Source organism: Streptomyces sp. Y2F8-2 (genome assembly GCF_014905555.1).
GTDB lineage: Bacteria > Actinomycetota > Actinomycetes > Streptomycetales > Streptomycetaceae > Streptomyces > Streptomyces cynarae.
On the sequence record NZ_BNGS01000002.1, the window covers coordinates 510321 to 625663 of the forward strand.

Below are 115343 nucleotides of genomic sequence, written 5' to 3' on the forward strand. Positions count from 1 at the left end.
ACAGATCAGGATGGTCTGTACGTTCAATCTCGCATCGGCTTTCAGCCGACGTCTCTCAGACAGGAGAAGTGACATGGCAACGCGTTCCACCGTTGTAACCGCCGCGATCGCGGCTGCCGCGGCCCTGGCGGCCACCGGCATCACCTACGCCAACGCGGCTTCCGAGCCGGGCCAGGCGGCTCCCGTCGCCCCGGTCGCCGCGGCCCCCGCCCCCGCTGCCGCCCCCGCCCTCCCGCAGGGCGGCAACGGCGACAACAGCAAGGGCAACGAGGGCCGTGAGGACCACGGGGACCGTGAGGACCACGGGGACCACGGGGACCACGACGAGGACTACGGTCGCGGCTACGACCACGAGTACTACGGCAAGGTCCGCATCAACGAGCGTGAGTACCCGGCCATCCCGGACGGCTGCGTCACGATCGTCAGCGGCCTCGGCTCCAAGAGCCTCAACATCCGCAACGACAGCAAGAAGACCGTCGAGGTCTTCTCCGGGGCCACCTGCGACAACGGCGCTCCCATCGCCATCGTCGGCCCCTGGAGCCAGAGCGACGGGGTCCACCCCCGTCACGTCAAGGGCGGCGTCAAGGTCAAGCACGGCGTCGTGGGCAGCTTCCGCGTGATCCGTCACCACCACGAGGACTACGACCACGACCGCGACCACGGCGGGCGCGACCACGAGGGCAAGTGATCGAGCCGTCCGTCGCTGACACAACAAGGAGAACCCCGGCCCGCCGGAATCGGGCCGGGGTTCCGGTCTTGGAGCCTCGCACAGCGAGGCGCGCCGTGTCAGGGCCGTGGCACGTTGCGCAGGTTGGAGCGTGCCATCTGCACCATGCGGCCGACACCGCCCTCCAGCACGATCTTCGAGGCGGACAGGGCGAAGCCCGTCACCATTTCCGCGCTGATCTTCGGCGGGATGGACAGGGCGTGCGGGTCGGTGACGACATCGACCAGCGCCGGACCCTTGTGCCTGAAGGCGTCCTTCAGGGCGCCCGCGAGCTGCTTGGGCTTCTCCACCCGTATGCCGTACGCGCCGCACGCGCGTGCCACGGCCGCGAAGTCGGGGTTCTTGGTGGCGGTGCCGTACGAGGGCAGTCCGGAGACCATCATCTCCAACTCCACCATGCTGAGCGAGGAGTTGTTGAACACGACCACCTTCACGGGCAGGTCGTACTGCACCAGGGTGAGGAAGTCGCCCATCAGCATGGAGAACCCGCCGTCACCGGACATCGACACCACTTGCCGGCGCCGGTCGGTGAACTGGGCCCCGATCGCCATCGGCAGCGCGTTCGCCATCGAGCCGTGGGAGAACGAACCGATGATGCGGCGACGGCCGTTGGGCGAGATGTAGCGGGCGCCCCACACATTGCACATCCCGGTGTCGATCGTGAACACCGCGTCGTCATCGGCCACTTCGTCCAGGACGGAGGCCACGTACTCCGGGTGGATCGGAACGTGCTTGTCGACCTTGCGCGTGTACGCCTTGACGACGCCTTCCAGCGCGTCGGCGTGCTTCTTGAGCATCTTGTCGAGGAAGCGCCGGTTCTCCTTGGTCCGCACGCGCGGGATGAGACAGCGCAGGGTCTCCTTGACATCGCCCCACACCGCGAGATCCAGCTTGGAGCGGCGGCCCAGGTTCTCCGGACGGACGTCGATCTGGGCGATCTTCACGTCCTTCGGCAGGAAGGCGTTGTACGGGAAGTCGGTGCCCAGCAGGATCAGCAGGTCGCACTCGTGGGTGGCCTCGTAGGCGGCGCCGTAGCCGAGCAGGCCGCTCATGCCGACGTCGTACGGGTTGTCGTACTGGATCCATTCCTTGCCGCGCAGGGCGTGCCCCACCGGGGACTTGATCTTCCCGGCGAACTCCATCACCTCGGCGTGCGCACCCCGGGTGCCGCTGCCGCAGAAGAGGGTGACCTTCTCCGCCTCGTCGATCATCGCCACGAGCCGGTCGATCTCGGCGTCACCCGGGCGGACGCTGGGCCGGGAGGTGACGAGGGCGGTCTCGGCGGACCGGTCGGGGGCGGGCTGGGCGGCGATGTCGCCGGGGAGCGAGACGACGCTCACGCCGCTGCGGCCGATCGCGTGCTGGATGGCCGTCTGCAGCAGCCGGGGCATCTGCTGGGGGTTGGATATCAGCTCGCTGTAGTGGGAGCACTCGCGGAACAGCTGGTCGGGATGGGTCTCCTGGAAGTACCCGAGGCCGATCTCGCTGGAGGGTATGTGCGAGGCGAGGGCCAGCACCGGGGCCATCGAACGGTGGGCGTCGTACAGGCCGTTGATGAGGTGGAGGTTGCCGGGCCCGCAGGAGCCGGCGCAGGCGGTCAGCCCGCCGGATATCTGGGCTTCGGCGCCGGCCGCGAAGGCGGCGGTCTCCTCGTGCCGTACGTGCACCCAGTCGATCGCGGAGTTGCGGCGCACGGCGTCCACGATCGGGTTCAGGCTGTCGCCGACCACCCCGTAGAGCCGCTTGACCCCCGCCCGCACGAGGATGTCGACGAACTGGTCGGCGACGTTCTGCTTGGCCATGTAACCACGCACCCCTTCGCTGTCCCTGGATCCATGTATCCACACGGACCGCGATCACGCCTCCCAGACGGCGGCCGCCGTACGGTCATCGGCGTAGCCCTTCACCCTCACCAGCGTGTCGGCGAGGAAGGCCACCAGACCCGGCACCTCGCCCGTGGACCAGCGGGCCGTGAGGTGTTCGGCGAGTTCGGGTTCGTCGCGCAGCGGGTCGGCGAGGCCGGCGGAACACAGCAGGAGCGTGTCCCCCGGCTGGGCGACGGAGGCACGGAACAGAAAGGGTGAACGGGGCGGCTCGAGGGCCGGTTCGTACGGGCTCGGGGGTGTGGTGATGCCGAGGTCCATGGTGAGCCGATCGCCCTCGGGGGTCTCGGAGGGCAGGGAGCCGAAGCCGACCACCGGCTCGCCGACGGTGTCGGCGGCGCGCGGCTCGATGTCCTGCCACTCGCCGTCCCGCAGCCGGAACAGTCCGCCGGCGCCGACACCGAAGAAGACGCGGATACGGCAGTCGGGGTCGGCGGGCAGCAGCAGACAGCGCAGGTCGGCGGTGTACTCCTCCGGGTCGGCGCCCTGGGCGGCGGCGCCGGCGCGGAGCTTGCCGAGGCTTCGGTCGGTGAGCCGTTGCAGGCCGGACTTCAGCTCGCCGCGCCGGGCGGACCGGATGTCCTCGCCGAGGCGGAGGTGACTGCGCCCGACGGCACGGCCGATCCAGTGACACGCCTCGGCGGCGGCACGGTGGGCGCCGGGAGTGCCGCGTCGGCCGGTGGCCATGGCGACGAGCACGAGGGCCTGGTCACCCGTACCGAAGCGGGCGGTGAGCAGGCAGTCGCGTCGCGGCTCGCCCCGGAATCGGGCGGAGTCCCCGCGCGCGGAGACCGCCCGCAGCGTGCAGGACCCGAACCGGGCCCCGTCCAGCGCGGTGTCGGGGACGAGGTCGGCGAGATGGTCGGGGTCGGCCGGCGGGAGGGCGGTGGGCTCCGGGTCGTAGGTGGGCGGGCCGGAGCCGATGTAGTCCACCGGGGGCGGGGTGCGCGGGAGGGGCGGCGAAGGCGGCGTGTCCGACGGCGCGTCAGGCGGCGGTTCCGGCGCGGTGGCGCCGGGTGCGGGCTGCGCGGGGACGGCCGGTGGTTTCGGGGTCTCGGCCGATGGCTTGGAGGGGACGGCCGGTGGCTTCAGGGCCTCGGCCGATGGCTTGGAGGGGACGGCAGGTGGCTCGGCAGGTGGCTCCAGAGGGTCGGCCGGTGGCTTCGGGGTGGGCGGGAAAGCCACCGGGTCCGGTGGCAGGGCGGACGGGGGCTCCCACGATGTGCGGGCCTCGGGGCGGGCGCTGGGGCGGGGGGCGTCCTCCTCCCGGTGGCCGCTTCCCCGCGCCGCATCCTGCCCCACCGTCCCCGCCGCGGAGGCGAAGCGGTCGTCGAGGGTGTCGGACGCGGAAGCCGGTCCCGTGTCCCCGGTGGAGTCGTCGTACAACTGCCCCCACCAGTCGTCCTGGTGGCCGGTGGACCTGTCCCCCTGCTGGCTCATGCCCCCGATTGTCCACCGCCGGGGGCGGTGGAAAACGGGGCATCGGGAAATTCCGGCCGGGCGACCGTCCCGTGCTCGGCGTGTCGGACGACGCCTCGAACGGTGATACGAACCGGCCGGGAACGAAGGGCGCCGCCGGACGATCCCACCCCCCACAGGGGAACCGCCCGGCGGCACCACGGTGACGGGCCGGCACGCCTCCGGAGCCCCGTCACGTCTTGTGGGCTGCACCGACGTCACCTTGGCAGAGGGGCGGGGGCTGCCGCGATGATGTCGGCAGGCGGGTTTGCGCCGTGGCCGTTTCCCGCCACGGCACGCGCCGCCGGACTTGTCGTCGGGGAGGGACGGACGGTTGATGCTGGCAGCGATAGGCCTGGACGAGACCCACGAGTCCGCGTATCGGGCACTGGTGTCCGTGGGCGCCGCGGACGTGCCCGATCTGGCGCGGCGGCTGATGCTCGGTGAGCAGGACACCGAGCGCGCCCTGCGCGGACTGGAGCGGCGCGGACTCGCCGCCCAGTCGTCGGGGCGGCCCGGCCGCTGGGTCGCGGCACCTCCCGGCGTGGCGCTGGGCGCGCTGCTCACCCAGCAGCGGCACGAGCTGGAGCGGGCCGAACTCGCTGCCGCGCTGCTGGCCGAGGAGTACCGGGCGGCGGCCTCCGAGCCCGCGGTGCACGACCTGGTCGAGGTGGTGATCGGCGCGTCCGCGGTCACCCAGCGGTTCCTGCAGCTCCAGCTCGGCGCGACCGAGGAGGTGTGCGCCCTGGTCACCGGCAACCCGGTCGCCGTGACCGGCACGGAGAACGACGCGGAGGAGCAGGCGGCCGGAGGCGGGGTACGTTACCGGGTGGTGGTGGAGCGGGCGGTGCTCGACCGGCCCGACGGCATCACCGAGCTGACCGCCGCGCTCGGCCGTGACGAACAGGTGCGGGTCGTCGAGACGGTGCCGACCAAGCTGGTGGTCGCCGACCGGTCGCTGGCCATGGTGCCGCTCACCTCGCACACGTCGGAGCCGGCCGCGCTCGTCGTCCATGCCAGCGGGCTGCTGGAGCTGCTGTCCGGGCTGTTCGAGTCGGTGTGGCGGGACGCGCTGCCGCTCAGGCTCGGCGCGTCCGGCGTCACCAAGCAGGGCCCGGGCGGCCCCGACGGCATCGACCTGGAGGTGCTGTCCCTGCTGCTGGCGGGTCTGACCGACGCGAGCGTCGCCAAACAGCTCGACCTGGGCCTGAGGACGGTACAGCGCCGGGTGAAACGGCTGATGGAACTGACCGGGGTGACGACCCGTCTGCAACTGGGCTGGCAGGCGTACGAGCGGGGCTGGGTGGCCCGGAGCTGAGCCGGCACACCGGCGCGTGACCTCGGCGTGTTCGACTCACCGCTGCCTGCCGGCCTGACGGCCGGTCACCTGTGGGGACGTCGTCCCTCCCCCCAGGCCGTCAAGGCTCTGGAGGGAAGGACGATCGCCGCGGCTAGGACGACCGGCGCCCCCGCTTGGCCTCCATCGCCGCCCGGCCCTGTGCTCCCTTCCTCTTCCAGTCCCGCCGCAGCTCCGCCCGTACGCGCGCGTCCGTCTTCGCCACGATCCACTGGTTCTCCCGCAGCAGCTTCCGGTAGCTCTCCAGGCGCCGCTGCGGCAGTTCCCCGGCCTCGACCGCCTCCAGCACCGCGCAGCCCGGCTCCGCGGCGTGCGCGCAGTCGTGGAAGCGGCACCGCTCGGCCAGTTCCTCGATCTCGGAGAAGACCTGCCCGACCCCGCTCTCGGCGTCCCAGAGACCGACCCCGCGCAGCCCCGGCGTGTCGATCAGCGCTCCCCCGCCCGGCAGCGCGAGCAGGTTGCGCGTGGTCGTCGTATGGCGGCCCTTCTCGTCCATCTCCCGCGTGGCCTGGACCTGCATGACGTCCTCGCCGAGGAGTGCGTTGGCCAGGGTGGACTTGCCCGCGCCGGACTGCCCCAGCAGCACGGACGTACCACCGGACAGGACCCCGGTCAGCACGTCGAGCCCTTCGCCCTGCCGCGCGCTGACCGTCAGCACCGGCACGCCGGGCGCGGTGGTCTCCACGTCCTGGACGAAGTACGAGAGCGTCGTCGCGTCCGGCACCACGTCGGCCTTGGTGAGCACCACGACCGGCTGCGCCCCGGACTCCCAGGCCAGGGCGAGGAAGCGTTCGATGCGGCCGAGGTCCAGCTCCGCGGCGAGCGAGACGGCGACGACCGCGTGGTCGACGTTGGCGGCGAGGATCTGCCCCTCGGACCGCTTGGAGGAGGTGGAGCGCACGAAGGCGGTACGGCGCGGCAGATACGTCCGTACGTACCGCGGATCGCTGCCTTCAGGGTCGACCGCGACCCAGTCTCCCGTGCACACGACCTTCATCGGGTCACGGGGGACGACGAACTCGGTGTCGGCACGGACGGTACCGACGGGGGTGACAACGTCGCACTGGCCACGGTCGACCCGTACGACACGGCCTGGCAGGAGGCCCTGCTCGGCATAGGGAGCGAACTCCGCTTCCCATCGCCCGTCCCAGCCGTACGGGGCCAGAGGGTGCGACGAAGCCGAAGGAGCCGAAAGAGAAGAGAGATTCAAGGGGAACCCTTCACAGGGCGGCCCCGGCCGCGCGCACTCACAGGCGCGAAGAAGCAGGAAAGATCAGCCGGAGACCACGGAGGTGGAGTGGATGAACTTCTGATTGCGGGCAGCGCCCATCACAGAGACAGCCATCGGTCACACCTCCCGTTTCTCACCCGGCCGACAGCAGCGGCCAACGGCCACCACGTGAAGCGGACTTCACCCTAGAGGCGCCCGCATTCGGACGCCACCGATTTATCGGCGGGGTCACAGGCAGCGCTGGTCCAGGGCCCCGGCGTTCAGGTTGTCTGTGCGGGTTGTGATCATGTGGGTCCGCAGAGCGCGAGGACGCGGACGGTGGCACGTCGGCACCAGTCGGCCGCCGCGGTGAGCGAGTCGTGGCCCGCCGGAGTCGGCGCGCACACGGACAACGCCAGGAGAGACGGTAGCGGGAAGCGGCGTCCGCGCCCGGCACGGGGATCGGGGAGGCGGGCGAACTCGGCCGGCAGCGCGGCGACTTCCCCGCCCCGGGGCCCGGCGTGGCTCCGGAGGCGAGGCCGCTGACAGCACGGCAGCGGACGTGGGAGATGGTGGGGGAACGGACACGGCATCCTTGGCCGACCGTGGAGCTTCGACACCTCCATGATCCATAAGGGGCCGTGTCTGCTTGCTTCCCGGTCCCGCCCGCCGATCACCGTGAACCGGGATGACCTGCCTGAATGCCGGGGCCTCGACTCCCGCCTCTCCTGCTCGGCGAGCGTCAGCTCGCCCCCTTGCGCACACAGTCGTAGCCTGAGAAAAGGCCCGTGGTTTTCTGTTCTGGCGACCACTTTCAGGAGACCAGGATTGCGCTGAGGGGATGGGGCAGGAGCTCGAGGCTGGACCAGCCGCGAAGTCCGGTGTGATCTTTTCCGCACCTGGATGAACGGCAGCGGCGGTTGCCGATGGGGACGGAGGATCCATCGGCCGGCCCCTTGCCGCTGCGGTCGAGGGAGGCGTTGCGCGTAAGCAATATTGTCCATCCAGTCGGCCGGATCAGACCGTTGAGTAGGGCCAGCCGAAACCGCCACGGTCAAGGTGGGCGATCACTCAGCTGCGGTCCGGCCCCAGCCCCCATAGCGGTCCAGGCAAGCGCGTAAACCTCGCTCATGCAGTTCAGCGCGCCTGCGTCGACCACTCTGATCTTCTTCAAGGGACCCAGCCGATGGGGAACTCTCACGACGTCTTGACCGCCGAACCGGCCGACAAACCGACCACTGTCGCCAAATGCGAGCAACGCTTCGCCGTCATGCTGGCCGACATCGTGGGCGCCGAACACGTGACCGTCGACAGCCACTTCTTCGACGACCTCGGTGCCGACTCGATGACGATGGCCCGTTTCTGCGCCCGGGTACGCAAACAGCCAGACCTCCCCCCGGTGTCGATGCCCGACGTCTACAAACACCCGACAATTCGAAAGCTCACAGCCGCCCTCGCCGACGACGTCCTGACCGCCGAACCGGCCGACAAACCGACCACTCTCGCCAAATGCGAGCAACGCTTCGCCGTCATGCTGGCCGACATCGTGGGCACCGAACACGTGACCGTCGACAGCCACTTCTTCGACGACCTCGGTGCCGACTCGATGACGATGGCCCGTTTCTGCGCCCGGGTACGCAAACAGCCCGACCTCCCCCCGGTGTCGATGCCCGACGTCTACAAGCACCCGACGATTCGAAAGCTCACAGCCGCCCTCGCCGACACAAAAACCGACACCAAAACCAGGCCTGCCCCGCAGCCGGCAACTCCGGCGGCTCTCATTGAGCCGCCCAGGCGGGCGCGCAATGGCGAGTACATCCTCTGCGGGGCTTTGCAGCTCCTGTTCCTCCTCGGCTACCCCGCCCTTACCACGATCGTCGCGGTGAAGGGCTACACATGGGTCTCGGCCGGCCCGAACCCGGTCAGCATCTACCTGCGGGCGGTCGCGTACGGCGGCGCGATGTTCCTCGGCCTCTGCGCCCTTCCGATCCTGCTCAAGTGGGTGCTCGTCGGCCGGTGGAAGACGCAGCAGATCCGCGTCTGGAGCATGGCGTACTTCCGCTTCTGGCTCGTCAAGACCCTGGTCCAGCGGAACCCGATGGCGCTGTTCGTCGGTTCACCGCTCTACGTGCTCTACCTGAGGGCACTGGGCGCCAAGGTGGGACGCGGCGCCGTCATCTTCTCCAGGAACGTGCCCGTGTGCACCGACCTGCTCAGCATCGGCGACGGCGCGGTGATCCGGAAGGATTCGTTCTTCAACGGCTACCGGGCCCACAACGGCATTATCCAGACGGGCTCGGTCAGCCTCGGCAAGGACGCGCTCGTCGGCGAAATGACGGTGCTCGACATCTGGACCTCGCTGGGTGACGGGGCCCAGCTGGGGCACTCCTCCTCGCTGCACGCCGGACAGACCGCGCCCGACGGGGAGCGCTGGCACGGCTCCCCCGCGCAGCCGACCGACGTCGACTCCCAGCGGATCCCCACGATGGACGTCAGCACCCGGCGACGGGTCGTCTTCGCGACCGTGCAGCTGGTGAATCTGCTTCTGGTGGGTACGCCGCTGATGTTCGTCGTCGTGGTCCTCGCGCTCACGAAGGTCCCGCAGCTCGTCACGCTGTCGGCCGCGGGACCGGTCTCCTTCACGAGCTGGGCGTTCTACCGCGACGACGCGCTGGTCATGTCCGCCGTGCTCTTCTTCGGCGCCGTGCTCGTCGGCCTCGTGTTCGTGGGAACCGTTCCGCGCGTGCTGAACCTCTTCATCAAGCCGGACAAGGTCTACCCGCTGTACGGATTCCACTACTGGATCCACCGCGCGATCGCCCGCACGAGCAACAGCAGGTTCCACATAACTCTCTTCGGTGGCACCTCCTACGTCGTCCACTACCTGCGTTGGCTGGGCTACGGCCTTCGCGGGGTGAGGCAGACCGGTTCGAACTTCGGCGAAATGGTCAAGCACGACACCCCGTTCCTCAGCGCGGTCGGCAGCGGAACGATGGTCGCGGACGGGCTGTCCATCATCAATGCCGATTTCTCGAACACGTCGTTCCGGGTGTCCCGCGTGTCGATCGGGGCGGAGAACTTCCTTGGGAACATGATCGCCTATCCGGCGCAGGGCAAGACGGGCGACAACTGCCTCCTCGCGACGAAGGTCATGGCTCCCGTCGACGGGCAGGTGCGGGAAGGCGTGGGCCTGCTGGGCGCGCCCAGCTTCGTGATCCCGCGGTCCGTCAAGCGTGACAAGCAGCTCGACGTGGGGAGCGAGGACGAGCTGCGCCGCCGCCTGTGGGCCAAGAACGTCTACAACACCATCAGCATGGCGCTGTTCCTGCTGGTGCGCTGGATCTTCATCTTCATCGTCACCGTGCTCTACCTGGCCGCCATCGACCTGTGGGGCTCCCTGGGTGCGCTCGCGTTTGCACTGGCCACCGCCGGGGTCTTCGTCTTCACCGTCGCCTACAACGTCCTGGTCGACCGGCTGGTCCGGCCGCTGCAGGCCTTGCGGCCGCAGGGCTGCTCGATCTACGACCGCGCTTTCTGGCGGCACGAACGCTTCTGGAAAGTGAGTTCCCTCGCCTATGTCCTCCTCTTCAACGGCACCCCGCTCAAGAACGTGATCTGGCGGCTGCTGGGTATGCGAATCGGCCGCCGGGTCTTCGACGACGGCCTCCGCGTGCCCGAGCGGACGTTCACCACGATCGGGGACGACTGCACCCTCAATGTGGACACCATCGTTCAGTGCCACTCGCAGGAGGACGGAGGATTCAAGTCGGACCGCGTCGTGATCGGTGCCGGCTGCACGCTCGGTGTCGGCGCATTCGTCCACTACGGCGTGACCATGGGCGACGGCGCGGTGCTTGCCACCAGCTCCTTCCTCATGAAGGGCGAGGAAATGCCACCGCACGAACTGTGGGGCGGGAACCCGGCCAAGAAGATGCGCGAGCAGTCGGCTGACCTTTCAGGTGCGCAGGATCGGCCTCGACGACTGCGCCGCCGTGTTCGTCCGCGGCGACTGACACCCGGCAAACGTGGCACGTAGGGACGATTCGATGGACCAACGGGTTGAAACCGGCCGGGAGTTCTGGCGGCCTGTCCTGCGCGCGGGCCGCGCGACCGCGATCCCTCGGTGGACGCTCGACCCTGCACCGGGCGTCGCCGAGCGCGTCGCGACACTTGATGACGACCTTGCGGCAGGCGTGCGCCGACTGGCCTATGAGCTGGAGCTGCCGCTGCACACGGTGGCGCCGGCCGCGCACGCGAAGGTGCCGGCGGCGCTCGCCGGAGAGCTCGCGGAGCTCCGTCGCCGAGGAGGACTACCACGCCCCGAACACGCCGGCCGAGCGGCGGCCGGCGGCCGCCTGGGTGAAGGTGCTCGGCCTCCCGGCCGACCAGGTCAGCCGGCGGGACCACTTCTTCGACCTGTGCGGCACGTCGCTGTCGGCGTTGCGGCCGGCGATCGCCCTGGCCCGCGCAGTCTCGCTCGAGGGCCTCACCCACCATCCGGTCCTCGCCGATCTGGCCGTGCTGGTCGACGACATGCTCGAGACAGCACCAGGCGTGCCATGTGTCACCGAATCGGTGGCTCCTTCCTGAGTGGACATCGTGGACATCGAGGAATCAAGGAGAAATGAGATGTCGTCCTCTTCCCAGGCGGCGCTGCTCGAGGTGGACCTGCAACCCGGCAAACCGCCGATCCTGCACACCAGGCCTGCCGGCGACGCGGTGCGCTGGGCAGCCGAGCACCGCGTGACGCTGCGCGCGGTGGTCGCCGAGCACGGATCGGTCCTCGTCCGCGGCCTCGGGCTGCGCGACGCGGCCGAGACCGCCGCCGTCTTCCACCAACTGGCCCGCACCGGCCCGATGACCGAGAGAGAGGCCTTCGCCTCCCGGCGGACCTACGCAGAGGGCGTGTACTCCTCCTCGAAGTGGCCGCCGAACCAGCCGATGTGCATGCACCACGAACTGAGCTACCGGCTCGAGTTTCCCGGCCTGATGCTCTTCGCGTGCCTGTCCGCGCCCACCGAAGGCGGGGCGACCGGTGTGGCGGACTCGGCGGCCGCGCTCGACGCGCTGCCCGGTGACCTCGTTGAACGGCTCGAGCGGGAGGGCTGGATGCTCGTCCGCCACTACAACGAGGAGATCGGCACGTCGGTCGCCGAGGCGTTCGGCACCGAGGACCGTGGCGCGGTCGAGAGCTACTGCCGCGCCAATGCCATCGAGTTCGAGTGGCAACCCGATGGCGGGCTGTGCACCTGGCAGCGCCGCAGCGCGGTGGTGCGGCACCCGGTCACCGGGCGGCGCTGCTGGTTCAACCAGATCGCCTTCCTCAACGAGTGGACGCTCGATCCCGAGGTGCACGAGTTCCTGGTCGACACCTACGGCGCCGAGGGGCTGCCGTTCACCACCCGCTTCGGGGGCGGCGACCCGATAGGCGAGGACGTCGTGCAGCTGCTCAACGAGGTGTACAAGGCCGAAACCACGCGGGAGCCCTGGCAGGCAGGCGATCTGATGCTCGTCGACAACATTCGCAGCGCACACAGCAGGGAGCCCTTCACCGGACCGCGTGAAGTCCTGGTCGGGATGGTCGACCCGGTGCGCCTGGCCGACTGCTCGCCGACCGTCGAGGTGAACGCCGGGTGACCACGTCCCTCATGCGACCGTTCGCGGTCATCTCCGGGGCCCTGGTCACCGCGAGCTGTCGAACCCCCGCGTCTGGCGCCCAGGCGATCCCGGCCCTGCCCTAGGAGACGAGCCGGCGCGGGGCAGAGGGCTGGGAATCGTCGGCTGCCAGGCACAAGCGGCAGAAAGGAATCCGCCGAGATGATCACCCGATTGCCGGACCTCGTTGCGAGGTCCGCCCAACGCAACTCCGGCGCGCCCGCCCTGACCACACGGACGACCACGATCTCCTACTCCGATCTGCACGAGCGGACGGAGCTCGCGGCCGCCGGCCTGCGCGACCTCGGCCTCGACGGTGGCGAGCGCGTCGCGATCTACCTCGACAAGCGGATCGAGACCGTCGTGGCGCTGCTCGCCTGCTCGCGGGCCGGTGGCGTGTTCGTCCCGGTGAATCCCATGCTGCGGCCCGGGCAAGTGAGGCACATCCTCGACGACTGCGCCGTGCGGGTACTGGTGACCTCCACGGACCGGCTGCGGACCCTGCGCGCCGAACTCGCCGCCTGCAAGTCACTCTCCCACGTCCTCGTGCTGGGCGACTCGCTTGTTGAGGACGGGGAAGCCCCTTACCGCGTGCTCCCCTGGTCGAAGGTCGCCGAGCGTTCGAGCCAGGCCCTGTCTCCTCCGACGGGCGGCGTCGACACGGATGTGGCCGCGATCCTCTACACGTCGGGGAGCACCGGGGCCCCGAAGGGCGTCGTGCTGTCGCACCGCAACCTGGTCGTCGGCGCGGAGAGCGTCAGCAGTTACCTGAACAACACGGCAGAGGACCGAATCCTGGCCGTTCTCCCGCTGAGCTTCGACGCCGGACTGAGCCAATTGACGACCGGCTTCTGCGTCGGCGCCCAGGTGGTGCTCGCCAACTACCTGCTGCCGGGGGATGTCGTCCGGCCGTGCGCGAAGTACCGCATCACCGGGCTGGTGGGCATACCGCCGCTGTGGATCCAGCTCGCAGCCCAGACGTGGCCGTCCGAGGCCGTGGCCGAGGTGCGCTACTTCGCGAACACCGGGGGGCGACTCCCCGGCGTCACCCTGCAACGACTGCGAGCGATCTTCCCGAACGCAACGCCCTACCTGATGTACGGCCTCACGGAGGCGTTCCGCTCCACCTACCTCGATCCCCGGGAGGTCGACCGGCGGCCCGATTCGATCGGCAAGGCCATCCCGAACGCCGAGATCCTCGTGGTCCGGGAGGACGGCGGCCTGTGCGGTCCGGGAGAGCCGGGTGAGCTGGTACACCGAGGTCCGCTTGTTTCGTTGGGTTATTGGAATGACGCGGAGCGCACGGCCGAGCGGTTCCGGCCGCCGCCGAACCGTCCGGTCGAGCTGTGTACGCCCGAGTTGGCGGTCTGGTCCGGCGATGTCGTCGTCCGCGACGAGGAGGGCTTCCTGTACTTCGTCGGACGGCGTGACGACATGATCAAGACACGGGGATATCGGGTCAGCCCGCAAGAGATCGAGGAAGTGGCGTACGAGACCGGCCTGGTCCACGATGCCGTCGCGCTCGGCCTCGAGGACGAGGCACTTGGCCACCGGATCGTCCTCGTCGTGACACCCTGCGATCCCGCCGGCTTCGACCCGGCCGCGGTGACCGCACGCCTGCGGCAGGAACTACCCGGCTACATGGTGCCCGCCGAGGTGGTGGTCCTCAGCGACCTGCCCCGAACGCCGAACGGCAAGTTCGACCGGGCATTCCTTCGCCACGAGCTCACCGCCTCCCGCCCTCAGGACCCCGCATGAACTCAGGCGCCTACGCGCATCCCACGAGCAGCCGGTTCGCGATCGCCGACGGCACGCTCCACATCGGCGGCATCCGGTCGGACTCCTTCGGATGCTTGTGCACCCCGCTCGACCTGCTCGCACGTGATGTCTGCCTTCCGCGTGCCGCGATCGGCGACCTTGTGACGGTCTTTCAGGCCCGCCGCCCACGGGATGACGGCCAGTCCCACAGCGTTCCTCGGCCGTCCGACACCGACGGAGGTGTTGGTGCAGATCGCAGGCCGCCAGGTCTGCACGACCGATGAGGAGAAGCCATATGACTCGCTCGCCAGAGATCTCGCAGGCGATTTTCGAGGACGTCAAGGCCGTCGTGGTGGTCACGCTGAACATCGAGGACCAGGCCGATGACCTCGGGCCGGAGACGGGGCTGTACGGCAGTCTTCCTGAGCTCGACTCGCTCACCGTCGTCAAGCTCATCGTCGCACTGCAGAAACGGTTCGGGGTCGAGATCGAGATCGAAGAGATCGTCGGTGACACCTTCGACACCCTCGGGCGGCTCGCGGCCTACGTGGAGTCCAAGGTGCGCTGAGAGGCGCTCCGCGGAGTCGAGTACCGAACCCGGATCCACCGTCCGGATCTGTTGAGGAGCGACGTGCCGCTCGTCGTTGCCGCCACCTTGGCCCGCCGCCTCAGCGGCCGGTCAACGCCTTCTTTTCCCGGCGGGCTCAGCTCACCGTGGTGCAGCGCGCCCCGTTCACCGTGAAGGCACGCGGCTGTGCGTTGCCGCCGTGCCAGGAGGAGAGGAAGCCGATGGCGAACGTGCCGTTCGCGGCGACCTGCTTGTTGTAGTCGGCGGCCTTCGCGGTGACCTCGGGGCCCTGCTGGGCGTAGGTGCCGTCCCACATCTGGGTGATGCGCTGGCCGTCCTGGAATGTCCAGTCGATGCGCCAGTCGGTGAGCGCCCTGGTCGAGGTCACCGTGACGGTGGCCTGGAAGCCGTCCGGCCACTGGTTGACCACCTCGTACTTCACCCGGCACGTCGGCGGGGCGGCCTTGTCGGGGCCGGAGGCGGTGGACGCGTCGTCGACCGGGCTCGTCGACGTGCCTTGCGGTTCGGTGTCGGAGTCCCCGCTCCTCGTCGCGCTGTGGGAGCCGGCCGGACGGGAGGTGGCGGGGGCGCCGGGCGTGCCGTCGCCGGCGGACGGGCCGCGGGGCGACGAGGGCAGCCCCGGCACGGTGACCGACTGGCCGGTCACGGCGCTGCCCACGGTGGTGTCGTCCCCGTCCGAGCTGCCCAGTTGCAGCAGCGAGACGGTGAGCGCGAGCGCGGACACGACCACGGCGGCGGCGAGGATCCCGGTGCGGCCGATCCGCGGCCGCGCCTGGGCCCCCACGGTGATGCCCCGGTCCGTGCCCGCGTCCGCGCGCCCGCCGGTCAGTCCGGCCTCCGCCGCCCGGCGGCGCCGCTCCAGATAGGCGAGCCCGCCCCAGCCGATCACCCCGCTCGCGAGTGCGGCGGGAGTGCCGCCGCCGTGCAGCCTGAGGCAGGCTGCCGCCTCCGCGCACTCCACGCAGGTCGCGAGGTGCCGGGAGAGGTCTTCGGGCGTCTCCGCGCCCGAGGAGCGGGTGACCGCGTCGAGCAGCCGGGCGTAGCTGCGGCAGTCGGGGCCCATGGGCGTGTCGAGGTGGTTGCGCTGGCAGCGGTCCCGGAACAGGGCCCGTACCTGAGCGAGTTCCTCGGCGGCGGACGCCGGGTCCAGGCCGAGCCGGCGGGCCACGTCGGGCAGCGGCAGCGCCTCGACCTCCGCGAGCCACAGCAGGGCCGCGTCCGGCTCCTGCATGTCCTTCAGACCGCGCAGGGCGAGCGGGCGCTGGAGGGGCGGACCGGTGTAGCGCGCGGCGTTGCCGGAGTTGAGCCACAGCCGCAGTTCGGGGTCGAGGTGGTGTCCCCTGCCCTCCGTCTCCCAGGCGGCGGCGGTGGTGCGCACCGCGGTCAGCAGCAGGGGGATCCGGGGCAGGCGTGGTACCCGGCGCCCGGTGGCCTTCCCCTGGGCCTCGCCCGCGCGGACCTCCTGGATGCCGTGGGAGAAGGCCTCGGTGGCCAGCTGCCTGCCGACGGCCGAACCGGACGTGCACAGGTCGGCGTACGACAGGACCGCGTCCCAGCACTCCGAGAACAGCGCGGCCTCGGCGGCGTCCTGAGGGGTCGGCAGGTCGGGCATGGGGGGCTCCTGCGTCAACTGCTTCCACAAGCAATAGTCAACTCACCCGAGAACCAAGGGAGTTGAGGGCCGTCTCAACGACAGGCCCAGAGCCTTTCACGGCTCCCACACAACTGACAAGCGGCGTATTCAAATGCCGTGCCGGTGGTTGCGCGCTGTGCAGTTGTACGGACCAGGGCCCCGCGGCGACTCAGCGCGCGGGGCCCGTGATCACATCGTTACGCATGTGTCGGTTCTTCGGCCCCTTCGCCCACGGCTTCGTCCGCCGGGAGACTGTCCATGAACGAACTGACGGAGAACACCGCGCGGCCCGGGCCGGGCGGGCCGTAGCCGGGGGGCGAGGAGAGGCCGAAGTCGTCCATGGTGGCACGGTAGGCCTCAAGGAGCCGGATGTGGTATTCCAGCGGCGCGCCCTGGGGATTGGCCTTGCCGAGCGGGGTCGTGGGCTCCGGGCACCAGGTGGTGAAGCGGGGCGTGATGCCGTGAGACATGAAGAAGCGCAGACCCTCGGTGGTGGAGGCGATGGCCTCGTCGACCGTGGTGAAGCCGAAGGGCTCGGCCATCTCCACGCCCGCGACGAAGTTGGGGATCACGTTGCGCGCGCCGAAGACCTCCGCCGAGTCGAGGATGCGCCGATGCCACTCGTCCCGGCCGACGTACCGCTCCTTGCCGGGGCAGTAGAGCTCGAACAGGCGGCGGTCCCACACCTCGAAGTTGGGGTGGTAGATCTGGACGCCGTAGTCCTTGAAGCGCTGCACGTCGTCCTTCGGCAGCGCCTGCGCGACGACCTTGCCGATCCAGCGGCCCGGGAAGCGCTCCTCGATGGCCTTGGCGTAATGCCCGTAGAAGTCGGCCTCGTCACGGCCGGCCACCTTGGAGGTGATCGCGCCGCCGGTGAGGGTGTAGGCCGTGGACGCCTTCTGGGTGTCGTAGCGGTCGATGATCTCGAGCGCCTCCAGTACCTCCTCGACGTCCTTGACGCCCGTGTACGGCCGCCCGGCCGCCTTGTGCTGGCGCCAGTTGTGGTTGATGTCGCAGTACTGGCACTCCTCCTTGGCGCCGAAGTACTGGCAGACCCGGAAGACGGTCAGATAGATCAGGTAGCCCCACTGGATCGTGGGGGCGACCTCCATCACGGACTTCCCGTTGGAGAGGGTGTGCCGGTAGTACTCCGGCATGGGCGGCACGCCGACGTCCGCGATCCGCCTGCCGTCGAGGTACAGCCCGAGCAGGCCCTCGTCGTCGGCGGCGACCCGGTACGGCGAGGCGGGGTTCACCCGTACGGACACCACGGTCCGCCGCAGGTCGTAGGGGCCGCCGGTGAGAATGATCTCCTCGGGCGGGCGGCGCAGCGCGGCCTCGCCCAGCTCCGGCAGGGTGCCGTGGTCGAAGGAGAAGATGAAGTACGACTTCGGCTTGACGTCGCCGGCGGCCTCGTTGGCGGTATCGCTGAGCGCCGACTGGTCGAAGGCGACTCCACCCCGCAGCAGGTCCTCCTTGAAGACGGCCTCCCGCGGCACGTGCGGGAAACGCTCCATCAGGTCCTCGACCAGCGCGGTGCGACTGTCACCCATCCCGTTCTCCTCGTTCCCGGCGTGTGTTGCTCGACTCCTCACGGTATGCCTCCGCCGGACGGCCGGACGTGCCGGGTCCCCGCACGACGCGCGCGTTGCCCGCTTCTGGCACCTTGCGCCGGATTTGTGGTCCAGCGACGTCGGAGGGGAGGCGATCGCAGGGAGCACCCGCCACGCCCGGACAGTACGCCCGGCGGGTGCGGGGCGAAGCCCCGCGGGGCGCACGGGCGAAGCCCCGCCGGAGTCGGCTGTCCTTGTCTCAACCGTGTTGCAGGCATGTCAATGTATGGGGCAGCTATCTCTCAGTGATCCTGGTTGCAGGTTGAGGAATCCGACAAGCACGGACCATCGATCGGGCACGAAGCGGTAACAGTGCCTGCCTACGGTCGCGGCATGACTTTCGACCCCGCTCTCATCACCGGCAGCTTCGCAGTCGTCGAACCCCACGGCACCAAGATCACCAAGTACTTCTACGAGCACCTCTTCGACAACAACCCGGGCGTCAGGGGCCTGTTCGCGCGGCACATGGAGGAGCAGGAGGACCGACTCTGGAACGCCTTGGGCGGCCTGGTGGCCAACCTCCAGGACACCGAGGTGGTCGTCCGCATGCTGCGAGGCCTGGGAGCCCGGCACGTGGGCTACGGCGCGCTGCCCGAGCACTTCCCGGCCGTCGGCGCCAGCCTGCTCGCCACCCTCAGGCACTTTGCGGGCGAGGCCTGGACGCCGGAGATCGAGGAGTCGTGGACCGCTCTGTACGGGGTGATCACCACCACCATGAGTGAGGCGATGGCCGAGACGGCCGCCGGCACGGCCGGGTCCACCCACAGCGGCTGAGGAGCGGCCGGTGGCCTTCGACCCTGATGCCCTCCGCCGCAGCTTCGCCGTCGTGGAGCGGCGGGCGGAGCAGGTGGCCCTGTACTTCTACGCCCACCTGTTCTCCCACAACCCGCACATGCGGGAGATGTTCCCCGAGGAGATGGGGGAGCAACGCGACCGGCTCTTCGCAGCGCTCACCCAGCTCGTCCTGCGTCTGGACAGCCCCGAGCGGCTGACCGGGTATCTGCGCACCCTCGGTCGGGACCACCGCAGGTTCCAGGTGAGGCCCGAGCACTATCCCGCGGTCGGAGCAAGTCTCATCGCCGCCTTGCGGTACTTCTCCGGGGGCGAGTGGACGGCAGAGGTGGAGAAGGCCTGGGCGGAGGGGTACAGCGTGATGGCCAACACCATGATCGACGCCGCCCGCCAGGCCGATGCCGAGAGCCCGGCCTGGTGGGAGGCGCGCGTGGTGGCACACCACCGGCCCGTGCCGGATGTCGCCGTGCTCACTCTGGCACCCGACCGGCCCTACCCCTTCACGCCTGGCCGGAACCTGAGCCTCTGCAGCGAACGGGTGCCCCGGGTGTGGCGGCCGTACTCGATTGCCAACGCACCGCGCGCCGACGGGACCATGGAGATCCACGTCCGGAAGGTGCCGGGCGGTCGGCTCAGCACCGCGCTGGTGGACCGCGTCGCGCCAGGTGAGCGGGTCCGGTTGGGCGCGCCCACCGGTGATGTCCGGCTCGATCCCGGCGCGACCCGGCCCCTGCTGGCGGTGGCGGGCGGTACGGGCTGGGCGCAGACGCGGTCCCTTCTGGAGCACCAGGCGGTTTCCCAACCGCAGCGGCGCGCAGTGGTCTTCGTCGGTGCCCGATCGGAGGCGGACCTCCACGATCTGCCCGCGATCCGGACGATGGCCGGGCGGTGGCCGTGGCTCGAGGTCGTCATCGCCGCCCCGGCCGCTCGGCTGCTGCGTGCGCGACTGGTTGAGCGCGGCAGTTGGGCCGGGTACGACGGGTACCTCAGCGGGCCACCGGAGATGGTCGCCGAGATGGTGCGGCTGCTGGTTGCGCAGGGTGCGGATCCGGCCTCGCTGCATCATGACCCGCTACCGGTCACCGGTGCCCGCGGCCCTCGCTCCGGTGCCGCCGACTGGTTCCTGGAGCGGCGGGACATTCCCTGGATCAACCGCGCCGAACTCGGCGGCAGATGGTGATCCGGACGCGTCTCGAGGGCGGCGCTCCTGGCGCCGCCCTCCTCTTCAGGCCCCGTGGGCCACTGCGGGGGTCACTTGATGATCGTGGAGCACGATACGCTCGAGTATTTGCCCGGCGCGGTTCTCTCGGTGACGACATGTCCGTCGACGCTCACTGAGCAGGAGATCGAGGAAGACTGGCCGTTGAACGCCATCACCTGCGCGACGGCAGCTCCCGGACCCACCGTGACATCGAGCTCCTTGCGCCAGGGGAGGGTGGCGCCGTCCACCTTCCCGGTGGTGTTGACGCCGTCGGTCGCATAGGTGATCTCGGGTGACTTGCCGCCTTCGCCGGTCACTTCATAGACAACTCTGTGCCGGGTCGGCGCGAGCGGGTTCCGCCGCTGATCCTGAGCGGTCGGCGACGTGCGCGCTCCGGCAGTGCTGACCGCCGCGACGACGGCTCCGGTCACCGCGAGTGCGGTCACACCGAGCAGCCACGGCACCCACCGCCTACGCCCGTGCGCGTGTTCGCGGCTGCCGCTCCGCGTCCTTGGCCTCCGGGGGCGGGCGGTCGCCTCCGTCACCGGCCGGCTTTCAACGGGAGAGTCCGTCTCGCTCACCTGCATATGCGCGCTCTCGCTTTCTTGTCGGACGGGAGTTGCGGGAGACCCAAGGAAAATAAAGTCGAATTAATTCTTTAAAGTCGCCGGCCAGCGATTTTCGATGAGCCGAGAGGCGGACGAAGGGCCGGGATCTGCGTTCAGGGACCGAGTCGAAACGAGCCTCCTGCCACACCGGACGAACCTTTCAGTGAAAGTACCACAACTCCAGTCGCGCCGTAAGGGATAAATAAATACGCGACATCAGTGCGGCAGCGGTAAGCCATCTGACCTGGAAGGATACCCACTCATACATGCGCCACCCTGTCGCACCTTTACTTGCCGAAATCCCCGAAGCCGACGTCGACTTCTTCCATCACACGCACCGACCCAAGACGATGATCTCAAGTTGACTTCGCCTTAATCATGCAGAGACCGGGTGGACATAAAACCTGAAGAGATTCCTCCCTACCACTTCTGACGGCGACCCAGGTTTCCAGGAGGATGTCGCGGTTCAGGTGACGGATTCACTGTCTGCAAACACCGCGCAATTAGGCACGAAAAACAATGTGCCGTCCGGAGTGGCTTGCCGGTGTGTGCAGGTAACGGATGAAAGGGATGACGATGCGCTTGCAGCGCATGTTCTCGTCCGGCAGACGCCGGCACGTCCAGCGCGGGAGGCCGCGCGCCACGGCGGCGGTCGCGGCGCTGTCGCTGAGCCTGCTCGGTGTCGGGCTGACCGCCCCGCCGGCCTCGGCGGCGACGTACTCGGTGTCGTTGAAGAACCTTCAGTACAACCCGCCGACGCTCGACGTGCAGGTCGGCGATTCGGTGACCTGGTCGAACGACGAGACCAACGGGGTTACGCACAGTGTCACCGGGGGCGATCTCAACTCGCCCGACCTGGCCCCCGGCGCGAAGTACTCCTTCACGTTCTCGTCGCCGGGTACGTTCAGCTACCACTGCCGCTTCCACCCGGACATGCAAGGCACCGTGGTGGTTGGCGGAAGCAGCTCCTCGCCCTCGCCCACTTCCAGTGCCACGGCGTCGCCGACGGCTTCGCCCACCCCGAGCGGAAGCGCGTCGCCGACCCCGTCGCCGTCCTCCAGCAGCACTGCGACGTCGCCGGCGCCCACCTCCAGTGGCGGGGGCGCCCCGGTGGGCGCGGGACCGCTGCCCGTCTCCTTCCACCTCAACGACACAGCGGGCTCGTGGTACAACACCAACCTCAGCCTGTTCGGCACCAAGTCGCTGGCTGTGGCAGAGCTGCCGCGGGTGCCGCTCAGCAGCGCCTCGGCCGCCACACCCACCTCGACCAGCGGTGGCCTGCTCGGCGGCACGACCTCCACCGTGACCAATACCACCTCCAGCCTGCTCGGCGGTGCGCTCGGCACCGGTGCGCTGTCGGGCACCGACGCCCTCAACCTGCTGAACGGTGACCTCCAGGGGCTGCAGGACTTCACCTTCAACACGGCCTCGGCTCCCAACGTCGGCCAGCTCGGTGTCGACCCGCTGAAACTGCTCGGCCTCGACAGCCTGAAGTCGTCGATCGCGACGATTCTGCCGTCCGGTGACCCCCGTGTCGCGAAGGCGACGTCGCTGCTGGACGAACTCGGCAAGGAGATGGCAGCCCAGCCGGCCAACGCCCCGACCTCGCTGTCCAGCCTCCCGGTCAGCGCCGACCTGCTTCCTTTGCTGTCGGACATCCAGAAGTGGGCGGCCACCAACGACATCACCCTGCCGGTGACCGCCAACTTCGACATCTCGGCGCCTGCGGCCATGTCGGCCCACACGGTGTCGAGCCTCATCTGGCCGGACGGTGCGAAGGGCTTCCCCTTCGACCAGCCGGGTGCCTGGGTCGGTCAGACGAGCGTCCAGCTGACCAAGCCCGGCCTGTACGCCTTCGCCTGCAAGATCCACCCGATGATGCTGGGTGCCATCGTGGTCGACGACCCGCTCACTCCGGGACTGGACTTCGGTCAGAAGCTGCGGGTCAACGGCCGTGCCCTGAACGTGCCCTCCGACGCCGATGTCATCGCGGAGCTGGTGGACAAGTTCTTCAACATCACCACACCCGGCAACTGGCAGCGGTACAGCAACACCGAGGCCAAGACCTGGAACCCGTCGTTCCCGCCGGCGCCGATCCTGATGTACGGCTCCGACGGCAAGCAGGAGCTCGTGCCCAGCCTCGACGCCTACCTGAAGAACAAGTTCAACACGCCGAAGACCCTTCCGGCCCTCACCCAGCGGCCCAGCACGCCGGGTGTCGGCGAGGTCTGGGTCGACACCGAGTTCGAGCGGTTGGCCGGCAAGACCAAGCCTGGTACGGCCACCAAGGTCAACGTCGAGAACTGGACCGTGGACCGCAAGGTGTCGCTGCCCCAGATCAACATGAACAACCCCCACAACATGTGGACGGACCGCGACGAGAAGTACATCTATCAGACCGAGTGGTTCGGCAATAAGCTCGACGTCTTCGACCGGAAGACCGGTCAGTACGTCCGGCAGGTGGAGGTCGGTCCCGACCCGGCGCACGTCATGTCGCGGACCGACACGGACCAGTTGCACGTCTCCCTCAACGGCGGTGGGGCCGTGATGGAGGTGGCTCCGGGCGGCACCGGGATCGACCGGCGCATCCCCGTCCAGTCCCCGGGCGAGCCGATCGCCAACCCGCACGCGCACTGGATGAGCGCCGACGCCAAGACCATGGTCACGCCGAACACCAACACCAACGACACCTCCATCGTCGACATCCCGAGCGGCACCTTCCACAAGGACGTCGGCGGCGAACTGCCGCTGGCGACCGGCATGATGCCGGACGCCTCGAAGGCGTACGTGGCCAACTTTCTCAGCAACACGGTCTCCTGCATCTCGCTCAAGGCGGACGCGTGCGAGGACGGCTCGTCCACCGTGCACCACAAGGAGATCGACCTCTGGAAGAACTACGACCCGGTGAAGGGCGCGATCGGTCCCTTCGGCGGTCTGCCGATCCAGCTCCCGGTCAGCCCGGACGGCAAGGCGGTCCTGGTGGCGAACACGCTCACCAGCAACATCTCCGTGATCGACACCAAGACGGACCAGGTCATCAAGTACCTCCCCTGCGACTCCGGTTGCCACGGCATCAACTTCGGTGCCAAGAAGGGCGGCGGCTACTACGCCTACGTCGCCAGCAAGTTCTCCAACGCGATGGAGATCGTCGACATTGACCCCAACGGGGACGGCGACATCTCCGACGCCAAGGTCGTGGGCCACATGGTCCTCGACCCGTCCGAGAACACCGCGATGGACGACACGATCGTCGGCGACTCGGGCATCGGCGGCACCGGCGTCCTGCCCATCCCACTGGTCTACAACGGCTGGTCACAGCACGTGCCCGGCAACGCCGTCAACGACCAGCTGACCTGCCGTCAGCGTAACCCGATCACCTACGGAACCGACTGCCCGTAGCGCCCTCCGCATGGTTTGGGGAGCCGCTGCGGCGGCTCCCCAAACCCTCGCCCTGTCGAAACGAGATTCCCATGAGTTCTGAGGACAGATCCCCGCAGCCTCCCGCAGACATGCTTCCAGCCCCGCGACGGAGAGCCGGCCGCGTCCTGGCGGTCTCCATCGCCTTCCTGCTGGCGGTGATCGCCCCCACTGCCGTGCAGCACGCCGTCAAGGCGGGCGGCGCGAGCACCGGGGAAACCGCGCCGCGCCCCGCCGACATACAGCCGGCCGCATCAGGCCAGGATCTGGGCGACGGCACCCAGTTGGCGCCGTACGACGTCGTCGACGGCGTCAAGGTGTTCCATCTGACGGCGGCGCCCGTCTCCTGGGAGACCTCCCCCGGGCACGTGAGGCAGGCCTACGCCTTCAACGGCCTCGTGCCGGGCCCGGTGATCCGGGTCAACGAGGGAGACCGGGTCCGCATCGTCGTGAAGAACGACCTGTCCGAGGCGACGTCGGTGCACTGGCACGGCATGGACCTGCCCAACGACCAGGACGGTGTCCCCGACCTGACCCAGGCACCCATCGAGCCGGGCGAGACCCACACCTACGAATGGACCGCGGTCAGCCCCGGCACCCATTGGTACCACTCGCACATGGGCGGCGAACAGGAGGGGAAGGGCCTCTACGGAGCGCTGGAAGTGGTGCCGAACTCCGGAGACATCCCCGCCGACCGCGACTACCGGATCATGATCGGTGACGGACCGCTGGGCTTCGTCTTCAACGGCAAGAGCTTCCCCGCCACCGCGCAGCTGTCGGCGCGCGTCGGAGAAAAGGTGCACATCCGTCTGATCGGCACCGGACCCGAGATGATCCATCCGATCCACCTGCACGGCGGTTACTTCACCCTGGTCGCCCAGGACGGGCGGAAACTTCCGGCCCCGCAGCAGATGGACACGCTGAACGTGGGAGTGGGCCAGACGTACGACATCGTCTGGACCCCCACCAAGGTCGGCAAGTGGATGATCCACTGCCACATCTTCTCGCACTCGGAGAACGCGGACGGAATGGCCGGTCTGGTCTCGATCATCCAGGTCGACCCGGCGACCGTCACCCTGCCGAAGCTGCCGCTGCAGGGCTGAGATGCCGCCCCCGGTCCGTGCGCACGTCGGCGAACGGACCTCACTCCACCTGAAAGGAGCCCTCGTTTGCCCTCCCGATTCCGCCGACCGCTCCTCAGCCACCGACTGCCCGCCGCGGCGCTGGCCGGTGCCGCCGCGGTCCTGATCCTCGCTCCTGCCGCAGCTGCCCACGTCACGATCCAGCCGAAGACGTCTGAGCCAGGCGGTTACGCCAAGGAAGCCTTCCGTGTGCCGAACGAGCGGGACAACGCCTCGACGGTACAGGTGGAGGTGGCCTTCCCGGCCGACCATCCGCTGGCGTCCGTCGCAGTCCAGCCCGTCCCCGGGTGGACCGCGACGGTACACAAGCAAAAGCTCGCCACACCGCTCAAGACCGATGACGGCGAGGTCACCGTGGCGGTCACCTCGATCGTCTGGAAGGGCGGCAGGATCGAGCCCGGCCAGTTCCAGGAGTTCCCGGTCTCCGTCGGCCCGCTGCCGACGAACACCGACTCGCTGGTCTTCAAGGCGCTGCAGACCTACTCCGACGGCACCGTGGTGCGCTGGATCGACGTCCCGCAGCAGGGAGCGCCCGAACCGGAGCACCCGGCGCCCGTACTGACCGTCCGGCAGGCTGCCGCTCCAGCCGTGCCCGCGGCCCGCCCCGACACCCTCGGCCGGGTGCTGGGCTCAGCGGGCCTGGCCGCCGGCGTCGCGGCCATCGGCTGGTCACTGTCGTCGAGGCGACGGAAGGCCGTACCGCAGCAACGCGGGCCGGCCGAGAAGCCCGCGAAGGTCAAGTCACGCGTCTGAGCGCACCGGACGCCGGCGGCCCTGGTCTCAGGGCCGCCGGCATCGCGTCCCCTCCCGATCGCACGCCCTCCGGTTTCGAGAGTCCGAGAGAAACGATGCACCGAGCGACGCTCCGTACTTCCGCCTACCCCTTGTTCGTCTTCCTGCTGACCCTGCTGTCCGTGGCCGGCGGTCAGACACCCGCCTCGGCCCACGCCGTGCTGTTGTCCACGGCACCGGCGAACCGGCAGGTGCTCGACGGCACGCCGCACGAGGTATCGCTCACGTTCAGCGAGACCGTGGACCTCGGCCTCGCCGGTTTCCGGCTGCTCGGCCCGGACGGCGACACCATCAGGACCGGGCGGCCGGCACATCCGCACGGGAATCCGGACGCGGTGACGTTGCCGATACCGGATGTGCTGAGTGACGGCACCTACACCCTCGGCTGGCACGTGGTGTCCGCCGACACCCATCCCGTGCAGGGTGCCTTCACTTTCAGCATCGGCGAGCCCACGCAGGGCGGCGGCCCCGCAAGCGCCGCCTCCACACCCCGGAGCAGCAGCTGGGTGGTGGTGCTCTACGACGCCGTACGCTGGCTGTCCTTCGCGGGTATCGCCCTGCTGGTGGGCACGGCGTTCTTCACGGCGGTCTGCTGGCCCGGAGCGGTCCGCCGGCGCGGCGCCCGCAGGCTGCTGTGGTCCGGCTGGTACGCCGTACTGGCGACCACCGGACTCACCTTCCTGCTGTACGAGCCATATGCGGCGGGTACCGCACCGGCCAGGGCACTGGAGCCCTCACTGATCACGGCGACGCTGGGCACCCGCATGGGCCTGGTGCTCGCCGCACGGACGGCGCTGCTGGTGGCGACGGGGGTGGGGCTGGTGCTCCTGCTGCGCCGCCATCGCGCCGACAGTGAGCCCAACAGAGGTGTCCTTGCGTGGCGCGCAGCCATCGTGCTCGCCGCCGGGTGCGCGCTCGCCGTGACCTGGAGCCTGGCTACGCACAGCGCCGCCGGCTCCCTGGTCGCCGTGGCCCTGGTGTCCGACGTGGTCCACCTCACCGCGATGGGCGTGTGGATCGGCGGCCTGGTGGTGCTCGGTGCCGTGCTGCTGCGGTCGGGGGACCTGCCGGCCATGGAGTCGGCCATACCGCGGTTCTCCCGCACGGCCCTGGTGTGCGTGCTGCTCCTGGCGGTCACCGGAGTCTTCCAGGCCTGGCGAGAGGTGGGCACGCCCCCGGCGCTCTACGGCACCGTGTACGGCCGGATCCTCATCGGCAAGCTGTGTCTGGCCGCGGTGCTGATCGCGCTCGGGGCCGGTGCCCGCCGATGGGTGCAGCACCACTGCACCGCCCTGCCGACAGCGGTCTCGACCCGGCGGCGCGCACAGCGATGGCCCGGTGAGGAGCAAGTACGCCGGTTCGGGCGGCTGATCGCGGTCGAAGCGGGGATCGCCGCGGTGCTGCTGGGCCTCACCGCCTTTCTGGTGAACAGCGAGCCCGCCCGGGCCGAGCAGGCTGCGGCCAGGACGGCTGCGGCCGGAGCATCCCCGCCCCAGCCGTTCGGCCAGGTCGTCCAGTTCGACACGGGCGGAGCCGACGGCCGTGGCCTGCTGGCCGTGGAGATCGGCCCCGCGGCTGTCGGGACCAACGAGCTCCATCTGTCGGTGCTGGACACCAGGGGGCTGCCGAGGAGCGTGGCCGAGCTTCACGCACGGTTCAGCCTCCCCGAGCGGTCGCTCGGGCCGATCACCGCGGACCTTCAGGACGGCGGAACCGGGCACTACCTCTCCACCGCCTCCCTGCCGTTTCCCGGGCACTGGCAACTGTCGCTGACGGTGCGGACATCCGAGCTCGACGAGACCGTCGTACGGATCCCGGTCGATGTCCGCTGAGGGGCGGTCACCAGGCACGCGGGGAACAGTTGCAAGGGGGACGGGGAGAGATGTATCCGAAGGATGCGCGCAAGTTGTCAGCCGAGGGACTCGAGGACCTGCGTCGGCGCGTGGTCGCCGCAGTGGAGTCCGGAGTGCCGCAGTCGGAGGCAGCGCGGCTGTTCGGGGTGTCGCGGCAGACCGTGTCGGCCTGGGTGGGGGCGTACCGCCGGGATGGCGACGACGCCCTGCGCCCCCGTCGGCGCGGCCGGCGACCCGGTGACAAGCTTGCCTTGTCCTGTGCGCAGCAACTGTGGACGGTCAGGACCCTGGCGACGCGCACTCCCGAAGAGGCCGGCCTGCGCCACAGCCTCTGGTCGCGTCAGGCGCTTGCGGAGCTGATCCGCCACAACTTCCACATCACGCTCAGCACCTCCACGATCCGCAACTACCTGATCCGGTGGGGGCTCGTCGTCGACGCGTCCCTTCTGGACAGGCTCCGCAGCTCCCATCCCATGCCGACCGACCACCTGTCCGCAGCCGATGGTCCCGGGACGCCCGCTCACCCTCGGACGTCCGGCGCGGAGACCTTGTGGACCGGCTGGATGCGGATGGATCGGTCCCTCCGGGCTCCGCTCGGCATGGGGGCCGGTACCACGCACGAGGTCGACGCTCTCTTCCTCTTCGCCGTCTCCGGTCGCGGTGCGATGTTCTTCCTCCCGACGGCCGACCCCTACGACGGCGCGCACGTCTGCGACTTCTTCGACAGGCTGACGCGCTACCATGGCCGGCGTCTCACCATCGTGCACGGGTGGCTGCCGAGGCACAGGGCCGACCTGTTGAGTGCCTGGATGGTCATGAACGCGGAAACGGTGTCCGTCGAGGTGGCCGGCGTAACGGGCCTGACGGGGACACATGGCGACGAGCGCCGCACGTGCACGCACGTCGCCGTGCCCGGGACTGCGAACGGATCGTCCAGCACTCCGGGACCTTGAGGGGGCGTGCACCGATCAGGCCAAGCCGTGGGCGCGCTGTGCGCGCCGCGATGTGGAGGGCTCGGACACGCCCCGCGTCCATGGCTGCCGACACCTGCTCGGCATACAGCTCCACCAGGATGCGCCGCTCCACGTCGAACGCCTCCGGGCCCTGCCCCACCACGACCAGGCACCCCGGCGCCACACCGCCCTCTCCTGGCGGCACCGCACTCAGCGGCACCACGCCCAGCGAAACGCGGACTCCCGGCGAACCCGCGGCCGCCCCGCCGTAGGAGGCGACCTGTGCGGCGTCCAGCCACAAGGGCCGATTCGAACGGACGGCATCAGCAACGAGAGCGCGAGCCGAGAGAGGGCAGGCCATCGGGAGCCCGTACCGGCCGACAGACCCCCCGGCGGCGTCGGCGAGCCGCAGCTCCTCCCTCTCCGACCCCACCAGGTAGGCAGCGGCCAGCGCCGCGCCCGCCACCGTGCGAACCTGCTCCAGCCCGCTCGGCGGTTCTCCCCGGCCTCCCGGGCCGTGGCCTTCATGCCGCCGCCGGGTCGACGAGCCGCCATGGTTCGCTGCGCCCCCGATACCTGCGTCGCCTTCGCTGGACATCGACTCATCCCATCGCCGCACATGCAGGCGCCCAGGCGGGCGGTGCCCCGATCGGCGTCATGCTCCCTGCGCACAGGAAAAACGGCCGCGCTCTTCCACTCCCAGGATGGCACCGAGACGGCGGCCGGCCGCGCTGAGCACGGCACCAGCCTGCCGAAACCACTGCACTGTCCGACCCTCGCGCCCCTCCCGGCCCGCGCCGCCGCCCCACGGGGGGGGCGGGGCCTGATCTTCTTCCCCGGGCCACAGGAAACGGGCGGATTCAGCACGCGAACGGGCTTGATCACCCGCTGTCCTTCGGCTGGGATTCCGGTAGCCACTGGATTCCCCGGGGAGGGACGACAGCATGACCGAGACCGTGACCAACTGGGCCGGCAACATCACCTACGCCGCCAAGGAACTGCACCGCCCGCACTCACTTCAGGCGCTGCGCTCGCTCGTCGCGGACAGCGCGGCCGTGCGGGTGCTCGGCAGCGGGCACTCGTTCAACGAGATCGCCGAACCGGGCGCCGACGGCGTCCTGCTCTCCCTCGCCGCCCTGCCGGACGAGGTCGACGTGGACACGGCGGCCCGCACGGTGCGCGTCGGCGGTGGCGTCCGGTACGCCGAGCTCGCCCGGGTGGTCCACGCGCACGGGCTCGCGCTGCACAACATGGCTTCCCTGCCGCACATCTCGGTGGCGGGCTCGGTGGCAACCGGCACCCACGGCTCGGGCGTCGCCAACGGCTCGCTCGCCTCGGCCGTGCGCGAGGTGGAGCTGGTCACCGCGGACGGGTCGACGGTGCGGATCTCCCGGGGCGAGCCCCGCTTCGACGGTGCCGTGACCTCCCTCGGCGCGCTCGGCGTGGTCACGGCCCTCACCCTCGACCTGGAGCCGTCGTACGAGGTCGAACAGCATGTCTTCACCGAGCTGCCCCTGGAGGGCCTCGACTACGAGACCGTGGCGGCGACCGCGTACAGCGTCAGCCTGTTCACCGACTGGCGCGCCCCGGGCTTCAGGCAGGTGTGGCTCAAGCGCCGCACGGACCAGCCGCTGCCCGACTTCCCGTGGGCCGCCCCCGCCACCGGGGCGATGCACCCGGTGCCGGGCATGCCCGCGGTGAACTGCACCGGGCAGTTCGGCGTTCCGGGCCCCTGGCACGAGCGGCTGCCGCACTTCCGGGCGGACTTCACCCCGAGCAGCGGCGCCGAGCTGCAGTCCGAGTACCTGCTGCCGCGCCCGTACGCGTCGGCCGCACTGCACGCCCTCGACGCGATCCGGGCGACGGTCGCGCCCGTGCTCCAGACCTGCGAGGTGCGGACGGTGGCCGCCGACGCGCAGTGGCTGAGTCCGGCGTACGGGCGGGACACCGTGGCGCTGCACTTCACCTGGGTCGAGGACACGGCGGCCGTGCTGCCCGTGGTGCGGCGGGTCGAGGAGGCGCTGGACGGTTTGGAGGCGCGGCCGCACTGGGGCAAGATCTTCACCGTGCCTCCGCAGGTGCTCCGCGAGCGCTACCCGCGGCTGGCCGACTTCACTGCGCTGGCGGCGGAGCTGGACCCGGCGGGCAAGTTCCGGAACGCGTTCGTGCGGGAGGTGCTCGGCTTCTGACACAGCGGGGCGGCCGACTTCATAAAGCCCCTTTCCTAACCCCTTGTAGAAAGTCCGGCTCCGGCATAGGCTCCTGCCGCACCGAGGCACGAGGCCTCGCCATGACCTGGGGAGGATGGGGGACGTGCCGGTCAAGCGCACCTCACGCGATATTCGCACAGCGAACCGTTACGAGGTGCTGCGCCAGATCATCGCCCACTCCCCCACGTCCCGTCAGGAGCTGGCGGCGGCGACGGGGCTGAGTCTGGCCACGGTCGCCACCCTCGTCGGTGAGCTGCTGGACCTCGGAATGCTGACCGAGGTCGGCTTCGAGGACTCGGCGGGCGGGCGACCGCGCGGCCTGGTCGCGGTCAACGCGTCGGGTGGCGCGTTGATCGGCGTCGACATCGCGGAGACGTACGTCCGGGTCGAGCTGTTCGACCTGGCGCTGGACATGCTCGCCCGCGCCGACGAGGACATGCGCCCCGGCGAGAACCGCCCCGAGCAGGTCGTCGCCCATGTCGCCGCGGCGGTCGGCTCGGTCGTCACCCAGGCCGGGGTGGAGGGCGCCCGCGTCCTCGGCGTCGGCGTCAGCGTCCCGGGCCAGGTCGACCGCGACCGGGGCGTGTCGGAGTACGCCCCGAACTGGGACTGGCACGACGTGCCGCTGCTCGACCTGCTCTCCGAGCACATCGCCTACCCCCTCTACCTGGACAACCCGCTGCGCGCCTGCGCGGTCGCCGAGCTGTGGTTCGGCGCGGCGCGTGGACGCGGTGACGCCGTGGTCGTCAATCTGGGCACGGGCGTGGGCGCCGGCCTGGCGCTGGGCGGCGGCCTGCACCGCGGCGTCAGCAACAGCGCCGGCGAGTGGGGCCACACGACGCTGGTACTGGACGGGCGGCTGTGCCACTGCGGCAACCACGGCTGTGTGGAGACGTACGTCGGGGCCCCCGGGATCATGCTGAACCTGCGGGAGCTGAGCCCGAGCAGCCCCCTGCTGCATCCCGAGGACCAGACCGCCACGATCGACGCCCTCGCCCGAGGGGTCGCCGCGCAGGACCCGGTCGCGCTGGCGGTCGTCCGCGACACCGCCCGCTACCTCGGCGCCGGGATCTCCAACCTGGTCAACGTGTTCAACCCCGAAGTGGTCGTGCTCAGCAGTTGGGTCGCGGCCACGCTCGGCGAGCCGCTGCTGAACGAGGTGCGCGAGGCCGTCGCCCGGCATGCGCTGAAGCGGCCGTTCGCCGCCACCGAGATCGTCCTGTCCCCCATCCCCACGGACCCGGTGTGCCTCGGAGCCGCGACCTTCGCCCTCGAAGGAGCACTCCAGTCGGTCAGCCAGAGGCCCGCCAAGAGAAGCGCCACCCCCACAAGGAGCCGTACCGCAACACCTTCATGAGACGGAAGGGATGCACCGTTGACGCGCACGAAACGCTCCGCCGGCAGAACCATCGACAGATCCGTCCTCGCGACAGCCGCGGCCGCACTCGCTGTCACGGGGGCCCTGATCTCCGCCCCGCCCGCCGGGGCCGCCGACCCCCCGACGGCCGAGGTCTCCCCCCACGCGGCTCAGACCATCGACAACATCGGCGCCTCCGGTGCCTGGTGGGTCAACGACCTCCAGCACTTCTCACCCTCCGTCCAGGCCCGGGTCGCGAAGCTGCTCTTCTCGAAGGACGGCCTGGACCTCAGCTCGTACCGCTACAACATCGGCGGTGGCGGCGTCGCGGTCACCACCCCGGCCCGCGCCGCCGAGGACTTCCTGAACGCCGACGGCACCTATGACTGGAGCAGGGACGACGGCGGACGGACGTTCCTGAAGTACGCCGCGACATACGGCGTGAAGGACCTGATCGGCTTCGTCAACAGCGCCCCCGCCCAGTGGACGACCAACGGGAAGAGCTGCGGCGGCCGGCTGAAGGCGGAGAACGAGGCCGACTTCGCGAAGTACATAGCCGACGTGACGGACCACTTCGCACGGCAGGGCGCGAAGTTCGACTACATCAGCCCCTTCAACGAGCCGGACAACAGCTTCGCCGACTGCGGCCAGGAAGGCATGCCGGTACCCGTCGACCAGCGCGACGACATCGTGCGGGCTCTGGGCGCCGAACAGAAGGCACGGCACCAGAAGACCGGCATCATCGCGGACGAGTCCAGCAAGACCACGCAGTTCACCAGCGAACTCCCGCAGTGGATCTCGCAGCCCGGCACCGCCCAGTACGTCTCCGAGCTGGCCCATCACACCTACAACAACCCCGACGACGGGCAGCTCGCCAACATCTACGAGACGTCGAAGGCCGTGGGCAAACAGCCCTGGGCCACGGAGATCTGCTGCTTCGGCAAGGGCTCCACGGGCTGGAACCAGGAGTACGACCCGACGATCGACAACGCCCTGCTGATGTCGCGGATCATCTACAAGGACTTCGCGACCGCGCACGACTCGGCGTTCCAGTGGTGGGTGGCCCTGGCCAGCGGCTACGGCACCGACCCCTACACGAGGAACGACCAGGGCTGGAACGACGGCCTGATCTACTACGACCCCGACTACGCGACGAACGGCAACCAGAAGCTGTACTTCACCAAGCGGTACTACGCGCTCGGCCAGTACAGCAAGTTCGTCAGGCCGGGCGCGGTCGCGCACAACGTGACCGGCGCACCGAGCGGGGTCGAGGTCACGACGTACGACGACAAGGGCAAGTGGGTGGTCGTGGTCAACAACCACAACACCACCGACACGGCGCTGGACCTGCACTTCAACAGCAGGGCGCCGGTGCGGGCCGAGAAGGCGGTCAGGACCTCGGCCACGGAGAACTGGGCCTCCGTCGGCAAGCCGGCCGTGACCGGCTCCACGGTCTCCACCACCCTCGCCGCGCGCTCGATCACGACCTTCGTCCTCGACCAGCGCGGGCACGCCACGACGGCCGTCACGGGCGCCTGGAAGGGCGCGCAGTCCGGCAAGTGCCTGACGGCGGGCGCCTCGGGTGCCGCGATCGACACCTGCACGGGCGCGACCGAGCAGTCCTGGTCGTACGACGCGGACGGCACCCTGAAGGGCGGGAACGGCTATCTGACCGCCGGAAGTTCGGGGCTCACCACCGCCGCCGACCACACCGGTGACGCCACCCAGCGGTGGCTGCTCAACGCGAACGGCCAGATCGTCAACGAGGCGTCCGGCAAGTGCCTGGACGTCAGCGGTCAGGCGACCGCCGACGGCGGCAAGGTGATCCTGTACAGCTGCAACGGCGGCCCCAACGAGGCCTGGTCCAGGCAGTAAAACCCCCGGAACCGAGGGCCCGCCGACACCCCTGACCCGGCGGCCCTCACCCGGGTCCACCCCCTTGTTCGTCATTCCGAACCGGACACAACGTTTCGCACAGACTTCGTCCAACCCCTTGCCGAAGCCTTAGCCGAAGATCTAACGTCCCGCACCGCACCTCCTTCGAACCACCTCGCGCTGAGCCGCAAGAGCCGCAGCCGCGCTTCGAGACAAGGACGTCAGCATGTCGGCAACGAGCAACAGCAACTGGTCCCGCCGATCAATCCTCCGGGCCGCCGCGGGCATGGCCGCCGCGGGCACCCTTGCCGCGTGTGGCAGCAACAACGGCCGGGGCGGGTCCGGCGGGTCAGGTTCGGGCAAGCAGCTGGTCCAGTACTTCCACGCGTACGGCGAGGCGGGGACGGAGCAGGCCATCAAGCGGTACGCCGCCGCGTACAAGAAGGCCGACGTCAGCACGAGCTGGATCACCGGCAACAACTTCGAGTCGGCGCTCTTCGCGGCCCTGCTCAGCAGCAAGGCGCCCGACGTCTTCGAGTTCCACCCGCAGTTGCAGCTCGTCAAGAGCGGCCAGGTGGCGGACCTGAGCGACATCATCGACCCGGTCAAGGACGACTTCAACCCGAACGACATCAAGTCCCACACGGTCGACGGGAAGATCTACGGGATCCGGATGATCGACGACCCGCAGTTCTTCTACTACCGCAAGTCGATGCTGGAGAAGGCCAAGGTCGACGTCCCCACCACCCTCGACGAACTGATCGAGGCCGCCGCCAAGCTCACCACGGGCAAGGTCAAGGGCCTCTTCCTGGGCAACGACTTCACCGCGATCCAGAACAACCTGATCTGGTCGGCCGGGGCCGACACCCTCGACGCCAGCAACAAGATCGCTTACCACACGGACGGCGTCGTCGAGGGGCTGAAGAAGCTGCGGACCCTGTTCACCAGCGGCAATGTGCTGCTGGGCGCCCCGACCGACTTCTGGGACCCGTCCTCGCTCAACCAGGGCCTGTGCGCCATCCAGTGGGGCGGCATGTGGTCCATGCCGGCCATGCAGCAGGCCCTCGGCGACGACCTCGGCATCTTCCCGTTCCCGAAGATCGGCAGCGCGGGCAAGCAGTCGGTCTACAACGGCGGCTGGTCGATGTTCGTCAACGCCAAGGGCAAGAACGTCGACGCGGCCAAGGAGTACGTCAAGTGGCTCTGGATCGACCAGAAGCAGTACCAGGAGGACTGGGCCACCTCGTACGGCTTCCACATCCCGCCGCGCACCTCGATAGCCAACCAGGCCACCAAGCTCAAGTCCGGTCTGCCGGCTGAGGGCATCAAGCTCTTCACCGACTACGGCCACTTCGACAACATCGGCTTCGACCAGACCATGCAGAACGCCTTCAGCGAGGTGCTCGCGTCTTGCGTCCGCAAGAACGGCAACCCCGAGGCCGCGCTCGACACCTGCGACAAGAAGGTCAACGTCGAGCTCAAGAAGCTCTTCGGATAGGCCGCCGGGAAGACCACGACCATGTCGACCACCACCACACGCGGGGTCGCCCAGCCCGCCCCGGCCAAGGCCTCCCCGGCCCGGTCGCGGCGGGGCCTGCGGGGCAATCCGACGCTCAACTTCTGGCTCTTCACCGGGCCGTTCCTCATCGGCCTGGCGATCTTCGTCTTCGTGCCGATCATCTGGTCCGTCTGGCTCAGCTTCTTCGACGCGCGCTACACCGTCACGCCGAGCCATTTCATCGGCTTCGACAACTACAAGCAGATCCTCACCAACAGCGACTTCCCCGGCTCGCTCCTGACGTTCACGGTGTTCGCCGCGTTCATCGTGCCGACCACCTGGGCGCTGTCGCTGGGTCTGGCGCTGCTGGTGAACCGGTTGCGGTTCATGCGGGCGTTCTTCCGGTCGGTGTTCTTCCTGCCGACCGCCGTGTCCTACGTCGCCGCCGCCCTGATCTGGAAGATGTCCATCTTCAGCGGCGTCCGCTTCGGACTGGCCAACACCGTCCTGAGCTGGTTCGGCGTCGACAACATCGCCTGGCTGGTTGACCCGAGCCCGCCCTGGTACTGGCTGGTCATCGTGACCCTGCGGCTGTGGATCCAGGCCGGCTTCTACATGATCCTGTTCCTGGCGGCGCTGCAGAACATCCCGCCGGAGCTGTACGAGGCCGCCGCCATCGACGGCGCCAAGCGGGGCTGGCAGACCTTCCGCCACATCACCCTTCCGCAGCTGCGGGCCACCTCGACCGCGGTGATCCTGCTGCTGCTCATCGCCGCCTACCAGGCGTTCGACGAGTTCTTCAACCTCATCGGGCAGAAGGCGACCTGGGCCCAGACACCGCTCATGGTGCTCTACAAAGCGGCTCTCGGCACGAGCCAGGACTACGGCGCCGGCAGTGCGGGCGCGGTCATTCTGTCGCTGCTGATCTGTGTCGTCACGCTGGCTCAGGGCAAGATCATGGGCTTCGGAGGAGGGGGGGAGAAGTGACCGCCACCACACCGCACGTCGGCAGGAACCGCAGGAAGCGCGGGGGCCTCCTCGGCAACACCGGCCTGTACATCGCCGTCAGCCTCGCCGCCGTCCTCTTCCTGATCCCCTTCTATCTGATCGTCCGCAACTCCCTGTCCACCGACCCGGAGATCACGGGCGAGAACTGGAAACTGCTGCCCTCCTTCCAGTGGGGCAACATCTCCGAGCTCTTCAACGACCCCACCGTCGAGTTCGGCCGCTCCTTGTGGAACTCCACGGTGATCGCCGTGCTGAGCACGATCGGCACCCTCCTGTTCTGCTCCATGGCGGGATACGGCCTCGCCCGCATCCCCTACAAGCACGCGAACAAGGTCTTCTACGCCGTTCTGGCGACCCTGATGGTCCCCACGGCCGTCACCTTCGTGCCCAGCTTCGTGCTGGTCTCCTCCCTCGGCTGGGTGGACACCTACCGCGGCATGATCATCCCGGGCCTGTTCAGCGGTTTCACCTGCTTCCTCTTCCGGCAGTACTTCCTCGGATTCCCGAAGGAACTGGAGGAGGCGGCACGCGTGGACGGACTCGGTTACTGGGGCGCGTACTGGCGGATCGTCGTACCCAACTCGCTGAACTTCTTCACGGCGATCGCCACCATCACCTTCATCAGCGGCTGGAACGCCTTCCTGTGGCCGCTGGTCATCGGTCAGGACCCGAGCGCCTGGACCGTGCAGGTCGCGCTCTCGTCGTTCATGACCAACCAGACCGTCAACTTCCATCTGATTTTCATGGCCACGGCCATTTCCATCCTGCCGCTGGTGTTCGTGTTCCTGTTCCTGCAGCGCTGGCTGGTGCAGGGCATCGCACAGACCGGCATCAAGGGCTGACACCTTCTTCTCACGACCTGGAGACCGATGTCTTTCCGCACCCATTCCCCCGTCGACTACGTCGAGGACGTCTCCCCGGGCAGCGGCACCCTGCCGCCGCGCGCCCGGTACGCGTCCTCGGACGCCGCGTCCCTCTCTCTCAACGGCAGCTGGCGCTTCCGGCTGTCGGCCACGGCGGACGCCGAGGACGACGCGTTCGCCGAGCCCGGATTCGACGCGGGGGACTGGGCGGAGGTCTCGGTCCCCGGTCACTGGGTCCTCCAGGGGCACGGCTCCCCCATCTACACCAACCACCTCTACCCCTTCCCGGTCGACCCGCCGCGCGTGCCGACCGAGAACCCGACCGGTGACCATCTGCGCTTCTTCGACCTGCCGTCCGACTGGCCGTCGGACGGCGGGGCGGTGCTCCGCTTCGACGGTGTCGAGTCGTGTGCCCGGGTCTGGCTGAACGGCACGGACATCGGTGAGTTCAAGGGCTCGCGGCTGCCGCACGAGTTCGCCGTAGGGCATCTGCTCAAGCCGGCCGGCAACGTGCTGGCGGTCCGGGTCCACCAGTGGTCGGCGGGCTCGTACCTGGAGGACCAGGACCAGTGGTGGCTGCCCGGCATCTTCCGGGACGTCACACTGCTGCACCGTCCGGCCGGCGCTGTCCTGGACTTCTTCGTGCACGCCTCCTACGACCACACGACCGGCGAGGGCACGCTGAAGGTCGACTCGGACGTCGACGGCCGGGTCACCGTGCCCGCCCTCGGCATCGATGTCGCCACCGGTGAGTCCGTGACCGTGCCCGTCGAGCCGTGGACCGCGGAGACACCGACGCTGTACGACGGGGTGCTGGCCACCGAGGGCGAGCGCGTGCCGCTCAGGATCGGGTTCCGGACCGTCGTCCTCGAGGACGGCCTGATCAAGGTCAACGGCAGGCCGGTCCTCTTCAAGGGCGTCAACCGGCACGAGTGGCACCCGGAGAAGGGCCGCGCGCTCGACCTGGAGACGATGCGCGAGGACGTGCTGCTGATGAAGCGGCACAACATCAACGCCGTCCGCACCTCCCACTACCCGCCGCACCCGGCCTTCCTGGACCTGTGCGACGAGTACGGCCTGTGGGTCGTCGACGAGTGCGACCTGGAGACCCACGGCTTCGTCGAGCAGGCCTGGCGCGACAACCCGGTCGACGACGACCGCTGGACCCCGGCGCTGCTCGACCGCGCCGCCCGTATGGTCGAGCGCGACAAGAACCACCCGTCAGTCGTGATCTGGTCCCTCGGCAACGAGGCCGGCACCGGGCGCGGGCTGACGGCGATGGCCGAGTGGATCCACGGGCGTGACTCCTCACGGCTGGTGCACTACGAGGGCGACATCAACTGCCGTGACACGGACGTGTACTCGCGGATGTACGCAGGCCACGCCGAGGTGGAGCAGATCGGCCGCCGACTGGACGGGGGCACCCACAAGCGCCGCGAGCTGCCCTTCATCCTCTGCGAGTACGGGCACGCCATGGGCAACGGCCCCGGTGGCATCGCCGACTACCAGCGGCTGTTCGAGTCCTACGACCGCCTCCAGGGCGGCTTCATCTGGGAGTGGATCGACCACGGCATCAAGCACCCTGAGCTGGGCTACGCCTACGGCGGCGACTTCGGGGAGGAGCTGCACGACGGGAACTTCGTCTGCGACGGTCTGCTGTTCCCGGACCGTGAGCCGTCGCCGGGCCTCGTGGAGTTCAAGAAGGTGATCGAGCCGGTCCGCATCGAGGGCGACGGCCGTACGGTGCGGATCCGCAACGTCCACGACTTCGCGGACCTGTCCGCGCTCGCCTTCGAGTGGTCGTTCCAGGTCGACGGCGAGGCCGTGGAGTCGGGCTCGCTGTCGGTGCCGGTGCTCGCGGCCGGAGAGTCGGCGGAGGTCAAGCTGCCCGAGCCGCCCGAGGTGCGCGGCGGTGAGACGCAGTGGACGGTGCGGGCGGTGCTGGCCGCGGACACCGCGTGGGGGGCGAAGGGCCACCAGGTGGCGTGGGGCCAGTTCCCGGTGTCCGGGCGCCTGCCGGTCGCGGTCGCCGCGGGCGCGGCTCCCGTGCTCACCGACGGCCGGATCACGCTCGGTCCGGGCACCTTCGACGCCCGCACGGGCGCGCTGACGGCCGTCGGCGGCGTGGACGTGACCGGCCTGCGCCTGGACGTCTGGCGGGCCACCACCGACAACGACGACGGCGCCGAGTGGCAGACCGACCTGCGTTACGGCCTCATGTGGCGCAAGCTGGGCCTGCACCGCATGCGGCACCGTCTGGACGCGGTGGAGCTCGAAGACGGGGCCCTGACCGTGCGGACCCGGGTGGCGCCCGCCGCCTGGGAGGTGGGCCTCGCCACCGTGTACCGCTGGTCGTCGGACGGGGAGAGGCTGCGGCTGGCCGTGTCCGTCACACCCGAGGGCGACTGGACGGTGCCGCTGCCCCGGCTCGGCATCCGGTTCGGACTGTCCGGCGCGGCGGACCGGGTCACCTGGTTCGGCGGCGGCCCCGGCGAGGCGTACCCGGACACCAGGGCGGCCGCTCAGCTGGGCCGTTGGGAGTCCACGGTCGAGGCGCTGCAGACGCCGTACGTGCGCCCGCAGGAGAACGGCGCCCGCGCCGACGTCCGCTGGGCGGAGATCGGGGGGCTGCGCGTCGAGGGCGACCCGGAGTTCTTCTTCACCGCCCGGCGCTGGACGACGGAGCAGCTGGACGCCGCGCGGCACCGCACCGACCTCACGCCCGGCGACACGGTGTGGGTCAACCTCGACCACGGCCAGCACGGCATCGGTTCACAGTCCTGCGGTCCGGGCCCGCTGCCGCAGTACTTCCTGCGGGCCGAGCCCGCGGAGTTCTCCTTCCTGTTCTCGGAGGTCAGTTGACGCACACGGTCCTGAGGACCTCCGCGGCCGGACGGCTGTTCAGTCGTCCGGCCGCGGCCGCGTCCTGCGTCGGTTTCGTCCTCATCGGCATGCTCCAGGCGCTTGATGACGGCGGGCCGCTTCCTCGTCGTCCCGCTCACGCTGAGGTACGCCCCCGAGCGCATCCTCACCGTGTGCGCGGCCGGGATGACGGCGTGTCTGCTGCTGTCGCTCGTAAAAGGTGTGGCGCCGGTGGCCTATGCGGGTGTTGGCTTGTTCATTGCGCCCGTCTTCCCCACCGGCCTGCCCTGGCTGAACCGGGCTCTCCCCCAGGCGAAGAGAGCGGGAGCCTGGGTCATCGCCGCGTCGATGGTGGGCGGAGTGGCAGCGCCGCCACTGCTGGGACTGGGCATCAAAGCCTCTGGCATCCATGCCGTTCCGTGGCTGCTGACAGCGTTGTCGGCCGCCTCGCTCGCGGCGACCGTACGGCTGATCCAACTGACCCGGAGGTTCGTCGAGTGAGCGGGAGCATCGAGGTCCGCGGACTGACCCGCACCTTCCTCACCACCGTCCGCCGCCCCGGTTTCGCGGGCGCCCTGCGTTCCCTGGTCAACCCGGAGAAGGTGACCAAACACGCCGTCACGGACATCACGTTCGACGTGGCGCCGGGCGAACTGCTCGCCCTGCTCGGCCCGAACGGCGCAGGCAAGTCCACCACCATCAAGATGCTGACCGGCATCCTCACCCCCACGTCCGGCGAGGCCCGGGTCGCGGGCGTGGTGCCGTACGAGGAGCGGGAGCGCAACGCGCGCAACATCGGGGCGGTGTTCGGGCAGCGCACCCAGCTGTGGTGGGACCTGCCTGTGCGCGAGTCGTTCGCGATCCTGCGCGACATCTACGAGGTGCCGAAGGCCGACCATGCGGCGCGCCTCAAGGAGTTCGACGAGCTGCTGGAACTGTCCTCCTTCTGGGACACGCGCGTACGGCATCTCTCGCTCGGCCAGCGGGTGCGCTGCGACCTGGCGGCGGCGCTGCTGCACGACCCGCCGGTGGTGTTCCTCGACGAGCCGACGATCGGCATGGACGTGGTGGTCAAGGAGCAGGTGCGGGAGTTCCTGCGGCACCAGGTGGAGGAACGCGGCCGGACCGTGCTGCTGACGACGCACGACATGACGGAGGTCGAACGGCTGGCCGAGCGGGTGGTGCTGGTCAACCACGGGCGACTGGTGCTGGACGGCACCCTGGACGAGATCCGCCGCAGGTTCGGCTCGACGTGGCAGGTGCGGGCGACCCTCGCCGATCCGCACGCGGCGGTCGAGCCGCTGCCGGGGATCGCAGTGCAGCGGCGGGACGGGCCACAGGTGGTGTTCGGCCCGGACGGCTCGGGCGCGCCGACGGTCCACCAGGCGCTGAAGCAGATCATCGAGCGGTACGAGGTCACGGACCTGAGGATCGACGAGGCGGACCTGGAGGACGTGATGCGCGCGGCCTACGTCCAGGCGGTCTCCCCGGCGGAGTTCCAGGCGGAGGGGGTCTGATGGCCGTCCTGTACGCCTGGCGCGCCGCCCGGGTCACCCCGCTCGGCGAGCTGCTCACCCCGCCGCGCATCACGGCCGCCCTGCTGCGGCTGACCGTGCAGGTCGTGCTCGTGGCGTCGCTGTGGCGCGGCCTGTACCAGGCGACCGGCACGACCGCCGGACTGGACCGCGACCAGGCGGTCACCTACGCCGTGCTCGCGGTCCTCGCTTCCCGGCTGCGGGAGCTGGACCAGTACGCGGGCCGGGACTCGGTGCTCCAGCACATGCACTTCGGCACGATCGTGTACTGGTACCTGCGCCCGCTGCCGCCCCAGCGCTACTACGCTCTGCGGGCGCTGGGCGAGCAGCTGTACGGTCTGGTGTGGGCCCTGGCCGGATACGCGGTGTGTCTCGCGGCCGGAGTGGTGAAGCCCCCCGAGTCGGCGTCCGTGGCCGGGGTGTTCGCGCTGAGCCTGCTGCTCGGCCAGTGGGTCCTGCACTACGTCACGCTCCTGATCGACCAGCTGTGCTTCTGGACGTTGCGCAACACCGCGGCGATGCTGATCCTCCTCTTCGCGCAGAACCTGCTGTCCGGGGTGTACGCGCCGCTGTGGTTCTTCCCGCACTGGTTCGTCACGATGAGCGGTTTCCTCCCGTTCCAGGCGACGCTGAGCGTGCCGCTGTCCCTGTACGTGGGCCGCATCCCGCTGTCCGACGCGGGAGCGCAACTCGCCGTCCAGGCGGGGTGGGTGGTGGCCCTGTCCTTGTTCACCCGGCTGCTGTGGCGGCGGGCCGCCCGGCGTGTCATCTCCCAGGGAGGCTGACCGTGTCGGTGAAGGCGTTGCGCATCGCATGGCGGATCACCCGTCTCAACTTCCGTGCCCAGCTGGAGTACCGCACCGAGTTCCTGATGATGATCGCCATCGGTGCCGTCTGGCAGGTGTCGGTGATCGTGTTCGCGACGGTGCTGCTGACCCGGTTCACCGGCATGGGCGGCTGGGACAGTTCGGACGTGCTCCTCATCCCGGCGACGAGGATGCTGGCGCACGGCCTGTTCGTGCTGTTCCTGGGCCGGGTGCACGGACTGGGCCGGCACATCCAGGAGGGCAGGATCGACGCGTACCTGCTGCGCCCCATGCCCGTGTACCGCCAGGTCCAGCTGCAGTTCTTCCCCACCAACGCCATCGGTGACCTGACGGTGGCGGCGGCCCTGATGGCGGGCGCGCTCGGCCGCAGCCACCTGGACTGGACGGCGGGCAGGATCACGTACCTGATCCTCTCGCTCGTCGGCGGCATGCTCCTGGAGGCGGCCCTGTTCACGGCGGTGGCCTGTGCGTCACTGCGGTTCCCGGCCGCCGACTACTGGGGCCGCTGGCTGGAAGAACTGCTCGGTACGTTCGGCAGCTATCCGCTGAACGTGCTGCCGAAGGCGGTGGGCGGCTTCCTGACCTTCGGCCTGCCGCTCGCGTTCGTCGCGTACTTCCCGGCGGCCGTGCTGACCGGCCACGGCCACGACACGGGCGCCCCGTACTGGCTGGCGGCGGCCTCACCGCTGCTCGGGCTGCTGGCGTATCTGGGGTCGCGGCTGCTGTGGCGGTGGAGCCTGGGGCACTACACGGGGGTGAACGGGTGAGAGCCTGCGGGTGAGTGACACAGGCTCTGACGACGCCGGAGCCGCTCAGCCGGCTTCGACGGCCGTCTCCGGCCGGCGGGTCCGTACGGGTGTGAGCAGGGCCAGGGCCGCGATGCCCACGCAGCACGACCCGGCCACCACCCCCACCGCCGCCGTGCCGTGGTGCTGGGCCCCCCAGGTGAGGACGGCCGCGCCGACCGGGGCCGCCGCGTAGTGGATCGTCCAGAACGCGGAGGTGACCCGGCCCAGCAGGTGCTCGGGCGTCACCTGCTGGCGCAGGGACATGGAGCAGGTCCCTGCGATGCTGACGCATGCGAGGAACGCCGCCATGAGGAAGGCGACGGCCGGTACGTGACGGGCCCAGCCGATGCCGGCGAGCGCGCAACCGCAGACGGTCACGGCCCCGATCCAGGTGGGCCCGAAACCGAGTCCCTGCCGTACCCGTGCCACCAGCAGGGCCCCGGCGATGGTGCCGAGGGCGCCGACCGCGAGGACGGTGCCGACGGTGCCGTCGCTCTGCCCGAGGTCGTGCTTGAGGTGGTAGATGAGCACGTCGTTGAGGCCCAGCTCCAGAAAGCTGAACAGGGACAGGAGCACGGTCAGGGCGCGCAGCACCGGGTGGCGCCACAGGAAGGACGCCCCCGCCGGCAGGTCCTTCCACAGTCCTCGTCGGGTGGTTGCCGGGTCGGGCGGCGGGGACTGCCGGAGCCGTACAAGGGTCAGGCAGACCGCCGACACGCCGAAGCTGACCGCGTCCACCGCGACGGCCCCGGCCGGCCCCGTCCACGCGGCCACGACACCCGCGCCGAGCGGGCCGACCACCCCCGCCGCCGCGGCCGTCGCGTTCAGCCGGCCGTTCGCGGCGGTGATCCGCTCGCCGTCGACCAGGCCCCGCACCACGGTGACGTACGCGACCGAGAACACCATTCCGACGGCCTCGCACAGCGGCAGCACCGCGTACAGCAGCCAGACCCGCGGTCCGGTGAGCCACACCAGGGGAACCAGGCCGTACAGCACCATCCGCACCAGGTCGCAGGCGATCAGCAGCTTCCTGCGGTCCAACCGGTCCACCACCACACCGGCGAACACCCCGGCCAGCACGGAGGCCGCGCCTGCGACCGCCGTCAACAGCCCCATCCGAGCGACGGACCCGGTCGCCTCCAGCACCAGCAGCGGCAGCGCGATCAGGGCGAAGGAGTCACCGAGGACCGAGAGGGTCTGCGCGGTCCAGAAGATCCCGAAGTCCCGGTTCCGTCCCGGCGATCCGACACCTTTGGCCTCCCGCACCGGCGGCTCCCCCCTGCACGCACACGGTCGAGTGCGACGAACGATCAAGACGTACCACCGTACGCCGACCGGGCCGCCGCCCGGAGCCGTCTCACCACACTCGTGCCGGCTGCGACACGGCGACCTTTCCGTTGGGGCGGCCATGGGCGACGGTCGGCCGACGGCGTGCCGTCGAACGGCATCGGGTTCCGCCTGCACGGGCCAGTCCAACGGCCTCAACCCGAACGCCTGACGCTCACCTCCGCCCAGACCACCTTGTACGGGCAACCCGGCCGCGGTTCCGTGCCCCACCGCTCGCAGACCGCGGCCACGAGCCTGAGCCCGTACCCGCCTTCGCCGTCCGGTTCCCGCAGCACGGGCAGCCGTTCGCTCCGCGCGTCGGCCACCTCGACACGTACGACACCCGTGCCCTGCCACAGCAGCCGGACCCGGAAGTCACGACCGGGGACGCGGCCGTGCCGGACGGCGTTGGCGGCGAGTTCGGCGACGACGAGGGCCACGTTCCGGCCGGCGTCGCTGTCGTAGGGGAACCCCCACGCGTCCAAGCGGTGCGCGACGAGCCGCCGCGCGAGCCGGGCACCTCTCGGTGTCGAGCTGAACAGCTGGGTGAACGTACGTACGGTGACAGGCGCTTGAAGCTGGGGATCTGCGTGCATGGTCCGACGGTTCCGCAGGTCACAGGGACATGACCAGGCACGGCACTCGTACGCTGCGCACCGTACGAGTTCACGGCGTGGACAGTGGGAGTCACGGTGCGTGACTCTGGGGGCACTTGCGGGGTTGTCACCAGTGCACGGGGGGTTACGCCGATGACCGAAAGCACCATCAGCAGCACGACCACGACCACGAGCGAGCCCGAACCGTCCGACAGCATGAAGGCGTTCGGGGCGGCACACAAGGCGTTCCGCAAGCGGGCGGGCTACACGCAGGAGGAGTACGCGCCACTCGTCGGCTACCAACCGGCGACGGTGGCGTCCATCGAACAGGGCCGACGCTTCCCGCCCCGCGCCTTCGTCGAGCGGGCGGAAGAGGTGCTGGACGCGTTCGGGGCGCTGCGCGGGGTCTACAAGCATGTGGGGCGCGAGGCAGGGCTGGCGTCGTGGTTCCGCAAGTGGGCGGATCTGGAGGAGCAGGCGATCAGTCTGTACACGTACGAGTGCCGGTTGGTGCCGGGGCTTCTGCAGACGGAGGCGTATGCGCGCACACTGTTCGACGAGCAGGTGCCTGTGCTGACCGACTCGCAGATCGAGGCTCAGCTCGCCGCCCGCGAGGAGCGCCAGCGCCTGCTTGTCGAGCGGCCCAACACTGCGTACAGCTTCATCATCGAGGAGTACGTCATCCAACGGGAGACCGGCGGTCGGGACGTCACTCGTGAACTCATCGACCACATCCTGGAGATCACGAAACGCCGAAACGTGGAGGCGCAGTTGCTGCCTATGGGCCTGGGGGCCCACGCGGGCATGGCGGGCCCGATCCAGTTGCTCGAGACCCCAGAGAACGAATGGTTCGGGTATTGCGAAGGGCAGCGAAGCGGCCAGTTCGTCGCCGACCCGAAATCGATCAGTGTGCTCCACATGCGTTATGCGAAACTGCGCTCACAGGCTCTTTCCCCGGGCGACTCCCGGAGCCTGCTGGAGCGGATGCGAGGAGCGCTATGAGCACCACCGAACTGGCCTGGTTCAAGAGCAGCTACAGCAGCAGCGGTGACGGCGACTGCGTCGAAGTAGCCACCCGCCCCACCACCATCCACGTCCGCGACTCGAAGAACGCCACCGGCCCTCAGCTCACCCTCTCCCCCACCGCCTGGTCGGAGTTCATAGAGTTCGCCAGAGGCGAATGACGCAGCGCCCACGCCGACCGCAGGGACCCTAACGCGCCCGGGCGGTGACGAGACGGGCGTCCACGTCTACGACACCGTCGACGCCCTGGCACAGCCCCACCATCACCGGTCCGAGGCGCGGCTCCGGCACCTGGCCCCGCAGGGTGACGGCACCCTCCCGGACCTCGACCGCGATGGTCCCCTCGTCCAGGCCGAGGATGCGTCCCAGGACATCCTGCTCGACCTCGCTGCGAATCTCGACATCGGGGCGAATGAAGGCGTCCAGCAGGTCGCTGCGGCTGACGATGCCGGCGAGCAGGCCGTTGTCGTCGACGACCGGCAGTTGCTTCACGTGCCGCCTGCGGAGTTCCCGCGCGGCCCGGGGGATCGTCCAGTCGGCGCGGGCGGTGTGAACGGGACTGCTCATGAGCGCGCCCGCCGTCCGGGCCCGCGCCTTTCCCCAGGCACGTTCGTCGTCCCCGTCCCGCCCCCGCGGGTCCGGCATCCCGGTCTCGTGCCGCAGCACGTCGGAGGCGGACACGACACCGATGGGAGCGCCGTCCTCGTCGACGACCGGTGCCGCGGCGATGTCGTTCGCGTCCAGCAGGGCGGCGACCTCGTGGAACGATGCGTCGGGGCGCAGGGTGACCACCTCCTCGGTCATCACGTCACCGACCGTGCGGCGGTGCAGCATGACATCAGCCTCCTCCACGATGCGACGAGGCGGCAGCGGTCGGACCGCCGGAGCGGACGGCGCACCACGCGTCGCCCCCGCAGCCCCCGCCGGCACGTCCACGCCGTTCCACCCACCCATCACAACACCATGCCGCGCGAGCGACCAGTGACGTTCGGCCTGGCACCGCAATCCGCGCGCGAGTGGCCCCTACCTAGGCTAGGCTGGTACCTAGGCCCCCTAGGTTTAAGGACTTGCCATGCCCCGTGCCGGACTCACCGTCGAGCGGATCGTCGCGGCGGCAGCCGACCTCGCGGACGAGGTCGGCTTCGAGAACGTCACCGTCTCCGCGCTGGCCCGCCACTTCGGCGTGAAGGACGCCAGCCTGTACTCGCACGTCAGGAACCTTCAGGACCTGCGCACCCGCGTCGCACTCCTCGCCGGCGGCGAGATGATCGACGACATCGCCGCCGCCGTCGCCGGGCGCGCCGGCAAGGAGGCGCTGGCCGCCTTCGCCGGCGCCTACCGGGAGTACGCCCACCGGCACCCGGGACGGTACGCGGCCACCCAGATCCGCATCGACCAGTCGCTCGTGGCCGACTCCCCGGCCATGCAGCGCACCGCCGAGATCACCTACGGCATGCTGCGCGCCTACGGCCTTGACGAGCCCGATCTCACCGACGCCGTGCGCCTGTTGCGCAGCACCTTCCACGGTTACTGCGCCCTGGAGGCGACCGGCGGATTCGGTGCTCCCCGCGACGTGGAGGCGTCCTGGAGCAAGGCCGTCGACGCCCTGCATGTCGCATTGGAGAACTGGCCCCGTGAGGAGACCAAGGACCATGACTGACCTCCATACTGACCTCCATTACGACGTGCGCGGCACCGGCCCCGTGCTGCTCGTCGTCCCCGGTGGCGCCGGGCACCCCATGGGGCTCGACCGCATGACGGACCACCTCGCCGACCTCTTCACCGTCGTCACGTACGACCCGCTCGGACTCGCCCACGGACGACTCGGACTGCCCGTAGCGGAGCAGCGGGTCCAGGCGTGGAGTGACGGAGCGCGACGGGTTCTCGAAACCGTCCTGCGCCCGGACGAGTCGGCGTACGTCATCGGCTTCAGCTCCGGCGGCATCGCGGCACTCGACCTGCTCGCCCGCCACCCCGACCGGCTGCGGCACGTGGTGGCGCACGAGCCGCCCGTCGTGGAGGTGCTCCCGGACGCGGCCCGGCAGCGGGCGATGTTCGCGGAGGTGGGCGAGACCTATCGGACGGCGGGGCTGAAGGCCGCCGCGGCCCGGCTGGCAGCGGGGCTGCAGGGCGGGCCCGCGGTCGCCGTCACCGAGGCGGAACCACCCTCCCCCGGCGAGGAGTCGGCCAACCCCATGGGCATCTTCCTCACCCACGTCCTGCCCTCGTTCACGGCGTACGCACCGAACCTGGCCGCCCTGAAAGCCGTCTCCGCACGTCTCACCCTCGGCGCCGGAGTCGACTCCCGCCATGGGCTCCTCCACCGCACGGCCACGTCGGCGGCCGAGTTGACCGGCGCGGCGTTCACGGAGTTCCCGGGCGGCCATGTGGGCATGGCGGAGCACCCGGAGGAGTTCGCGAGGCTTCTGATCGGCGCACTGGCCGCCGCCGACGTCACCGGCACCTGATCACAGGAACCGCAGACGCGGCCACGAGCCCGTGCCCGGGTCCGTAGGCGCAGCGCCCTCACCACACCCCGGTGATACCGCCTTCCGGGTCCTCCACGACCGCGCGGACGATGTCGTGGTGGAAGCCGCGCACGTGCGCCTCCACCAGGTCGCCGGCCGCTTCCGCGTCTCCCGCCGCGATGGCGTCGTACACCGCGTGGTGCTCGGCGCGCAGCCGCGCGGCGACCTCCTCCCAGTCGTCGATCTTGTGGAAGGCGGTCAGGAGGGTGCGGCGGACGGCGCTGCGCACGGCGACGGTCATGTCGGTCATGAGCCGGTTGCCGCCGGCTTCGGCGATGGCGGCGTGGAAATCGGTGTCGTAGTCGTTGAACTCTTCTCGCGACAGGCCGATCGCGTCCATGCGCTCCAGCGGCTCGCGCATTCGGGCAAGGTCCTCCTCGGTGGCCTTGGTGGCGGCGAGGCGGGCACTGCTGCGCTCGAGGGTGGCACGGGCCTCGACGACGTCGCCCAGGGGGAAGTTGGCAAGCGCGATGTGCAGGCGCAGCAACTGCGTGAGGCCGTGGCTGGGCATGGCGGCGATGATGCTGCCCGAGGTGGGGCCGGTGCCCACGCGCGAGCGCAGGACGCCCTGAGCCTCCAGGACACGCAGCGCCTCGCGGACGGCGGCACGGCTGACGCCCAGGAGATCGACCAGCTCGCGCTCGGGTGGGAGGCGGTCGCCGACACGGAGGTTGCCCGAGAGGATCTGCTCCTCGATCCGCGCGAGGACGAGCTCGAAGGTGCGGGAGCGCGGCACCGGCTCCCACGCCGCGGTCGTCTCAGCCATGGAATGCCCTCTCAGCGCGTTGGCGGCTCGCATGCTCAGCCGCGTCCGCTTCCGATCATAGCTTGGCGCGCCCAGTATTTGGTCTGACCAAAGTAAATTTCCTGGATCGACATCTAGACATGGCCGGAAACCGCTGCTTAGCGTGGAAGTCCAAAGCATGGTCTGACCAAAGGCGGTCCGACCAAGGCCGCATGTGAGGTGCTGCATGTTCCAGCCTGATCTCTCCCCGGTCGCCGACAGCCTCGCGGCGTCCTCGCTCGTCTCGGCACTCCCCCTGCTCACGCTGTTCGCGCTGCTCGGAGGCGCGCGATGGAAGGCCCACTGGGCGGGCCTGGCGTCGCTCGCCGTGGCCGTGGCCGTCGCGGTGTTCGGCTACCGCATGCCCGGAGATCTCGCCCTGCTGTCGGCGAGCGAGGGAGCGGCCTTCGGGCTGTTTCCGATCATGTGGATCGTGCTGGCGGCGATCTGGGTGTATCAGCTGACCGAAGTCAGCGGCCGGTTCGAGGACCTGCGCCGAGCGTTCGGCCTGATCAGCGACGACCCCCGCATTCAGGCGATCATCATCGCCTTCTGTTTCGGAGGGCTCCTCGAGGCACTGGCGGGATTCGGCGCCCCGGTGGCGATCACCGGAGTGATGCTCATGGGGCTCGGCTTCGCCCCCATGCGGGCGGCCGTGACGGTCCTGGTCGCCAACACGGCCCCGGTCGCCTTCGGCGCGATCGCGATCCCGATCATCACCGCCGGCAACCTCACCAAGATCCCCTACACGGACATCGGCGCCTATGCGGGACGCCAGACGCCGCTGCTCGCGCTGTTCGTGCCGCTGCTGCTGGTGGCTCTGGTCGACGGTCGGCGCGGCGTGCGGCAGACCTGGCCGGCGGCGCTGGTGTGCGGTGCGGTGTTCGGGCTGGCCCAGTTCGTCAGCTCCAATTACCTGTCCGTGGAGCTGACCGACATCGTCGCCTCGCTCGCCGGCCTGGTCGCCGCCGTCCTCTTCCTGCGTGTCTGGCGGCCGCAGGGCGGGGCTCGGGCGAGCGCCGATCTGCGCGCCCAGGCCGAGGGCGGCGACGCGGAGAGCGCGGCGCGCGGCCCTGGCTCGCCCGCCGACGCCACGGGCGGACCGGCCGCGGTTCCCGGCCGGCCGGGAACCGGGGGCACCGCCACCACCCGCGCCCTCCCCGCACCCGGCCGGGCGGGAGCGGAGCACCCGGACGCCGCGCGGATCGCGATGGCCTTCGCCCCCTATCTGATCATCATCGCGATCTTCTCGGTGGCCAAGCTGGTCGCCCCGGTCAAGGAGTTCCTCGCCTCCACCGACCTCAAGATCGCCTGGCCCGGACTCGACGGGCAGGTCCTCACCGCCGCCGGGAAGCCGTCGTCCGCCACGGTCTACACCTTCCCCTGGCTCTCCTCCCCCGGCACCCTGCTCGTCCTGTCGGGCGTCGTGGTCGCCCTGCTGTACCGGGTGAGCCCGGCGCGTGCGGGCCGTGAGTTCGCCGCCACGGCCGCCAGACTCCGCTGGGCGATGCTGACCGTGGCAGCCGTCCTGGCGCTGGCGTACGTGATGAACCTGTCGGGCCAGACCATCACCATCGGCACCTGGATCGCCGGTGCGGGTACGGCCTTCGCTTTCCTGTCGCCGGTCCTCGGCTGGCTCGGTACGGCGGTGACCGGATCGGACACCTCGGCCAACGCGCTGTTCGCGACGCTGCAGCAGACCGCCGCCACCAAGGCCGGCCTCGATCCGACCCTGCTGGTGGCCGCCAACACCTCCGGCGGCGTCGTCGGCAAGATGATCAGTCCGCAGAACCTCACCATCGCGGCCACCGCCGTGGGGCTGATGGGCCGCGAGGCGGAGCTGTTCAGAGCGGCCATCCGATGGAGCCTGTTGCTCCTGCTGGCTCTGTGCCTGCTGGTCTTCCTGCAGTCCAACGTCCTGGCGTGGATGCTGCCGTAACGCGCCGCCGCGCAGAGGAGGAAAACATGCGGATCGCCCTGTTCATCACCTGTTTCAACGACACCCTCTTCCCCGCGACCGGACGGGCGGTGGTGACTGTGCTTCAGCGTCTGGGCTGCGAAGTGGACTTCCCCGAGGGACAGACCTGCTGCGGCCAGATGCACTTCAACACCGGCTACCAGCGCGAGTGCGTGCCCCTTGTGCAGCGCTTCACCGAGGTGTTCGCCGGATACGACGCGGTGGTCACCCCGTCGGGTTCGTGCGCGGCCATGGTGCGCGAGTACCACGGGCGGGTGGCCCAGGCGGCGGGCGATGCCCGGCTCGCGGCGGCCGTCCAGGGCATGCCGCGGGTGTATGAGCTGTCGGAGTTCCTGGTCGACGTGCTCGGGGTGACGGATGTCGGGGCGTACTTCCCGCATCGGGTCACCTATCACCCGACCTGCCACTCGCTGCGGGTGCTCGGCGTGGGCGACCGGCCGCTCACTCTGCTGCGCGCTGTCCGCGGCATCGATCTGGTCGAACTCCCGGCAGCCGAGGAGTGCTGCGGCTTCGGCGGCACGTTCGCGCTGAAGAACGCCGACACCTCCGTGGCGATGGGCGCGGACAAGGTACGGCACGTGCTCGACACCGGCGCTGAGGTGGTGTGCGCGGGCGACAACTCCTGCCTGATGCACATCGGCGGGCTGCTGTCCCGACTGCGCACGGGGGTCCGCACCCTGCACCTCGCGGAGATCCTGGCCGCCACCGAGACCGCGGCGGCACCGGCCGGCGCGCCTGCGCCGCACGCGCCCGTGCCCGCGTCCTGCGACAACCCCGAAGGGAGGGAGGCCCGGTGAAGGACACGACGTTCCTGGGCATGCCGGCGTTCCCCGACGCCGCCCGCACTGCCCTGGCCGACACCCGGTTGCGGGGGAATCTCGCGCACGCCACCGCCGTCATCCGCGGCAAGCGGGCCGAGGCGGTGGGCGAGTTGGCCGACTGGGAGGAGCTCCGCGAGGCGGGGCGGGCCGTGAAGGAGCGCACGCTGCGCCATCTGGACCGCTATCTGCTGCAGGTGGAGGAGCGGGTCACGGCGGCCGGCGGGCAGGTGCACTGGGCGCGGGACGCCGAGGAGGCCTCGCAGATCGTCGTCGACCTGGTACGCGCGACCGGTGAACGGGAGGTCCTCAAGGTCAAGTCGATGGTCACCCAGGAGATCGGCCTCAACGCCGCGCTGGCCGAGGCGGGTATCGCGGCATACGAGACGGATCTGGCCGAACTGATCGTCCAGCTCGGTGAGGACCGCCCCTCGCACATCCTGGTGCCCGCGATCCATCGCAACCGTGCGGAGATCCGGGAGATCTTCCTTCAGACGATGGGCACGCACGGCACCGCCGCACCCGCCGATCTGACCGACGACCCCAAGCGGCTGGCAGCGGCCGCCCGGTCGCACCTGCGGGAGAAGTTCCTGCGGGCGAAGGTGGCCGTCTCGGGCGTGAACTTCCTCGTCGCCGAGACAGGAACCGCGGTCGTGGTCGAATCGGAGGGCAACGGGCGGATGTGCCTGACCCTGCCGGAGACGCTGATTTCGGTGGCCGGCATCGAGAAAGTCGTCCCCACCTGGCAGGACCTCGAGATCTTCCTGCAGTTGCTGCCCCGCTCCTCCACCGGGGAGCGGATGAACCCGTACACCTCCACCTGGACCGGAGCGACTGCCGACGACGGACCGCGCACCTTCCATCTGGTGCTTGTGGACGGCGGCCGGACCGACGCACTCGCCGACCCGATCGGCCGGCAGGTACTGAACTGCATCCGCTGCTCGGCCTGCCTGAACGTCTGCCCCGTCTACGAGCGCGTGGGCGGTCACGCCTACGGGTCCGTCTACCCCGGCCCGATCGGTGCCGTGCTCAGCCCGCAACTGAGGGGCACGGCCTCGGCGGTGGACCGTTCGCTGCCGTACGCCTCCACCTTGTGCGGCGCCTGTTATGAGGTCTGCCCCGTCAAGATCGACATCCCGGAGGTGCTGGTCCATCTGCGGGCCCGGGTCGTCGACGAGCAACGCGGGCGGCTGCTGCCGAAGCCGGAACGGATGGCGATGGCGGCCGCACGCTGGGTGTTCTCCGGTCCGTCCCGCCTGGCGGCCGCGCAGCGCACGGCCTCCGTGGCCGGGCGGCTGGTCACCCGCGGCGGAAAGGTGGGCCGCCTGCCCGGCCCGGCGGCCGGGTGGACCGACGCCCGTGACGCGCCGGCCCCGGCCGCCGAGAGCTTCCGGGCCTGGTGGAGGAGGACCCACCGACATTCCCGGTCCGAGGACCAAGGACCCGCGCGTCCCGCCCCGTTGGGCGAAGACCGCTGACTGCCGGCCTCCAGGCCGCTCCGTACGTGAGGAGACCCCCATGAACGCACGCACCGAGGTGCTGGACCGCATCCGCCGGGCACTGGCGGACGTCCCGGCCGGTGAACGCCCCGAGGACGTCCCCGTGCCGCGGGACTACTCCCTTGGCGGCATGCCGCCGCCCGGGTCGTCCGCCGCGGTGGACCTCCTGGCCGAGCGGCTGGGCGACTACGGGGCCGTTGTGCGGCGGGTGGCCCCGGACGAGGTCGCCGGGGCCGTGCGTCAGGCCGTCGCCGCACGCGGAGCCGACTGCGTGGTGGTCCCCGAGGGCTTCCCCGGCCCGTGGCGCTCCGCGCTGGATCCGGACCGGGTGCTCAGCGACACTCCCCGGCTTCCGGTGGCCGACCTGGAGCGCACCGGTGGGGTGGTCACCACGGTGGCCTCCGCCATCGCCTCGACCGGAACGCTCGTGCTGGACGGCGGCGCGGGCCAGGGACGGCGCGCGCTGACCCTGCTGCCCGACTACCACCTGTGCATCGTGCGCACCGAGCAGGTCGTGGCATCCGTGCCCGAAGCACTCGCCGGGCTGGACCCGACACGGCCGCTGACGTTCGTCTCAGGCCCGTCGGCGACCAGTGACATCGAACTCGAGCGGGTCGAAGGCGTGCACGGCCCGCGCACGTTGGAGGTCCTTGTCGTGCAGGGAACCTCTCCACCGGCGTCCAGGGCCGGTGCGCCAGGGAGGTGAGAGTGATGCCCACGCTTGACCGACTGCCGAACCGCGGCGGCGGGTCATCCCTGCCCACTCCCCCGCCCCGCCCCGAGGACGCCAGGGCGTCGGCGACCGCGTGCTGCACCTGGCCCGCCGAGCGGCGTACGCCGGCGCGGGCCAGGGCCTTCGCACGCAGCCGGCTGGCGGCATGGGGCGTCGGGGAAGCGACGGCCGAGTCGGCAGACGTCGTCATCTCGGAGTTCGTCACCAACACCGTTGTGCACAGCGGTGCCTCCGAACTCACCTTGCGCCTTTTCCGCGGCCCCTCCGAGCTGCGGATAGAAGTCGTCGACAGCGGGCGGTGGCGACGGCCGAACGCACGGCCCACCCGCGACGGCAACATGGCGGAGAGCGGCAGGGGCCTGTGGATGGTGGAGACGCTGACCCAGCGCTGCGGAGTGCATCACACGCGGCATGGCACGACCGCCTGGGCACTCCTGGCGGCCGTGTAGCGCGTGGCACGCCACTTCGGCGTGAAGGACGCCGGCCTCTGTCCGCACGTCGGGAATGTGCAGGACCTGCGCACCCGCATCGCCCTGCCGGCAGGCGGCTTGATGACCGACCACATCGCGGCCGCCGTCGCCGGACGCGCCGGGGGGGAGCGTCGGCCGCCTTCGCGCGGTTGCCGCGCCCTGGAGGCGACCGGCGGCTTCCGAGCGCCACGTGTGTCGTACAGGCGTCCTGGGACAAGGCCGTGGATGCCCTGCACGTGGCGCTCACACACTGGCCCCGCTGGTTCTCGATCAGTTCTCGCGTCAGTTCTCGGTCGCCGGGTGCCCCTTGCCCCACGCCCAGGCCAGGCGGTCCGCGCCGGAGGCGTTGGTGGTGGCGAGGCCCAGGCGGGTGCCGCTGCCGGTCAGGGTCTGGATGCTGTAGATGTCGCCGGTGCGCAGGCCCGGCCAGTAGACCGATCCCATGTGGAGCTCGCGGAAGACGTCCGTGTCGGCCTGGATGAAGGCGACCGAGTTCGGGTCGGTGCTCGCCGAGGCGGGCTGGTTGTAGTCCAGGCCGGTGGTCATGGGCGCGCCGAACTCGTCCGCGACCGTGCGGGAGGCACACGAGCCGATGCGCGCCTTGAGGTCGCCGACCCACTCCGAGTAGGTGGCGCTCTGCTTCCAGAAGCCGTAGTGGTGCAGGGACAGGTACGTGCCGTCGAGGCGGTGGTCCGCGCAGACGCTGACGACGCTGTCGTTGTAGCCGCTGCCGCTGACGAAGATCCTGTTCCTGGGGACGGACGGGTAGGTGCCGATCCACTGCGCCGCCAGGTCGGCCCACGCCCCCGCGGTGTAGCCGTGCGGCTCGTTCATCGGCTCGAAGTAGACCAGCGGGTTGCGCTGGTAGGCGCTGGTGACGGTGCCCCACATGCGCCAGAAGTCCGGCAGGTTGTCGACGAAGCCGTCCTTCTGGGCCCCGGTGCCCTCCCAGTAGCTGAGTATGACCTTGAAGCCGTGGGCGGTGGCGGCGTCGATGACGGCGCGGTAGGAGCTCCAGTACGAGCCGTTCACGGTGTAGGGGTTGATCGGCAGGCGCACCGTGTCGGCCTGGAGGTTCTTGCGGAATCCCTTGATGACGCCGCCGGCCTTGGCGTACGTGGTGGCGTAGTCGTCGGACAGGCTCAGCCCGGACAGGACCACGGGGTCGTTGGCGTAGTTGTCGCGGGGGTCGGCCCAGTTCACGCCGTTGAACTGGCTGGGGTTGAGGGAGGCGGCCGGTCTGTCGGCGCCCGATGCCGGGACGGTGGCCAGTCCGATGAGGGCACCGCTGCTGAGGGCGACCGCCGCCGCGATGACGGTGCGGGTGAGCCGGGTGGTGCGGTGTGCGGCCCTGCGGACGGAGCGGAACATGTGCGGGGACCTTCCTGTGCGGGTGCGGTGCGAGACGGCGTGCGGACGCGCGAAACCGCGGACGGGGGAGGAAGAACCTGCGGCGCCCTGGGGCGGCAGCGGCAGGCACGGAAAAGAAGCCACGGGAGCCTGACGTGCAGTCACGCTCGGACGATCACCTTTCGGGCGAGAGCCTCGCCGCAGTCGGCCGGGGGTGTCAAGACATCCGACAGGACTTCGTCAAACCATTACGGGAAGGGGCCTGCGGGTTCGGCCGCTGGGTTCGGCCGCTCGGGACGTGGGCCGGGCGCACCGCGGAAGCCGTATGCGGACTTGCAGGAAAGTTGAGCTTCGTCGTATAAGAAAACCCGGTCGAATCGTCTTTCTCACGAGGACTTCTCACGAGGACGGTGATCGATGGGCGAGGGCTGGACGTTCGCCGGGGAAGCCACGCAGAGCGGTGGGGACTCCGTGACCCTGATCGAAGGGTCGTCCTTCTGCCTGTCCGAGCGGGGCGGGGATCTCGTGCCGGGCACGCCCCACGGGCTCTTCCACCGCGACACCCGCATCCTGTCCGTGTGGCAACTGCGCCTGGACGACGAGGAGATCGACCCGCTCTCCGTCATCGCGCAGGAGCCGTACGAGGCCCTGTTCCTGGGGCGGGCCCGGCCGCGTCCCGGGTACAGCGAGGCCACCGTCCTGCTCGAGCGGCGCCGCTTCGTGGGCGCGGGCATGCGCGAGGACCTGGTGCTGCGCAACCTCGGCAACGAGGCCGCCGCCTGTGTGCTCACACTGCGCGTCGAGGCCGACTTCGCCGACCTGTTCGAGGTGAAGGAGGGGCGGGTCCGGCCGCGCGGCCAGTACGGCGTCGACTACGGCGACGGGGTCCTCGCCCTGACCCGGCAGTGGCGCGGGGAGAGCCGCGGGGTGCGAATCGTCGCCGAGGGAGCGATCAGCTCGCCCGGGCAGCTCACCTTCCGGGCGGTCGTCCCGCCGCGCGGCACCTGGCGGTCGTCGGTGCTGGTCACTCCGGTGATCGACGGGGTGGAGACGCCGACGTCGTTCCCGCTGGAGCGGCCGGTGGAGCAGGCCGGGCCCTCGGTGCGGACCACCGAGTGGCGGGCGTCGGGGCCGCGGATCCGGGTGGGCGACGAATCGCTGGCGCTGACCCTGCGCCGCAGCCGCCAGGACCTGGGGGCGCTCAGGATCTTCGACCCCGAGCGGCCCGACACACCCGTCGTGGCGGCCGGCGCGCCCTGGTTCATGGCGCTGTTCGGGCGGGACTCGATCCTCACGGCGCTGATGTCGCTGCCCCTCGACCCCCAGCTCGCCCTCGGCACCGCCCAGACGCTCGCCCGCCACCAGGGCACGAAGACCGACCCGGTGACCGAGGAGGAGCCCGGCCGCATCCCGCACGAGCTGCGGTTCGGTGTCGAGGCGTCACTCGCGCTCGGCGGCACGGTCTACTACGGCACCGTCGACGCCACTCCCCTGTTCGTGATGCTGCTCGGGGAGCTGTGCCGCTGGGGCGTCGAACCGGATGCCGTACGCGCGCTGCTGCCGCATGCCGACCGGGCGTTGACCTGGATCGACGAGTACGGTGACCGGGACGGCGACGGGTTCGTCGAGTACCGGCGGGCGACCGACCGGGGCCTGGCCAACCAGGGCTGGAAGGACTCCTGGGACGGCGTGAACAGTGCCGACGGCAGGATCGCGGAGCCCCCCATCGCGCTCGCCGAGGTCCAGGGTTACGTCTACGGCGCCTATCGGGCACGGGCGCTGCTCGCCGAGCGGTTCGACGACCCGGACGCGGCCGGGCACTGGCACAAGCGGGCGCGGCAGCTCAAGGAGCGCTTCAACGAACGGTTCTGGCTGCCGGAGCAGGGCTGGTACGCCGAGGCACTGGACGGCGAGAAGCAGCCGGTGGACGCGCTCGTCTCCAACATGGGGCACTGCCTGTGGACCGGCATCGTCGACGTCGACAGGGCGCACGCGGTCGCCGAACGGCTGCTGTCGCGCGAGATGTTCAGCGGCTGGGGGGTGCGCACCCTGGCCACCTCCATGGCCGCGTACAACCCGATGAGCTACCACAACGGCTCGGTGTGGCCGCACGACAGCGGCATCGTCGCCGCCGGGCTCATGCGCTACGGCTTCACCGACCACGCCCGGCGCGTCGCCGAGGCCGTCCTGGACGCCGCGGCGGCCTTCGGCGGGAGGCTGCCGGAGCTGCTGTGCGGCTTCGACCGCACCGAGTACGGCCGGCCGGTGCCGTACCCGGCCGCCTGCTCACCGCAGGCCTGGGCGTCCGCCACGCCCCTGCACCTGCTGCGCGTGCTGCTGGGCGCCGAGGTGTGCGTCCCGCACGGCGTGGTCCGCCTCGACCCGCACCTGCCCGCCCGCTTCGGCGCCCTGCGCCTGACCGACGTACCGGTGGGCACGGCACGGGTCGGCGTGACGGTCACCGAGGACGGCACCGCCGAGGTCACCGGGCTGCCGTCGGGCGTGACGGTGACCCAGGAGCGGTGCGCCTGCACGGCGGTGGACCCGCCGCGCTGACGCTCCGCAGCGTTCCTGCCCACTCGCCCGGAGACTTTCCCTCCTCACACTCCCCCGGAGACTTTCCCTCCTCACACTCCCCCGGAGACTTTCCCTCCTCGCGAACCGCCGCGGTCGACGCTGCCCGCGGCCGGTGACACCCACATCCGCCGCCCGCGCATCCGGGCATGACATGGCGCGCCATGGCGAGGCGTCGCCGTGCCGTGCGCGGAGGCCTGGGCGCGACCGTGAGCCGCTGGGGCACGCCCCCGAGGCCCACACATGACGAAAGGAGCCGTACGTGAGCAACCGGCCGCTTCGTATCGCCATGGTCGCGCCGCCGTGGTTCGAGCTCCCGCCGCGCGGCTACGGGGGCATCGAGGCGATGTGCGCCGACCTCACCGACGCGCTGGTCGCCCGCGGCCACGACGTCACCCTGATCGCGGCGGGCCGCAACGGCACCCGCGCCCACCGCATGCTGCGCACCTACGACGTGCCCCAGGGCCCCCGCCTCGGCGAACCGCTGCCCGAGGTGTGGCACACCGCGGCCGTCGGACGCCTGCTGGACGACCTCGACGTCGACGTCGTCCACGACCACACCCTCGCAGGACCGCTGCTGGCCCGTGGCCGGAGCGTGCCCACCGTGGTCACCACGCACGGCCCGCTGGACGGCGAACCCGGCGACTACTACCGGCAGTTGGGCGACAGCGTGCACCTCGTCGCCATCTCGGAGTCGCAGCGCTCGCAGGCACCCGACCTCAACTGGGCCGGCACGGTGCACAACGCCCTGCGCGCCCGCGACTTCCCCTACCGGAGGGACAAGGAGGACTGGGTCTTCTTCCTGGGCCGCTGCACCCCCGACAAGGGCATGCACCTGGCCATCGACGCCGCCCTCGCGGCGGGCCGTGAGATCAAGCTGGCCGCCAAGTGCAGCGAGCCCGCCGAACACGCCTACTTCGAGGCCGAGATCAAGCCTCGCCTGGGCCGGGGCGTGGAGTGGCTCGGCGAGGTGACGGGCGAGCGCAAGAAGCACCTGCTGGCCCGGGCGCGCTGCCTGCTCTTCCCGCTGCAGTGGGAGGAGCCGTTCGGAATGGTGATGATCGAGGCGATGGTGTGCGGCACGCCGGTGGTCACCCTGCGCCGCGGCTCGGTGCCGGAGGTCGTGCTCGACGGCGTCACCGGCCTGGTCCGCGACAACGCCGCCGAACTTCCGGACGCCATCGAGGCGGTGGGCGGGATCGACTCGCGGGACTGCCGCAACCATGTCATCGAGCGCTTCCAGCCGGAGACCATGGCGGCCGGGTACGAGGCGGTGTACCGCAAGGTGATCGCCGCCGCCACGACGGCCCCGGCGCCGCTGGTGCCCGCACCCGGGCGGGAGGACATGCTGCCGGTGGCCTGACGGCCGGGTCCGGGTCCCGGCGGACGCTGCGGCGCACGGCGTCGAGGCAGGCGCGGGCGGAGGCAGGCGCGGGCGGAGGCAGGGCTGCTCGCCCCGCCCGCGCCGCCCGGGGCGCGGAACACCTCATGCCAGGCGGAACACCATGAGGTCGGCCGGTTCCCGGACGGGACCCGTGTCACCGGCCCGGGTGACGTCCGCGTCGAGGGCCGCGAAGCCGGCCCGGATCTCTTCCTCGTCGAGGTACTCGAAGGTCGGGACGGCGCGATGCCGCAGCTTGTCCGCGTACGCCGCGAGGGACGGCGCGACCTCGCACTCGACGCGGTCGACGCCGTCGAGTGCGAACCCCGCGGCCGTGAACACCGCGACGACCTCCTCGTACGTCGGGAACATCGCGTCCTCGACCTCGCGGGCGCGGGGGAAGTAGCGGAACCACGTCCGCTCCTCCAGACGGCCCGAGAAGCTGCTCTGCAACAGGACCCTGCCGCCGGGACGCAGCACGCGGGCGAGTTCGGCGGTGGCCGCGGCCCGGTCCGGCACGTGATGGAAGACCAGGAAGAGCAGCGCCAGATCGCAGGTGTCCGCGCCGAGCGGTACGGCACCCGCGTCGCCGGCCAGATAGGTGACGGCGGGGTGCGCGTTGTCGGTCTCGGCGACCGCGCGCATCCGGTCGGCGGGCTCCACCCCGTACACCGGGCCACCGAACAGTTCGGCGAGCAGCGGGGTGAAGCGGCCCACCCCGCAGCCCAGGTCGAGGACGGTGAGCGGGCGTTCCGGGGGAGCATGGCGGGTGAACGCCGCCCGCCACACGGCCGCGGTCCGTTCGGTCAGCGCGCGTCCGCGGGCGTATCCCGCGAAGAGGCGTCGGCTGTAGTCGACCGGTGGAAGCATCAGTCTTCTTCCTCTCCGTCGCAACCCGTTTCAGAGGTTGTCCTTCAACGCGGCGAACCGGTCGAGTTCGCGCAGCGACTCGTCCCGGGGTGCGGTCGGCAGCTGCAGCAGCGCCCGGTCGGCGCCCGCCTCGGCGAGGCCGGCCAGCACCTCGCGGTCGGGCGGTACGCCGTAGACGGTCACGGGAACGGGGGCGCGGCCCGCTTCCTCGGCGCGCACGGCGAGTTCCGCGATCCGGGCGGCCAGTGCGTGGACCGACTTGCCGAGGATCGGCACCCAGCCGTCGCCGTACTCCAGGACACGGTCGAGGACACCGGGCCCGTCACCGCCGACCAGGACCGGCGGATGCGGCCGCTGCACCGGCTTCGGCCAGGACCTGATGGGGTCGAAGTCCACGAACTCGCCGTGGAACTCGGCCTCTTCCCGCATCCAGATCTCCCTCATCGCGAGGACGCGCTCACGCATCAGGGCCATGCGGATGCGCGGGTCGGTGCCGAGGTTGCGCATCTCCTCGCGGTTCCAGCCGGCGCCCACGCCGACGAGCAGCCGTCCGCCCGAGAGCAGATCCAGGGAGGCCACCTGTTTGGCCAGGTTGATCGGTTCCCGCTCGACGACGAGAGCGACGCCGGTGGCCACCAGCAGGCGCCGGGTCACGGTGGCCACGGCGGTGAGCGTGACGAAGGGATCAATGGTCCGGTAGTAGATCCTGGGCAGCTCGCCGTACGCCGGCCAGTACATCTCGCGGTTGGGGACGTACGGGGTCTCCCGCTTGACCGGGATGTGCGTGTGCTCAGCGACGAACAGCGACTCGAATCCGCGCTCCTCCAGCGCCCTGCCGAGGTCGACCGGGCCGATGCCCTCGTCCGTCACGAAGGTGGAGATGCCGATCCTCATGCCGTGTCCCCCGTCGCCGTGTCCGTGTCGGTGTCGGTATCGGTGTCGGTGTCCGTGCCCTGCTCCGCACTCCCCGCCGCCGCGTCACCGTCCCGCTCGCGCAGCAGGGCCTCGACCGCCTTCTCCGCCTGTTCGGCGGCCGCCAGGTCCTCCGCGATCACGGCGAACTCGCCGGTCTCCGAGCCGGTGCCGCCGTCGTGGACCGTGACGACCACACCCGTGCGGCTCACCGGGTCGAAGGCCAGGCCCTGCGTGTGCAGCTCCGCCAACAGCGGGCCCAGGGGCGGGAAGTCGCAGCGACGGCGGTCCAGAAGCACCCGGTCGTCCCGGCCGACCAGTGTGCGCAGGATGCAGTGGTCGTGCGTGGCACCGCCGGAGCGGGCGTTGATCTCCGTGAGGAACGTGTCGCCGTCGGGCGTCAGCACGCCGTCCACGCTGAGCTGCCCGCGGTAGCCCAGGGCGCGCACAGCACCGGCCAGCCGCTCGGCGTGGCGAAGGAAGCGGGCGAACTCCGCCGTACCGGCCGAAGGACTCGGTGTGATCAGCCCGTTGATGACGGGCGTCATGCGCATCTCGCCGTGCCCGTACAGGGACACCCCCCTCTCGCCGATCCGGTAGCCGGCGTAGACCGACCTGCAGCCGGGGACGTAGTGCTCGACGACGATCGGGGGGCGGCCCGGTGCGTCGTCGGGACCCCACCGACGGGCGACGAACCGCGCCACGGCCTCCTCGTCCGTGCAGGTCTCGACCCGGTTGGCGCCGATCGGGAGGAGGCCCGGTGCCGGGCTCGCGATCTCGTTGCCCAGCCCACCGACATGGAAGTCCTGCTTCACGACGGCGCTGCGCCCGTCCGCCAGCAGTGTCCGGACGAACTCCTCGGCGTCGGCCCGGGAGACGGGCACCCTGCCCTCGGCGACCGGGACGCCCGCGCCCGCGGCGAGTGCGCGGAACACCACCTTGCTGTTGAGCAGCTCGGCGCCGCCCTGAGCCGCGAATCCCCCGACGGGCAGGCCGAGTCCACGGATCAGCGCGGCCGCCGTACGGTCGTGGTAGTACGGCCAGGCCCGGTCCACGCCCCGGCGCCGCACCGCCTCCCGCAGCCGGTCCGCGAAGGCGGCGCCCGGCTCGTGCACCAGCACGTCCAGGTCGTCGGGCGTGAAGCCGCGCAGTGCCGTGGCATGGCGCAGGAACGCGCCGTCGACGGGGGTCGGGACGAGCAGCACGTCACCGGGACGGGCGAACCACACGGTGCGGTGGGCCTGCGCCTGGAGATAGCGCAGGTAGGGCGGTTGGAAGGCCGCCGGTGGGCCGAGGACCCCGACGTCGTCCGGATGGCCGGTGATGAGCCTGCCCAGATTGCTGATCACAAGCGTCCCCATGCCGCCTCCTCGCCTCCTTGCGTCATGACGTGTACAGAGGGCTGCTCTCCCAGGTGCGGATCGTCCGGTAGTCCGCCTCGATCCGCTCCCGGGTGGCGGCGCTGAGGTAGACGAAGCCGGGTGAGGTCAACAGGTCCCGGGTGCGGGGCAGTACGTCGCCGGGACGGGCGACGGCGGCGACGGCCACCGCGGTGGGCAGGTCGTTGAAGCGGGACGTCCACTGAAGGTCGCGGACCGTGCCGGGGAAGTGGTTGATCAGGGAGACGTAGCGGACGGGCTGCTCCCAGCGCAGCGGCAGCCGGGCCGCTGACAGCTCCGCCGGGTTGGCGATCGCGGCGGCGAGCAGACCGGCGTGGGAGTGGCCCGCGAGCTTCGCGGAGACCCAGGGCAGCACTCCCCCGCCCAGCCGGGCGCCAGGGTCGATCAGCACGGGACCGCGGGCGGTGAGCACCACCTCGCTGTGGGCGGCGCCGGTGCGGATGCCGAGCGCGGTCAGCGCCCGCCACAGGTAGGCGTGCAGGTCGCGGATCTCCGGTGCCCCGGGGTCGGCGGGTTCCTCGAAGTCGAAGACCGGCGCGCCCTCGGGGGTGCGGTCCTTGGTGTACCGCCAGGTCTCCACCTCGATGTGCCGGCCCTCCACGGAGACCGTGTTGACGTAGTACTCCGGTCCCTGAAGGAACTCCTGGACCAGGGCGGTGTCGTTGCGGTGGCCGAAGAGGTTCGCGGTGTCCAGCACGGCTGCGGCGGCCCGCCGCGCCTCGGCAGCCGTACGGCAGATGCGGACGTGGTCGGAGCCGGCGCTGTCCACCGGCTTGACCACCACGGCGTCCAGTCCGCTGCCGGAGAACCACCGGGCTGCCTCGTCGGCGGTCGTCACCAGCGTGCTGAGCGGGGCGTCCAGGCCGGCCGCGCGCAGCACCTCGGCCATACGGAACTTGCTGCGCCGGGCGGGCGCCAGGCCGACGTCGTTGCCCGGCAGCCCGGCCAGCTGCGCCAGCCGGTCGGCCAGGATGACGCCGGTCTCGGTGCCGGCGACGACGTGCCGCACGCCGCGCTCGGTGAGACGGGCCGCGACCGCCTCCGGGTCGGGGTCGTAGCCGAGGTCCTCGGCGTAGTCGGCGGGATGGAAGGTGGGAACGTAGTACGGGGCGAGGGTGGGGCCGCTGCGCACGTGCAGCACCTCGGCGCCGCGGTCGAGCAGTTCCTTCACGAGCTGCGCCCCGGTGGAGTAGCCGTCGACGACGGCCACACGGAGTGCGGACATGGATGGTCGTCCTCTCTTGTCCGGGCTAGGCGCTCAGTCCGCCGTCGATCACCAGGTCGTGGCCCACGACGAAGGCCGCGGCGGGCGAGGCCAGCCACAGCACCGCGGCGGCGATCTCCTCGGGGCGGGCCAGGCGGCCGGCGGGGATGTCGCGGGCCACCCGGTCGTCCCGGTCGGCGGGGGTCTCACCGGGCCAGAGGGCCATCGCGGTGTCGGTGGGGCCGGGGCTGACCGCGTTGATGCGGATGCCGTGCGGGATGTACTCGCGGGCCGCGGAGCGGGTGAGCGTGCTGAGCGCGGACTTGCTGGCCGCGTACGCGGACTGGTGGGTCACGCGCATGTGCGGCCCGATCCGTGACGAGACGTTGACGATGGCGCCGCCGCCCTGGCGGAGCATGTGCTCGATCTCGTACTTCATGCACAGCCAGGTGCCGTTGACGTTGACGGAGACGACCTCCTCCCACTCGGCGGGGGTCATGTCGGCCGTCAGGCCCCAGGACGGCAGCCCGGCACAGTTGACCGCGGTGTCCAGGCTGCCGTAGCGGTCGACGGCCGCACCGGCCGCGCGGGCCGCCTCATCGGGGACCGTGATGTCGGCGAGGACGTGGGAGGCGGTGCCGCCGTTCTCCTCGATCGCCTTGACGGTTTCGATGAGCGTGTGTGCCCGGCGGCCGGCCACGACCACCTTCGCCCCCTGGGCCGCGAGGGCGACGGCCGTGGCCCGTCCTATGCCGGAACCACCCCCGGTCACCAGGGCCGTCCGCATCAGTCGTCCTCCAGGCCCAGGACCCGGATCAGCCGGGTCTCCATGGCCTGTGCCTCGGGCAGGCCGGGGGCCACGATGAGGCACTGGCCGGAGGGGCCGGGCGTGCCGTGGCTGTCGCCGGCGATGACGACCCCGGTCCGGGTCGCCGGGTCGAAGGCGAGGCCCTGCTCCTCGAGGGTCGCCACCGCCCGGGCCAGGGAGTCCCAGCCGCAGCGGCTGCGGGCGATGAGGGCACGGTCGCGCCAGTGCTCGGGGCCCAGCAGATGGGCGCCGATACGGTGGATGTGCGTGGAGCCGCCGACGCGTCCGTTGAACTCGTTGAAGAGGATCTCACCGGTGGGGACGACGATCGCGTCGATGCTCATCGGTCCCCGGTACCCGAGGGCCCGCACGGTGTCGCCGATGCGCCGGGCGTGGTCCAGGAAGCCCGGGAAGGACGGCAGGTCCGCCGAGGGCGGCGGGATGACCAGGCCGTTGTTGACGGGCGCCATGCGCATCTCGCCGTAGCCGACGGTGGTGACGTCCTCGTCGGTGATGTACAGCTCGATGTAGATGGGGACGGAGCCGTCGATGTACCCCTCCACGACGACCCGGCGGCGGCCGTCGTGGCTGTAGCGGTCCCACGCGCCGGTCAGATGCCGGAGCAGGGCGGTGTCGTCCAGGGGGTCGAGCACGGTGACGCGCTCGGCGCCGTACCCCTGAAGGCCCTCGGCCGGAGTCAGGATCTCGTTGCCGTATCCGCCGCCGTGCACGTCCTGTTTGACGATCACCGGCTGCCCTGCGCGCAGCAGCGGCCGGACGAACTCCGCCGCCTCGTCGACGGAGGCGACGGTGCGGCCGTGGGGCACGGGTATGCCGATCCCGGCGGCCAGCGTACGGAAGAACGTCTTGCTGTTGACGAGTTCGTTCCCGCCGGCTCGCAGGAAGGCTGCCGCGGGCAGTGGATCCTTCAGTTCCAGGGATTCCGCGAGGCCTGTTATCGCGGCATCCACGTAGAAGGGAAGGAGCCGGTCGGCGCCGCGTTCGGCCGCGAGCTTCTTCAATTGCCCGACGAATTCCGGATGGTGCAGCCGGTCGTCGTAGAGCAGCGCACTTCCCTGGCGGCCCGGCGGCGGCACCAGCACAACCGGACGGGAATCCTCGATGCCGAGTCTCCGCCACACGTACGAGAGGAATTCCGGGTCCGGTTCGGTGGGCAGCACGATGATGTCGTTCGCCCCCGCACACCAGGCCAGGCGGTGGGTCACCGCGGCGAGGTAGGTGAGGTACTCGGCCGGGAGAGCGCGGTCGCCTTCGACGGTCTCCTCGGTCAACTGGTTTCCGATGATGATTTTGGCCATTGTCGTGCTTGCCTCCGGGTAAGGTTCCGCCTTGTGAGCGACCGACACCGAAGGACAGGATCCAGGGGCCTTTCGAATTCCAGCAACTACCCGACCGAGTAGGTGGGGAGAAAGGCGGATCACCGCCCACCTACCCAAGTGAGTAGGTGCTTTTCGGATCACCTCTCCGTAGGCTTCCGGTGCGTATTCCGCCCGGTCGATCGAGGAGACCATGAGGTGAATGGACAGGCGCTCGCCGGTTCCGGCGTCGGCCTGAGGCCCCTGCCGGACGACGAGATCCGGCACTGGCGGCGGTTCCCGGCCCACCAGCAGCCGGAGTGGCACGAGACGGCGGAACCCGCCGTGAAGACCCTGACCGATCTCCCCGGACTTGTCGACGAGGACGAGGTCGACACGTTCGGCGCACTGCTCGCCGAGGCGGCCTCCGGCGCCCTCGGTGTCGTCCAGGCCGGGGACTGTGCCGAGGATCCCGGACACTGTGTACCCGAACGGCTCTCGGCCAAGGCGGAGTTGCTGCGCACCCTGGCGTCCGCGCTGACCGCTGCGACGGGCCGCGAGACCGTGACGGTCGGACGCATCGCCGGCCAGTTCGCCAAGCCGCGGTCCCGGGCGACCGAAGTGGTCGACGGCGTCGCCCTGCCGTCGTTCCGCGGCCTGATGGTCAACGCCCCCGACCCCGACCCGGCGGCCCGCAGACCGGACCCCGGCCGGCTGCTCACCTGCTACGCGGCGGCCCGCACCGCGGTGGAGTTCCTGCGTGAGCACACCGCGCCGGGCGAGCCGTACCGCAGGATCTGGACCAGCCACGAGGCCCTGGTGCTCGACTACGAACTGCCGCTCGCCCGCCGGACCCCGGACGGCCGGCTGCTGCTGACCTCCACCCACTGGCCCTGGGTGGGCGACCGCACCCGTGACCCTGAGGGCGCCCACGTGCGGCTGCTCGCGGAGGTGGCCAACCCCGTGGCGTGCAAGGTCGGCCCCACCATGACCACCGCCGCGCTGCTGCGGCTGTGCGCCCTGCTCGACCCGCACCGCACGCCGGGCCGGCTGACCCTGATCGCCCGCATGGGGCCCGGCCAGGCGGCCCGCCGGCTGCCCGGACTCGTCGCCGCCGTACGTGCAGCGGGCCACCCGGTGCTGTGGCTGTGCGACCCGCTGCACGCCAACACGATCACCGCGCCGGACGGTCTGAAGACCCGCGTCGTCGCGACGGCCGTGGCCGAGATACGGGCGTTCTGCGCCGCCGTCCAGGCGGCGGGCGGCGTGGCCGGCGGCCTGCACCTGGAGGCGACCCCCGAACCGGTCGCCGAATGCCTGTGGCACGCCTCGGAGGTACGGCCCGACGACCCCGCCGCCTACACGACACTGTGCGATCCCCGCCTCAACCGCGCCCAGGCGCTGGTCGCCGTGGAGGCGTGGCGGTGCGCCGGTGCGCCCGGGACCGAGGAGGACGTCCGATGACCTCGATCGCCCCCATCGCCCCTTACGACCTGCCCGTGGAGGCGCTCACCGGAGCCGACCGCACCGGTTGGCGTCCCGACCCGCGCCGTGCCGCGCTGCTCGTCCACGACATGCAGCGGTACTTCCTGCGCCCGTTCCGCCAGGACGTCCCGCCGCTGTCGGTGGCGCTGCCCAACGCCGTGCTGCTGCGTCAGACGTGTGCATCGGTCGGCGTGCCCGTCTTCTACACGGCTCAGCCCGGCGGCATGACCGAGGAACAGCGCGGGCTGCTCGGCGCGTTCTGGGGCCCCGGCATGGCCGCCGCCCCCGAGGACCGGCTCGTCGTCGACGAGCTCGCACCGGCCGCGGCGGACCGGGTGCTGACCAAGTGGCGCTACAGCGCCTTCCAGCGGACCGCGCTCCTGGACCTGTTGCGCGCCGCGGGCCGCGACCAGCTCATCGTCTGCGGTGTCTACGCTCACCTCGGCTGTCTGATCACCGCCGTGGACGCCTTCAGCCACGACATCCAGCCGTTCCTGGTGACCGACGCGGTGGCCGACTTCAGCGCCGAGGACCACCGCCTGGCCGTGTCGTACGCGGGTCACGCCTGCGCGGCGACACCGACCACCAAGCAGGTCGTCGAGGACCTGCTGCGCGGGGAGGGTGCGCAGTGAGGCCGCTTGAGACCCTGTGGCAGGGGCCGGACGTCCGTCCCTTCGCGCTGCTCCACCGTCCGGAGTCCGCGCCCGGAGTCGTCGAGGTGCTCACCGGCGACGTCACCGAACTGCGGAGCCTGGACCGACTGCCCGCACCCGACCCCCGAGGAGGCCGTCACCAGACGCTCGCGGTGCTGCCGTACCGCCAGATCGGCGAGCGGGGCTTCGCGTTCCCGGAGGACCACGCGCCGCTGCTCGCGCTGGCCGTGGACGAGCAGTGGACGCTGCCCCTTCAGGAGGCGCTGCGCCGGCTCCCCGACGAGCCGATCACGTTGACGGACGCCGGGTTCGACGTCGACGACGACGCGTACGCCGACACCGTCCGCCGGCTGATCGCGGAGGAGATAGGGCGCGGCGAGGGCGCCAACTTCGTCGTCAAGCGCTCCTTCACCGCCCGCATCGACGGCTACTCCCCCCGGCTCGCCTGCGCCCTGCTGCACCGGCTGCTGCTCCAGGAGGGCGGCGCCCACTGGACGTTCGCGGTGTACACGGGGGAGCACACCTTCGTGGGCGCCAGCCCCGAGCGCCACATCAGCCTGCGCGACGGTACGGCCGTCATGAATCCGATCAGCGGCACCTACCGGTTCCCCGAGGACGGTCCGAGCCTCGCCGGAACGCTGGAGTTCCTCGCCGACACCAAGGAGTCGGACGAGCTGTACATGGTGGTCGACGAGGAACTGAAGATGATGGCCTCGGTGTGCGAGGGCGGCGGCCGGGTCGTCGGACCGCGGCTGAAGGAGATGGCGCATCTCGCGCACACCGAGTACTTCATCGAGGGCCGCTCCACGCTGCCCGTGCACGAGGTGCTGCGGCGCACACTGTTCGCCCCGACCGTCACCGGCTCACCGCTGGAGAGCGCCTGCCGGGCCATCGCCCGCTACGAGCCGCAGGGCCGCGGCTATTACAGCGGCGCGCTGGCCCTGATCGGCACCGGCCCGCGGGGCCTGCCGGAGCTGGATTCCGCGATCCTCATCCGTACCGCGCACATCGACCGATCGGGCGGCCTGAGCCTCGGCGTCGGCGCCACCGTCGTACGGCACTCCGACCCGGCCGCGGAGGCGGCGGAGACCCGGGCCAAGGCGGCCGGCCTGCTGCGCGCGCTGCAGGGCCCGCCACCCGGGGCCGCCGCGCGCGGGGCCGGCCGCCGGCCGCTGGCGGACGAGCCCGCGGTACGCCGGGCGCTGGCGGACCGGAACACGGGGCTGGCACGGTTCTGGCTGGCCGGACAGGGCGAGGACGGTCCCCCGGCCGCCCTCTCCGGCCACCGGATCCTGGTGATCGACGCGGAGGACAGCTTCACCGCCATGCTGGCGCACCAGATCCGTACGCTGGGACCGGAGGTGACGGTACGCCGGTACGACGAGGCCGTCGATCCGGCCGCGTACGACCTGGTGCTGGCCGGCCCCGGTCCCGGTGATCCCCGTGACCTCGCCCATCCGAAGATCGCAGCGTTGCGTGCGACCCTGCGCGAGGTGCTGGCGCACCGGCGGCCGTTGCTCGCCGTCTGCCTCGGGCACCAGGTGCTCAGCGGGCTCCTGGGGCTGGAACTGATCCGGCGCGAGCGCCCGAACCAGGGGCTGCGGCGCGAGATCGACCTGTTCGGCCGGCGGGTGCGGGTCGGCTTCTACAACACCTTCGCCGCCCGCGCCGGCACCGGCACCCTGCCGCCCGGGATCCTGGACCGCTGCGTCGACGTCTGCCGGGACGAGGCGACGGACGAGGTGCACGCCCTGCGCGCGCCCGGACTGCGTTCCTTCCAGTTCCACCCCGAATCGGTGCTCAGCACGGACGGGTTCGGTGTCCTCGCACAAACCCTGGAGGAGTTGCTGCCGCGTCCCGTTCCGCACCCGGCCTCGTCCCCCGCGCCCGCCTCGTACGCCCTGAAGTGAGAGCCGCCCATGAGTTACCGCACGATCCTCACCCGGCAGACCGGCGCCTGGGCCTTCACCGCGTCCATGACCCGGCTGCCCGTCGCGATGGCGCCGCTGGCCATGGTCTTCCTCGGCCACGGGGCCACCGGTGGCTACTCGACGGGCAGCGTGCTCGCCGCGTTCTTCATCGCGGGTGAAGTGGTGGGCGCCTGGGCCCTGGGCACGTTCCTGCATCCGCGCCGGCTGCGCCTGCACCTGTCGACGGGGCTCGGTGTCGGAGCGGCGGCGTTCACCGCGCTCGCCCTGTGGCCCGACGCGGCGCTGCCCGTCCTCGCCGCCGCCTCGTTCGTGGCCGGCGGGGCGCCCGCGGCGAGCCCCGGCGCTCTGCGTACGCTGCTGACCTCCGTGGTGGACGACAAGGACGTCGCCCGGGCGTTCAGCGCGGACTCCATCCTCACGGAACTGGTGTGGCTCGCAGCGCCCGGCCTGGTGGTGCTGCTCGCCCTTCAGGCCGGTCCGGGCGTGCCGATGGCGGTGTGCGCGCTGTGTCTCGTGCTCGGCACGGCGATGGTGTTCACACTCCGCTCCGCCAAGGCGGTGGAGGCGGACGCGGCCGAGGGCGGTGAACGAGCGCCCACCTCCCTGGTGCTGTCCGGCTGGCCCATCTACGTCACCAGTGCGGCGGCGATGTCCCTGATGGCCGTCTCCGAACTGGTTCTGACCCCGCTGTTGCAGTACCGCGACCTGCCGGTCGGCCTGGCCGGTGTGCTGCTGACGGTGTTCGCGGGTCTGTCGGCCCTCGGCGCCTTCGTCTACGGGCTCAGGTCCTGGCCGGGCACGGCCAGGACGCACAGTCTGGTCTGTCTGGTCGGCACCGCCGCCGGCATCACCGTCGTGGCGCTCGTACCGGGCCTGACCGGTATCGTCCTGGGCTTCCTCGCGGCGGGCGTCCTGCAGGCCGTGGTCATGGTGACCCGCAACCTCTCGCTGCGCGAGGCGCTGCCGAGCAGCGCCCACACCGCGGGCTACTCGGTGATGTACGCCGTCCAGGGCATCGGCTACTCGCTGTCGGCGGTCTTCGCCGCGGTGATGCTCGACCGGTCCACGCCCAGCGCCGCCATCCTCACCGGGGTGGCGTTCACCCTGCTGCTGACCGCCGTCAGCACCCTGGCCGAGCGGCGCGCGCAGCCCGCCCCGGCACCTCTTCCCGTAAAGAAGCAGTGCGAGACTCCGGAGAGCAGCCCTTCATGAGGACCACGACTCCCTGGGAATCCACCGAACCGCTGCCCGAGCGGAGCACCTCCGCCGCTCTGGGCGCCGTCCCCGCCGACGGACTGCCCGACGCGACCCGCCCGCGTCGGCGCGTCCTGGTCATCGGAGCGGGCATGGCGGGCCTGGTGGCCGGCTACGAACTGCTGCGCCGCGGGCACGAACCGCTGATCCTGGAGGCCCGCGCCCGCGTCGGCGGTCGCATCCACACCGTGCGGGACCTCGCACCGGGCCTGTACGCCGAGTTCGGCGCCATGCGCATCCCGCGCGTGCACGCGCTGACCCTGGGCTACTGCCGGGAGTTCGGCGTCGCCCTGCGGCCCGGCACCGCGCGCAACCCGAGGACGCTCGCGTACGTCGGGGGCCGCCGGCTCACCCTGGAGGAGGCCGAGGCCGACCCGCGGCTGCTGCCGTTCCCGCTGGCCTCGTACGAGGCGAACCGCACCCGCGAGGAGATGTGGCGGGAGGCCACCGAGGAGATACGGGACCTCTACCAGCGTGAGGGCAAGGAGGCGTTGGAGGCGCTGGCCGCCAAGTACGACGCGTACTCGATCCGTGGCTTCCTCAAGGCGCGGGGCTGGTCGGAGGGCGCGATCGAACGCTACGCCGTGATGTCGTTCTCCGAGTCCACCCTCAACACGGCCGTCATGCAGGAGTTCCGGGAGGTGATCGGAGAGGCGTACGACGACGTGCAGGAAGTCGTCGGCGGAATGGACCGGTTGCCGATGGCTTTTTACGAACGGCTCGCGTCCCACATCCGCTTCGGAGTGGAGGTCGTCGCGCTGGAACAGGACGGCGCTTCGGTGACGGTGCGGGCCCGGGTGGGCGGCGACCGCGTCTCCTTCACCGGTGACGAGGCCATTTGCACGCTTCCGTTCTCCGTACTGCGCGGGCTCGAGGTGAATCCCTCGTTCTCGCACGGGAAACAGAAGGCCGTACGGCAACTCCACTACGATGCCGCGACGAAGATCTTCTTCCAGGTGCGCCGCCCGTTCTGGGAGGAGACCGACGGGATTCGCGGCGGCACCACCGTGACCGACCTTCCGGTGCGCCGCGTCATTTACCCGGCCCACCCCGACTCGCCCACGTCGCGTACCGTGCTGCTGGCCAGTTACACCTGGGGGCAGGACGCCCTTCAGTGGTCGGCGATGAGCCCTGACCAGCGGGTGGAACGGGCGCTGCGCGACGTCTCCCACATCCATCCGGAAATACTGGACGAGTTTGAGGCGGGAATCAGCCACTCCTGGTACCAGGATCCCTACGCAATGGGCGCTTATGCCCTGTTCGAACCGGAACAGCAGACCTCTCTGGCGGCCGATATCAATCGCTCCGAGGGCCGTATCCATTTCGCCGGTGAACACTGCTCGCAGTGGCCTGCCTGGATCGAGGGGGCGGTGGAATCGGGTATCCGGGCGGCCCGCCGAATCCATCTCGGCCAGACTGTGTGAACAGCATACGAAAAGCGTGACCAGGCCACCTTGATCGCGATCTGTCATGCTCCCGCTACGATAAGCTCCTCACGTCTAACAGAGCTGAAACACAGCCGATGGGAGACGGGGGAAAGCGGCATGGGGACCGTCATGACCAGGGATGACGCGACGGCCGTGGTGGGACGGGTCGTGGAACTGCTCCAGGACCTCGCGGACGTTCCGATCGAGACTTTGCGCAGCATCGCCCAGGAGTCCTCGGTCACGCACGCGGTGCAGCTCACCGAAGCACTGTTGCAACTGACCCCGTCGGGTTCGTCGGCCGGCTGGCTGCGCTGCCTGCTGTCCGAGCTGCTCTTCATCGCGGGCCGGCCGGCCGACAGCGTGGCCACCGTGACGGCGCTGCCGCAGGGCGCGGTGGCGCCGTCCGTCGCCGGAAGTGCGGCCGTGGCCGAGGTGCTCTCCGGCGCGTTGCTGCACCCGCACTCGGCGGAGGCTTCCGCCCGGCGGCGGCTGCGGGCGGTCGCCGGGGACATCGACCAGGATCCGGCGGCGATCGCGGCGGCCTCGGTGATGGCGGACTGCCGGGCGCGGGCCGGGGACATGGAGGAGGCGCTCCACTGGTCACGTCTGGTGGCGCACCACGCCGACCTGGTGCCCTCCCCGTTCTGGAGCATGCACCTGCTGGTCGAGGCGGCTGCGCGGCTGGCGGACGCCGGTGAGGACGCGGAGGCGGAGACGCTGGCCGAGCGGGTCCGCGCGCGGTGGGACCGGGCGCCCTACCCGGGCATCGAGGCCGCGCTTGCCCGGGTGCAGGCCAAGGTGCTGATCCAGCGCGGCCTGTGGTCTCCGCTGAACAGGCAGGTCAATGACGTCGCGGCGGCCGCGACTCCGGAGCGGGGGGAGCGCCTGCACGCGCCGCTGCTGCTGGCGCAGTTGAGCGTCGCCGCCGTGTACGCCGGCGACCTGCCCACCGCGCAGGCCCGGCTTGAGGCCTGCCGGCGGCTTCTGCCGGAGCGGGGCGCCGCGGTGTGGGACGCCCGGCACGCACCCGAGGTGCCGTGGGCGGAACTGCTGTGGGAGGAGTGCGACGGCGGCCCGAAACGGGCCGTGCACCGGCTCACCCGGCTGGCCCGCGACCCACGCGCCCCGCTGGTACGGCTGTTCGCGACGGTGCCCGGCGCCGCGGCGTGGGCGGCCCGGATCGCGGTGGACGCCGGTCAGCGCGGTCTGGCCCGGCACATCGGCGCCGTCACCGAGGACGTACGCGCCCGGCAGCCGGTCCGGGCGGCCCTGTCGGCCGAGCACGTCCGGGGCGTGCTCGACCGCGACCCGGTGGCCCTGGCGAGGGCGGCGACGCAGCACCGGCACGCCTGGGCGAGGGCACGTGCGGCGAGCGATCTCGCCGCGAGCCTGGAAGACCGGGCCGGTCCTCCACCGGCGTGGCAGAGCGAGCCGGGACGGCACCGCGGCAGCTGGCACGTGATACCGGCCGCGCAGCCCGAGCGGGACGACGGCGGGCAGGAGTCGGGCTGGGAGGCCCTCAGCGGGCGGGAGCAGCAGGTGGCACGGCTGGCCGCAGCCGGCCTGACGAACCGGCAGATCGCCTCGCGGGTGCACTGCTCCGTCCACACGGTCAACTTCCATCTGCGCAGCGTGTTCCGCAAGTTGAAGATCACCTCCCGGGTGGAGATCGGCCGCCATCTGGCCTCCGAGGCCCGGACGCACCGGACGCGGTGACCCGCGCGCCGTCGGCGGCGGCCGTGCCGGGCCTGTGCGGTGCTTCGGTCGCTACCGGCCGGAGCGTGGGCCGCAGAGCGCCTGGACGTCGTCGTACGACGGCGCAGTGCCCCCCGGAGCGCGCCCGGCCGCGATGTCGACCGCCGTCTCCAGGGCAGCGCCGAGGGCGCGCCGGTAGAGGAGCGAGCCGAGGCTGACGCGGCGTACGCCGAGGTCTGCGAGGGCGGGAAGGGCGGGACCGGTCGGTGAGTGAAGGACGTTGAGCGGGACCTCCACGTGCTTCACGAGGTCGGTGATCCCCTCGGGATCGGCGATTCCCGGCACGAACACTCCGTCCGCTCCCGCCTCCTGGTACGCGTCCAGGCGGCGCAGCGTGTCCGCCCGGTCCCCGTCGCCGAGCCAGTACGTGTCGGTCCGGGCGTTCACGAAGAGGTCCGGCACGGCGGACTTCACGGCGGCGACCTTCGCGGCATGCACCCCGACGGGCCCGAGCCCGTCCTCCAGGTTGACGCCGACGGCTCCCGCGGCGTGCAGCTCGCGGGCCAACTCCGCGACCTGCTCGGGGTCGTCGCTGAAGCCGCCCTCGGCGTCGACCGTCAGGAGGAAGGGTTCCCCGCCGAGCCGGCGGGCGAGGCGCAGGGTCGCCTCGCGTGTCGCCGCCGCCCCGTCGGGCAGCCCCGCGGCCGCGGCGACACCGAGGCTGGTGGTGCCGATCGCGTAGAACCCCGCGGCGGCGAGGGCGGCCGCGGAGGCGTGGTCCCAGGCGTTGGGGAGGAAGAGGGGGGGCGCGGTGTGGTGGAGTGCGGCGAAGGGGGTCATGCGAGGTCCTCGACGTCGCGGGCGTAGTTCATGGTCGGCGAGGTGGGCGCGGTTCGACTCATGACGGCACGCTAGGGGCCTGTCGTTTCGGTGCCCGCCGAAGTGTGACGCCGTTGCCGGGCGGCAGAGCTCAGAAGCGGGGCAGCAGATCCAGCAGGGGGACGAGGCTCATCGTCGCTCCGGCCACGAACATCGGGACCCCCAGCACGACACAGAAGAACGTCCAGACGGCGGAGGCCGCCGCATGCCCGTGCACCCGTGAGCGGGCAGGGCGCGCGGGATCGTACGTGATCTCGATGGACTCCTCGCCGCCGAACGACCCCCGATGCAGGTGGACTCTGCCGTCCACGCCGGTGAACTCGTAGACGTACGTCGATGGATTCCCCTCGGAATCGACCTCCGTGTCCACCAGCCGTCCCACCACGGTGATGCCGCGCCTCGGCAGCACGAGGGCATCACGGATGCCCGTCCAGAGCGCGTGCACGGCCATGGCGCCCGGCAACGACAACAGCGGCGCGACCATCCACAGCACGCCATCGCGCTCCTTGTCCTCCACTCGGACGAGGATCACCACGAGCACCGGTAACCAGACCCCGGCCCCGATCAGGAGTCCCCGCGGGAATGAGTCCAGGAGCTTCGGCTTGTCCGGCAGCGGTTCCACTCCGACCAGCCGTGAGCCGTCACCGCGGCGTTCATCCGCGTCCCTGACCGGCATGGCCTCCGCGACCGTCGCGGCGAAGGCGCGCACCGCCGGCGGGCTGCCACTGTGCACCTCGTACGTCTGCGGGCGCGAACCGCCGGACGTCAGTATCAGAACCAGGGTCGCCCCGCGTGGGCCTCCGGCTTCCACCCGCTCGACGGCCTCCAACGGGATCCGCCGCCGGACCCCGCCCCCCTCGAGCAGCAGGTCTCCGGCGCGCAGCCGCGCGGTCGTCCCCCGCCCGCGCAGCACCACGTCGGCCCGGGGCAGCGGTCTGTCGTGTTCCCCCATGTGGCGCACTGTAGCGGCCCTTTGGCATCCGGGCCGCCCGTCAGGGGCGGACCCGAGGCACAGACCTGGGGCGCCCCGGTTCCGGTCGGGACGCCCCAGGGGCTTTCGGTCGGGGACTGTCGGCGAGTTCCCCGTTCGGGTGGGGGCCTAACGTGAAAGACCCTCCGGTATCAGATCTTGCGCCACCAACTCGTCGCGCACCAGACCCGCGTACACAGTCGCGCCATGGACGGACGTATGCGTGTTGTCCCGCTTCTCGTTGTACAGGTAGATCGACTTGGAGCCCTCGACGCCCAGAGACTCCACCAGCGCCTTGGTCCTGGCCGTCAGGTCGATCAGCGGGACGTGCTCGGCGGCGGCCACCGAGCGGATCACCGCGGGGTGGTCCACGCCGAGGCCGTTCACCAGCAGCGCGGTGGTGTTGTTCAGCGTACCGTCAGCATTGAACCAGCGGCGGACGATCGGTGTCACCAGCACCGGCTCACCCCCCTCGTCGCGCACGCCCGTGACGAGGGTCTCCAGGTTCGTCCGGTACGTCGACTCGTCGGTCTGCTTGTCGTTGTGGGCGAGTTGGATGAGGACCAGGTCGTGCGGGCGGATCAACGGCTGGACGGTCGCCCAGAGTCGGGGATCGGCGAGGTAGGTGACCGTACTCTCGCCGGAGTCGGCGTAGTTGGCGACGGCGAGCCCCCTGCGGAGGTACTGCGGAAGCTGCTGGCCCCAGCCCGAGTACGGGTCGGCGGGCTGGTCGCACACCGTCGAGTCGCCGATGAGGTAGATGTGGCGAAAGTGGCCGGCCGGGGTCACGCGGATGTCCGCGAGGGCCGGGGCCGGGCCGCCGATCGTCAGGTCGAGGCCCGGGGAGCCGTCCGGGCCGGTGGGTTCGCCTTCCGGCGTACGGACGTTCACGGTGAAGCCGCGGTGGACGCGGCGCCCGGCGTCGACGGCCGTCTCCGGCAGCAGGGAGCGCCGGGCCTCACCCGTGACGGCGGTGCTGGAGGCGTCCGCACCGCCGAGTTCCACGCTCACGTCGTAGTCGCCGGGCGGCACGTCGAAGTGGCAGGCGGTCGCCGAGCAGTTCTCGATGCCGAGGCCGCCCGGTGCACGGCCGTGGGCCTGGGCCGGTGCGGCCTGGAGCACGGAGACGGCGGTCAGCGCCACCAGCAGCGCGAGGGTGAAGCGTCTCATTGCGGCTCCTCCCACGGGACGACAGGACCCTGGGGGCTGGACCGTACCCCCTTTCGGCAAGCGCTTTCTAGTAGTCGGCGCGAATTCGCACGACAGTCGACTCCCTTACCGCGAAAGCCCTTTCGCGAAATCGATTCAACTGTCACCCTGCGAGACACCCGCACCACACCGCCCCCCACCTCCGAAGGAGGCATCCCCCATGTCCGGAACCGATCCCGGACCGGTCCGTCGCCGTACCTTCGTGCTGGGCTCCGCGGCCGCCGCCGGCGCCGCGGCCCTCGCCGGCCCGCTCGCACCGCAGGCGTCGGCCGCCGGCTTCGGCTGGAGCGACGACGGCTCGAACTACGTCGTCGACACCGGCGCCAACCTCGTCTTCAAGGTCAGCAAGACCAACGGCGACCTGACCTCGCTGGTCTACCGGGGCACCGAGTACCAGGGCTACGGCGGCAAGAACTCCCACATCGAGTCCGGCCTCGGCACCTCCACGGTCACCATCAAGCAGTCCGGCTCGACGATCCTGACCTCCGTCGCTTACGGCACGCTGCGGCACTACTACGCCGCCCGCAGCGGCGAGAACAACATCTACCTGTGGACCAACAAGGCGGACTCGTCCGTCACCGCGACCCGGTACATCGTGCGCGTCAAGGCGGGCAGGTTCCTCAACGACGAGCCCGACTCCTACACCTACGCGCCCACCACCATCGAGGCCTCGGACGTCTTCGAGAAGTCCGACGGCCAGACCCGCTCGAAGCACTACTCCAAGCGCCGCGTCATCGACTACGACTACATCGGCTGGACCGCCGGCGGCGTCGGCCTGTGGATCGTGCGCAGCAACCACGAGAAGGCCTCCGGCGGCCCGTTCTACCGCTCCCTGCTGCGGCATCAGAGCGCGGACGGCGGCGGCCTGTACGAGATCCTCCACTACGGCGAGAACCAGACCGAGGCGGAGCGCCATGGCCTCCAGGGCCCGTACGTCATCGCCTTCACGGACGGCGGGGCGCCGTCGTCGTCGCTGTACCACGACAACCTCACCACCCCGTGGGCCGACTCGCTCGGCATCTCCGGGTACGTCCCCGACAGCGGCCGGGGCCGGGTCGCGGGCGTCGGCATCGCGGGGCGGGACACGTCGTACGCCTACACCGTGGGGCTTGCCAACTCCTCGGCCCAGTACTGGGGTTCGGCCCGGTCCTCCGACGGCTGGTTCTCGATCTCGCGGGTCCTGCCGGGGACGTACACGCTGACCGTCCACAAGGGCGAACTCGCCGTGTACACCGGCTCGGTGACGGTCTCGGCCGGTGCGACGACGACCCTCAACACGATCACCATCCCCTCGTCGAACGACCCGGGCAACGCGAGTGCGATCTGGCGGATCGGCACCTGGGACGGCACGCCGAGCGGGTTCAAGAACGCGGACCTGATGACGTACGCCCACCCGTCCGACGTGCGGGCCGCGTCGTGGACCGGCAACGTGGTGATCGGCAGCGGCAGCGAGACGTCGGCCTTCCCCTGCTACCTGTGGAAGGACGTCAACAGCGGACTGATCGTCTACTTCAAGCTCACCGCGGCGCAGGCCGCCGCCGCGCACACCCTGCGGATCGGCGTGACGACGGCCTACGCGAACGGCCGGCCGCAGATCACCGTCAACAACTGGACCTCGTCGATCCCCTCGCCGCCCACCCAGCCGAGCACGCGGTCGCTGACCGTGGGCTCCTACCGGGGCAACAACCACACGTTCACCTACAGCGTTCCGGCCAGTGCCTGGCTCACGGACACCAGCCGGTACAACGTGCTGAAGATCAACGTGGTGAGCGGCTCGGGGACGACGGGCTACCTCAGCGCGGGTACGGCGGTCGACGCGATCGACCTGCTGGCCTGAGCCGTCCGGAGGGTGGTCATGTTCCGCGCGTCCACTGCTGGTTGGTGCCTCTGTTGCAGGTGTAGGTGATGATCGCTGCGGAGTCGGCGGTGGACGCGCCGGACACGTCCAGGCACTCGCCGGTCGCCCGGGACTTGATGGTCACGTAGGAGCCCGTGGTGGTCACCGACCACTGCTGGCCGGTCGCGGAGGCGTTGCAGTTCTCCTGGGTGACGTTGCTCGGGTTCTCCTGCACGCACAGGGAGCTGTGACGCGCCATCAGCTGGTAGTAGCCGCTGCCGACGGACTTGAACCAGAACCTCTGGTTGGTGCCGCCGTTGCAGTCGTACTGCTTGATCTGGGCGCCCTGCCACAGCGACTGGCCGGTCACGTCGGCGCATCTGCCGCTGTGCCGGGCGATCAGCGTGTTGTACGTGGCGCTGGTGCCGCCGATCGTCCCGGCGGCCGTGTCGACGGTGATCTCCGGGTACCAGGACATGGACATCGAGGTGGAGGTGGGGAAGGTCAGCGGCAGCCAGACGTACCGCGAGTCGTCGACCGTGCCGCCGAAGGAGTCGCCCCAGCGGTCGCCCATGTAGAGGTATGAGGTGCCGGACGTGCCCTGGACCGGGAGGACGTACGCGGTCTGCGAGCCGTAGGCCGTGGAGTCGCCGACGTTCGTCATGGCCGTCCAGGGCCCGGCGAGGCCGGTGGCGGTGGCGTACTGCTGCTGGTTGGGGCTCCAGCCGGTGGCGCCGGAGGTCAGCATGAAGTAGACGCCGCCCCGCTTGAACAGCGCGGGGGCCTCGCGGTGGCCGCCCGGCCAGGGGTTGGCGACCAGGCTCGCGATGCCGGTGTAGTCGGCGGTGAGCTTGTAGATGTGCAGGTCGTAGTTCTCGTTGGCGGCCGAGACCATGTAGCCGGTGCCGTCGGTGTCGACGAACGTCGTCAGGTCGCGGGACATGTACTGGCCGAGCGGGCGGAAGCTGCCGCGGTAGGTGTAGGCGCCGTCGACCGTGCTCGAGACGGCGACGGCGGCGCGGGCCTCGCTGTAGTCCGTGCCGTTCTCCTTGTGCATCCACATCACGAACGTGCCGGTGGCCGCGTTGTACATGACCTTCGGCCGCTCGATGTACGCCGTCCGGAGCTCGGAGGCGCTCGACCGGGTCAGGACCTGGCCGCGGAACTCCCAGTTCTTCAGGTCGGTGGAGCGGTAGGCGTCCACCGACTTGAAGGTGTTGTCGGAGTTGCGGTCCTCGCCGAACCAGTAGTAGTAGCCGCCGACCTTGATGACTCCGCCGCCGTGCGCGTGCAGGGGGTTGCCCGACGTGTCCGTGAACTGGACGCCGTTGGTGACGGTCTGGGCCGCCGCCCGGGCGGAACCGGCGGTGGCGAGGGCGCCGGCCAGCGCCAGGCAGCAGGCCAGGAGGATCGCGTACGCGCGCCTCATCTCATGCGCCTCCCGTCGTCGCGGTGTCGGCGACCGGGACGCCGAAGTCGGGCGTGCCGTCCGGCTTCCAGCCGAGCTTCTGGACGCGGGTGTGGCGGTTGGGGTCGTTCAGGGGATCGCCGGTGATCTCCTTGTACTGGCGGGCGTGGTAGACGAGTACGTCGGTGCGGCCGTCCTCGGCGACGGTGAAGCAGTTGTGGCCCGGGCCGTACTGCTTGGTGGTGTCGTTGCTGGTGAAGACGGGCGTCGGGGACTTGGACCAGCTCGCGGGGTCCATGAGGTCGCTGTCGGCGTCGGCGGTGAGCAGGCCGATGCAGTAGTGGTGGTCGGTGGCGCTCGCGGAGTAGGTCAGGAAGACGCGGCCGTTGCGCTGGAGCACGTAGGGGCCTTCGTTGACCTTGAAGCCGACGCACTCCCAGTCGTACTCGGGTGTGGACAGCCGGATCTGAGGTCCTGTCAGCGTCCAGGGGTTCACCATCGCGGACAGCCAGACAGCGGTGTTGTTGTCCATGCCGGGCTCGTGCTGGGCCCAGGCGAGGTAGCGGGTGCCGGTTGGGGTCTCCCCTGCTCGAGCGGAGTCGAGAGCTTGGGGAAGGGTGAAGGTGGTGGCGTCGAGCGAGAAGGTCTCCCAGGCGGTCTTGATCTGCCCCTTCTCCACCCAGGTGCCCTTGAACGGGTTGGGGTTGCTGTTCTCCAGCACCCAGATGCGGATCTTCCACACGTCCTCGGAGGGCGCGGAGGCGAAGTAGATGTACCACTTGCCGCCGATGCGGTGCAGCTCGGGCGCCCAGATGTGCGCGGCCATGTCGCCGGTGGGATGGGCCCGCCAGATGACGGACTCGGCGGCCGTGGTGAGGCCGTTGATCGTGCGGGAGCGGCGCAGGATGATCCGGTCGTACTCGGGGACGGTGGCCGTGAAGTAGTAGAAGCCGTCGGTGTGGCGGTGGATGTGGGGGTCGGCGCGCTGCTTGACGAGCGGGTTCACGTACGGGGCTGCTTTCGGCGCTTCGGCGGGTGCGGCCGGTGTGGCGTGAGTGGTCGGGGTGGCCGGGGTGGCCGCCTCGGCCACACCGGAGACCGCGGTCAGGGCGCCCGCGGCCAGGGCGCTCTTCAACATCAGTCTGCGGTTCGGGGCTTCGGGCAGGTCGGGGTCGCGGCTCATGCGGACTCGCCTCTCCGGGTGGGGGGAAACGGGGAACGGGGATGCGGTGCAGTGCACGTGCGGCGTTCGAAATCTCGCACTGCATCTGTCATTCCGAACGTGAAGGTAAAGGTGTGGTACCGGGAGGTCAACGGGTCCGAAGCGACGAGCCCGAAACCGCTTGCCGTTTTCTGTTATCGACAGCCCCGTCCAGGCGTCCCCCATCCGTGCACAGCCATACCCGAAGAACCGCAGCGGCCGTCGGCGTCCTCGTCGCGATCGCTCTCACACTGACCGCTCCCCCCGCCTCCGCGTCCGGGCCGCGGGACGTCACCGCGGACGTGCTCGCCGGCCGGGACGTGACGCTCGCCGGTGACACGGTGGTGACCGTGCCGGGCGGGACGACCACCTACGGCGGGGTGTTCCGCGGCGAGGGCACGCTCACCGTGCGCGGCAGCGGAACGCTGATCCTCACGAAGGACAGCGACTTCACCCTGCCCACCTCCCGGCGACGGCAGCGCGTCACGACCCAGGGCGGCAACCACCCGTACACCACGGTGACGAACCCCGACCCGCCCGCGGTCACGGTGGAGCGCGGTGCCACGCTGCAGTACGGCACGGGCGGCGGCAGCGGCCTGATCGGCCACTTCCCGTACAACACCCCTGGTTACCAGCTCAATCAACTGAACATCCGGGTGGACGGCACTCTGCGCCTGTCCCTGACCCGGACCTTCAACCTCGGCACCATCAGCGGCGCGGGCCTGGTCACCCAGCCCCGGAACATGTGGGGCACCCTCGACCTGGCCGGAACGCACCCGTTCTCCGGTGTCATCGACAACGGCACCGGCACGGCGGCCGGCCGCCCCGAGTTCCCCGTCGCGCTGCCGAACGCCCGGGCGATCCTCAACCAGGGCTCCTGGATCATCGACACCCCGCTGAACCAGACGATCACTTTGCGCCAGGACTTCTACCAGCGGGAGTACGGCAGCGATGTCAACCTCCACTCACGGCCGGGCAGCAAGGTGGTCCTCACCGGCCAGTACAGCCACAGCGACGAGGGCGGCGACACGAACCCCTCGCTCAGCGACCCCGACCTCAACTGGCGACTGCTGCCCCACCAGGTGAACAAACGCGGCACCAACATCGAGGGCGCAAACGTCCAGTGGGGCGACGGCACCACGCACCGGATCTTCATGCCGGGCACGAAGGACACCGTCTACATCAACCTGCACGAGGCGAGCGGCCGACGCTCGCTGCTCACCTTCGACTACAACGGCCCGGTGACGCTGGGCGCCCCCATCGGCGGCGGCCGGTACCACGACACGCTGGCCGCGCCGGGCGCCGGGGACGTCGTCATCGCGGGGACGCGCGGCAACGACGTCACCTTCGCCGCCCGCCAGTACTACGACGGGTCGACGACCGTCGAGAAGGGGGCGGTGCTGCGGCTGGGCTCGGGGAAGCCGGGTGGGGACGGTTCACTGATGACCGGCACCGCGCGGACACGGATCGTGGACGACGGCACGCTGGTCGTCCGCAACACCTCGACGCCCGTGTCGCTGTCCGGGATCGGCGGCAGCGGCTCGCTGGTGCAGTCGGGTGCCGCGACGACCACGCTGACCGGGGACGCGGTCACCTACACGGGCACGACGACCGTCACCCAGGGCACCCTGGCCCTGCGCGGCGGCGCAACACTCGCCCACAGCCGCGCGATCCGGCTCACGACGACGGGCGCACGGCTCGACCCGGGCCCGGCGGGCCTGCGTTTGGCGACCACGCTGACGGGTCGGGGCACGGTACGCGGGTCGGTGACGAACGACGGCACATCGACGGGCGGGCTCACGGTGACGGGTGACTACACGCAGCACGCCGGCGGTCAACTGGTGCTTCGTGACGCCCCTTTGAAAGTGGCGGGCGAGGTCCGGCTGGCCGGTGAGCTCGACCTGTCGGACGCCGGATCACCGTCGGCCCGGCAGATCACCGTCCTGGACCACCAGGGCCGCACGAAGACCGTCGGCACGTTCACGGACCTGCCGGAAGGGACGGAGGTGAGACTCGCCGACACCACCTACCGCATCAGCTACCAGGGCGGCGACGGCAACGACGTCGTCCTGACCGCCGTCGGCGCCACCCGGTCCGCCCAGGCGCTGACCGCGTCCGGCGCGCCGGACGACCCGCGGGCCGCGAACACCTCGGAGGGCGGCTCACTGGCGTGGTGGCCGGGGTACGCGCTGGGGGTGGCGATGGTGGCGGGGCTGCTGGTCCCGGCGATCCTCCGCGAGCGCAGCCGCGGCGCCCGAGCGAGCACACGAGAGGGCGGCGGACGCCAGGGCGGACGGCACGCGGCTCGATGACGGGGGGACGGGTGCCCTCGGTACTGGTGGCCAGTTCCACCGGTACCGACCGCATCTGTTCGAGCGCCCCGGTGAGGCCCGGCCGCGGTCCGGCGTGCCGCCGCGCATGCCCGCCGCGGTGGCGGGTACGCCCCCTCCCGTACGGGGCGTCGCGGAAGCGGCCGAAGAGCGAGGGGTGTCGGAAGTGATTCGAAAGCTGCAGGCGGTCGCGCTGGACTGCGCCGACCCGGTACGGCTTGCGGAGTTCTACGCGAATCTGCTCGGTGGCCGGGTGGTCACGGACCCGGAGGAGACCGACTGGGTCGAGGTGCACGGGTTCGAGGGGACGCCACTGGCCTGCCAGCGCGTGGACGGCTACCGACCGCCCGAATGGCCCGGCCAGGAGCGCCCGCAACAGCTCCACCTGGACTTCGACGTGGACGATCTCGAGGGAGAGGAGAAGCGGGCGCTCGCCCTCGGTGCGACCGTGCTGGAGCGGACGGACCAGCTCCGCCCGGGTGCCAACTGGCGGATCTACGCGGACCCGGCCGGCCATCCGTTCTGCCTCTGCCTCCACTGAGTCCAGGGCCCACTGTCCCGGCTCATGGGCCGGCGCCGCCGCACCGACTGCGCCGGCCTCCCATTCGTTTGCCGCGGGCCGGCCCGGTCGGATAGGAAGCCTGCATGCTGAAGGGCGACAAGGTCGGGCTGAGGGCTCGGCACGAGGACGACATCCCGGTCCTGCGGGCCGAGCTCTACGACGACGTGGTCAACTCCTCGCGGGCGGAGAGCGGGCCGTGGCGGCCGATCGCGCCGGGCTCGAAGGACCCGCGGCTCGTGGTGGACGACCAGGAGCAGCGGCTCGTCCAGTTCTCCGTGGTGGAGCTGGACGGCGGCACGCTCGTCGGCACCGCGACGCTGTGGGGCATCGACAATCACAACCGGTCCGCGCACATCGGGCTGGGGCTGCTGCCGTCCTCGCGCGGCAAGGGCTACGGCACCGACGTGGTCGCGGTGCTGTGCCACTACGGTTTCGTCGTGCGTGGCCTGCACCGGCTGCAGATCGAGACGCTGTCGGACAACGACGCGATGCTGCGCGCCGCCGAGCGCAACGGCTTCGTCCGCGAGGGTGTGCTGCGCTCCTCGGCCTGGGTGATGGGCGAGTTCCTCGACGAGGTGCTGCTCGGGCTCCTCGTCCAGGACTGGAAGCGGGACTCGTGACGAACGGCAAGTGGCCCGGCTGAAGCCGCATTCACCCAAGGCGGGCCGGCGAGGCGGGCGTCAAGAGCGACCGCAAGGTGATCGACGGGGTCCTTGTCCGCGTCGCCCGCCCGGGCGGCGGGCATCCCCGACCCGCCCCGGTCACCTCCGCGGCGACAAGGCGTGCAGCTCCCGCCGCAACGGCCGCTACCTGCGTGGGCGAGTCGTCGACCACGCCATCCCCGAGCCGAAGGACCAACGGGCCGACCGCGAGCGCCGGGGCAGCACAGGGCCAGAAAACCAGTGGAACAGCGCCGCTGTGCGCCATTACCGTGCTGCCGAGCCAAGTCGTCTAGTCAAGGACGTGCCGTTGTACACCCTGTGAGACCTCCCGAGCGCTGATTGGTCGCGCGTCGCGCCTGTGCGCCGCGCTTCTTTTTGCTGCGGACTTCTCACTGAAACCGGTGTACTTCTGTGCTCAATAACTGGGTGGTCGTGCCCACCTGCCTGCCGCTCGTACTCCGCCGCTGTCACGCGTGCGCGTCCGGGCGCTTCCGGGCCCACGGCAAATTCCGCGTCAACGCGAACCACAAGCTCCTCGACGCCTGGCTCCTCGTGCTCTGTACCGCTTGCGGGGAAACCGCGAAGCTCTCGGTCCTGGAGCGGGTGAATGTGCGCTCCGTACGACCTGAGCTGCTGGACCGGCTGCATGACAACGACCCCGGCCTGGCAGCCGAGCTGCTCCAGGATCCGGTCGTGCGGCGCCGTAATCGCATCGCCCTCGACTGGGACAACGCCTGGCGCCTCGACACCGGCGGATCGGATCACCTGGACCGCGAGGTGATCGACGTCTCGATCCGCTTCGCGGCGCGGATCCCCGTCCGGCCGGTGCGGCTGATCGCTGAAGGCTGTGGTCTTTCGCGGGCCGAGGTCGAGAGACTGATCACGGAGGGGAAGCTCGTTTCGGCGGTCCGGCTGAGCGGCAGGCTCTCCGGCGACTTCACCTTCACGCTCAAACGCTGAGCCCTCCGGGCCAGGGGCCTGTCCGGCACGATCCGGCCTGACAGGCCCCTGGCGGTGCTTCCGGCACCTCGGCTTCCGGGCCGATCCGGCGGAGGGTCAGGCGACCCGGGCGCTGCCTCCTGAGCGTGCCGCCCGGGCCACTTCGCGCACGGAGGGCCCGGGAGGGGCTGGATCGTAGCCCGGCATTCCACATGGTGGGCGATCTGTTCACATACTGGACATGCGAGATCGTCGGTCACCCTGTCGGTCACCGGTGCGAAAACTCCGCTGAGTACCCCGGAGTGGCTTGCGCATGCCTTCCTCGCGGGCCTTTTTTCGGCGAGCTGAGATGTTTCCGCGACGCTTTGTTCGCCGCAGGCCAAGTGAGTTAACCTGCGACGGATTTTCTCATCGCACAGATCCGTGAACTGCGGAAATGCGGCGATGGGGCGGGGCCCGGCGCGGTTCCGAGTCCTCGGGGTGAGGACTCTTGGGGAGCGGAACGAGGTGCGCATGACCAGCAAGACGACCGAGGTTGTGGATCGGGGCCCGGGTGAGCGGGAGCTGCGGCAGCTCCTGGCTGGGCTGACCGCCGTACGGGACGGCGACTTCGGCACACGGCTGCCGTCCGACGGGGAGGGTCTGCTCGGCGACATCGCCACCGTCTTCAACGGCATGGTGGACCAGTTGTCCGTGTTCACCTCGGAAGTGACGCGCGTTGCGCGCGAGGTGGGCACCGAGGGCACGCTCGGCGGTCAGGCGGAGGTGCCGGGGGTCTCGGGCACCTGGGCCGATCTGACCGACTCGGTCAACGCCATGGCGGGCAACCTCACCACGCAGGTCCGTGACATCGCCCAGGTGGCGACCGCGGTGGCCAAGGGCGATCTGTCACAGAAGATCGACGTGCCGGCGCGCGGCGAGATCCTGCAGCTGAAGGAGACCGTCAACACGATGGTCGACCAGCTCTCCGCCTTCGCCGACGAGGTCACCCGCGTCGCCCGCGAGGTCGGCAGCGAGGGCAGGCTGGGTGGCCAGGCTCAGGTGCCCGGTGTCGGCGGTGTGTGGCGCGACCTGACCGACTCCGTCAACTTCATGGCGGGCAACCTCACCTCTCAGGTCCGCAACATCGCCCAGGTGACGACCGCGGTCGCCCAGGGCGACCTCTCCCAGAAGATCACCGTCGACGCCCGCGGCGAGATCCTCGAACTGAAGAACACCATCAACACGATGGTCGACCAGCTCTCCGCCTTCGCCGACGAGGTCACCCGCGTCGCCCGCGAAGTGGGCACCGAGGGCAGGCTGGGCGGCCAGGCGGACGTCAAGGGCGTCAAGGGCACCTGGCGCGACCTGACCGACTCCGTCAACTTCATGGCGGGCAACCTCACCTCTCAGGTCCGCAACGTCGCCCAGGTGGCCACCGCGGTCGCGCAGGGCGACCTCTCCCAGAAGATCACCGTCGACGCCCGCGGCGAGATCCTCGAACTGAAGAACACCATCAACACGATGGTCGACCAGCTCTCCGCCTTCGCCGACGAGGTCACCCGCGTCGCCCGCGAGGTCGGCACCGAGGGGAACCTCGGCGGCCAGGCCATCGTCCGGGGTGCGTCGGGGACCTGGAAGGACCTGACGGACAACGTCAACGTGATGGCGTCCAACCTGACCGGCCAGGTCCGCTCGATCGCCCAGGTCGCCACGGCCGTGGCACGCGGCGACCTGTCGCAGAAGATCACGGTCGAGGCCAAGGGCGAGGTCGCGGCCCTGGCGGACGTCATCAACACGATGGTCGACACGTTGTCCGCGTTCGCCGACGAGGTCACCCGCGTCGCCCGCGAGGTCGGCACGGAGGGACGCCTCGGGGGTCAGGCGAACGTGCCGAACGTGGCGGGCACGTGGAAGGACCTCACGGACAACGTCAACTCGATGGCCAACAACCTCACCGGCCAGGTGCGCAACATCGCCCTGGTGACGACGGCGGTGGCGGGCGGCGACCTGTCGAAGAAGATCGACGTCGACGCCCGGGGCGAGATCCTGGAGCTCAAGACCACCATCAACACGATGGTCGACCAGCTGTCGTCGTTCGCCGCCGAGGTCACCCGCGTCGCCCGCGAGGTCGGCAGCGAGGGCCGGCTCGGCGGCCAGGCCGAGGTGGAGGGCGTCGAGGGCACCTGGAAGCGGCTGACGGAGAACGTCAACGAACTGGCCGGGAACCTGACCCGGCAGGTCCGCGCGATCGCCGAGGTCGCAAGCGCCGTCGCCGAGGGCGACCTGACCCGCTCCATCACCGTGGAGGCGTCGGGCGAGGTCGCCGAGCTCAAGGACAACATCAACTCCATGGTCGAGTCCCTGCGCGAGACCACGCGGGCCAACCAGGAGCAGGACTGGCTGAAGACCAACCTGGCCCGGATCTCCGGCCTGATGCAGGGTCACCGGGAACTGCCCGTCGTCGCCGAGCTGATCATGGACGAGCTGACGCCGCTGGTCGGGGCCCAGTACGGCGCCTTCTACCTCGCGGAGGACACCGAGCGCGGCCCGGAACTGCGGCTGGTGGGCTCGTACGGCTACCCCGACGACGAGGAGCGGCCCGTCCGCATCCCCTTCGGCCGCTCGCTGGTCGGACAGGCCGCGCGCAACCGGCGCCCCATCGGCGTGGAGGAGCTGCCGCCGGGCTATGTGACCATCTCCTCGGGGCTCGGGCGGACGGTGCCGAGCGCCCTGACGGTGCTGCCCATCGTGGTCGAGGACCAGGTCCTCGGCGTCATCGAGCTGGCCTCCGTGACCAGGTTCACCCAGATCCACCAGGACTTCCTGGCACAGCTGATGCCGACCATCGGCGTCAACCTCAACACCATCGTGGCCAACGCCCGCACCGACGAACTCCTCGAGGAGTCCCAGCGACTGACCGCCGAACTGCAGGCGCGCTCGGAGGAGTTGCAGGTCCAGCAGGAGGAACTGCAGCGCTCCAACGCCGAGCTGGAGGAGAAGGCGTCCCTGCTGGCCGAACGGAACCGCGACATCGAGGCCAAGAACCTCCAGATCGAGCAGGCACGGCAGGAGCTGGAGACCCGCGCCCAGGAGCTGGCGCTCGCCTCCAAGTACAAGTCGGAGTTCCTGGCGAACATGAGCCACGAGCTGCGCACGCCGCTGAACAGCCTGCTGATCCTCGCCCAGCTGCTGGCACAGAACCCCTCGCGCAACCTCACCCCCAAGCAGGTCGAGTACGCGGGCATCATCCACTCGGCGGGCTCGGACCTGCTCCAGCTGATCAACGACATCCTCGATCTGTCGAAGGTCGAGGCCGGCAAGATGGACGTCACCCCCGAGCGCGTCCCGCTGCGGAAGCTGCTGGAGTACGTCGAGGCGACGTTCCGGCCGATGACGACGCAGAAGAGCCTGGACTTCACGGTGACCACCGCCCCGGGGACACCCGCCGACCTGCTCACCGACGACTCCCGGCTGCGTCAGATTCTGCGCAACCTGCTGTCGAACGCGGTCAAGTTCACCGAGCAGGGAAGCGTCGAGCTGCGCATCGAACCCGCCGCCGACCGGGAGGTGCCCGCGGGCGTCCACCGCGGTGGTCCCGTCGTGGCCTTCCGGGTGAAGGACACCGGCATCGGCATCCCGCAGCGGCAACTGGAGACGATCTTCGGGGCGTTCCAGCAGGCGGACGGGACGACGAGCCGCAAGTACGGCGGCACCGGCCTCGGCCTGTCGATCACACGGGAGATCGCCCATCTGCTCGGCGGTGCCGTCACGGTCGACAGCACACCCGGTCAGGGCAGCACGTTCACGCTCTATCTGCCCGTCGCACGCGCCGACTTCGAGGAACTCGCGAACGGCGGCGGCCGACGGTCGGAGCAACCGCAGGAGACGGTTCCCTCCGAGGTGGTGTCGGCGCCGGTCGCGGCCGCCGGCCCGAAGCAGGCGCCCGGGCAGCGCAGACGTCGCCTGCTGGTCGTCGAGGAACGCCCGCGCGGTCTGCTCACCCTCGTCGCGGAGAGCGCGGTCGCGGACATCGCGCAGGACGGCGGCGATCCGCGCGGGGCGATCGACATCATCACCGCCGCAGGGGCGCAGGAGGCGGCGAGCGCGCTGGCCGCGGAGCCCTGCCACTGTGTCGTCCTCGAACTCGGCATGCCGGACGACGAGGGCGCGCGCTTCCTGGACGCCATGCAGGGCGACTCCGCGCTGGCCAGTGTGCCGGTGCTCGTCCACACGGGGCACCGCGTGGACCTGGCCCAGGAGCAGTCCTTCCGGTCCCGTGCGGCGGGCCGGCCGCTGGACTTCCTGTCCAGCCTGGACGAACTGCGCGAACGCATCACGCTGCACCTGTCCGCCGAGGAACCCGGAGACGTCCTGTCGCTGGTCCGCGCCGAGGAACCCCAGTACGCGGCCGCGCAGCCCGTGGACGACACCTTCCTCGGTCGCAAGGTGCTCGTGGTCGACGACGACGCGCGCAACCTCTTCGCGCTCAGCGGCATCCTCGAACTCCACGGTTTCCAGGTCCTGCACGCGGACAACGGCCGCAAGGGCATCGAGATGCTGCTCGCCCACCCGGACGTCGCGCTGGTCCTGATGGACGTGATGATGCCGGAGATGGACGGGTACGCCGCCACCGCCGAGATCCGCACCATGCCGCAGTACGCGGACCTGCCGATCATCGCCGTCACCGCGAAGGCGATGCCGGGCGACCAGGAGAAGAGCCTCGCCTCCGGCGCGAACGACTACGTGACCAAACCCGTCGACACCAACGACCTCATCGCCCGCGTCCGACGCTGGCTGCCCGCCTGAGGAAGGGACGCACCCGCCGTGCGCACCAGCCGACCGGGCGCCGACCGGCGCCGTCCCAGCCGAGGAACAGGCCAACCGTGAGCAATCCCCAGCAACCGCCCGAGCCGGGGGGCGTACGCGCTCCGGCCGGTGAACAGGCCACCACCGAGCCGCCGGACGCGAACCCGGCCGCCGCCGAGCCGCGGGACGAGAGCCCGGCCGCTGCCGAGCCGCTCGGCCGGACCGCTGTAGCCGCCGAGCCGCTCGGTCCGACGGCGGCTGGTACCGGGGCCATGGCCGAGGCCCTGGCCGGCCGCGTTCCGGTCGGCGGTCACCCGGGTGAGGCCGAGGCCGCCGACGAGGACGGGCGCGGGCAGACGACCCCCGTCGGCAGGCTCGCGGCGACCGTGGAGCGGCTGCGGCGCGAGGTGCGGGCGGCGCAGGCCGAGGCGGACGGGCGTGCCCTGGTCGAACTGGCCAAGGGCATCCTGGTGGAGCGGCTCGGGTGCGGGCCGGCGCAGGCCGCGAGGCAACTCGCCGAGCTGGCCAAGCAGGCGGGAGCGACCCCGCTGGAGTTCGCCGTCGAGGTCATCAACCAGGCGTCGCGAGACCGGCTCTCCGAGGTGGCCGCCGCGTTCCTCGCGGCCACGGCGGACTCCGCGGGCTCGGCGGCCTCCGCCGGGGCGGGCGGTTCGCCGGGGAACCGGTCCTCCGTCGTACGGCTGCGGGCCGCCGAGGCCGGTGCGCTGGCCGCCCACGACACCCAGGCCGTCGCCGACTCCCTGCTGGAGCACGCCCTGACGCCGCTCGGCGCGGTGGCCGTGGCCATCTGGGCCGTGGGCTCCGACGGTTCCCTCAGCCTGGCCGGCAGTGCGGGGTTCTCGTCCGTGGAGGCGGGCCGCTGGCGCTATGTCCCCCCGGGCGTGGCGACCGTGGCGCGCCGCGGTCTGGCCGAGCGCGCGGGGCAGTGGATGGGCTCCCTGTCCGAGACGGGCCTGCCCTCCATCGGTCAGCACCTGTACCCGGACGGCGGCAGGGTCGCCGTTCCGGCCGGCACCGGCGGGCGGATCCACGGCGTACTGGAGATCGTCTGGCCCGCGCCGCTGGGGCCGCAGCCACCGCAGATCGTCCGTCAGGTGGAGGCCCTGGCCGAGCTGTGCGCCCACACTCTGGAGACCTACGCCCTCCAGCATCCGGACGGCGTCCCGAGGCCCGGGGTCCTGCCGCACGTCGCCGAGCTGATGGACCTGGCCGACGGGCTCCACGACCCCGCCCTCGTGCTCGTGCCGCACCTGGACGGCAGCGGGGAGCTCGTCGACTTCCGCATCCAGCATGTGAACAGCCGTTTCCTCGACCCCGCCGGCCGGCCGCGCGGCGTCGTGAGCGGTGCCCTGCTGCTGGAGGCGTACCCGCTGGCCGCCGGCGAGAGTGAGCTGTTCGAACGGATCGAGCGCGTCTACGCCACCGGGGAGCCGTTCCGCGCCCACCGCATGAGGCTCACCGCCCTGGTCGACGACGTCCCCCTGGCCGCGGTCGCCGACATCAACATCACCCGGCACGCCGGCAACGTGCTGCTGATCTGGCGTATCGAGGACGAGACGGCACGCCTGGCGAGCCTGCTCCAGCACGCCCAGCGCCTCGGCCGGATCGGCGGCTTCGAGGAGAACCTGCTCACCGGCGAGATCACCTGGAACGGGCAGCTGTACAGCCTCTACGGCAAACCCACCTCCAGCGCCCCCGTGTCGCTGGAGGACCTGACCGCGCACGCCCATCCCGACGACGCCGTCGCCATCCGCAGGTTCCTGCGCACCCTGCTCCACCACCGGCGTCCGGCGTCCACGGCCTTCCGTCTGCAGCGCCCCGACGGGGTGACGCGCCACATCCGCGTGGTGGCCGAGCCGGTGCTCGACTCCGACGGCAGGCTGTCCGTCGTCCGCGGCGCCTACCAGGACATCTCCGCCCACCACTGGACGGAGGTCGCGCTCGCCGCCACCCGTGACCAGCTCGCCCACACCGAGCAGCAGGCGAGCGAACGCAACCGGCTCACCCTCCAGCTCCAGCACGCCATCATGCCCCCGGCGCAGGCGCCGCTGGAGGCTCCCGGCCTGCAGGTGGCCGTACGCTACCGGCCCGCGGAGACGGAACAGCTGGTCGGCGGCGACTGGTACGACGCGGTCGTGCTGCCGTCCGAGCTGGTGCTGCTGTGCGTGGGCGACGTCGCCGGACACGGCATAGAGGCGGCCACCAGCATGGTCGTGCTGCGCAACGCGCTGCGGGGACTCGCCGTGACGGGCGCCGGCCCCGGCCAGTTGCTGTCCTGGCTCAACATGGTGGCCCACCATCTGACCGGCGCGGTCACCGCCACGGCGGTCTGCGCCCTGTACGACCCGGCTCGCCACACCCTGCGGTGGGCCAGGGCGGGCCATCTCCCGCCGGTGCTGGTGCGTGGCGCCGAGGCAGCGCCGCTGCCCCTGGTCAAGGGGTTGCTGCTGGGCGCCGTGCCCGAGGCGACGTACGAGGAGCACGAGGTCCAGCTGGCCGTCGACGACACCCTGCTGATGTACACGGACGGGCTGATCGAACGCCGTGACCGTTCCGTGGAGGAGTCGCTGGCACAGCTGCTGACGGCCGCGCGCACGGTGTCGCCCACGCTGGACCAGCAGCTGGACCGCCTGCTCACCTACAGCAAGTCGGACACGGACGACGACACCTGCATCGTGGGCATCCGCGTGGCCTGACGGGTGCGGGACGGACGCCCGGGATGCCCACGTGCTGGACGGCCCCGGGCGTCCGCCCGCCCTTCGACTAGCGTCATGTCATGACCAGCAACACCACTCCCGCCCTCGCCGAGGCGCTGGCCGCCGGAACCCTCGTCCTGGACGGCGGCATGTCGAACCAGCTCGAGTCGGCCGGGCACGACCTGAGCGACGAGCTGTGGTCGGCGCGGCTGCTGGCGGAGCAGCCGCAGGCGATCACGGAGGCGCACCTCGCGTACTACGAGGCGGGCGCGGACGTGGCGATCACGTCCAGCTACCAGGCGACGTTCGAGGGCTTCGCGAAGCGCGGCATCGACCGCGACCGAGCGGCCGCACTCCTCTCCCTCAGCGTCGAACTGGCCCGCGAGGCGGCAGCACAGGCACGGGAGAAGGGCGTCACGCGTCCGCTGTGGGTGGCGGCGTCCGTGGGCCCGTACGGGGCGATGCTCGCGGACGGCTCCGAGTACCGGGGCCGCTACGGCCTCACGGTCGCCGAACTGGAGGCCTTCCACCGCCCGCGCCTCGAGGTGCTGGCGGCGGCCGGCCCGGACGTCCTGGCGCTGGAGACGATCCCGGACACGGACGAGGCCACCGCACTCCTGCGGGCGGTGCGCGGCCTGGGCGTCCCCGCCTGGCTGTCGTACACCGTCTCCGGCGACCGCACGCGCGCGGGCCAGCCCCTTCAGGAGGCGTTCGCCCTTGCCGCCGAGGCGGACGAGGTGATCGCGGTGGGCGTGAACTGCTGCGCGCCCGACGACGTGGACGGCGCGGTCGCGACGGCGGCACGGGTCACCGGCAAGCCGGTGGTGGTCTACCCCAACAGCGGTGAGTCCTGGGACGCCGGGGCCCGCGCCTGGGACGGCCGCTCGACGTTCACGACGTCGGAGGTGACCGGTTGGCGCGAGGCCGGGGCGCGGCTGATCGGGGGTTGCTGCCGGGTGGGGCCGGAGGCGATCGGGGGGATCGCGGGGGCGTTGGGGGCCAAGGCGTGAACCCGCGTGAACAGACTCGCGTGAACAGAATCGCGGGAACCCGCGTGAACAGAATCGCGGGAACAGCCCCGCGTGAACAAGACACCCGTCTGTGGCCTCGCTGACCGAGGTGACCGACACCTCGGTCCATCCATCGAGCCCGTTGAACCGTCACTGCCGCCCCGCCCCGCCCGGACGCCGCAGTCGCCGTACCACCGATTGCGGCACCGCGCCCCGCCGCACCGCCCCGTTTCCCTGTGCGACGGTCGGCTCCGGTCGGGTGCGGGCCGCATCCCACAGCGTCATCTGCGGGTCGCGGGGGCCGTACACGACCGGCTCCCCGTCCCCGCCGAAGATCCGTACCGGGTGCCTGGGATCCCACTCCGGCCAGCCCGGGTCGCCGTCCGTCGCGAAACGCACCCATGCCCCGTGCATCTCGCGGGCCAGTGCGCGCGGGGCATTCGGCCCCGCCAGTTTCGCCGACTCCGGGACCTCCGCGCTGTCGAAGACGAAGCCCAGCTCCAGGGCGTGGCAGGCGCCCAGGCCGGGAAGGTTGGAGCGCCAGGCGAACTCGTAGACATATGTGGGCACGTGGCCGGCGCGGGCGTCGGCCAGGCGGTGCAGGGGGTGGCGGAGCAGGTGGTCCGTCACCATCTGGCCCACCAGGTCGGAGACGGGCGCGTCGGGGTGGGCGGTGCGATAGCCGCGCGGGACCTCGGGGCCGCAGTGGCAGCGGGCCATCGCGCCGGCCACGGCGACCGGGCCCAGGCGGTCGATCCGTTCGGTCAGGCCCGTGGGGGCCAGCCAGAGGCGGTACTCCTCGCTGGTCCAGCCCATCAGCAGGGGTACCTCGCGGGCGGCGCCGTCCAGCAGCGCCTCCAGCGGGTCGCGCGGTACCAGGTCGCCGTCCACGACGATCCCGAAGGCGGGGCCGCCGAGGATCGGGCTCGCCCGGCGGCCCACCTCCGCCTGCGCCTCGGCCAGCACCGTACGGTCCACCGAGGCGAACGCCGCCGCCGTCGCCGGCACCTTCAGCCTCGCGGCCATGCGCCGCACCAGGCGCCGTACCTTCTCCCGTTCGGTGGCCTCCGGCGGCCCGCTCTGCAGCACGGCCCGCCCGAACAGCCCCCGGGCTCGGGGGCTCGCCAGCAGCGCGCCGATGCTGATCGCGCCCGCCGACTCGCCGAAGACGGTCACCCGGTCCGGGTCGCCGCCGAACTCCGCGACGGCCTCGTGCACCCACTCCAGCGCGGCGAGCTGGTCGCGCAGCCCGGGGTTGGGCGGAGCATCCGGGAAGAGGCCGTAACCCTCCACTCCCAGGCGGTAGTTGAAGGTGACGAGGACCACGCCGTCACGGGCGAAGGCGCTGCCGTCGTACACGGGCACGGCCGACGATCCACGGGTCAGGGCGCCGCCGTGGATCCACACCATCACCGGCAGCCGCGCCCCGGCAGCCGGGTCCGGCGTCCACACGTTGAGGTTCAGGCAGTCGTCCCCGGCGACCACCGGGTCGGACAGATAGCGGGCGAAAGCCTCCGAGTACGGCGGTTTCGGCGGCGTCGGCCCGAACGCGCCCGCGTCGCGCACCCCGTCCCACGGCTCGGGCGGCACCGGCGGGCGGAAGCGGTGGGGTCCGAAGGGCGGGGCGGCGTACGGGATGCCGCGGAAGACGGCGACCCCGTGCTCGTAACGGCCGCGCACGGCCCCGTAGGGGGTGCGGACCACGGGGTCCGCAGGGTGCGCCGGGTTCAAGGTCACGTCGTCCACAGGGTCCATCCGGCCTCTTCTCACCGCGGGGGCTGCCCACATCAGATGACTTCCCCCGTTCGCGACGCCGCGCATCCGGTGTCTTCCACGGCAACTCACCACGGCCTTAATGTAGAAAGCGCTTGCCATGAGTGGTTGCCGTCAACGGAGTTCCAGGGCCCCCGGGACGGGGCCGGAGAGGTGGGCCGATGGTGCGTACCGCAGGCGCGGCCGGACCGACCCTCGCGGTCGTCGCACGCGAGGCCGGTGTCTCCGTGCCGACGGCGTCCAAGGTGGTCAACGGCCGCGAGGACGTGGCACCCGAGACCCGCCGCCGCGTCACCGAGGCCCTGGACCGGCTCGGTTACGTCAGAAGACCCCGCTTCGAGGCCAACAAGCCGCCCGCCCTCGTCGACCTGGTGGTGCACTCGCTGGAGAGCTCCTGGTCGGGGGCGATCCTGCACGGCGTGACGGAGGCCGCACACGACGCGGGCCTGGAGGTGGTGGTCTCCACGGGCCTGAACCGCGCCCGGGACGGGCGCCCGGAGCGCGGCTGGCTCGACAAGCTGTCGGCGCGCGGCTCCGCCGGCGTCCTGTTCAACCTGGCCGAGCTGACCCCGTCCCAGTACGCCTGGCTGGACCAGCACCGCATTCCGTACGTCCTCATCGACCCGGTGCTGGAGCCGCCGCCGGGCGTGGTGTCGGTGGGCGCCGCCAACTGGCAGGGCGGGGTGGCCGCCACCGAGCACCTGCTGAACCTCGGGCACGAACGGATCGCGGTCATCGGCGGCTACCGGCGCAAGCTGTGCAGCGGCGCACGGGTCGCCGGGTACCGCTCGGCGCTGTCCGCGGCTGGCATCGCCCACCGGCCCGAGTACGTGCGCCACGGCAACTTCGACGAGGCGACCGCCCACCGGCGCACCCTGCAACTGCTGGACCTGCCCGAGCCGCCCACGGCCGTCTTCGCCTGCTCGGACCGGATGGCGCTCGGGGTGTGCGCGGCGCTCGCGGAGCGGGGGCTGCGGGTGCCGGACGACGTCAGCGTCGTCGGCTTCGACGACCTGCCGGAGGCGCGCTGGGCGACACCCCCGCTGACGACCGTTCGGCAGCCGCTCGGGGAGATGGCCGCGACGGCGCTCCGGCTGCTGGTGCGCATGATGGCCGGCGCCCGACCGGAGGGCACCCGCACCGAACTGTCGACCCGCCTGGTGGAGCGGGCCAGCACGGCGCCACCGCCCCGCTGACTTGCGACGGCACGTCGCCCTTCACACTTGCAGGGCCTCCAGCGACTTCTCGACCGTGCCCTCGTAGGGAGTGACGTAGTCCCACTCGCTCGCGCCCACAGCAGCCCCTCCCGGCGTCGGACCTCTCGACTCGGCGCCACCCTAGAGCGGGGCACTGACACTGGGGCGCGAGTCCGCGCGGGCACGCCCGGCGGCCTACGCCTCCCACCCGGCCGCCCAGCGGATGCCGCCCAGGAGGTGGGCGCGGAAGTCGGGGTCCTGGTAAGCCTCCGAGGCGTGTCCGAGCGCCGTGTAGAAGACCCGGCCCGCGCCCTGCTCGCGGCACCAGGCGAGCGGATGGTCGGCGCCCATCCCGCCGCCCTCGTAGGACGACTCGTCGGCGGAGACCAGCACCCGGACCGAATCACGCGGATTGGTACGGAAGTCGTACCACTCGTCCGTGAACTCCCAGACGGCGGGCAGGTGCCGCGTCGCCGGATGACCGCGGTCCTCGACGACGGCCTTGCCCGGCTGGTACGCGGGGTGCCGGTCGAACCAGGCGCCCAGGAGTTCGCCGTAGTACGGCCAGTCGTACTCGGTGCACGCGGCCGCGTGCACGCCGACGAAACCGCCGCCGTCCCGCAGGTACGCCGTCAGCTGTTCCCGCCCCGCCGGGGTCAGCACCTCACCGCTGGTGGAGAGGAAGACGACCGCGCCGTACGCGCCGAGGGGCGACTCGAAGACCCCCGGGTCCTCGGTGGCGTCGACCTCGAACCCGTGCGCGGCCCCGAGGTCGCGTACGGCGGCGACGGCATCGGGGATGGAGTCGTGGCGGTAGGCGGTGGTGCGGGAGTACACGAGGACGCGGAAAGGCATGGCACCGAGCCTAGGCGTGTGGCGGGGCCGTCCCCACAGCAGACGGGCACCGAAACTTTCGGCCCCCGGGACCTGTCCGATTCCTTCAAGACCCGCCCCCGTTCGCCCGCCTAGCGTGGCCGCATGACTCCACGATTCGATGTGGTCGGCCTCGTCGTCTCCGACCTGGCCGCCTCCCTCGCCTTCTACCGTCGCCTGGGGCTCGTCTTCCCCGAGGGTGCCGAGGAGCTGCCGCACGTCGAGGCGGAACTGCCCGGTGGGCTGCGGTTCGCGCTGGACCCCGAGGAGACCGTGCGCTCCTTCCACCCCGGGTGGCGTCCGCCCGTCGGCGGCGGACGCGTCTCGCTCGCCTTCCGGTGCGACTCCCCCGCCGAGGTGGACGGCCTCTACGAGGACCTGGTGGGTGCCGGACACCACGGCGAGCTCAAGCCGTGGGACGCGGTGTGGGGGATGCGGTACGCGGTCGTGCACGACCCCGACGGCAACGGGGTGGACCTGTTCGCGGACCTACCGCCGCGCGAGTAGGTCCCTGAGCGGCATCCCCGCCAGCTCCCGCACGTCCCTGGCCAGATGCGCCTGGTCGGCGAAGCCCGCGCGGGCCGCGGTCTCGGCGAACGGCACCCCCGAGCGGGCCAGCGCCAGGGCGCGCTGCAGCCGCAGCACGCGGGCCAGGGTCTTCGGCCCGTAGCCGAACGCGGCGAGCGAGCGGCGGTGCAACTGGCGTGCGCTCAGGCCGAGTGCGTCGGCGGTGGCGGCGACCGGACGGCCCGAGCCGAGTGCCGCGACCAGCGCGCCGAGCAGCGGGTCGGGGTCCGAGGAGCGGACGGCGCGCTCCAGGGCGATCTCCTCGAGCGCCGTGGCGGGGTCGGCGGCGGCGTCCACGCGGCCGGTCAGCCGGCGCACCTCGGCCGCGGGCCACAGGTCGGCCAGCTCGACACGCCGGTCACGCAGTTCATGGGCGGGGACGCCCAGGTGGGCGGGTGCGGTGCCGGGGTGGAAACGGACGCCGGCCCAGCGGACGGGCGGGCCCTCGGGGCGGTACGCGCGCGTGTCCGGGCCGGCGACCAGGAGCCTGCCCTCGGTCCACAGCAGGTCCATGCAGCCGTCGGGCAGCACCGGCCATCCGGCGGCGGAGGGCAGGTTGGTCCACACGACGGCGCCCGGGAGCCGGGACGCCCGCTCGGCGTACCCGGCGGTCGCGAAGCCTCGTTCGACAGCCACGCCCCTCAGGCTATGCCTGCGCTCAGTCCGCCGGTCCCTCCCTCTTCTGCTGGTGGATCTGGCTGCTGCGCACCTGCGTGCGCAGGCGGGAGGTGACGTCCTCCGGGGGCAGGAAGCGGGACCAGCGTTCCGGGAACTCCGAGGGCATGTCCGGGTCGTCGGGGTCGGGTGCGCGGGTCGCGGCGGCGCGGGCCACGTACTCGGCGGCCTGCTCCGCGCGCAGCCGCTCGTTCGCCTCGCGGGCCGCCGCCGTCGCCGCGGCGGGCCACACGCGGTCGATCGCGGCGTTGACGGCGGCGCCCACCAGGACGGCGAAGGCGGACACGCCGATCCACAGCAGCACGGCCACGGGGGCGGCCAGCGAACCGTAGATCGTGGGGCCCTCGACCGTGTGCGTCAGGTAGATGCGCAGCAGGAAGCTGCCCAGCACCCACATCGCGAGGGCGACCAGGGCTCCCGGCACGTCTTCCACCCAGGGTGAGCGCACGGGGACGGACACGTGGTAGAGCGTGGTCAGGAACACGATCGACAGGACGATGACCACCGGCCAGTACAGGACCTGCACCACGGTCGTCGACCAGGGCACGACGTTCACCACCGCGTCCGGACCCGCCACCATCAGCGGCAGCGCCACCGAGCCGATCAGCAGCGCCACGATGAACAGCACGAACGCCAGCAGCCGGGTCTTCACGATGCCACGGGTGCCGTCGAGCCCGTACATCACCGTGATCGTGTCGATGAAGACGTTCACCGCGCGGGAGCCGGACCACAGGGCGAAGAGGAAGCCGATGGAGACGACGTCGGGCCGGCCGGCCTTGAGCACGTCGTGCAGGATCGGCTGGGCGATCTCCTTGACGCCCCGGTCGGACAGCACCGTGCGGGACGCTTCCAGGATGTTGTTCTGCAGGCTCTGGATGGTGTCGGTCCCGGTCCAGTGGTCGACGTAGCCGAGCAGTCCGACCAGGCACAACAGCAGCGGCGGCACGGAGAGCAGGGTGAAGAAGGCCGCCTCGGCGGCCAGCCCCAGGACGCGGTACTCCATGCACGAGTTGACGATGTCCTTCAGCAGCAGCCAGGCGGTCCTGCGCTTGGAGACGTTCCGGTAGAGGGCACGCGCCCGGTGGAGACGGCCGGGCGGCCGCTCGGAGGTTTCACTTGCTGCTGGCTGCACGCCTTAACGGTATCCGCCGCCCGGGCCGCTGCTCACCCCGCAGTGGGGCGGCCCCCGGTGTGGCGCATCCTCTCGGCGATACGGGTGACCGATCGCGTACCGAGGGGTAGTTTCAAGGCCATGGCAGCCAGCACGCACACCGTGACCAATCAGGCTCCGCCGCTGGTCGGATATGACGTCTTCGCCGCTGACCGTGCCCTCGTGGAGGCCGTCGAGCGGCATCTCGACCCCGCGCTCCTGGACGAGGTGCGCGCCGAGCTGTCGGGGCTCGGGCTCAGCGCGGGCTCCGCGCAGGTGCAGGAGTGGGGGGCACAGGCCAACGAGAATCCGCCCAAACTGCGCACGCACGACCGCTACGGCAACCGCATCGACGAGGTGGAGTTCCACCCGTCCTGGCACCGGCTCCTCGGCAAGGGCGTCGCCGCGGGGCTGACCGCGGCCTGGACCCGGCCGGGCGGACATGTGCGCCGGGCGGCGTCGTTCGTGATCTGGAGCCAGGTGGAGGCGGGCCACGGATGCCCGCTGTCGATGACGCACGCCGCCGTGCCCGCGCTGCGCACGGATCCCGTCCTCGCCGCCGAGTGGGAGCCCCGGCTGACCTCCCTGGTCTACGACCGGGGGCTGCGCCCGGCTGCCGAGAAGGCCGGCGTGATCTTCGGGATGGGCATGACGGAGAAGCAGGGCGGCAGCGACGTACGCGCCAACACGACGACGGCCCGGCCGCTCGCCGAGGACGGCACGTACGAGCTGAGGGGCCACAAGTGGTTCTGCTCGGCGCCCATGTCGGACGGGTTCCTGGTGCTGGCGCAGGCCCCGGGGGGGCTGACCTGCTTCCTGGTGCCGCGGGTGCTCGAGGACGGCACCCGGAACGTGTTCATGATCCAGCGGCTGAAGGACAAGCTCGGCAACCGGTCCAACGCCTCCAGCGAGGTCGAGTTCGACGGCACCTGGGCGCGCCGGGTCGGTGAGGAGGGGCGCGGGGTGCGCACCATCATCGAGATGGTGGCGGCGACCCGGCTCGACTGCGTCCTCGGCTCGGCTTCGCTGATGCGGCAGGCGGTGGTGCAGGCGATCCACCACTGCACCTATCGGGAGGCGTTCGGCGGGCGGCTCCTGGGCAAGCCGCTGATGCGCAACGTGCTGGCGGATCTGGCCCTGGAGTCGGAGGCGGCGACGGTGCTGGGGCTGCGGCTGGCGGCGGCGTACGACGACGGGAGCGAGCGGGAGCGGGCGTTGCTCAGGCTCGCGGTGCCGGCCGCCAAGTACTGGGTGACCAAGCGGTGCACTCCGGTGGTGACGGAGGCCGCCGAGTGCCTCGGCGGCAACGGCTACGTCGAGGAGTCCGGCATGCCCCGGCTGCTGCGCGAGTCGCCGCTCAACTCCATCTGGGAGGGCGCGGGGAACGTGCAGGCGCTCGACGTGCTGCGCGCGCTCCAGCGAGAGCCGCACGCCCTGGAGGCCTTCCTCCAGGAAGTAGGCCGGGCGCGCGGTGCGGACCACCGTCTGGACGGCGCGATCAAGAACCTGCTCACCGAGCTCGCCGACCTGGAGGGCATCGAGGCCCGGGCGCGCCGCCTGGTGGAGCGGATCGCACTGGTGCTCCAAGGGGCGCTCCTTGTGCAATACGCGCCCCCGGAGGTCGCGGACGCCTTCTGTGCCTCGCGCCTGGGCGGCGACTGGGGCGCGGCGTTCGGCACTCTGCCGCACACCCTGGATCTGGCCACGGTGGTGGAGCGGGCGCGGCCGGTCGCCTGAGGTGCTGCTGCCGTAGGGATCGATGGCGGCGGGGGTGGTGCTGCGCCGACTCGGCACCACCCCCGCCTGCCGGCCCCGTTCAAGGAGCGCGGACGCCGTCTGAGCGGCGTTGCACAAGTTTCAACCACAGCTTGGCCCTTCGCCAGGGTTGCAAAGGGTTGCAACCCGCGCCCGCTGCGGCCGCACTCCCCCGCGCCCGCTCTGGCCGGACTTCCCCCCTCCGCCGGCCGTAGACGGCAGTATGAGAACCACCGTCGACGCGGGCCGGGGACGCCTCCGGCCGGAATCCGCCGACGGGGACGGACGGCCTTGGGGGAGGTTTCCAGTGGCGTACTCGGCCAGAGAGGTCCCGCGGCTCGCCGCCCTGGACGTCGGGCAGGCGGCGCGCCTGCTGAGCGAGGTGCGCAGCGCGACGCTCGCGGGGCAGCGCGCTCCGGTCCCGCCGCGTCCGGTGATCGAGGCGTCCTGGGGGCGGATGATGCGCCGCGGGGTCGACCCCGACCACGACGTCCGTGCCGATCCGCTGGGCCGTGACGAGATCGAGCGCCGCCGCCAGGACTCCCCGCTGCGGCAGGTGCTTCCGGTGCTGCGCGAGGGCCTGCTGTCGGTGGCGGACGTCGCGCACCACATCATGGTCGTCGCGGACGCGGACGGGCGGATCCTGTGGCGCGAGGGCAGCGCGCCGGTGTTGCGCAAGGCGGACGGGCTGGGCTTCGAGCCGGGCGCGGACTGGGGCGAGGGGGTCGTCGGCACCAACGGCGTGGGGACCCCGGCGGTGACCCGGCGGCCCGTACAGGTGTTCGCATCCGAGCACTTCGTACGCTCCCACGCCACCTGGACCTGCACCGGCGCCCCGATCACGGACCCGCGCGACGGCCGGCTGATCGGGGTGGTGGACGTGAGCGGCCCGCTGGAGACGATGCATCCGGCGACGCTCGCGTGGGTGGAGTCGGTGGCCCGGCTCGCGGAGGCCAGGCTGCGGGAGACGCATCTGAGCACGCTCGAGAGGCTGCGCGCGGTGGCGGCCCCGCTGCTCGCGCGGCTCGGCGGCCGGGCGGTGGCCGTGGACAGGGACGGCTGGACGGCGGCGGTGACGGGGATGCCGTACACCGGCCGGGTGGCGCTGCCCGCGTCGCTCGGGCCCGGCCGCTGCGTGCTGCCGGCGCTGGGCCCCTGCACCGTGGAGCCGCTGCCGGGCGGCTGGCTGATCCGCGCCGCGGACGCGCCCGCCGCACAGGTGACGCGGATCGTCCTGGACGTCTCACAGCCGCGCCGCTGGTCGGTGACGGTCTTCGGGGACACGGGCTCCTGGACCCATGAACTCAGCCCCCGGCACGCGGAACTGCTGTACCTGCTGGCCCTGCACCGCGAGGGCCGCACAGCCGGGGCCCTGGCGTCCGACCTGTTCGGCGACCCGGCCCGCACGGTCACGGTCCGCGCCGAGATGTCCCGGGTACGGCGGTACCTGGGGGCGTTCCTGGAACACCGGCCGTATCGTTTCCGCGAGTCGGCGGAGGTGGACCTGCTCACCCCGGACGACCCGAACGACCTGCTGCCGCACTCGACGGCGCCTGGGGTGGTGAGAGTTCGGCGCACCCGAACGTGGGGATAACCCTGCTTTTCCCGGGTCTTCGGCCGGTCCCCCATCCGTCTGCCGTAGCATCCTTCCTTACAGGCCACCCCACCCGCTCCTGACGTCAACGTACGGACCAGGAGGAGCAGTTGGCCTACGCCGGGAGGTTGTATGAAGCACCGTGGCAGGCACCGCCGCAGGCGCCGGGGGCGTGCGCTGCGGGCGACGCTGGCCGGCACCGCGCTGGCGCTGACCGCCGCCGCCACGCTGATCAGCACCTCGCAGGCCGCGGGCGGCGACAACCCCGGGAACCTGACCCGCGTCACCTCGGCGGCCGAGACCGCGAAGCTCCGCCTCCACGAGGACCTCACCGACCACCGCGCCCTCGACACGCTCACCCGCGCGATGGGCGGCGCCGTCGACGTCCACGGCGTGCTCTCCTCAGCCGACCGCACCATGCGCGACATGTCCGCGTGCGACGCCGCCGAGACCGCCGCGCTGCCCGTACGGCCGACCGCCACGCGCGCGTACTGCTGGGACCAGGGCGACGCGACGACCCCCCAGTGGGTGCCGCGGTCCGTGACCACCTCGGGGGACGCCGAGGCCGACGGCCTGTGGGGCCCGGACCGGGTCATCCTGTCCGGCTGGACGCACCAGGACCGCCCCGATGGCCAGGCAGCCGAGCAGGGCCTCGCCAGGGTCGCCTTCGTCGACGCCGACGACCCCTACCGCCTCGCCTACCGCTGGGTCCTGCTGGTGGCCCCGCGCGCCGAGGGCCAGGACTTCACCGCCGTCCGCACCGGCCTGTCCGGCATGGTGTGGTACCGGGACAAACTGTTCGTCACCGCACGCGACTCGCTGCTGGTGTTCGACCTGCACCGGATCCTGCGAGCGAACGTCGACAGCACCGTGATCGGACGGGTCGACGGCGGCTACGCGGCGGACGGCTACCAGTACGTGCTGCCGACGGTCGGCTCCTACCGGCTGACCGGCGGCCCCTGTTCGGCGGCCGACGACCACGGGGTGCCCTGCTTCACCACGCTCTCCCTCGACCGCACCACCGTCCCGGCCAGCCTGGTGGCGAGCGAGTCACCGCGCCCCGGGGGCAGCGGGCGGGCGGCCCGGGTGTGGCGGTACGCGTTCAGCACCGCGCCCGGCCGCGCGGGCCTGCTCGCCACGGACGCCCACGGCGACGTCAGGGCGACGGAGGCCTACGAGACGGCGGCGGCCGGGGTGCAGGGCGTCCTGTCGCACCGGCGCGACGGGGCGACGCGGACCGACTGGTACGTCGACCGCGCGCCCTCGGTCGGCGGCCGGCACGGCACGCTGTGGCGACAGACCACCTCCGGCGCGCAGACGGCCACCTGTGCGGCCGACGGGACCCACGCCTGCTGGGGCCGGCACACCGCGTCCCTGTCCTACTGGCGGGAGACGGGCGAGTTGTGGACGCTCACGGAGGGCGCGGTGAGCGACGACGGATCGGGACCGGCCGACGGGAGGGTGCTGTACGCGGTGCCCCTGGACGCGGTCGACGACGCCCTGAACTAGCGCGCCGACCGACCGGCCGGGGTGCCGGGGCCCTTTGTCGTACCGCTCGCGGTCGTGATTCCCTGACCGCATGAGCAGCATGACCGTGACCACGTGGTCCCTGGAGCAGACGTCCCCGAGCGATCTGCTGCCCGCCGCGACCCCCGAGGGCGATGTCCGGATCGTCCGCGCCGAGGTGCCGTCGCCGGAGTTCAGCCGGTTCCTGTACGCGTCGGTCGGTGGGGACATCCGCTGGATCGACCGGCTCGGCTGGACGTACGCGCGCTGGCAGGAGCACCTGGACCGACCGGGCGTGGAGACCTGGGTCGCCTACGACCGGGGCACGCCCGCGGGATACGTCGAGCTGGAGCCGCAGGACGACGGGGTCGTGGAGATCGTCTACTTCGGGCTGCTGCCGGCCTTCCGGGGGCGGCGGATCGGCGGGCACCTGCTGTCGTACGGGACCGCGCGCGCCTGGGACCTCGCGGACCGCTGGCCGCAGCGGACACCGACGAAGCGGGTGTGGCTGCATACGTGCAGCCTGGACGGGGAGCACGCGATGGAGAACTACCGCCGCCGCGGGTTCCGGCTGTTCGACACCACGGTCGAGGAGCAGGCGGAAGTTGCCGCGCCGGGTCCTTGGCCAGGGGCGCACGCGCTCTGACCTGCGCGGACGCAAACGCGTCCGGCCGATGTGACCGAGGACACCCTTGTCCCACATGACGGGACAAGGGTGTCCACATGATGGACGAAGCTGGACTGTGTCCAGATCGCCATGACACGCTTCCGTCATGTCTGGAACTGGAATTGCCTTGGTGAGTCGACGGCACGTCGATCTCGGCCGCATGTCCAGCGCCATCTGTCCGGCGAGCTGACAGCCTCCAGCCAGTCCGGTTTCCCCCTTTTCCACCCTCGCGCAAGGACGCGCACATCATTCTCGTGCGCCCGCGCGCGCAGGTCAGAGCCGCCCTCCCGCCACCCGACCACCACCCCTCACCGAGGGCGCTACGCGCCGACCCCGCCCGATCGCTGTCCCGAAGGACGTATCCACCATGGCCGCCACCCCGCAGAATCCCGCCACGCCCCGCCGCAAGGTGAGCCGTCACCGTGGCGAGGGTCAGTGGGCCGCAGGTCACTTCACCCCGCTCAACGGCAACGAGCAGTTCAAGAAGGACGACGACGGTCTCAATGTGCGGACACGCATTGAGACGATCTACTCCAAGGCGGGCTTCGACTCCATCGACCCCAACGACCTGCGCGGCCGCATGCGCTGGTGGGGCCTGTACACCCAGCGCAAGCCCGGGATCGACGGCGGCAAGACCGCGATCCTGGAGCCGGAGGAGCTGGACGACAAGTACTTCATGATGCGGGTCCGCATCGACGGCGGGGCGCTCACCACCCGGCAGCTGCGCGTCATCGGCGAGATCTCGCAGGAGTTCGCGCGCGGCACCGCCGACATCACCGACCGGCAGAACGTCCAGTACCACTGGATCCAGGTCGAGGACGTGCCCGAGATCTGGAACCGCCTGGAGGCCGTCGGCCTGTCCACGGTCACCGCCTGCGGTGACACTCCCCGTGTGATGATCGGCTCCCCGGTCGCCGGCATCGCCGAGGACGAGATCATCGACGCCACCCCGGCGCTGGAGGAGATGAAGCGCCGCGTCCTGAACAACAAGGCGTACTCGAACCTCCCCCGGAAGTTCAAGACCGCCATCTCGGGCTCGCCGCTCCTCGACGTGGTCCACGAGATCAACGACGTGGCGTTCGTCGGTGTACGGCACCCCGAGCACGGGCCGGGCTTCGACGTGTGGGTCGGTGGCGGTCTGTCCACCAACCCCAAGCTGGGCGTACGACTGGGCGCGTGGGTGCCGCTGGAGGAGGTCCCGGACGTCTACGAGGGCGTCCTGTCGATCTTCCGTGACTACGGCTACCGGCGCCTGCGCAACCGGGCCCGTCTGAAGTTCCTCGTCGCCGACTGGGGCGCGGAGAAGTTCCGCCAGGTACTGGAGGACGAGTACCTCAAGCGGAAGCTGGTCGACGGCCCCGCTCCCGAGCAGCCCGTCCAGCAGTGGCGCGACCACGTCGGCGTCCACCGCCAGAAGGACGGCCGCTACTACGTCGGTTTCGCCCCGCGCGTCGGCCGCGTCGACGGCACCACGCTCACGAAGATCGCCGACCTCGCGGAGGCCCACGGGTCGGGCCGCGTCCGCACCACCGTCGAGCAGAAGATGATCATCCTCGATGTCGAGGAGGGGCAGGTCGACTCCCTGGTCGACGGCCTGGAGGCGCTCGACCTCACCGCCAAGCCGTCCACGTTCCGGCGCGGCACCATGGCCTGCACCGGCATCGAGTTCTGCAAGCTCGCCATCGTCGAGACCAAGCAGCGCGGTTCCTCGCTCATCGACGAACTGGAGCGGCGCCTGCCGGACTTCGACGAGCCGATCACCATCAACCTCAACGGCTGCCCGAACGCCTGTGCCCGTATCCAGGTGGCGGACATCGGTCTCAAGGGCCAGCTGGTCCTCGACGACAAGGGCGAGCAGGTCGAGGGCTACCAGGTGCACCTGGGCGGCGCGCTCGGCCTCGAGGCCGGGTTCGGCCGCAAGGTCCGCGGTCTGAAGGTCACCGCGGAGGAGCTGCCGGACTACATCGAGCGGGTCCTCACGCGCTACCAGGCGGAGCGCGAGGACGGCGAGCGGTTCGCGACCTGGGCCGCCCGCGCTTCCGAGGAGGCGTTGTCGTGAGCCGGGCGAGTGAGCCGCAGGGGCGCGTCGGTGTCGAGAGGACGACCACGCGGAGGCCCGAAGGGCTGAGCATGGTCGTCCTCTCGACACCGACTCACAGCGCCCCGGAGGCGAACCGAGCCGCAAAAGAAGGGGAGGCGTTGTCGTGAGCGAGCGTGCCGCGCCCTTCTACTGCCCCTACTGCGGCGATGAGGACCTGCGTCCGAGCGAAGCGGGCCACGGCGCGTGGGAATGCGCGGCGTGCAATCGAGCCTTCCAGTTGAAGTTCCTCGGGCTGCTCGCCCAGGGCGTGAGCCGAAGGAGCGCGTCGGTATCGAGCGGCCGAGCGCGCGGAGGCCCCGACGAAGGAGGGGCTGAGCACGGTCGGCCGCTCGACACCGACTTTGGCGCTCCGGAGGCGAACGCCCCGCAAAAGGGCAGCCTTCAGCGAGCCGACAGCGGAGGGGACGAGATATGAGCACGACTCAGACGGAACGGACGGCCGAGGAGCTGAAGGCGCTCGCCGAGCAGGCCGGCCGCGACCTGGAGGACGCCTCCGCACTGGAGATCCTCCAGTGGGCGGCCGACACCTTCGGCAAGCGCTTCTGCGTGACCTCGTCCATGGAGGACGCGGTGGTCGCCCACCTCGCCTCCCGCGCGATGCCCGGCGTCGACGTGGTGTTCCTCGACACCGGCTACCACTTCCCGGAGACCATCGGCACCCGCGACGCGGTGGACGCCGTGATGGACGTCAACGTCATCACGCTCACCCCGCGCCAGACGGTCGCCGAGCAGGACGCCGAGTACGGCCCGAAGCTGCACGACCGCGACCCCGACCTGTGCTGCAAGCTGCGCAAGGTCCAGCCGCTGGAAGAGGGCCTCAAGGGCTACGACGCCTGGGCGACCGGCCTGCGCCGCGACGAGTCCCCCACCCGCGCGAACACCCCGGTCGTCGGCTGGGACGAGAAGCGGCGGAAGGTCAAGATCTCGCCGATCGCCCGCTGGACGCAGGACGACGTGGACGCCTACGTCGCCGAGCACGGCGTGCTGACCAACCCCCTGCTGATGGACGGCTACGCCTCCGTCGGCTGCGCGCCCTGCACCCGCCGGGTCCTTCAGGGCGAGGACGCACGCGCCGGCCGCTGGGCGGGCCGCGCCAAGACCGAATGCGGGCTGCACGGCTGACCATGACAGAGATTCAGGAGACACACGTGACGAGCGGAGCCACCGTCTGGCTCACGGGTCTGCCGAGCGCGGGCAAGACCACCATCGCCCACGAGCTGGCGGGCCGGCTGCGCGAGGAGGGCCACCGGGTCGAGGTGCTCGACGGCGACGAGATCCGCGAGTTCCTCTCCGCGGGCCTCGGCTTCAGCCGGGAGGACCGGCACACCAACGTGCAGCGCATCGGCTTCGTCGCCGAACTGCTGGCCAGCAACGGCGTCAAGGCCCTCGTCCCGGTCATCGCGCCGTACGCGGACAGCCGGGAGGCGGTGCGCAAGCGCCACCAGCAGAACGGCACGGCGTACCTCGAGGTGCACGTGGCCACCCCGGTCGATGTGTGCTCGGTGCGCGATGTGAAGGGCCTGTACGCCAAGCAGGCCGCCGGCGAGCTGAAGGGCCTGACGGGCGTCGACGACCCGTACGAGGAGCCGGAGTCGCCGGATCTGCGGATCGAGTCGCAGCACCAGACCGTGCAGGAGTCCGCGGCGTCCGTGTACGCGCTGCTCAGCGAAAGGGGACTGGCATGACGACCGTCGCCGGTATCCAGGGGGGCACGGACAGCAGCCCGTACGCCCTCTCCCACCTGGACGCCCTCGAGTCCGAGGCGGTGCACATCTTCCGCGAGGTGGCGGGCGAGTTCGAGAACCCGGTGATCCTCTTCTCCGGCGGCAAGGACTCCATCGTCATGCTGCACCTGGCGCTGAAGGCGTTCGCGCCCGCGCCGGTGCCGTTCGCGCTGCTGCACGTGGACACCGGGCACAACTTCCCCGAGGTCATCGAGTACCGCGACCGCACGGTGGCGAAGCACAACCTGCGGCTGCACGTCGCCTCCGTGCAGGAGTACATCGACCGCGGTGTGCTCAAGGAGCGCCCGGACGGCACCCGCAACCCGTTGCAGACGCTGCCGCTGACGGAGAAGATCCAGTCCGAGCGGTTCGACGCCGTCTTCGGCGGCGGGCGGCGCGACGAGGAGAAGGCGCGCGCCAAGGAGCGGGTGTTCTCGCTGCGGGACGAGTTCTCGCAGTGGGACCCGCGCCGTCAGCGCCCCGAGCTGTGGCAGCTGTACAACGGGCGGCACGCGCCCGGTGAGCACGTGCGTGTGTTCCCGCTGTCGAACTGGACCGAGCTGGACGTGTGGCAGTACATCGCCCGGGAGGGCATCGAGCTGCCCGAGATCTACTTCGCCCACGAGCGCGAGGTGTTCCAGCGGGGCGGCATGTGGCTGACCGCCGGTGAGTGGGGCGGCCCCAAGGACGGCGAGACGGTCGAGAAGCGCCTCGTGCGCTACCGCACCGTCGGCGACATGTCCTGCACCGGTGCCGTCGACTCCGACGCGGTGACCCTGGAGCAGGTCATCACCGAGATCGCCGCCTCCCGGCTGACCGAGCGGGGCGCGACCCGGGCCGACGACAAGCTCTCGGAGGCCGCCATGGAGGACCGCAAGCGCGAGGGGTACTTCTAGCCATGACCACCACCACGGAACTCTCCGCCACCACGCTCCTGCGGTTCGCCACCGCCGGTTCGGTCGACGACGGCAAGTCCACCCTCGTCGGACGGCTGCTGCACGACTCGAAGTCGGTCCTCGCGGACCAACTGGAGGCCGTGGAGCGGGCTTCGGCCAGCCGCGGCCAGGAGGGCCCGGACCTGGCGCTGCTGACGGACGGTCTGCGCGCCGAGCGCGAGCAGGGCATCACCATCGACGTGGCGTACCGCTACTTCGCCACGCCCCGCCGCCGGTTCATCCTCGCCGACACCCCCGGCCATGTGCAGTACACCCGCAACATGGTCACCGGCGCCTCCACGGCCGAGCTGACCGTCATCCTGGTCGACGCCCGCAACGGAGTCGTCGAGCAGACCCGCCGCCACGCCGCGATCGCCGCCCTGCTGCGCGTCCCGCACGTGGTCCTCGCCGTCAACAAGATGGACCTGGTCGACTACCAGGAGTCCGTCTTCGCGAAGATCGCCGAGGAGTTCACCGCGTACGCGACCGAGCTGGGCGTCCCGGAGGTCACCGCGATCCCGATCTCGGCGCTCGAGGGCGACAACGTGGTGGAGCCGTCCGCCCACATGGACTGGTACGGCGGCCCGACCGTCCTGGAGCACCTGGAGACCGTCCCGGTCAGCCACGACCTGGCGCACTGCCACGCGCGGCTGCCCGTGCAGTACGTGATCCGCCCGCAGACCACCGAGCACCCCGACTACCGCGGCTACGCCGGTCAGATCGCGGCCGGCTCCTTCCGGGTCGGCGACCAGGTCACCGTCCTGCCCTCCGGCCGTACGACGAAGGTCTCCGGCATCGACCTGCTGGGCGAGCCGGTCGACGTGGCCTGGACGCCGCAGTCGGTGACGCTGCTCCTCGAGGACGACATCGACATCTCGCGCGGCGACCTGATCGTGCCCAGCAAGGACGCACCGCCGACCATCCAGGACATCGAGGCGACCGTCTGCCACGTCGCCGACCTGCCGCTGACGGTCGGCCACCGGGTGCTGCTCAAGCACGGCACCCGCACGGTCAAGGCGATCGTCAAGGACATCCCGTCCCGGCTCACGCTCGACGACCTGTCCCTGCACCCGCACCCGGGGCAGCTCGTCGCCAACGACATCGGCCGCGTGAAGATCCGTACCGCCGAGCCGTTGCCGGTGGACTCCTACGCGGACTCGCGCCGCACGGGTTCGTTCATCCTGATCGACCCGTCCGACGGCACCACGCTGACCGCGGGCATGGTCGGCGAGTCGTTCGCCGCGCCCGAGCCGGTCAAGGACGAGGCCGACGACGACGGGTGGGACTTCTGATCATGACCACCACCTGCTTCTACTCGACGTTCGCCAAGGAGGGCGGCCGTGTCGGCAGCGGCGCCCTCGGCAGCGGGCAGGGCGGAGTGGCGCGATGTGCGCGATGACGTACGCGCACTGCCTGCGCGCCCCGTCCCCCCACCCGACGTCCCGGAAGCGACGAAGACCCTTGCCGACCTCCCGGCCACGACCCGAAAGAACGTGACCGCCGGGCCAACGAGAGGAACACCTCCCGTGCCTGCCAACCGCTCGACACTCCTCCGCCGCGGCATAGCCGTGGTCGCCGCTCTTCCGCTCCTCACGCTCGCCGCCTGCGGTTACGGCTCCAAGTCGACCAGCACCCCCTCGGACCAGAAGGTCGCCGCCGGCGCCCAGAAGATCGACGGCCTCGACTCCGTCAAGATCGGCTACTTCGGCAACCTCACCCACGGCACCGCGCTCGTGGGCGTCCAGAAGGGCTTCTTCCAGAAGGCGCTCGGCGCCACCCAGGCCAAGTACCAGATCTTCAACGCGGGCCCCTCCGAGATCGAGGCGCTGAACTCCGGTTCCATCGACATCGGCTGGATCGGCCCCTCCCCTGCGATCAACGGCTACACCAAGTCCGACGGCAAGAGCCTGCGCATCATCGGCGGTTCGGCGTCCGGCGGCGTGAAGCTCGTGGTCGACCCGAAGAAGATCAAGTCCCTGGCGGACGTCAAGGGCAAGAAGATCGCCACCCCGCAGCTCGGCAACACGCAGGACGTGGCGTTCCTCAACTGGATCGCGGAGCAGGGCTGGAAGGTCGACGCGCAGAGCGGCAAGGGCGATGTGTCGGTGGTCCGCACCGACAACAAGGTCACCCCGGACGCCTTCAAGTCCGGCTCCGTCGACGGCGCCTGGGTGCCGGAGCCGACCGCGTCCAAGCTGGTCGCCGAGGGCGGCAAGGTGCTGCTTGACGAGTCCTCGCTGTGGCCGGACAAGAAGTTCGTGATCACGAACATCATCGTGTCGCAGAAGTTCCTCAAGGAGCACCCGAAGGCCGTCGAGGCCGTGCTGAAGGCGTCCGTCGAGACCAACAAGTGGATCAAGGCCAACCCGGACGCGGCGAAGGCGGCGGCGAACCAGCAGCTGGCGGTCGACTCGGGCAAGGCGCTCCCGGCGAAGGTCCTCGACCCGGCGTGGAAGTCCATCCAGTTCACCGACGACCCGCTGGCCGCGACCCTGAACACCGAGGCGCAGCACGCGGTCAAGGCGGGTCTGCTGAAGAACCCGAAGCTGGACGGCATCTACGACCTCACCCTGCTGAACAAGGTCCTCAAGGCCGAGGGTGAGCCGACCGTCAGCGACGCCGGTCTCGGCGTCAAGTAAAGCCTGCAGCCGATGAGTTCCCAGGAGGTGACGACCATGGCCACGACCCTCGCCGCGGCCGCCGAGTCCGTCGACCAGGCGGCACGCCTTGAGCACGTCTCGAAGTCCTTCCCGGTGCCGGGCGGGCAGCAGCTCGTGCTGGACGACATCAGCCTCGATGTCGCGCCGGGCGAGTTCGTCACCCTCCTGGGGGCCTC

At 70.9% G+C, this 115343-nt stretch carries 91 protein-coding genes and 3 pseudogenes (1 of these 94 only partly in view); 67 read left to right on the plus strand and 27 right to left on the minus strand.

All coding sequences use genetic code 11. The annotated features are described in order from the left end of the window. The first annotated feature begins 73 nt into the window (after positions 1-73). Entirely contained in the window at positions 74-688 is a 615-nt protein-coding gene (locus tag SY2F82_RS07720; protein WP_200418203.1) for a hypothetical protein, read from the plus strand. A gap of 98 nt (positions 689-786) precedes the next feature. On the opposite strand, the gene SY2F82_RS07725 is transcribed toward SY2F82_RS07720, so the two are convergent. Together SY2F82_RS07725 and SY2F82_RS07730 are read right to left on the minus strand one after the other, a co-directional pair. Continuing rightward, entirely contained in the window at positions 787-2529 is a 1743-nt protein-coding gene (locus SY2F82_RS07725; protein WP_200418204.1) for a pyruvate dehydrogenase, read from the minus strand. Between the two features lie 54 nt (positions 2530-2583). Beyond that, on the minus strand, positions 2584-4050 hold the full coding sequence (locus tag SY2F82_RS07730; protein ID WP_200418205.1) for a protein phosphatase 2C domain-containing protein: 1467 nt from the start codon (positions 4048-4050) through the stop codon (positions 2584-2586). A 355-nt stretch (positions 4051-4405) separates the two neighbouring features. On the opposite strand from SY2F82_RS07730, the gene SY2F82_RS07735 reads away from it, so the two are divergent. Further along, positions 4406-5386 carry a helix-turn-helix transcriptional regulator gene (locus SY2F82_RS07735; RefSeq protein WP_200418206.1) on the plus strand — a complete coding sequence of 327 codons (981 nt, stop codon included), beginning with the start codon at positions 4406-4408 and terminating at the stop codon, positions 5384-5386. 133 nt (positions 5387-5519) lie between these two features. On the opposite strand, the gene rsgA is transcribed toward SY2F82_RS07735, so the two are convergent. Continuing rightward, complete coding sequence (gene rsgA, locus SY2F82_RS07740) at positions 5520-6635, minus strand: ribosome small subunit-dependent GTPase A (RefSeq protein WP_200418207.1); 1116 nt, start codon at positions 6633-6635, stop codon at positions 5520-5522. Positions 6636-6940: 305 nt separating this feature from the next. Continuing rightward, entirely contained in the window at positions 6941-7639 is a 699-nt protein-coding gene (locus SY2F82_RS39825; RefSeq protein ID WP_374707135.1) for a transposase family protein, read from the minus strand. A gap of 182 nt (positions 7640-7821) precedes the next feature. Between SY2F82_RS39825 and SY2F82_RS07755 the strand changes: the two genes are divergently transcribed. From SY2F82_RS07755 to SY2F82_RS07775, 5 genes are all read left to right on the plus strand, one after another. Further along, positions 7822-10671: a Pls/PosA family non-ribosomal peptide synthetase gene (locus SY2F82_RS07755; protein WP_236041257.1), complete on the plus strand. Its 2850-nt coding sequence runs from the start codon at positions 7822-7824 to the stop codon at positions 10669-10671. A gap of 323 nt (positions 10672-10994) precedes the next feature. Next, positions 10995-11225, plus strand: coding sequence for a hypothetical protein (locus SY2F82_RS07760; protein WP_200418208.1), 231 nt, complete (start codon positions 10995-10997; stop codon positions 11223-11225). Positions 11226-11264: 39 nt separating this feature from the next. Further along, positions 11265-12272 (plus strand): TauD/TfdA family dioxygenase, encoded by a 1008-nt coding sequence (locus tag SY2F82_RS07765; RefSeq protein ID WP_200418209.1) that lies wholly within the window; start codon positions 11265-11267, stop codon positions 12270-12272. Positions 12273-12452: 180 nt separating this feature from the next. Continuing rightward, positions 12453-14048, plus strand: coding sequence for an acyl-CoA ligase (AMP-forming), exosortase A system-associated (locus SY2F82_RS07770; RefSeq protein WP_200418210.1), 1596 nt, complete (start codon positions 12453-12455; stop codon positions 14046-14048). A gap of 295 nt (positions 14049-14343) precedes the next feature. Beyond that, positions 14344-14616, plus strand: coding sequence for an acyl carrier protein (locus tag SY2F82_RS07775; RefSeq protein WP_200418211.1), 273 nt, complete (start codon positions 14344-14346; stop codon positions 14614-14616). Positions 14617-14752: 136 nt separating this feature from the next. Here the strand turns inward: SY2F82_RS07775 and SY2F82_RS07780 are convergent, their stop codons facing one another. Continuing rightward, entirely contained in the window at positions 14753-16249 is a 1497-nt protein-coding gene (locus tag SY2F82_RS07780) for a cellulose-binding domain-containing protein (protein ID WP_200418212.1), read from the minus strand. A gap of 218 nt (positions 16250-16467) precedes the next feature. Next, on the minus strand, positions 16468-17823 hold the full coding sequence (locus SY2F82_RS07785; RefSeq protein WP_200418213.1) for a radical SAM protein: 1356 nt from the start codon (positions 17821-17823) through the stop codon (positions 16468-16470). Positions 17824-18216: 393 nt separating this feature from the next. Between SY2F82_RS07785 and SY2F82_RS07790 the strand changes: the two genes are divergently transcribed. Further along, complete coding sequence (locus tag SY2F82_RS07790; protein ID WP_200418214.1) at positions 18217-18657, plus strand: globin domain-containing protein; 441 nt, start codon at positions 18217-18219, stop codon at positions 18655-18657. A 10-nt stretch (positions 18658-18667) separates the two neighbouring features. Continuing rightward, the gene (locus tag SY2F82_RS07795; RefSeq protein WP_236041263.1) at positions 18668-19855 is read left to right on the plus strand and encodes a globin domain-containing protein; all 1188 of its coding nucleotides are present in this window, start codon (positions 18668-18670) and stop codon (positions 19853-19855) included. Between the two features lie 71 nt (positions 19856-19926). On the opposite strand, the gene SY2F82_RS07800 is transcribed toward SY2F82_RS07795, so the two are convergent. After that, positions 19927-20463, minus strand: coding sequence for an MmpS family transport accessory protein (locus SY2F82_RS07800; RefSeq protein ID WP_268980375.1), 537 nt, complete (start codon positions 20461-20463; stop codon positions 19927-19929). A gap of 591 nt (positions 20464-21054) precedes the next feature. On the opposite strand from SY2F82_RS07800, the gene SY2F82_RS07805 reads away from it, so the two are divergent. The 16 genes and pseudogenes from SY2F82_RS07805 to SY2F82_RS07880 all read left to right on the plus strand — a co-directional run bounded on the left by SY2F82_RS07805 (position 21055) and on the right by SY2F82_RS07880 (position 43443). Beyond that, a complete protein-coding gene (locus SY2F82_RS07805; RefSeq protein WP_200418216.1) occupies positions 21055-23883 on the plus strand; it encodes a cupredoxin domain-containing protein in 2829 nt (942 codons plus the stop codon). 110 nt (positions 23884-23993) lie between these two features. Continuing rightward, on the plus strand, positions 23994-25004 hold the full coding sequence (locus SY2F82_RS07810) for a multicopper oxidase family protein (RefSeq protein WP_200418217.1): 1011 nt from the start codon (positions 23994-23996) through the stop codon (positions 25002-25004). Positions 25005-25070: 66 nt separating this feature from the next. Beyond that, positions 25071-25796 carry a YcnI family protein gene (locus SY2F82_RS07815; RefSeq protein ID WP_308437753.1) on the plus strand — a complete coding sequence of 242 codons (726 nt, stop codon included), beginning with the start codon at positions 25071-25073 and terminating at the stop codon, positions 25794-25796. Between the two features lie 95 nt (positions 25797-25891). Beyond that, complete coding sequence (locus tag SY2F82_RS07820) at positions 25892-27667, plus strand: copper resistance protein CopC (protein ID WP_200418218.1); 1776 nt, start codon at positions 25892-25894, stop codon at positions 27665-27667. 74 nt (positions 27668-27741) lie between these two features. After that, positions 27742-28641: a helix-turn-helix domain-containing protein gene (locus SY2F82_RS07825; protein WP_200418219.1), complete on the plus strand. Its 900-nt coding sequence runs from the start codon at positions 27742-27744 to the stop codon at positions 28639-28641. A gap of 944 nt (positions 28642-29585) precedes the next feature. Further along, positions 29586-30830 (plus strand): FAD-binding protein, encoded by a 1245-nt coding sequence (locus SY2F82_RS07830; RefSeq protein WP_200418220.1) that lies wholly within the window; start codon positions 29586-29588, stop codon positions 30828-30830. A gap of 115 nt (positions 30831-30945) precedes the next feature. Then, positions 30946-32208 (plus strand): ROK family transcriptional regulator, encoded by a 1263-nt coding sequence (locus SY2F82_RS07835; protein WP_200418221.1) that lies wholly within the window; start codon positions 30946-30948, stop codon positions 32206-32208. Positions 32209-32226: 18 nt separating this feature from the next. Beyond that, entirely contained in the window at positions 32227-34083 is a 1857-nt protein-coding gene (locus SY2F82_RS07840) for a glycoside hydrolase (RefSeq protein ID WP_200418222.1), read from the plus strand. 226 nt (positions 34084-34309) lie between these two features. Further along, positions 34310-35581 (plus strand): ABC transporter substrate-binding protein, encoded by a 1272-nt coding sequence (locus tag SY2F82_RS07845; RefSeq protein ID WP_200418223.1) that lies wholly within the window; start codon positions 34310-34312, stop codon positions 35579-35581. A 21-nt stretch (positions 35582-35602) separates the two neighbouring features. Then, entirely contained in the window at positions 35603-36568 is a 966-nt protein-coding gene (locus tag SY2F82_RS07850) for a carbohydrate ABC transporter permease (protein ID WP_200418224.1), read from the plus strand. Then, positions 36565-37431: a carbohydrate ABC transporter permease gene (locus SY2F82_RS07855; protein ID WP_200418225.1), complete on the plus strand. Its 867-nt coding sequence runs from the start codon at positions 36565-36567 to the stop codon at positions 37429-37431. The genes SY2F82_RS07850 and SY2F82_RS07855 overlap by 4 nt, the downstream gene beginning before the upstream one ends. A 27-nt stretch (positions 37432-37458) precedes the next feature. Beyond that, on the plus strand, positions 37459-40314 hold the full coding sequence (locus SY2F82_RS07860) for a glycoside hydrolase family 2 TIM barrel-domain containing protein (RefSeq protein ID WP_200418226.1): 2856 nt from the start codon (positions 37459-37461) through the stop codon (positions 40312-40314). A gap of 102 nt (positions 40315-40416) precedes the next feature. After that, positions 40417-40815, plus strand: a pseudogene (locus tag SY2F82_RS07865) (MFS transporter); the annotation flags it as partial. Continuing rightward, the gene (locus SY2F82_RS07870; protein WP_200418228.1) at positions 40812-41831 is read left to right on the plus strand and encodes an ATP-binding cassette domain-containing protein; all 1020 of its coding nucleotides are present in this window, start codon (positions 40812-40814) and stop codon (positions 41829-41831) included. The pseudogene SY2F82_RS07865 and the gene SY2F82_RS07870, both read left to right, overlap by 4 nt. Continuing rightward, on the plus strand, positions 41831-42634 hold the full coding sequence (locus SY2F82_RS07875; protein ID WP_200418229.1) for an ABC-2 family transporter protein: 804 nt from the start codon (positions 41831-41833) through the stop codon (positions 42632-42634). Before SY2F82_RS07870 ends, SY2F82_RS07875 begins: the two co-directional genes overlap by 1 nt. Before the next feature lie 8 nt (positions 42635-42642). Beyond that, on the plus strand, positions 42643-43443 hold the full coding sequence (locus SY2F82_RS07880) for an ABC transporter permease (RefSeq protein ID WP_200418630.1): 801 nt from the start codon (positions 42643-42645) through the stop codon (positions 43441-43443). A 45-nt stretch (positions 43444-43488) separates the two neighbouring features. Here the strand turns inward: SY2F82_RS07880 and SY2F82_RS07885 are convergent, their stop codons facing one another. Then, a complete protein-coding gene (locus SY2F82_RS07885) occupies positions 43489-44730 on the minus strand; it encodes an MFS transporter (protein ID WP_236041264.1) in 1242 nt (413 codons plus the stop codon). A gap of 215 nt (positions 44731-44945) precedes the next feature. After that, entirely contained in the window at positions 44946-45386 is a 441-nt protein-coding gene (locus tag SY2F82_RS07890; RefSeq protein WP_200418231.1) for an ATP-binding protein, read from the minus strand. A gap of 153 nt (positions 45387-45539) precedes the next feature. Between SY2F82_RS07890 and SY2F82_RS07895 the strand changes: the two genes are divergently transcribed. Together SY2F82_RS07895 and SY2F82_RS07900 are read left to right on the plus strand one after the other, a co-directional pair. Then, positions 45540-46388 (plus strand): helix-turn-helix transcriptional regulator, encoded by an 849-nt coding sequence (locus SY2F82_RS07895; protein WP_200418232.1) that lies wholly within the window; start codon positions 45540-45542, stop codon positions 46386-46388. Further along, positions 46385-46570, plus strand: coding sequence for a DUF397 domain-containing protein (locus tag SY2F82_RS07900; RefSeq protein ID WP_200418233.1), 186 nt, complete (start codon positions 46385-46387; stop codon positions 46568-46570). The genes SY2F82_RS07895 and SY2F82_RS07900 overlap by 4 nt, the downstream gene beginning before the upstream one ends. Positions 46571-46598: 28 nt before the next feature. On the opposite strand, the gene SY2F82_RS07905 is transcribed toward SY2F82_RS07900, so the two are convergent. Continuing rightward, complete coding sequence (locus SY2F82_RS07905) at positions 46599-47243, minus strand: CBS domain-containing protein (RefSeq protein ID WP_200418234.1); 645 nt, start codon at positions 47241-47243, stop codon at positions 46599-46601. A 238-nt stretch (positions 47244-47481) separates the two neighbouring features. Here SY2F82_RS07905 and SY2F82_RS07910 point away from each other — a divergent pair, with 238 nt between their 5' ends. Together SY2F82_RS07910 and SY2F82_RS07915 are read left to right on the plus strand one after the other, a co-directional pair. Further along, on the plus strand, positions 47482-48069 hold the full coding sequence (locus SY2F82_RS07910) for a TetR/AcrR family transcriptional regulator (protein WP_200418235.1): 588 nt from the start codon (positions 47482-47484) through the stop codon (positions 48067-48069). Next, entirely contained in the window at positions 48062-48877 is an 816-nt protein-coding gene (locus SY2F82_RS07915) for an alpha/beta fold hydrolase (RefSeq protein ID WP_200418236.1), read from the plus strand. The genes SY2F82_RS07910 and SY2F82_RS07915 overlap by 8 nt, the downstream gene beginning before the upstream one ends. Positions 48878-48935: 58 nt before the next feature. On the opposite strand, the gene SY2F82_RS07920 is transcribed toward SY2F82_RS07915, so the two are convergent. Beyond that, positions 48936-49703, minus strand: coding sequence for a FadR/GntR family transcriptional regulator (locus tag SY2F82_RS07920; RefSeq protein WP_236041265.1), 768 nt, complete (start codon positions 49701-49703; stop codon positions 48936-48938). Positions 49704-49908: 205 nt separating this feature from the next. Here SY2F82_RS07920 and SY2F82_RS07925 point away from each other — a divergent pair, with 205 nt between their 5' ends. The 6 genes and pseudogenes from SY2F82_RS07925 to SY2F82_RS38725 form a co-directional block, all read left to right on the plus strand. Further along, positions 49909-51660, plus strand: coding sequence for an L-lactate permease (locus SY2F82_RS07925; protein WP_200418238.1), 1752 nt, complete (start codon positions 49909-49911; stop codon positions 51658-51660). A 26-nt stretch (positions 51661-51686) separates the two neighbouring features. Next, positions 51687-52496, plus strand: coding sequence for a (Fe-S)-binding protein (locus SY2F82_RS07930; protein WP_200418239.1), 810 nt, complete (start codon positions 51687-51689; stop codon positions 52494-52496). A 20-nt stretch (positions 52497-52516) separates the two neighbouring features. Next, positions 52517-53995: a LutB/LldF family L-lactate oxidation iron-sulfur protein gene (locus SY2F82_RS07935; RefSeq protein ID WP_200418631.1), complete on the plus strand. Its 1479-nt coding sequence runs from the start codon at positions 52517-52519 to the stop codon at positions 53993-53995. 40 nt (positions 53996-54035) lie between these two features. Next, entirely contained in the window at positions 54036-54722 is a 687-nt protein-coding gene (locus tag SY2F82_RS07940; RefSeq protein ID WP_200418240.1) for an LUD domain-containing protein, read from the plus strand. 5 nt (positions 54723-54727) lie between these two features. Then, positions 54728-55198 carry an ATP-binding protein gene (locus SY2F82_RS07945; RefSeq protein ID WP_200418241.1) on the plus strand — a complete coding sequence of 157 codons (471 nt, stop codon included), beginning with the start codon at positions 54728-54730 and terminating at the stop codon, positions 55196-55198. Positions 55199-55201: 3 nt separating this feature from the next. Beyond that, positions 55202-55479: pseudogene (locus tag SY2F82_RS38725) on the plus strand (hypothetical protein); the annotation flags it as partial. 22 nt (positions 55480-55501) lie between these two features. Here the strand turns inward: SY2F82_RS38725 and SY2F82_RS07950 are convergent. Further along, complete coding sequence (locus SY2F82_RS07950) at positions 55502-56590, minus strand: cellulase family glycosylhydrolase (RefSeq protein ID WP_200418242.1); 1089 nt, start codon at positions 56588-56590, stop codon at positions 55502-55504. Positions 56591-56986: 396 nt separating this feature from the next. On the opposite strand from SY2F82_RS07950, the gene SY2F82_RS07955 reads away from it, so the two are divergent. Both SY2F82_RS07955 and SY2F82_RS07960 read left to right on the plus strand, forming a co-directional pair. Continuing rightward, the gene (locus SY2F82_RS07955) at positions 56987-59125 is read left to right on the plus strand and encodes an amylo-alpha-1,6-glucosidase (protein WP_200418243.1); all 2139 of its coding nucleotides are present in this window, start codon (positions 56987-56989) and stop codon (positions 59123-59125) included. 280 nt (positions 59126-59405) lie between these two features. After that, the gene (locus SY2F82_RS07960; protein ID WP_200418244.1) at positions 59406-60506 is read left to right on the plus strand and encodes a glycosyltransferase family 4 protein; all 1101 of its coding nucleotides are present in this window, start codon (positions 59406-59408) and stop codon (positions 60504-60506) included. A gap of 123 nt (positions 60507-60629) precedes the next feature. On the opposite strand, the gene SY2F82_RS07965 is transcribed toward SY2F82_RS07960, so the two are convergent. From SY2F82_RS07965 to SY2F82_RS07990, 6 genes are read right to left on the minus strand one after another with little or no spacing between them, the layout of a single operon-like run. Next, positions 60630-61394, minus strand: coding sequence for a class I SAM-dependent methyltransferase (locus tag SY2F82_RS07965; RefSeq protein ID WP_200418245.1), 765 nt, complete (start codon positions 61392-61394; stop codon positions 60630-60632). A 30-nt stretch (positions 61395-61424) separates the two neighbouring features. Then, positions 61425-62288, minus strand: a complete 864-nt coding sequence (locus tag SY2F82_RS07970) for an LLM class F420-dependent oxidoreductase (RefSeq protein ID WP_200418246.1) — start codon at positions 62286-62288, stop codon at positions 61425-61427. Next, the gene (locus SY2F82_RS07975; RefSeq protein ID WP_200418247.1) at positions 62285-63667 is read right to left on the minus strand and encodes a peptide ligase PGM1-related protein; all 1383 of its coding nucleotides are present in this window, start codon (positions 63665-63667) and stop codon (positions 62285-62287) included. The genes SY2F82_RS07970 and SY2F82_RS07975 overlap by 4 nt, the downstream gene beginning before the upstream one ends. A 22-nt stretch (positions 63668-63689) precedes the next feature. Further along, positions 63690-64931 carry an ATP-grasp domain-containing protein gene (locus tag SY2F82_RS07980; protein WP_200418248.1) on the minus strand — a complete coding sequence of 414 codons (1242 nt, stop codon included), beginning with the start codon at positions 64929-64931 and terminating at the stop codon, positions 63690-63692. A gap of 25 nt (positions 64932-64956) precedes the next feature. Continuing rightward, positions 64957-65697: an SDR family NAD(P)-dependent oxidoreductase gene (locus SY2F82_RS07985; RefSeq protein ID WP_200418249.1), complete on the minus strand. Its 741-nt coding sequence runs from the start codon at positions 65695-65697 to the stop codon at positions 64957-64959. Further along, positions 65697-67037: a peptide ligase PGM1-related protein gene (locus SY2F82_RS07990; RefSeq protein WP_200418250.1), complete on the minus strand. Its 1341-nt coding sequence runs from the start codon at positions 67035-67037 to the stop codon at positions 65697-65699. The genes SY2F82_RS07985 and SY2F82_RS07990 overlap by 1 nt, the downstream gene beginning before the upstream one ends. Before the next feature lie 216 nt (positions 67038-67253). On the opposite strand from SY2F82_RS07990, the gene SY2F82_RS07995 reads away from it, so the two are divergent. The 6 genes from SY2F82_RS07995 to SY2F82_RS08020 all read left to right on the plus strand — a co-directional run bounded on the left by SY2F82_RS07995 (position 67254) and on the right by SY2F82_RS08020 (position 75500). Continuing rightward, the gene (locus SY2F82_RS07995; RefSeq protein ID WP_236041266.1) at positions 67254-68498 is read left to right on the plus strand and encodes a 3-deoxy-7-phosphoheptulonate synthase; all 1245 of its coding nucleotides are present in this window, start codon (positions 67254-67256) and stop codon (positions 68496-68498) included. Beyond that, entirely contained in the window at positions 68495-69151 is a 657-nt protein-coding gene (locus tag SY2F82_RS08000; protein ID WP_200418251.1) for an isochorismatase family protein, read from the plus strand. The genes SY2F82_RS07995 and SY2F82_RS08000 overlap by 4 nt, the downstream gene beginning before the upstream one ends. Beyond that, positions 69148-71082: an anthranilate synthase family protein gene (locus SY2F82_RS08005; protein WP_200418252.1), complete on the plus strand. Its 1935-nt coding sequence runs from the start codon at positions 69148-69150 to the stop codon at positions 71080-71082. Before SY2F82_RS08000 ends, SY2F82_RS08005 begins: the two co-directional genes overlap by 4 nt. A 9-nt stretch (positions 71083-71091) precedes the next feature. Beyond that, entirely contained in the window at positions 71092-72315 is a 1224-nt protein-coding gene (locus SY2F82_RS08010) for a hypothetical protein (protein ID WP_200418253.1), read from the plus strand. Next, complete coding sequence (locus SY2F82_RS08015; protein WP_200418254.1) at positions 72312-73781, plus strand: flavin monoamine oxidase family protein; 1470 nt, start codon at positions 72312-72314, stop codon at positions 73779-73781. Before SY2F82_RS08010 ends, SY2F82_RS08015 begins: the two co-directional genes overlap by 4 nt. Before the next feature lie 132 nt (positions 73782-73913). After that, positions 73914-75500 (plus strand): LuxR family transcriptional regulator, encoded by a 1587-nt coding sequence (locus SY2F82_RS08020; RefSeq protein ID WP_200418255.1) that lies wholly within the window; start codon positions 73914-73916, stop codon positions 75498-75500. A 51-nt stretch (positions 75501-75551) separates the two neighbouring features. On the opposite strand, the gene SY2F82_RS08025 is transcribed toward SY2F82_RS08020, so the two are convergent. The 3 genes from SY2F82_RS08025 to SY2F82_RS08035 form a co-directional block, all read right to left on the minus strand. Next, positions 75552-76319, minus strand: coding sequence for an isocitrate lyase/phosphoenolpyruvate mutase family protein (locus SY2F82_RS08025; protein WP_200418256.1), 768 nt, complete (start codon positions 76317-76319; stop codon positions 75552-75554). Between the two features lie 130 nt (positions 76320-76449). Continuing rightward, a complete protein-coding gene (locus SY2F82_RS08030; RefSeq protein WP_200418257.1) occupies positions 76450-77310 on the minus strand; it encodes a hypothetical protein in 861 nt (286 codons plus the stop codon). A gap of 147 nt (positions 77311-77457) precedes the next feature. Continuing rightward, positions 77458-78498, minus strand: coding sequence for a rhamnogalacturonan acetylesterase (locus SY2F82_RS08035; RefSeq protein ID WP_200418258.1), 1041 nt, complete (start codon positions 78496-78498; stop codon positions 77458-77460). Positions 78499-78697: 199 nt separating this feature from the next. Here SY2F82_RS08035 and SY2F82_RS08040 point away from each other — a divergent pair, with 199 nt between their 5' ends. Beyond that, positions 78698-80374: a rhamnogalacturonan lyase B N-terminal domain-containing protein gene (locus tag SY2F82_RS08040; protein WP_200418259.1), complete on the plus strand. Its 1677-nt coding sequence runs from the start codon at positions 78698-78700 to the stop codon at positions 80372-80374. 16 nt (positions 80375-80390) lie between these two features. Here SY2F82_RS08040 and SY2F82_RS08045 read toward each other — a convergent pair whose 3' ends face one another. Beyond that, complete coding sequence (locus SY2F82_RS08045) at positions 80391-81803, minus strand: RICIN domain-containing protein (protein ID WP_200418260.1); 1413 nt, start codon at positions 81801-81803, stop codon at positions 80391-80393. A 1-nt stretch (position 81804) separates the two neighbouring features. Continuing rightward, entirely contained in the window at positions 81805-82965 is a 1161-nt protein-coding gene (locus SY2F82_RS08050) for a family 43 glycosylhydrolase (RefSeq protein WP_200418261.1), read from the minus strand. Positions 82966-83171: 206 nt separating this feature from the next. On the opposite strand from SY2F82_RS08050, the gene SY2F82_RS08055 reads away from it, so the two are divergent. The 8 genes and pseudogenes from SY2F82_RS08055 (at position 83172) to mmuM (ending at position 95991) form a co-directional block, all read left to right on the plus strand. After that, complete coding sequence (locus tag SY2F82_RS08055) at positions 83172-85295, plus strand: autotransporter (RefSeq protein ID WP_236041267.1); 2124 nt, start codon at positions 83172-83174, stop codon at positions 85293-85295. A gap of 184 nt (positions 85296-85479) precedes the next feature. After that, on the plus strand, positions 85480-85854 hold the full coding sequence (locus SY2F82_RS08060; protein WP_200418263.1) for a VOC family protein: 375 nt from the start codon (positions 85480-85482) through the stop codon (positions 85852-85854). Between the two features lie 104 nt (positions 85855-85958). After that, positions 85959-86495, plus strand: coding sequence for a GNAT family N-acetyltransferase (locus tag SY2F82_RS08065; RefSeq protein WP_200418264.1), 537 nt, complete (start codon positions 85959-85961; stop codon positions 86493-86495). Between the two features lie 95 nt (positions 86496-86590). After that, positions 86591-86766 (plus strand): annotated as a pseudogene (locus SY2F82_RS08070) (IS5/IS1182 family transposase); the annotation flags it as partial. Between the two features lie 182 nt (positions 86767-86948). After that, positions 86949-87497 carry a DUF1062 domain-containing protein gene (locus tag SY2F82_RS08075; RefSeq protein WP_200418265.1) on the plus strand — a complete coding sequence of 183 codons (549 nt, stop codon included), beginning with the start codon at positions 86949-86951 and terminating at the stop codon, positions 87495-87497. 492 nt (positions 87498-87989) lie between these two features. After that, complete coding sequence (locus SY2F82_RS08080; RefSeq protein ID WP_200418266.1) at positions 87990-92264, plus strand: HAMP domain-containing protein; 4275 nt, start codon at positions 87990-87992, stop codon at positions 92262-92264. A 272-nt stretch (positions 92265-92536) separates the two neighbouring features. Continuing rightward, positions 92537-94981 (plus strand): SpoIIE family protein phosphatase, encoded by a 2445-nt coding sequence (locus SY2F82_RS08085; RefSeq protein ID WP_200418633.1) that lies wholly within the window; start codon positions 92537-92539, stop codon positions 94979-94981. Positions 94982-95061: 80 nt separating this feature from the next. Next, the gene (mmuM, locus tag SY2F82_RS08090; protein ID WP_200418267.1) at positions 95062-95991 is read left to right on the plus strand and encodes a homocysteine S-methyltransferase; all 930 of its coding nucleotides are present in this window, start codon (positions 95062-95064) and stop codon (positions 95989-95991) included. A 150-nt stretch (positions 95992-96141) separates the two neighbouring features. Here the strand turns inward: mmuM and SY2F82_RS08095 are convergent, their stop codons facing one another. Further along, positions 96142-97746, minus strand: coding sequence for a carboxylesterase/lipase family protein (locus tag SY2F82_RS08095; RefSeq protein WP_200418268.1), 1605 nt, complete (start codon positions 97744-97746; stop codon positions 96142-96144). Between the two features lie 179 nt (positions 97747-97925). On the opposite strand from SY2F82_RS08095, the gene SY2F82_RS08100 reads away from it, so the two are divergent. After that, positions 97926-98960 carry a LacI family DNA-binding transcriptional regulator gene (locus SY2F82_RS08100; RefSeq protein WP_200418269.1) on the plus strand — a complete coding sequence of 345 codons (1035 nt, stop codon included), beginning with the start codon at positions 97926-97928 and terminating at the stop codon, positions 98958-98960. Between the two features lie 195 nt (positions 98961-99155). On the opposite strand, the gene SY2F82_RS08105 is transcribed toward SY2F82_RS08100, so the two are convergent. Further along, the gene (locus tag SY2F82_RS08105; protein ID WP_200418270.1) at positions 99156-99815 is read right to left on the minus strand and encodes a ThuA domain-containing protein; all 660 of its coding nucleotides are present in this window, start codon (positions 99813-99815) and stop codon (positions 99156-99158) included. Between the two features lie 123 nt (positions 99816-99938). Here SY2F82_RS08105 and SY2F82_RS08110 point away from each other — a divergent pair, with 123 nt between their 5' ends. After that, positions 99939-100340 carry a VOC family protein gene (locus SY2F82_RS08110; protein ID WP_200418271.1) on the plus strand — a complete coding sequence of 134 codons (402 nt, stop codon included), beginning with the start codon at positions 99939-99941 and terminating at the stop codon, positions 100338-100340. On the opposite strand, the gene SY2F82_RS08115 is transcribed toward SY2F82_RS08110, so the two are convergent. Together SY2F82_RS08115 and SY2F82_RS08120 are read right to left on the minus strand one after the other, a co-directional pair. Further along, positions 100323-101036: a helix-turn-helix transcriptional regulator gene (locus tag SY2F82_RS08115; RefSeq protein ID WP_200418272.1), complete on the minus strand. Its 714-nt coding sequence runs from the start codon at positions 101034-101036 to the stop codon at positions 100323-100325. The genes SY2F82_RS08110 and SY2F82_RS08115 overlap by 18 nt on opposite strands. Positions 101037-101058: 22 nt before the next feature. Beyond that, positions 101059-102207, minus strand: coding sequence for a YihY/virulence factor BrkB family protein (locus tag SY2F82_RS08120; RefSeq protein WP_200418273.1), 1149 nt, complete (start codon positions 102205-102207; stop codon positions 101059-101061). A gap of 120 nt (positions 102208-102327) precedes the next feature. On the opposite strand from SY2F82_RS08120, the gene SY2F82_RS08125 reads away from it, so the two are divergent. The 13 genes from SY2F82_RS08125 to SY2F82_RS08185 form a co-directional block, all read left to right on the plus strand. Next, a complete protein-coding gene (locus SY2F82_RS08125; protein WP_200418274.1) occupies positions 102328-103962 on the plus strand; it encodes an acyl-CoA dehydrogenase family protein in 1635 nt (544 codons plus the stop codon). A 325-nt stretch (positions 103963-104287) separates the two neighbouring features. After that, a complete protein-coding gene (locus SY2F82_RS08130; RefSeq protein ID WP_236041272.1) occupies positions 104288-105574 on the plus strand; it encodes a GAF domain-containing protein in 1287 nt (428 codons plus the stop codon). A gap of 132 nt (positions 105575-105706) precedes the next feature. Next, a complete protein-coding gene (locus tag SY2F82_RS08135; RefSeq protein WP_200418276.1) occupies positions 105707-107083 on the plus strand; it encodes a hypothetical protein in 1377 nt (458 codons plus the stop codon). Between the two features lie 70 nt (positions 107084-107153). Beyond that, on the plus strand, positions 107154-107726 hold the full coding sequence (locus SY2F82_RS08140) for a GNAT family N-acetyltransferase (protein WP_200418277.1): 573 nt from the start codon (positions 107154-107156) through the stop codon (positions 107724-107726). Positions 107727-107853: 127 nt separating this feature from the next. Further along, a complete protein-coding gene (locus SY2F82_RS39830) occupies positions 107854-107937 on the plus strand; it encodes a putative leader peptide (protein ID WP_309486338.1) in 84 nt (27 codons plus the stop codon). A gap of 177 nt (positions 107938-108114) precedes the next feature. After that, positions 108115-109806 (plus strand): nitrite/sulfite reductase, encoded by a 1692-nt coding sequence (locus SY2F82_RS08145; RefSeq protein ID WP_200418278.1) that lies wholly within the window; start codon positions 108115-108117, stop codon positions 109804-109806. Positions 109807-109951: 145 nt separating this feature from the next. Further along, positions 109952-110263: a hypothetical protein gene (locus tag SY2F82_RS08150; RefSeq protein WP_200418659.1), complete on the plus strand. Its 312-nt coding sequence runs from the start codon at positions 109952-109954 to the stop codon at positions 110261-110263. Next, on the plus strand, positions 110260-110970 hold the full coding sequence (locus tag SY2F82_RS08155) for a phosphoadenylyl-sulfate reductase (RefSeq protein ID WP_200418279.1): 711 nt from the start codon (positions 110260-110262) through the stop codon (positions 110968-110970). The genes SY2F82_RS08150 and SY2F82_RS08155 overlap by 4 nt, the downstream gene beginning before the upstream one ends. A gap of 26 nt (positions 110971-110996) precedes the next feature. Then, complete coding sequence (gene cysC, locus SY2F82_RS08160) at positions 110997-111533, plus strand: adenylyl-sulfate kinase (RefSeq protein ID WP_236041273.1); 537 nt, start codon at positions 110997-110999, stop codon at positions 111531-111533. Further along, the gene (gene cysD / locus SY2F82_RS08165) at positions 111530-112468 is read left to right on the plus strand and encodes a sulfate adenylyltransferase subunit CysD (RefSeq protein WP_200418281.1); all 939 of its coding nucleotides are present in this window, start codon (positions 111530-111532) and stop codon (positions 112466-112468) included. The genes cysC and cysD overlap by 4 nt, the downstream gene beginning before the upstream one ends. Positions 112469-112470: 2 nt before the next feature. Beyond that, a complete protein-coding gene (locus tag SY2F82_RS08170; RefSeq protein WP_200418282.1) occupies positions 112471-113799 on the plus strand; it encodes a sulfate adenylyltransferase subunit 1 in 1329 nt (442 codons plus the stop codon). Between the two features lie 234 nt (positions 113800-114033). Continuing rightward, entirely contained in the window at positions 114034-115146 is a 1113-nt protein-coding gene (locus SY2F82_RS08180) for an ABC transporter substrate-binding protein (RefSeq protein WP_200418283.1), read from the plus strand. A gap of 12 nt (positions 115147-115158) precedes the next feature. Continuing rightward, positions 115159-115343, plus strand: the beginning of a protein-coding gene (locus tag SY2F82_RS08185) for an ABC transporter ATP-binding protein (protein WP_200418284.1). The gene runs 619 nt beyond the window's last position; only the first 185 of its 804 coding nucleotides appear in the window; its start codon is at positions 115159-115161; the stop codon falls past the right edge of the window.

What these genes read in the sequence shown, in the direction of transcription:
- SY2F82_RS08010 (WP_200418253.1), top strand. Translation starts at nt 71,092, where the DNA reads ATGAGTTACCGCACGATCCTCACCCGGCAGACCGGCGCCTGGGCCTTC.
- SY2F82_RS07890 (WP_200418231.1), bottom strand. Translation starts at nt 45,386, where the DNA reads ATGCACGCAGATCCCCAGCTTCAAGCGCCTGTCACCGTACGTACGTTC.
- SY2F82_RS07915 (WP_200418236.1), top strand. Translation starts at nt 48,062, where the DNA reads ATGACTGACCTCCATACTGACCTCCATTACGACGTGCGCGGCACCGGC.
- SY2F82_RS07845 (WP_200418223.1), top strand. Translation starts at nt 34,310, where the DNA reads ATGTCGGCAACGAGCAACAGCAACTGGTCCCGCCGATCAATCCTCCGG.
- SY2F82_RS08170 (WP_200418282.1), top strand. Translation starts at nt 112,471, where the DNA reads ATGACCACCACCACGGAACTCTCCGCCACCACGCTCCTGCGGTTCGCC.
- SY2F82_RS07785 (WP_200418213.1), bottom strand. Translation starts at nt 17,823, where the DNA reads ATGGGTGACAGTCGCACCGCGCTGGTCGAGGACCTGATGGAGCGTTTC.
- SY2F82_RS07975 (WP_200418247.1), bottom strand. Translation starts at nt 63,667, where the DNA reads ATGGGGACGCTTGTGATCAGCAATCTGGGCAGGCTCATCACCGGCCAT.
- SY2F82_RS07725 (WP_200418204.1), bottom strand. Translation starts at nt 2,529, where the DNA reads ATGGCCAAGCAGAACGTCGCCGACCAGTTCGTCGACATCCTCGTGCGG.
- SY2F82_RS07780 (WP_200418212.1), bottom strand. Translation starts at nt 16,249, where the DNA reads ATGCCCGACCTGCCGACCCCTCAGGACGCCGCCGAGGCCGCGCTGTTC.
- mmuM (WP_200418267.1), top strand. Translation starts at nt 95,062, where the DNA reads ATGACCAGCAACACCACTCCCGCCCTCGCCGAGGCGCTGGCCGCCGGA.
- SY2F82_RS08105 (WP_200418270.1), bottom strand. Translation starts at nt 99,815, where the DNA reads ATGCCTTTCCGCGTCCTCGTGTACTCCCGCACCACCGCCTACCGCCAC.
- SY2F82_RS08000 (WP_200418251.1), top strand. Translation starts at nt 68,495, where the DNA reads ATGACCTCGATCGCCCCCATCGCCCCTTACGACCTGCCCGTGGAGGCG.
- SY2F82_RS07850 (WP_200418224.1), top strand. Translation starts at nt 35,603, where the DNA reads ATGTCGACCACCACCACACGCGGGGTCGCCCAGCCCGCCCCGGCCAAG.
- SY2F82_RS07980 (WP_200418248.1), bottom strand. Translation starts at nt 64,931, where the DNA reads ATGTCCGCACTCCGTGTGGCCGTCGTCGACGGCTACTCCACCGGGGCG.
- SY2F82_RS08085 (WP_200418633.1), top strand. Translation starts at nt 92,537, where the DNA reads ATGGCCGAGGCCCTGGCCGGCCGCGTTCCGGTCGGCGGTCACCCGGGT.
- SY2F82_RS07935 (WP_200418631.1), top strand. Translation starts at nt 52,517, where the DNA reads ATGCCGGCGTTCCCCGACGCCGCCCGCACTGCCCTGGCCGACACCCGG.
- SY2F82_RS07800 (WP_268980375.1), bottom strand. Translation starts at nt 20,463, where the DNA reads ATGCAGGTGAGCGAGACGGACTCTCCCGTTGAAAGCCGGCCGGTGACG.
- SY2F82_RS07860 (WP_200418226.1), top strand. Translation starts at nt 37,459, where the DNA reads ATGTCTTTCCGCACCCATTCCCCCGTCGACTACGTCGAGGACGTCTCC.
- SY2F82_RS07925 (WP_200418238.1), top strand. Translation starts at nt 49,909, where the DNA reads ATGTTCCAGCCTGATCTCTCCCCGGTCGCCGACAGCCTCGCGGCGTCC.
- SY2F82_RS07950 (WP_200418242.1), bottom strand. Translation starts at nt 56,590, where the DNA reads ATGTTCCGCTCCGTCCGCAGGGCCGCACACCGCACCACCCGGCTCACC.
- SY2F82_RS07805 (WP_200418216.1), top strand. Translation starts at nt 21,055, where the DNA reads ATGACGATGCGCTTGCAGCGCATGTTCTCGTCCGGCAGACGCCGGCAC.
- SY2F82_RS07875 (WP_200418229.1), top strand. Translation starts at nt 41,831, where the DNA reads ATGGCCGTCCTGTACGCCTGGCGCGCCGCCCGGGTCACCCCGCTCGGC.
- SY2F82_RS08025 (WP_200418256.1), bottom strand. Translation starts at nt 76,319, where the DNA reads ATGACCCCCTTCGCCGCACTCCACCACACCGCGCCCCCCCTCTTCCTC.
- SY2F82_RS08125 (WP_200418274.1), top strand. Translation starts at nt 102,328, where the DNA reads ATGGCAGCCAGCACGCACACCGTGACCAATCAGGCTCCGCCGCTGGTC.
- SY2F82_RS07720 (WP_200418203.1), top strand. Translation starts at nt 74, where the DNA reads ATGGCAACGCGTTCCACCGTTGTAACCGCCGCGATCGCGGCTGCCGCG.
- SY2F82_RS08020 (WP_200418255.1), top strand. Translation starts at nt 73,914, where the DNA reads ATGACCAGGGATGACGCGACGGCCGTGGTGGGACGGGTCGTGGAACTG.
- SY2F82_RS07830 (WP_200418220.1), top strand. Translation starts at nt 29,586, where the DNA reads ATGACCGAGACCGTGACCAACTGGGCCGGCAACATCACCTACGCCGCC.
- SY2F82_RS08155 (WP_200418279.1), top strand. Translation starts at nt 110,260, where the DNA reads ATGAGCACGACTCAGACGGAACGGACGGCCGAGGAGCTGAAGGCGCTC.
- SY2F82_RS07790 (WP_200418214.1), top strand. Translation starts at nt 18,217, where the DNA reads ATGACTTTCGACCCCGCTCTCATCACCGGCAGCTTCGCAGTCGTCGAA.
- SY2F82_RS08095 (WP_200418268.1), bottom strand. Translation starts at nt 97,746, where the DNA reads ATGGACCCTGTGGACGACGTGACCTTGAACCCGGCGCACCCTGCGGAC.
- SY2F82_RS07765 (WP_200418209.1), top strand. Translation starts at nt 11,265, where the DNA reads ATGTCGTCCTCTTCCCAGGCGGCGCTGCTCGAGGTGGACCTGCAACCC.
- SY2F82_RS08050 (WP_200418261.1), bottom strand. Translation starts at nt 82,965, where the DNA reads ATGAGCCGCGACCCCGACCTGCCCGAAGCCCCGAACCGCAGACTGATG.
- SY2F82_RS08100 (WP_200418269.1), top strand. Translation starts at nt 97,926, where the DNA reads ATGGTGCGTACCGCAGGCGCGGCCGGACCGACCCTCGCGGTCGTCGCA.
- SY2F82_RS07770 (WP_200418210.1), top strand. Translation starts at nt 12,453, where the DNA reads ATGATCACCCGATTGCCGGACCTCGTTGCGAGGTCCGCCCAACGCAAC.
- cysD (WP_200418281.1), top strand. Translation starts at nt 111,530, where the DNA reads ATGACGACCGTCGCCGGTATCCAGGGGGGCACGGACAGCAGCCCGTAC.
- SY2F82_RS08135 (WP_200418276.1), top strand. Translation starts at nt 105,707, where the DNA reads ATGAAGCACCGTGGCAGGCACCGCCGCAGGCGCCGGGGGCGTGCGCTG.
- SY2F82_RS07985 (WP_200418249.1), bottom strand. Translation starts at nt 65,697, where the DNA reads ATGCGGACGGCCCTGGTGACCGGGGGTGGTTCCGGCATAGGACGGGCC.
- SY2F82_RS08045 (WP_200418260.1), bottom strand. Translation starts at nt 81,803, where the DNA reads ATGAGGCGCGCGTACGCGATCCTCCTGGCCTGCTGCCTGGCGCTGGCC.
- SY2F82_RS08065 (WP_200418264.1), top strand. Translation starts at nt 85,959, where the DNA reads ATGCTGAAGGGCGACAAGGTCGGGCTGAGGGCTCGGCACGAGGACGAC.
- SY2F82_RS07940 (WP_200418240.1), top strand. Translation starts at nt 54,036, where the DNA reads ATGAACGCACGCACCGAGGTGCTGGACCGCATCCGCCGGGCACTGGCG.
- SY2F82_RS07910 (WP_200418235.1), top strand. Translation starts at nt 47,482, where the DNA reads ATGCCCCGTGCCGGACTCACCGTCGAGCGGATCGTCGCGGCGGCAGCC.
- SY2F82_RS07775 (WP_200418211.1), top strand. Translation starts at nt 14,344, where the DNA reads ATGACTCGCTCGCCAGAGATCTCGCAGGCGATTTTCGAGGACGTCAAG.
- SY2F82_RS07895 (WP_200418232.1), top strand. Translation starts at nt 45,540, where the DNA reads ATGACCGAAAGCACCATCAGCAGCACGACCACGACCACGAGCGAGCCC.
- SY2F82_RS08140 (WP_200418277.1), top strand. Translation starts at nt 107,154, where the DNA reads ATGAGCAGCATGACCGTGACCACGTGGTCCCTGGAGCAGACGTCCCCG.
- SY2F82_RS07905 (WP_200418234.1), bottom strand. Translation starts at nt 47,243, where the DNA reads ATGCTGCACCGCCGCACGGTCGGTGACGTGATGACCGAGGAGGTGGTC.
- SY2F82_RS07835 (WP_200418221.1), top strand. Translation starts at nt 30,946, where the DNA reads ATGGGGGACGTGCCGGTCAAGCGCACCTCACGCGATATTCGCACAGCG.
- SY2F82_RS39830 (WP_309486338.1), top strand. Translation starts at nt 107,854, where the DNA reads ATGTCTGGAACTGGAATTGCCTTGGTGAGTCGACGGCACGTCGATCTC.
- SY2F82_RS07970 (WP_200418246.1), bottom strand. Translation starts at nt 62,288, where the DNA reads ATGAGGATCGGCATCTCCACCTTCGTGACGGACGAGGGCATCGGCCCG.
- SY2F82_RS07930 (WP_200418239.1), top strand. Translation starts at nt 51,687, where the DNA reads ATGCGGATCGCCCTGTTCATCACCTGTTTCAACGACACCCTCTTCCCC.
- SY2F82_RS07755 (WP_236041257.1), top strand. Translation starts at nt 7,822, where the DNA reads ATGGGGAACTCTCACGACGTCTTGACCGCCGAACCGGCCGACAAACCG.
- SY2F82_RS08040 (WP_200418259.1), top strand. Translation starts at nt 78,698, where the DNA reads ATGTCCGGAACCGATCCCGGACCGGTCCGTCGCCGTACCTTCGTGCTG.
- SY2F82_RS07965 (WP_200418245.1), bottom strand. Translation starts at nt 61,394, where the DNA reads ATGCTTCCACCGGTCGACTACAGCCGACGCCTCTTCGCGGGATACGCC.
- SY2F82_RS07810 (WP_200418217.1), top strand. Translation starts at nt 23,994, where the DNA reads ATGCTTCCAGCCCCGCGACGGAGAGCCGGCCGCGTCCTGGCGGTCTCC.
- SY2F82_RS07990 (WP_200418250.1), bottom strand. Translation starts at nt 67,037, where the DNA reads ATGGCCAAAATCATCATCGGAAACCAGTTGACCGAGGAGACCGTCGAA.
- SY2F82_RS07955 (WP_200418243.1), top strand. Translation starts at nt 56,987, where the DNA reads ATGGGCGAGGGCTGGACGTTCGCCGGGGAAGCCACGCAGAGCGGTGGG.
- SY2F82_RS07945 (WP_200418241.1), top strand. Translation starts at nt 54,728, where the DNA reads ATGCCCACGCTTGACCGACTGCCGAACCGCGGCGGCGGGTCATCCCTG.
- SY2F82_RS07900 (WP_200418233.1), top strand. Translation starts at nt 46,385, where the DNA reads ATGAGCACCACCGAACTGGCCTGGTTCAAGAGCAGCTACAGCAGCAGC.
- SY2F82_RS08030 (WP_200418257.1), bottom strand. Translation starts at nt 77,310, where the DNA reads ATGGGGGAACACGACAGACCGCTGCCCCGGGCCGACGTGGTGCTGCGC.
- SY2F82_RS39825 (WP_374707135.1), bottom strand. Translation starts at nt 7,639, where the DNA reads ATGGACAATATTGCTTACGCGCAACGCCTCCCTCGACCGCAGCGGCAA.
- SY2F82_RS07820 (WP_200418218.1), top strand. Translation starts at nt 25,892, where the DNA reads ATGCACCGAGCGACGCTCCGTACTTCCGCCTACCCCTTGTTCGTCTTC.
- SY2F82_RS08035 (WP_200418258.1), bottom strand. Translation starts at nt 78,498, where the DNA reads ATGAGACGCTTCACCCTCGCGCTGCTGGTGGCGCTGACCGCCGTCTCC.
- SY2F82_RS07920 (WP_236041265.1), bottom strand. Translation starts at nt 49,703, where the DNA reads ATGGCTGAGACGACCGCGGCGTGGGAGCCGGTGCCGCGCTCCCGCACC.
- SY2F82_RS07730 (WP_200418205.1), bottom strand. Translation starts at nt 4,050, where the DNA reads ATGAGCCAGCAGGGGGACAGGTCCACCGGCCACCAGGACGACTGGTGG.
- SY2F82_RS08145 (WP_200418278.1), top strand. Translation starts at nt 108,115, where the DNA reads ATGGCCGCCACCCCGCAGAATCCCGCCACGCCCCGCCGCAAGGTGAGC.
- SY2F82_RS07735 (WP_200418206.1), top strand. Translation starts at nt 4,406, where the DNA reads ATGCTGGCAGCGATAGGCCTGGACGAGACCCACGAGTCCGCGTATCGG.
- SY2F82_RS08015 (WP_200418254.1), top strand. Translation starts at nt 72,312, where the DNA reads ATGAGGACCACGACTCCCTGGGAATCCACCGAACCGCTGCCCGAGCGG.
- SY2F82_RS08080 (WP_200418266.1), top strand. Translation starts at nt 87,990, where the DNA reads ATGACCAGCAAGACGACCGAGGTTGTGGATCGGGGCCCGGGTGAGCGG.
- SY2F82_RS08110 (WP_200418271.1), top strand. Translation starts at nt 99,939, where the DNA reads ATGACTCCACGATTCGATGTGGTCGGCCTCGTCGTCTCCGACCTGGCC.